Genomic DNA, 84,940 nt, shown 5'->3' on the forward strand with positions numbered 1-84,940 from the left:
CGCTTTGGCAAGCTAATAGCCCACTGGAGAGCTTGCATACCACCAAGGCTGCCACCAATCACGGCTGCCCATTGCTCAATACGTAACTTGTCAGCCAGCACTGCCTGACTTCGAACCCAGTCCGAGACGGTTACAATTGGGAAGTCTGGTCCATATAGTTCGCCTGTTTCGGGATTGATGGTGTTCGGGCCGGAAGAGCCTTTACAGCCACCCAGATTATTGACGGAAACGACAAAGAATTTATTGGTATCAATGGCCTTACCTGGACCTATAGCCGTATCCCACCAGCCGGGTTTGCGCTCGTCCATTGAATGATAGCCCGCTGCATGGTGATCGCCCGATAAAGCATGACAAATCAGTACGGCATTACTCTGATTAGCATTGAGTTCACCATAGGTTTCATAAACCAGATCATAACTGGGCAAAAGTCGCCCACAATCGAGTTTAAGCGGCTCATCAACATGCAGCGTAGATGGGGTTACCAAACCGACCGAGTCAGCAGGTATTGATTCCGGCATAAAAACTTGATTCCCGTGAAAAGCGTTAAGTCTAATCAGAGTGCGGTCTGAGCGCAATCCTGATAATTTAAATTTGGCCTGTAAGCAAAGGCATAACCAGCATTGAAAGTACTTGTAAGCCAAGCAATACGAACAGCGGTGATAAATCCATTCCGCCAAGTGGTGGAATCAGGTTTCTGACCGGACGCAGTAAAGGTGCGTTCATACGGCTGACAAGAGGCGCCACCGGGTTATAGGTGCCAGCGGGTGTGACCCAGCTTAAGATGACTTCAATAATGATGCTGACGGTAAAAATACCGATAAATAAGGAAAACAGCTCAGCAGCAATAAGATTTATCCAGAATAGGCCCGAGGGAAAGGCGCCAGCGATAAGTCCCACCACCAACAGTTTCACTATAGTAACTAAGAGAAGTAACACAATGGTAGCTGTATCCCAGCGACCCATGGCCGGAATAAACTGGCGCAGGAATTTAACCGGGGCCTGTGTCGCTTTGATGATGAATTGCACCATCGGATTGTGATAATCCCAGTTCGCCCATTGCATAATGAGACGAAGGGCGACCACAACCATATAAAGAAAGAATAATGTCTCAACGACAAAAATCAGGGGATTGGCCAGGTAACTATTATTCATGATCTTGTCCTAATTGATCGGCTAACTCACCAGCTCTACTTGCAGCCGCTTTCAGAGCTTTACTGAACAGACCGCGTAAATCGCCCTGTTCAAATTCATCCAGCGCGCGTTCTGTTGTCCCTCCCGGCGATGTAACTCGCTGGCGAAGTACACAGGCGGATTCCTCACTTTCAAGAGCCATCTTAGATGCACCAAATGCAGTTTCCAGTGCAAGTAACCTTGCGGTATCTTCCGGTAAGCCGAGTTCCATTCCTGCGTTTTGCATTGCTTCCATAACCAGGAAAAAATACGCTGGCCCACTGCCTGATAGGGCCGTGACAGCATCCATTTGCTGTTCATGTCTGACCCAGATTGCTAATCCGACTGCTCTTAAAATGGATTCAGCAAGTTCATGCTGTTCAGTCTCAACGAAGTCATTGGAGCAAAGCGCCGTCGCTCCAGCTTGTACCAGGGAGGGGGTATTGGGCATAGCGCGAACAATTGATGCCTCATTATGTCCCAACCAGCGGGCAATATCGTCTAGTCGAATACCTGCAGCAATTGAAATCAGTAGTTTATTTTTAGTCCATTTACTACTGATTTGTCGGGTGACGCCCTGTAATTGCTGCGGTTTGACTGCCAGAATTACTACATCCGCATCCGCGATTGCGGCAGTGTTATCGGTGAACGTACATACGGGATACTGGCTGGAAAGCGCTTGTAAGTTTTCATTGTTGGGATCGGAGACATGAATTTTTTCAGCGTTAAAGCCATCAGTGATAAGTCCGCCTATTAGGCTGCGGGCCATGTTTCCACCACCAATGAAAGCGAGCGTACATTGTTTCATTACCTGACCTTTTAATTACGAAATAAATACCAGTGTAAAGTTTATTGGCTCTGACGTGTATGACGTTGACCAAAAAGTGCAGTTCCGATACGGACCATTGTACTGCCATGTTCAATAGCAAGAGCCATATCCGCCGTCATTCCCATTGATAAAGTATCAATACTTTCAAACTTATTTTGCAGGTTTTGATAGAGCGCATGAGCTCGTTTAAACGAGTCTGCTTGATCGGTCTCGTTATCATGGCGGGCCGGAATTATCATAAGTCCCCGAAGTTTAAGCCGTTCGAATTCTTGAATGGCTTCAGCAAGCGGAATAACATCTTCCGTAATCACCCCTGATTTCGTCTCTTCGTTATCAATATTCACCTGGATGCATACATTCAGAGGGGGCAGATCATCGGGGCGCTGATCATTGAGACGTTTGGCTATTTTGAGGCGGTCAACACTCTGTGCCCAGCTAAAGAAAGCCGCGATATCACGCGTTTTGTTCGACTGGATTGGACCGATGAAGTGCCATTCAAGATTTAATTCCTTTAGCGAATCAATTTTTTCAATCGCTTCTTGTAAATAGTTTTCACCAAAGCGGCGTTGTCCCAAATCAGCCAGATCCCTTAGTTTTTCAGCAGGCCACGTCTTACTGACGGCAAGAAGGTGAACATCTTTTTCAGGGCGGTTTGCGTCTGTTGTTGCTGTGCGTATACCGTCTTGAATTGTCTCAAATCGTTTTTTTATCTCTGTCATGTTGCAAGCCTGCGATGACCGCGCTACCTTTGTATCATTACTTCATTATTAAAGCCGTTTAGCTTACTACAATCGTTCTAGGGAAAGTGGATGGATATTACTGAATTACTCGCCTTTAGTGCAAAGAATAAGGCATCGGATCTACACATCTCTGCTGGAGAGCCTCCCATGATCAGGGTCGACGGTGATGTGAAACGAATCAACTTGCCGCCGATGGATCATAAAGAAGTCCACGCGATGGTTTATGACATCATGAACGATAAGCAGCGTAAAGACTTTGAAGAGTTCCTTGAAGCCGACTTCTCATTTGAGATTCCTAACCTGGCCCGGTTTCGTGTCAATGTCTTCAATCAGAACCGTGGCGCTGCGGCTGTATTCCGTACTATTCCTTCAGAGGTTTTAACCTTAGAAGACCTGGCAGCGCCGGAGATATTTAAAACGATCTCTGATAATTCGCGTGGCATCGTGCTGGTGACCGGCCCGACGGGCTCAGGTAAGTCGACTACGCTGGCGGCAATGGTAGATTACCGTAACGAAAAAGATAACGAACACATTCTGACGATAGAAGATCCAATCGAATTTGTGCATCAAAGTAAGAAGTGTTTGGTTAACCAACGTGAAGTGCATCGCGATACGTTAGGCTTCAGTGAAGCTCTTCGGAGTGCCTTGCGTGAAGATCCCGATATTATCCTTGTCGGTGAATTACGTGACCTTGAAACCATTCGTCTCGCATTAACTGCTGCTGAAACAGGTCACTTGGTGTTTGGTACACTGCATACCTCTTCAGCTGCCAAAACCATCGACCGTATTATCGATGTTTTCCCGGCAGCAGAAAAAGACATGGTTCGTTCGATGCTGTCCGAATCTCTTCGTGCGGTTATTTCCCAGACGTTGATGAAAAAAGTGGGTGGGGGGCGTATCGCCGCGCATGAAATAATGATTGGTACACCGGCAATCCGTAACCTCATCCGTGAAGATAAAGTCCCGCAGATGTATTCGGCTATTCAAACGGGTGGAGCCATCGGTATGCAAACGTTGGATCAATGCCTACAAGATCTGGTCAGACGTCAGCAAGTGACTAAACAGGAAGCATTACCGCGTGCTGTTAATAAAGATATATTCCGTTAAGGAGAAACAACGATGGAAATCGTGACTATTTTAAAAGCTGCCGTGAAACACGATGCCTCGGATATTTTTGTAACAGCGGGTCGGCCGGTAACACTCAAAGTGAATGGGCGTATGGCGACATTGTCTCAGGAATCGCTAGAGGATGACGAGGCACGTGACCTGGTTTTAAGTACCATGTCCGACGAGCAAAAAAGAAACTTTGAGCGGGATAAAGAGTGTAACTACGCGCTTGAAACCAAAGGTGCCGGTCGTTTTAGAATCAGTGCGTTGTATCAGCGCAACAGAATCGCGATGGTTCTGCGTCGTATCAAGGATGAAATTCCTTCGATTGAAGAATTACACGTCCCGGAAATCATTAAAGAACTCTCCATGACCAAGCGTGGATTGGTTATCTTTGTCGGTGCGACGGGTAGTGGTAAATCAACCACTCTAGCTGCAATGATTGGCTACCGGAACCAGAATAGTACCGGACATATTCTGACGATTGAAGATCCTATCGAATTTGATCACAAACATGCGGGTTGTGTGGTAACACAGCGTGAAGTTGGTATTGATACCGATTCATACGATATCGCACTGAAAAACTCATTAAGACAAGCGCCCGATGTCATCATGATTGGTGAGATTCGTGCGCGTGAAACCATGGACTACGGTATCGCATTCGCTGAAACTGGCCATTTATGTTTGTCGACCTTACATGCCAATAATGCCAACCAGGCGATGGACCGTATCATCAACTTTTTCCCAGAGGAAAGGCATAAACAACTGTTTTTGGATATGTCGCTAAACTTGAAAGCCGTTGTGGCGCAACGCTTAATCCCTAAAAAAGATGGCAGTGGGAGAACCGTTGCGGTTGAAGTGTTGTTAAATACCCCTTTGATTGGTGATTTGATCGAAAAGGGCAAAGTGTCTGAGGTCAAAGATGTGATGAAACGGTCACGGGAACTTGGTATGCAAACATTCGACCAAGCGGTGTATGATCTTTACAAAGCTGGTGACATTTCCTACGAGGACGCACTCAAAAATGCTGACTCTGCTAATGAAGTTCGCTTGATGATTAAACTGGGTGCTGAGTCTGGCGAGCTTGAACACGATGAAGATATCCAGGGACTGTCTCTGGAACCTGAAGATCACGATGTGATAGGCAGAATGTAGACCTTGTTGCTTTTGGGATACAAAGTAAACAAAAAAACATAAATATATTAGACGCCACTTGAATTTAGTCTTATGATGTAGTCACACTACAACAGTCTGATGTCTGTATGGTATTGACCATTCGGATATCACATTGAATTTTCACTTACCTAACGTTAAGGAAAGGAAGGCAATATGAAACTAACAGGTAAATTACTTGCTGTAGCTTTTGCAGCCGCATTACTCGCGGGTTGCGCTGGCCCAGCCAAACGTGACGCAGGAACCAACTTTATGTGTGCCGTGGGTGGTGCATTGGTCGGTGGTGCTGCAACAGCTGCCGTAGTTGATGGTAGTGGTACTGCTGCTGGTGGTGCTGCTGTTGGTGCCATGCTTGCGTTACTTCTATGTCCTACTGAAGAAGCAGAAGCCGCACCCATGGTGGAAGAAGAGCCTGTTTGTGCTGTGGAGCCTCCAGCGGGTGCGTTAGTGGACCAAAACGGTTGTGCATATGACACAGATGGTGATGGTGTCTACGATGGTATCGACCTTTGCCGTAACACTCCTGAGGGTGTAACCGTTGATCGTGTTGGCTGTCCTCTGGATTCTGATAACGATGCAGTTGCTGACTATCTTGATCTGTGCCCAGGTACACCAAAAGGCGTTATCGTTGACCAAGATGGTTGCCCAATCGCTGGTGAAAATATCTTGTCACTGACAGGTGTTAACTTCGCGTTTGATAAAGCGGTTCTAACCCCAGAAGCTGAATCTATCTTGGAAGAAGCGGTGACGTTACTGAAAGAGACTGATGGTATCGTTGAAGTACGCGTTGAAGGTCACACTGACAGCATTGGTACTGAAGCATATAACCAAGACCTGTCACAACGTCGTGCTCAATCAGTTGTTGACTATCTGACTTCACGTGGCATTGATGGTAACAATCTGGTTCCTGTTGGCTTGGGTGAAAACTTCCCAGTTGCCAGCAATGATACAGATGCCGGTCGTGCTGCCAACCGTCGCGTTGATTTTGTTATCAATCAATAAAATCTAATTCGCGGTAACATAATTAAGGCCCTGCTAGTCAGGGCCTTTTTTTTGTCTTTTATATTAGTCTAGTACAACCAGTTTTCTAAACTGTTTAGTCTGACCAAGGATTCAGCAGCTTTGATTAGCTCCATGTGTTTTTGAGTTTGAAAGATGTCTAACAGTTCTTTATGAACCTGTATTGCGGTCATACCTGGCTTAAGCGAGTTATGGTAGAGCAGTTTCAGTAAAAGGTAATCCAGGCCCGTTAGAAAATCATTATGAGAATGGTCATTGAAGATAGAAGGATAAACTTCTGTTGAGTCATTATGTAGGCCCATTATCTGCGTGAGTTCCTCCACCACACAGGCCATCAACTTGCCATGCGCCCTTGCTCTGTCGACGGGGATGATAACCACTCCTGAGTTGATATCAGCGTTGATACCATAACGTAGCTGAGCTACGCAGACACTGTTTCTATTCAAAGCGCGGCGAAAGTTTTTACTGGAAATATTTAAATCATTGAGCAGATAAGTCTCTAGCTCGTTCTCAGAACCAAAAATAATCTTTACATTGGCTGTTTCATTATTTTTAGCCAGCATGATCTTATGATTCGTTATGGACATAAGATGGCTAAACTGTTGTTTAACCATTTTGCTGTGCAGAGCCTGATCACCGGTTCGATCCATAATCGTGTAGACAATCGGTTTTTGCCATTTATGAAGCAAACCATCATTTTTACCATGCTCACTTTGTAAGGCTATTTGAGAGAAGCTTTGTTGAATATAGTCCGGCTGTTGCCAATGTGCGCTCTCTTTTCCGATAACAGAATTTGAACTGATTAAAAGGCAAAGCGATGAGATAGTCGTTAGGGATTTAAACATAAACTAAGTTTATGCTGAATCAGTACTCGCCACCAAGGGCTAATGGTAAAAAAGCGGGTAGGAGATTTGAATTGGATGCGGAATCACAACGCATGCGTTTTAGTGAGTCTGTTTTAAGAAATGGCGCGCCTGACAGGAATCGAACCTGTGACCTTCGGCTTCGGAAACCGACACTCTATCCAACTGAGCTACAGGCGCGTGGAAGTAATCTAAAACGAGTGATGAGCGCAGATTATACGGACTTTACAAACTGACTGCCATCCAGAGTGAAATCACAGGGCGTACAATTCACGCCCTGTGATTCTAAAATCAGTAACTCGGGTTGATCTTTTCCAGTTTCCAGATTTCATTGTTGTACTCTTCCATCGTGCGATCGGTAGAGAATTTACCACTGTTCGCGCTGTTAATGATGCTCATTGCGGTCCAGCGTTCTTTGTCCTGGTAGGCTTGTCCAGCCAGTTCCTGAGCATCAACAAAACTACGGAAATCGGCTATCGTCATCCAAGGGTCATTTGGACTCGTAAAGGCAGCGATCACATCATCGAAACAGCCTGGCTCAAACTGGTTGAAATGGCCAGATTCAAGCAGCTCAACGACACGTTTGAGGTCTTCATCGTTGTCAATGATATAGCGAGGATTATAGCCATGACGTGCTTCTACCACCTCATCTTCGGTCAGTCCAAACAGGAAGAAGTTATCTTCACCCGCCTCTTCACGAATTTCGATGTTGGCGCCATCCAGTGTCCCGATGGTAATGGCACCGTTCATCATAAACTTCATGTTTCCGGTACCTGATGCTTCCTTACCGGCTGTTGATATCTGTTCTGATAAATCTGCGGCAGGGCAAATAACCTCCATTGCGGAAACCTGATAATTGGGCAGGAAGACTACCTTGAGCAAATTACCTACTTCCGGGTCGTTGTTAACCAGTTCAGCAACGTTGTTAATTAACTTGACGATTTGTTTTGCCATGACGTAGCCGGGAGCGGCTTTACCACCAAAAAGTACAGCACGGGGTGTCATACCCTCACTAACACCACGTTTAATGCGGTCATAAAGATGGATAACATGCAACACATTTAGAAGCTGACGCTTGTATTCATGGATGCGTTTCACCTGAATATCAAATAAAGCTTCTGGATCGAAAGTAACATTACAGCTTTCTTTAACCAGCTCGGCCAGGCGCTGTTTATTCTCCAGTTTGGCTGCATGCCATTTCTTCTGGAAAGCTTTGTCATGCGCATACGGTTCGAGTTTTTTCAGCTCAGTTAGCTCCGTGATCCATTTATCACCGATAGTATCGGTTACCAGATCACGCAGTGCGGGATTACACCATGCCATCCAACGGCGTTGTGTAACACCATTTGTTTTGTTGTTGAACTTATATGGCCAAAGTTCGTAAAAATCTTTGAAAAGCCCTTTTTTAAGTAATTCTGAGTGCAAGGCTGCTACACCGTTAATTGAATAACTGCCGACAATGGCGAGATGAGCCATACGAACCTGCTGCTGAGGACCTTCTTCAATGATCGACATGCGAGCCAGTTTTTGTTTGTCACCGGGCCATTGGTTTGCCACTTCACGCAGAAAACGGGCATTGATTTCATAAATGATCTCTAATATCCGTGGTAACAGACGACCAAACATATTTACCGGCCAGCGTTCTAAGGCTTCGGGTAAGAGAGTGTGATTGGTGTATGCCATCGTCTGGGTGGTAATATCCCATGCCTGTTCCCAGTTTAGACCGTGTTCATCCATCAATAAGCGCATCAGCTCAGCGACGGCTACGGTGGGATGGGTATCGTTAAGTTGGAAGCAGTTTTTTTCAGCGAAATCATCAAAATCTTCACTGTGAGTGGTGACCCAGTAATCGAGAATATCCTGCAAGCTGGCAGAAGCAAGGAAGTATTGCTGACGCAGACGCAGTTCTTTACCGTTTTCGCTGGTGTCATTGGGGTACAACACCATACTGATATTTTCAGCCTCATTCTTGGCTGCTACCGCCTCGGTATAAGACCCTGAATTAAAATCAGCCAGATTAAACTCGTCTGTGGCGGCAGCTTTCCACAGGCGAAGCTTATTAACCGTGCCGTTTTGGTACCCAGGCACAGGCAGATCATACGGAACAGCAAGCACATCATTGGAATCAACCCAATAAACACGCATTTCGCCATCATGTTCGCGATGAAATTCGGTATGCCCACCAAATTTAACTCTCTGGGTAAATTCGGGACGTTCCAGTTCCCATGGGTTACCATCACGCAACCAATGATCAGGTTTTTCAATCTGATAACCATCTTTGATGCTTTGTTTAAACATGCCGTATTCGTAGCGCAGGCCGTAGCCTGTGACCGGCAGCTGCAACGTGGCACAGCTGTCTATAAAACAGGCCGCCAATCGACCCAGACCACCATTCCCCAGCCCAGCATCCTGTTCCATACTGATAAGCTCTTCGAAGTTCAGTCCTAACTCATGTAAGGCTTTTTTGGTTTCTTCTTCCAATCCGAGATTTAGCGCTGCGTTGCCCATAGCGCGGCCCATCAAAAATTCCATGGATAAGTAATACGTCTGTTTACAACGTGTCTCGGCATAGGTGTGCTTGGTATGTTTCATTCGGTTAAACAGACGATCACGAAGGCTGAATGCGAGTGAAGCGAATAGATAGTGGCCAGATGCACAGCCTTTATCCTGTGCCAGATGTGTTCCATAGTAGCGCTTGAAATCGCGAATCAGATCATCGCTTTCCATTCCGAGTTTGGGTGTTTTGTATAGTTCGGAATTTGGAGATGCGGTACAAGCGTAGCGTGGGCTCATAGAAAGACCTTTAAATTTTAAAAATTATTGTTGATAGATGACAGAAAAGCCATCTCGGTTGGGCATCGTTACCTGAGGCAGTGTGGCTTCGTTGAGCTCTACACCAGATTTGATTATACCATCCTGACTTAGAATATAAGCGCAAAGTGCGTAAATTTCATTACTATTCAGTGAATAAGGTGCAGACGGTGGCATGGAGCGACGTATATAGTCAAATAAGGTTGTGGCATAAGGCCAGAAGCTGTTGACGGTTTTTTCGGGATATTCACTTTTTAGAGAACCCACTTCTCCGACTAAAGGCATGGCGCTGGCGCCAATCGCTTCAAAACCATGACAGGAGGCACATTGCTGATTAAATATTTTTTTGCCTTGTGCCGCGTTTCCGGAGCCTGGTGGAAGATTTTCACCATCTGGAGTAATAGTCAGGTTCCATTCCGGTTTGGATATGACTGATTCGGCATTTTCCCCGTGTTTTTGATATTGAGGCTCAGCAGAGATAACCGTGCTGATTACCAGGAAGGGGAGAATATGAGTTAGTTTAGGAAGGGTAGACATGATTGATATCTCCTTGCTCGGTCACTTCCCAACTCACAATGGCGTTATAGTGGAAAAAGCCATCAGTGCCTCTGTTTTCAACCAATGCCTCACGTGAGGGTTGAACATAGCCTGTCTCGTCAGTGGCACGACTTTGGAGTACCGCATACTGACCTTGCCATCGCCATGGTAGGTTGAAGCGAGTGAAAGCTTTATCCAGAACCGGACCCTGCAATTCAGCTTCTACCCATGTTTTGCCGCCATCTGCAGAAATTTCAACGCGACTAATTTTACCCCTGCCTGACCAGGCAAGTCCGGTGACTTGATAAATACCTGGGTTATCCGTTAACTGCATTCCCAGTGAAGGTGCAGTGATGAGTGATTTTGCATCCATCATAAAACTGAATTGACGTGCCGTTCCGTCTGGCATCAGATCCGTGTACTGTGCAGTTTCGTCGCGTGACATCGCGGGCTTATCGGTAAGACGCAACTGGCGGAGCCATTTCACGTTGACGATACCTTCCCAGCCCGGTAAAACCAGCCGCATCGGGTAACCGTTTTCGGGACGCAGTCTCTCTCCATTCTGATACAACGCCAGAATGGCATCATCCATTAATTTATCAAGGGGGATGCTGACATTGAGTGATGCACCATCGGCTGCTTCTGCAATCACCCATTTAGCATCAGGTTTGATACCTGCTTCTTGAAGTAACAAACTTAAGGGCACTCCCGTCCATTCAGCATTAGATACGAGACCATGCGCGTACCCTGCAGCGGATTGAATCGGTGTGCTACGCCAGCCGCTGTTACTGTTGCCACCGCATTCGATAAAACAGATTCGCGCTTTTTGTGGGTAACGTTTTAAAGCTTCAACACTGAATTTGAGTGGTGTATCAACCAAGCCATCAATTAATAAGATGTGTGTTCTCGGATCGATATCAGGCACACCATTATGATGGCGTTCGTAATGAAGACCGTTCGGCGTAATTGTGCCCTGAAGCTCATGTAATGGCGCCCATGAAACGCCGTTTCCCGGCATATCCTGATTAGCAGATATCCAGCGGATGACCTCTTTTTCGTAAGAGGATGGCTGGCCATAGTTAGTGAATGGCCGGCCGGCCTGGCGCATTGACTCTGGCAGGACGTCAGCAAAATCAACGGCTTTCTGAGCAGCCATTATAGGCAGGCTGAATCCGGCAAATGCACCGCCTAAAGCCGTTGTTTGTAGAAATTGACGACGACTCTCGAGCAGTTTGTTTGCCATACCATGCGCCTTTATTCTGTAGCGTTTACCAATTCGACTTCAAACCATTCATCAAGTTTTTGAATGGCTTCATCTCGGCCACTTTTATTCAATGACGAGAACATCTGAACAGTAGCAGTAAGATCCTGTTTTTTGAGTTCGCTGATCACTTTAAGCATGCTTTGCTTGGCTGCACCATGTTTGAATTTATCCGATTTGGTCAAAAGGATATGTACAGCGAGATCAGCTTGATTCGCCCAGCTAATCATTTGCAGGTCGAAAGCTTTCAGCGGGTGACGAATATCCATCATCAGCATCAATCCTCGTAGAGATTGTCGCGTTTCCAGATATTTGGCTAGCGTTTCTTGCCACTTTAGTTTCATTTTTTCCGGCACTTTTGCGTAGCCATAACCTGGAAGATCGACTAATGCACGCTGCTCATCCAAGCTGAAAAAGTTAATCATCTGAGTACGACCCGGTGTTTTACTGGTCCTTGCCAGAGATCGGATCCCTGTTATCGTGTTGATTGCGCTGGACTTTCCCGCATTAGATCGGCCGGCGAAAGCGACTTCCAAACCTATATCGTCGGGTAACTGAGACAGTTGGGTCGCGCTGCCGGTATAATGGGCGTTTCTATAGAGCTGTGACATGGAACCATTTCGGGTGAAATATTGACCCAATAAGGGTAGCATACCCACAGTTTCAAAATACAAATGCTTAGTTTTCAGGTAGAGAGAAATGAAAAGAACGTTAATATTAGCTGTGCTTGGCATGGCCCTCGGTATGACCTCCTCTGCAATGGCTGCAGGTAATGTAGCCGCCGGGAAGGAAAAATCGGCTGTCTGTGCAGCCTGTCATGGCATTGACGGCAATGGTTTGTCCGATGCTTATCCAAAACTGGCCGGTCAACATGAAGGTTATCTCGTCAAACAGTTAATGGAATTCAAAAGTGGCGCCCGCCAAAATGCCCTGATGGCGCCAATGGTTGCTAATTTATCTGAACAAGATATGGCCGACCTAGCTGCTTATTTCGCCAGCCAGAAAACGACGCCAGGTGCGGTATCCGAAGATTTGGTGGCTGCTGGCGAGCAAATCTACCGTGGTGGTAATAAAGAAACTGGCGTGCCCGCCTGTATGGCCTGTCACGGCCCCAATGGTAATGGCATTCCTGCAGCTAACTGGCCTAAATTATCCGGTCAATACAATAGCTACGTGGAAACGCAATTGCATGCATTCGCTAATGGCGACCGCAATAATTCTCCTAACGGTATGATGGCTGATATCGCTAGTAAGATGAGTGAAGCTGAAATCAAAGCCGTTTCGGCCTACGTTTTTGGTCTGAAATAATTCAGTCTCATGCCTGCACATTGTGAATGTGCAGGCGTTGCTGACACATTCAGGTAAGTTTACCTGGAATAGGGTTCCCCCATGTCGCAAACCAAGGATTCTAAACTTCCACATCGCAGCTTCGCATGGCGCCTGTTTCACTTTCTGGGCACCATGGAGTTGGCGATTACACTGCTGATTACGTTGGCGATCGCGTCAGTGATAGGCACGGTATTACAGCAAAACCAACCTTATCCTGATTATGTGATTAAATTCGGCCCTTACTGGTTTGAAGTGTTTGAATCGCTGGGGCTTTATGATGTATATAGCGCCCTCTGGTTTTTGATCATTCTCACTTTGTTAGTGATTTCCACGTCGGTCTGCGTCATTCGTCATGCCCCATCGATGTTCAAAGATATGTTCAATCTGAGAACCAATGTTCAACTCAAATCTCTTCGCTCAATGCACCATCGTGCGGATTGGGTTGAGAACGCTGACTTAAATACTACCGCCGATAATTTACAGTCTTTTTTTAAGACGAAAGGCTTCAGAACCCGGGTCACTGATAAAGGCGATGATCGTCTTATCTCAGCCATGCGGGGCGGAATGAACCGATTGGGTTATATCCTCACGCATGTGGCGATTATAGTCATCTGTGTGGGTGGGTTGATGGACAGTAACTTGCCATTGAAATTGGCGGAGTGGCAAGGAAAGCTGAAAATTGAGACCCGTAATTTACCTTTGAGTCAGATCCCTCAGGAAAGCCGTCTTCCGGTTGGTGCACAGGCGTTTCGAGGCAGTGTCAGTATTGGTGAGGGTCGCTCTTCAGCAGTGGTTTACTTGCCAATGCGTGACGGGTATCTGGTGCAAAATTTACCTTTCACGATCGCGGTTGATGAGTTCCGGATTGAACACTATCCAACCGGCCAACCCAAATCTTTTGAGTCTGATTTAAAAGTCTATGATCCCGAGTTGGAAGAGCCGATTACAACAACGATTTCTGTGAATCATCCGCTTATCCATAAAGGCTACGCGATATACCAGGCCAGTTTCGGTGATGGCGGTTCAGAGTTAACTATGGATGCATGGCCGTTGTTTGCCGAGCAGGCTGAGGCGGTGACGGTTGATACCAAAGTATTTGAAACGCGTGAGATGCACTGGGGTGAACAGACCATGCAGCTTGAAATGACCGGCTTCAGACCGTTTAATATCAATCCCGATCCGACAGAAGACGATCCCAAAAACGTGCGCAATTATGGACCGAGTATTCAGTTCAAATTACGTCGCGATACTGGTGAAGCGTTGGAATATGAAAACTACATGTATCCGGTCGAACGTGAAGGCCGTGAATTCTTTCTCAGTGGGGTTCGTAGCAGTCCGGCAGAAGAGTTTGGTTATTTACATATTCCGGCGGACGAGAACGGTGAATTGGACGGCTTTATGCAGTTTTTGCAAGATCTGAATGATCAGGAAATGGTAGAAGACGTCGCAATACAAATGAAAGACGAAACCTTGTTGAGTCTGCAAACAGAAGACGATCTTGTGCTGGGAGAAAGTCTGCAAAAAACCTTGGTCACGTTAGTGGATATGTTCATGCGCGGTGGCTTTGGCGATGTTCGTGACTTTGTCGAAGAGACACTGCCAGCAGCGGAACGAGACAATCTGGCGCCAGCGTATCTCGCCATGTTGCGTGAAATGCTAGGCAGAATCTATTTTATCGGTCTGGATCTGTCAGAGAGTGATACTGTCGATGAGTCGCAGCTGTTATTCATGCAGGATGCGATTGATGCAATCGGCAGTCTTCCGCGGTATGGTTCTCCTGTCTATCTGGCACTACAAGATTACACTCATATTGAATCAACCGGTTTGCAGATTGCACGATCACCGGGTAAGTCTGTTGTTTATCTAGGCTGTGCTTTTCTGGTTGCCGGTGTATTTTTGTTGTTCTATCTTCCGCAAAGACGGTTCTGGGTCTGGCTCAAGAATGAGAACCAACAGACGCAAGTGTATCTTGCCGGTATGAGTAACCGTAATCCAAGAGAGTTTGATAGTTTTTTTGAACAAATACGGAAGGAAATACAATCTCAGCAGGGGAACTCTGCTACGGGTTGATGTTCTTAGTCTCTAATTTACGTTAGCGCGTAGTGAGAAAAATATGACAGCAAATCTAACTACTGTAAATCCGAATAAATCGTCGATTCTGACTTGGCTGTGGCGACTATTGATGACACTTTCTGCGATAGGCTTGATTAGCTATTACGCCGAAGTGCTCGATGTCTACGAAGTCAGTATTGTTATCCTGACAGCTATAAGCATGGCTTTTTTAGGCCAGGACTGGCCCGGTTTCCGCTGGCATGTGATTGCCGCCGCGATATTGAGTTTAGTGGCGGTATCCTTATACGGTACTGATCTGGGGCAGGCAGAGAACAGCTTTTGGTTAAATTACATATTGGCTAGCCAATCGGCTTTCATGTGGATGAGTGCGTTATTCGTGATGGCGACAGTAACCTATTTTGCCGGTATGGCACTAGACTCGGCATTTACCCAAAAAGTCGCTACCGCATTGACATGGTCAGCAACAACAATGGGTATGGTCGGTTTGATGGTGCGCTGGCGGGAGTCATACCTTATCGGTGCTGATATAGGGCATATACCTGTTAGTAATCTGTATGAAGTTTTTATCCTGTTTTCGGTGGTCACGGCATTACTTTACTTGTTTTATGAAAGACGTTATGAAACGCGAAGCCTGGGTGGCTTTGTCTTATTGGTCATTAGTGCTGCTGTAGTTTTTCAGCTTTGGTATACCTTTGAGCGGAATGCCCATGAAATTCAACCTCTAGTGCCGGCATTGCAAAGCTACTGGATGAAAATTCACGTTCCCGCCAACTTTGTTGGTTATGGTGCTTTTGCGATGGCGGCAATGATTGGTGTGGCTTATCTGCTGGTATCGTGGCGGCAACAAAAGCAGGGTGATAGTGCATGGCTAAGAACGATGCCTTCATTAACGATGATGGACGATTTAATGTATAAATCCATCGCTTTAGGCTTTGCTTTTTTCACCCTAGCCACTATTTTAGGTGCATTGTGGGCCGCTGAAGCCTGGGGTGGCTACTGGTCCTGGGATCCAAAAGAAACCTGGGCGTTGATCGTCTGGTTAAATTACGCTGCTTGGTTGCATATGCGAATGACCAAGGGGTGGAATGGTGTTCCAATGGCCTGGTGGGCATTAATTGGTCTTTTCGTGACCTTATTTGCCTTTCTTGGTGTCAATATGTTTCTGTCAGGGCTGCATTCCTACGGCACCCTCTAAATCTCAGTAATAAAGGAAAGTTTGATGATGAGAAAATTGATGCATACGCTCGCCGCAGCTGTTCTGATGACGGTGTTTACAACAACAGCTTCTGCTGTGCCGATGAATTATGTAGAAGGCACACATTTTTTTCCTACCGCTGAGAAATTGGCTACTTCCGATGACAATATGATTGAAGTTGTCGAGATGTTTTCCTACACCTGTCCGCATTGTTTCAAACTTGAACCTGCGATTGATGAATGGAAACAAACCCTGCCCGAAAATGTTAAATTTACCAAGGTTCCAGCCATCTTTCGTGATAGTTGGTTAGAACTGGCGAAGGTTTACTATGCCGCCGAAGCAACGGGTGATCTGGAAATGCTACACCCGAAGCTATTTAATGCCATTCATGTTGATAAACGTCGTCTCAACACTGAAGATCAGTTACTTGACTTTGTTGAAGAGCAAGGCATTGATCGTGAAAGCTTTGCCAAAATGATGAACTCATTTTCAGTTCAGGGCAAAGTTAAAAAGGCCTTGGTGATGAGTCAGACTTCTGGTATCACCGGAGTCCCTTCAATCATTGTTGATGGCCGCTATCGAACTGATGCCAGTAGCGCCGGTGGGGCAGAAGATCTCTTCGGTGTTGTTGATCAATTAATACAACAAGCAAACTAATCTCATATAAGAAGCCCGGTTCACCGGGCTTTTTATTATAGGGCTTCAGGAATCGTTTGACCTGCCGGTGACACGGGTGTGATCACCGGGCTGCTGGCATCATCGTGATGAAGCAGTACGTCCAGGTAACGGCGAATATTTTGCACATAGCGCACCGGCTCACTTCCTCGAGCATAACCATATCGTGTTTGCGAGAACCATTTCTTTTTAGATAACAAGGGCAATGTTTCACGTACATCGCTCCATGAATTGGGGTTTTTGCCTAAAGTCTGCGTCAAAACGCGCGCATCTTCCAAATGGCCGAGCCCCACATTATAGGCAGCCAACGCAAACCAGATACGGTCTGGTGGTTTAATACCATCAGGCAGTCTTGAATACATTTCGGCCAGATAAGCTGCGCCGGCAAAGATACTTTGTTCGGGATCCTCTCGGTCTGTCACATCCATTTCCCGGGCTGTTGCTTGGGTAAGCATCATTAAACCCCGGACCCCAGTACTAGATACAGCATCACGATTCCAGTGGGATTCCTGGTAAGACATAGCGGCTAACAAATGCCAATCAAATTGGTGTTGTTCACCGGCTTGCTGAAACATGTCCTTATACAACGGCAGATGTGTCTGAATTCGACGGTGGATGGCTCGGGTGTCGACATAATCAAAACGGCGGATATGGCCGTAGTATTTTTCAATTAATTTGTCGAGTTCTCCTGAAGCTTCCAGATCTTCAAAAAATGCCATTAATTCATGATAAAGACTATCATCTTCTGCAATCGGTAATGCCCAGGCCAGCGCTTGAGGCTCTGAAATATCGAATGCAACCCGTAATTCCGGAAATAGGCTTTGATTAGCCGACATTTCATTGGAATCAATGATGGTGTAGTCAATTAACTCGAGTTGTACCAACTCCAGCAGGCCACTATTATCGAGTTCATCATTTTCCCGCCAATACAGATCAGGGAATTCTTCTTGTAAGGTCTGTAATTGTTCAACATGACTGCTATCGGCAACGACTTCCAATTGTCCGTCAACGACTTCAGTAATATCGCCTGGCTTTGGATTGCCATTTTTGTAGACAAGTTGTTGAGTGACTTCATGGTAGACAGGCCCGAAACGGATATGATTTTTACGTTGCTCAGTTACTGTGAGGCCTGCAGCTGCAATATCAGCCTGACCTTGCTCAATGAGTCTGAGCATATCGCCCAGATTATCGGGCACGATGATTTTTAATGTAACGTCAAGTCTGTCAGCAAACTTCTGAGCCAGTTCATACTCAAAACCGGCTATCGTGTCACCTTTAATGTAATAACTGGTTAAGCCATAACGACTCAGTACGCGGAGTTCACCGCGATCCTGGATTTCATCCAGATGCGGCTGTGCTTCTCCGCAAGCGGTCAACATGCACAGTGTTAGCAAAAAAATCGTGATTGTTTTCAAAGATATTCCTCGGTAAGAAAACGCATGAATTATCTCCTTATATCGACCTCATTGCACCCGTCAGAGTTTTTTATCTGACAAATATATCTGTTTTCATTGGAAAAATTCATAAATGCATTATAATTCACACTTTTTTTATGTGGATATATTGCCGATGAATGCGCCTGAATTATTGCTTCCAGCCGGCAGCCTGGAGCATATGCGTTATGCCTATGCTTTTGGTGCTGATGCCGTCTATGCCGGGCAGCCACGTTACAGTCTGCGAGTCAGAAACAATGACTTTCATAAACTGGCGGTGATGGCACAGGGTATCAATGAAGCACACAAGTTGAATAAGAAATTCTTTGTCGCCAGTAACCTGATGCCACATAACGCCAAGCTCAAGACCTATATTGCAGATATGGAACCGGTGATTGAAATGGGCCCGGATGCATTGATTATGGCTGATCCCGGCCTGATCATGATGGTACGTGAGCGCTGGCCGGAAATGCCGGTGCATTTATCGGTGCAGGCGAATACCGTTAATTACCAGGCAGTGAAGTTCTGGAAGTCGCTGGGGCTGAGCCGGGTGATCCTGTCACGGGAATTGTCACTGGATGAGATTGAAGAAATCCGTCAACAGTGTCCGGAAATGGAACTGGAAGTGTTTGTACACGGAGCACTCTGTATCGCTTATTCAGGCCGCTGCCTTTTGTCCGGTTATTTCAATCACCGGGATCCCAATCAAGGCACCTGTACTAACGCTTGTCGCTGGGAATACAAAACCCACAGCAGTAATGGCAATGATGATGCGCCGCAAAAAATAGACTTTCAGGCTTTTGATGAGATCAATCAGAGTGGTCTGTCTGACTGTGGTGGTCAACAGCGGCATCCTTTGGCTGACCAGGTTTACCTGATAGAAGAAAAAAATCGCCCCGGTGAAATGATGCCAATATTCGAGGATGAACATGGCACCTATATTATGAACTCGAAAGATCTGCGAGCCGTGCAACATATCGAGCGGCTGGTGAAAATTGGCATTGACTCGCTCAAAATCGAGGGCCGGACCAAGTCCCTCTATTATGTTGCCCGAACGGCGCAGATATACCGTCAGGCGATTAATGATGCAATGGCAGGTAAAGCCTTCGACCCTACCCTGATTAGCAAGTTGGATAATCTCGCTAATCGCGGCTATACCGATGGTTTTTACCAGCGGCATCCAACACAGGAACAGCAGAATTACCTGCATGGTTATTCCAGCAGTGAGCGTCAGCAGTATGTGGGTGAGATGACTGCGGTTGATAAAGACAGGCAGCTGCTGAAAGTGAACGTTAAAAATCGCTTTGCTATCGGTGACCGTCTCGAGTTGATTACGCCCTCAGGCAATCGGAAATTTGTACTGGAGCAGCTCTTGGACAAGAAATTAGAGTCTGTTGATATCGCGCCGGGAAGTGGTCATGAGGTCTATATTCCTTTTCAGGGGCAGCCACCCGAGCGGGCGATAGTCTCTAAATATCTCTAGCGGCGAGCACGGAAGAACCGCCGCAGCATGTCGCTGCTTTGCTCAGCTAATAGGCCTGATTCACATTGCACACGGTGATTGAGATTGGGGAGGTTGAACACATCGACACAGCTGCCGGCGGCACCGGTTTTAGGTTCTTTGGATGCGAATATGAGTCGGTTTATACGAGCATGGACCAGCCCGCCAGCGCACATTACGCAAGGTTCCAGAGTAATGTACATGTCAGCACCGGGAATGCGGTAGTTCTGCATACGCTCACAGGCCTGACGTAAGGCGATAATCTCGGCATGTGCCGTTGCATCGCTACTTAAAATCGGCTGGTTCCACCCTTCACCAATAATTTCATTATCAAGCACGATCACAGCGCCTACCGGTACTTCACCCTGTTTTTCTGCAAATGCTGCCAGTTCCAGAGCACGTTGCATCCACTTTGCATCATCCGACATTAATATGCCTCTTAATCAGATTAAGTAGACGGTTACTGGCGCCTTTGCTGTGTTCAATGAGATTTTTACCGGCTTCACCCATTGCAGCTCTTTTTTGTGGATGACTCAGAAGATCAATCACAGCCTCAGCTAATGTTTCACTGCTATCAATTTGAATTGCGGCTTTCGCTTGAATAAATTGCTGACTTATTTCGTTAAAATTAAAATAGTGAGGGCCAATTAAAACGGCTCTGCCTAGTTCTGCAGGTTCCAGCAGGTTATGTCCGCCACTCGGTACTAGGCTTCCACCCACAAATGCAACATCACTGCTACCGTAAAATAAAGGCAGTTCGCCCATGGTATCGACAACCAGAACCTGAATGGCTTTGGTACACATGCCATTTTCACTGCGACGTAAAATTTTGAAGCCCGCACGTTGACTTAGGGCTGCGACGCGATCGAAACGTTCGGGATGTCTTGGCACAATAATTAAGAGCAGATCTGGAAACTCAGCACGAATTCGACGGGACGCATTGAGAATAATTTCATCCTCACCCTCATGCGTACTGGCAGCAATGAAAACAGGCCGGTTGCCCCAAAGCGAACGCATGGCCTCTGCCTGTTCATTAATGCTGGCCGCTAAAGATATTTCAAACTTTAAATTACCTACTGCATGGACTCTGGTCTTATCTGCACCAAGGTTAATCAGTCGTTGGCGGTCATCCTGAGATTGCGCGGCAATCAAGCTGAAGTGCTGTAGCATCTGTTTACACAGCTTTGCGATGCGTTGATAGCCTGCCGCAGACCGGGCTGATAGACGGGCATTTGCCAGTACTAAAGGAATATTCAGTTTAGCGCTGTGGTGGATAAGGTTTGGCCACAACTCGGTTTCCATAATGATGCCCACAGAGGGGTTGGCTGTTTTCAGGAAACGTCTCACGGCAAATGGAAGATCGTACGGCAGGTAGCAATGTAGAACGTCATCACCATACAACTTGCGTACACGCGCACTGCCTGTGGGTGTCATTGTGGTGATCAGGATCTGATGATCGGAATAATTTTCACGAAGGGAGCTGACTAATGGCCGGGCGGCTTCGACTTCACCAACAGACACCGCATGTAACCATATAACGGGTTTATCGGATGAAGGTGCGGGTGTGATACCAAAGCGTTCATCCCAACGTTTGAAATAAGCTGAAGCACGGCTACCCCGCCAGATCAGACGCAGCAAAATTAATGGAATCACCAGAACAAAAACGATGCTGTAAAGAACTCTCAAAGCAGACTCATTTATAAGCGTAAATTGAGCAGGAATGATAGCATAGGCGCATCATTGAATACTGAATCCACCTGAATGAAAATTTTCCAGAAACCGTTTTTACATCCCCGCTATTGGCTAAGTTGGTTTGGCTTACTGCTGATGCGTTTGTCTGTGTATTTACCTGGCAAAGTTCAGTTAGCGATTGGTATGTCATTGGGTGCTTTATTACGTCCTTTTATGAAATCCCGGGCGAAAATTGCACGGCGTAACCTGCAATTATGTTTTCCAGAATTAACCGATGAAGAGCGTGAAAAATTACTGAATGACTCGCTTCGCACCATGGGGATGATGATGATTGAAACCGCGATGAGCTGGTGGGCAAGTGATCGTAACCTGTCAAAGCGGGTACGCTATGAAGGCTTGGAACATCTGGAGCAGGCGAAAGCCGAAGGAAAAGGTGTGATTTTACTCACCGGGCACTTCACCAGTATGGAGTTGGGAGGGCGTCTAATTATGTTAAAAACGCCTGCTTATGTCATGTTCAGGCACCTTAAAAATAAACTTTTCAATGCGGTGATGGTGCGCTCACGCACGTTTCATAGTGAAGGCATCGTTATGCGGGAAGATCCGCGTGCTATGTTACGTGCATTAAAAAAGAATAAAGTGGTTTGGTATGCACCTGATCAGGATTTTGGTAAAAGAACCAGTGTCTTTGCCAGATTTTTTGGTGTGCCGGCAGCCACCATTCCAGCAACAGCGCGGATGGTTAAAATGACCGGGGCAAGGATTGTCCCCTTCGTGCCTAGACGCGAGTCAGATGGAAGTTACACGGTCACTATCGGCAAAGCCTGGGAAGGATACCCAAGCGGAGATGAGTTAGCTGATGCGCAACGCATCAATGACTGGCTGGAACAGGAAATAAGGAAAACCCCGGAACAATATCTATGGGTTCATCGCCGTTTCAAAACGCAACCAAACGGCAAGAAAGGCTCCATGTACAAAAACCTTTAAATCCCGCTATAGGTCGAAACTGTATGTGAGAATGATCGACTCCGAGCCCGGGTTGTCATCTCCTAAATCGGCATTAGACATATGGTATACGCCCAAAGCCAATCGACTAACGTCAGTCAGCCTGTATGCAAGGTCTAGCCCTGTGCGAAACTCAAGTCCGTGTCCCAGATCCAGTCCCGCGCCATCTTCATAACCGACAACAGAAAAATGAGGTGTCAGAACCCATTTTGTGTTTATTGCATAATCGTAACGGACTCCGGCGGTTGCCCAATAACTGCCATCATTATTGATTGCTACGCCTAGGGTAGGTCTCAGGTTAAATAGTGACTCAAGCGGAGCAAAACGGTACTCGATGCCGAGCTCGGCAGCACTCTCATCGCTGTCAAAAGCCTCAAAGGCTCCTGCAGAAAACGCGAAAGAATGGCTGTCATCAGCATAGACCAGTGGAGATAGGGCAAAAGATAAAAAGCCCATTGCGAGTAAATTTCTCATTTGCAATTCCATGCACAAAATGTGAGATAACTTTTTATAGCATGAAAATTAAAAATCAAACAAGTGCAGCGCAAAAAAAAGGCCATCCGTAGATAGCCTTTTTTAATGACTGCAAAGCAGGTGTCGACAATTAACGTTTTGAGAATTGTGGACGTTTGCGCGCTTTGTGAAGACCGATTTTCTTACGTTCAACAGCACGAGCATCACGCGTGATAAAGCCTGCTTTACGTAGTTCTGTTTTCAGTTCGCTATCGTATTCAACCAATGCGCGGCTGATTCCGTGACGAATCGCACCGGCCTGACCATTGTTTCCACCACCGCGAACAGTGATTTTCAGGTCAAATTTTTCAAGCATGTCGACCAGCTCTAAAGGCTGACGAACAACCATGCGTGAGGTTTCACGACCGAAATAGTCTTCCAGTGTACGTGTATTAATTGAGATGTCACCGCTACCCGGTTTAATGAAAACACGAGCGGTAGAGCTTTTGCGACGACCTGTTGCGTAGTATGAATCTGCCATAACAATATCCGATTAGATTTCCAGCGCTTTAGGCTGTTGAGCTGTATGAGGGTGTTGTTCGCCAGCGTAAACTTTCAACTTGCTGAACATAGAACGACCTAATGGGTTCTTAGGAAGCATACCTTTAACAGCAGACTGGATAACACGCTCAGGTGCTTTAGCAAGTTGCTTTTCCAGTGAGATAGATTTAATACCACCGATGTGACCAGTGTGGTGATAATAAGTCTTGTCTCTCATTTTGTTGCCAGATACACGCAGTTTCTCTGCATTAATCACAACGATGTAATCACCGGTGTCAACGTGAGGCGTGTAAATAGCTTTATGTTTACCACGCAGGCGACGCGCGATTTCAGTTGCCATACGGCCCAGAGTTTTGCCGTTAGCATCAATTACGAACCAGTCACGACGAACTTCTGCTGGTTTTGCACTTATGGTTTTCATCCGCGAGTTGCTCCTGATAATTACGCAGGCGGTCCAAATAAAGAGGAAGAATAGTACGCATAGAATGCGCGACTGTCAACAATAACTTAGATAAACAGCCATAGTAAAAGTCCACCTAATATCAGGCGATAAATAACAAATGGCATCATGCCAATTCGATCCAGCATTTTCAAAAACAGAAATATGCACAGATAAGCACTGATACCGGAAAACAGAGCACCAGAAATTAGCGATACCCAGTCAATGTGAGAGGAGGATTGTACGAGTTCAATCGTCTTAAGTCCACCTGCTAATAAAATTACAGGTATTGAAAGTAGAAAAGAGAAGCGTGCAGCGGCCTCGCGAGTCAGGCCCATCATTAAGCCGGCGGTGATCGTGATGCCCGAGCGCGAAGTGCCGGGAATCAGAGCGATGGCCTGTGCAACACCTATAAATAAAACGTCATGCCACTGAAGGCTTTGCTCAGTTCGTGTTCTCTTACCCTGCCAGTCTGCATAACCGAGTAGTAAACCAAACAGGAGGGTGGTTGTGGCAATGACCAGCGGGCTGCGCAAAGCGGTTTCTATCCAGTCACCTAATAGCAAGCCAGCTATACCCACCGGAATGGTGCCGAATAAAACAGCCCAGGCAAGGCGACTCTCGCCGATACTTTGCCTTGTTGCTAAAGATTTAAACCAGTCAGCAGAAATTTTCTTCAAGGTATGACGAAAATAAAATATTACCGCGGTTAGCGTGCCCACATGCACGGCAACATCAAAAGCAAGGCCCTGATCCTGCCAGTTTGCAATAATAGGCAACAGGATCAGGTGGGCAGAGCTTGATATTGGAAGAAACTCAGTAAGTCCCTGAAGCAGGGCTAAAGCAAGAATCTGAATAAAGTCCATAAGTCGCCGCTGTGTTTTTAAGAAAGTTTTCCATAATAGGGTAGATGCCCAATGCCCGCCACTTTATAACCATCGGATGAGCATTTTTGAGTAAACATGATAGCTAAACTCAGAAGGAGGGGAGAATAAAAATAGCAGAATTTAGGTATAATCAGACCACAAGGCGAGAATGCCTCGCTCATCAAAATAATTCACCGAGTAAAGAAAATGTCTGACGCGAACACTGGCGCCATCATCAATCAATTAGAGTCAATAGTTGGTTCAAAATACACTTTAATCGATACGGCCAAGAAACAACCTTATACACAGGGATATCGTTTTGGTTCAGGTGAAGCATTAGCTGTCGTAAAACCGGCTACGTTAATCGAAATATGGCGTGTATTGACTCTCTGTGTAAATCACGACCTGGCTATTATCATGCAAGCGGCTAATACCGGGTTAACGGGTGGTTCAACGCCATACGGTAATGATTATGACCGTGATATGGTCATAATCAACACCATGCGGCTTGATGATATACAGCTTCTTGATAACGCAAAGCAAATCATAGGCTTTCCAGGAAGCACGTTATTTGGCTTAGAAGAGACGCTGGCACCTTATGGTCGTGAACCGCATTCTGTGATCGGTTCTTCTTGTATTGGTGCGTCAATCGTCGGTGGTGTTTGTAATAACTCTGGTGGTGCCCTAGTGCAGCGTGGTCCAGCCTATACAGAGCTAGCTCTGTATGCGGAAGTAAATGCTGATGGAGAGCTGAAGTTAATCAATAACCTGGGAATAGAACTTGGTTCCTCGCCAGAGCAAATCCTGTCCAATCTTGAAAACAAAAACTATAGCCAGGCAGATATTCAACACACGGATAAATTAGCCTCTGATCAGGATTATCATCAGCGAGTGAGGGAGGTTGATGCCGACACACCTGCGAGATTTAATAATGATGGCCGACGACTTCATGAGGCTTCTGGTTGCGCTGGCAAATTAGCTGTCTTTGCGGTTCGACTGGATACTTATCCTATAGAGAACGAGCAAGTGTTTTACATTGGTAGCAACGATGCTTCTGTTTTTGAAAAAATACGCCGAGACATGTTGTCAACATTCACAAATTTACCTGTCTCGGGCGAGTATCTACATCGGGACTGTTACGCAGTCAGCAAAAAATACGGTAAAGATACGTTTTTAGTCATCGAAAAACTGGGATCAAAATACATTCCTATGATGTTTAACATCAAAAGGACTGTAGACAGGTTTGCCGACAAACTGACTTTCTTGCCAAGCAAAATCTCTGATCGCATTATGCAAGGCCTTAGCTACCTATGGCCCAATCATTTGCCGAAACGCATGGAGCAGTATCACAAGCAATATCAGCACCACTGGATTGTAGAGATGAGTGGTGAAGGTATTGAAGAGGCGAGAGCTTATTTAGAGCAATTTTTTGCTTCAAACGAGGGCAGTTATTTCGAATGTACCCAGGATGAGGGAAAAAAAGCGATATTGCATCGGTTCGTCGCCGGGGGCGCTATCGGGCGTTACCATATTATGAAACGCAAAGATGTTGGTCCGATGATGACGGTCGATGTGGCTCTTCGACGCAATGAAGAGACGTGGTTTGAGGAGTTGCCGCCAGAAATCGATAGTTTAATTGATGCTAAATTTTACTATGGCCATTTATTTTGTCATGTCATGCATCAGAATTATGTACTCAAGAAAGGTGTTGATGCTAAGCAGCTAAAACAAAAAATATTGACTTCGTTTGATGCGCGAGGGGCTGAGTATCCTGCAGAACATAATGTGGGTCATGAATATTCTGCTAAACCGGTACTGAAATCATTCTATAGAGCATTGGATCCTACCAACACTTTTAATCCAGGTATTGGTAAAACCAGTAAACTAAGAAATTGGTCTGAAAAATAAAAAAGGCCTGTTTGCTAACACAAACAGGCCTCTCTCTTGTCAATGCCGCAAACGTTAATATAAAACGCGTAAGCGAATGGTTCCTTCAACACTGTGAAGATTCTCGAAGGCGAGTTTAGTGTCCAATTTATTAACGTCCAGCATTAAATAACCAATCTCATCTCGCGTCATCATGCTTTGACCAACAATATTGATATTGTGCTTGGCAAATAACTGATTCACATGCGAGAGAACGCCCGGTTGATTATGATGGATATGCAGGATGCGGTGTGTATCAGGTTGCTGTTGCATAGCAATTTCAGGGAAGTTGACAGCAGATACAGTGCTACCGTAATTCGCATATTGTATAAATTTCTCAGCGACTTCGAGACCGATATTTATTTGAGCTTCAACAGTTGAACCACCGATATGGGGTGTCAATATCACATTTGGATGGCCTCTTAGGGGCGAATCTAAGGGTTCCTCATTGGATTTAGGTTCAGACGGAAATACGTCAATCGCTGCTCCTGCTAACTTCTTCGTCTCAATGGCTTCAGCCAGATCGTCGATATCGACACAAGAACCGCGGGCCGCATTAATGAAAATTGCCCCCTCTTTCATTTGTTCAAACTGTGCTTTTTTCATCATGTTCTTGGTTGAATCAACTTCTGGAACATGAAGCGTTACCACGTCCGATTGTCTTAATAACTCATGCATTGTGCCGACTTGGTTGGCGTTACCCAGAGGCAGTTTAGTAACGACATCATAATAAATAACATTCATACCAAGGCTTTCAGCCAATACCGAAAGTTGTGAGCCAATACTACCGTAACCGACGATTCCCAACGTTTTACCACGCGCTTCATTAGAAGCTTTGGCTGATTTAGGCCAACTGCCGTTGTGAACAGCATGATTTTTTTCGGGAATACCACGTAAAAGTAGAATTAACTGTCCGATGACTAACTCTGCTACAGAGCGTGTATTGGAGTACGGCGCATTGAAAACAGGAATGCCTTTAATTTTTGCCGTGTGCAGGTCAACTTGGTTGGTACCGATACAAAAGCAGCCTATCGCCGCCAATCTATCCGCTGCGTCCAGCACTTTTTTTGTCAGCTGGGTACGCGACCGAACACCAATAAAGCGAACGCCTTTGATTTTTTCGATAAGTGACTCTTCATCAAGGGCATGGGTAATGTATTCGATATTTGTATAGCCTGCATTTTCAAGCGTGGTCACTGCGTTTTGGTGAACACCTTCGAGTAAAAGAAAGCGTGCATCAGACTTTTCGTTTGGTTGTAATTCCATTTGTGTCTATCTGTTTTGGGTAAAAGGGGAGTTTTGCAAAGCGGAGATAATATCATATCTTCTTATTATCAAACGCATTTATAAGTGTTTATTGCTTGAGCGTTAGCGGCTGCCCGGCATAAACAACACCGGACCAACCTGATTTTATAAATTGACGAATATTTTGGTGATCCTGCCCGTTTGGGTTTGCCAGCACATCATCGCGGTAGAATTTTCCGAAGCAGGCTAATGTCTGCTGAGGACTTAAGTCATTCAGTTGGCCAAAGGCCAGAATTTTGCATGAACCGTTGTTCTGGCCCGCCTCATTATCACAATTACCATTGCTAAATGCAGTGGGTGCGAAGTCATAATGGGCATCAATAACCGCCATAGTGTCATCAAATTCGATGGTCTCTGGTGCACTGGATAATTGTGTCAAAAAGTCCTGCAATTGCATGTGTTCTCCGTTTATTTGTAGAAATGTGTAAAGGAATCGACTGCTTCGCGCGCTGTCCGGTAATGGTTCACTGGGGCGGAAGTGTCTTCGTAACCCAGCGCCATACCGCATAACAAAATGGCGTCATCAGAAATGTTCAAAGCAGGTTTGATAATGTTTGGATACTCCGCTAAGGCAGCCTGAGGGCAGGTCGCAAGACCGGCATCAGTTGCAGCGAGCATTAACGATTGCAGAAACATACCGAAGTCCATAAACGAGCCCGTTTGCATCACACCCTCCATCCAGAACAGCATCATCACCGGCGCATCAAAGGCACGATAGTTAGCTGCCCATTGGGCTTTTTGTGCGGGTCTGTCTTTGCGTTCAATGCCCAGACTTTGATAAAGCTGCAAGCCACATGCTCGGCGGCGACTCAGATAGGGCTCCTGCCAGGCAGTCGGATAATACTCGTAGTCCGGTGTGTCCGTTTCACCCTTCTCAAAAGCGGTGACAATTTGCTGTGTCAGATTTGTTTTATGCTCACCTGATAACACGGCCACTTGCCAGGGTTGTGTATTGGCGCCGGATGGTGCATGCCGAGCGATATCCAGTAATTGCACTACCTGGTCGGAAGTCACGTTTTTATCCAGAAACCGCCTAACGGAATGGCGCTGTATAATAGTCTCACTGACATTCATTTAATTATATTCTCTGATTCTTTAATTCGAGAAATAAACCATAACAGGATCAAACAGATCCCGACCAACATCAGCTGTAACCCGATTCGTCCCCATAGAACACTGATGGAAATGCCGAAAGTGATGAGGATCAGCAGATAGACCTTTTTTTTCACACTAGGCCGGATTGAGTGATTTTTTTCCCACTGCTTAAGTGGTGGACCAAACCACTTATGCCGGAGCAGCATAGCGTGAAAACGGGGAGAGTTTTCGGCAAAACAAGCTAATGCCAGTATTAAAAAAGGCGTTGTAGGTAATAACGGTAACACCATGCCGATCGCACCCAATGCAATGAAGACCCAGCCCAGACTGATAAACGCATACTGTTTGATTTTTTTTTGCATCGTTAACGGGGGGTAATCATCCTGAATTCATCTACACGGGAGCTGCATGGCGAATCAATGGTTTTTGAAGCATTAAGCCCGGGACATAAACTTAGCGGTTGCGGTATTAATTTTGATCTTTTCACCATTTTCAATATATTCCGGTACCTGCACTTCGAGACCTGTTGATAATGTAGCAGGTTTAGTTCGGGCTGCGGCAGTTGCGCCTTTAATGGCTGGTGAGGTTTCGATAATCTCTAAGTTAACCGATGCAGGCAGTTCAATAGCAATAAGTTGCTGCTCCAAAAGAACGGCAACAAGATTATCCAGTCCTTCGCTGATGAAGCCTAATTCATCTTTAATATCGCCTCCATCAATGACATACTGTTCGAAAGTTTCATTATCCATGAATACATAAGTCTCACCGTCCTGATAAGAAAATTGAATTAGTTTTCTCTCACAGTCGGCCTCTTTCAGAAAATCTTCGCCTTTGAATGATTCATCGCGTTTTTGTTTGTTCTTGAGATGATTGAAGCGGACCTTATATAACGTCGCTGCACCGCGAGATGATGGGTTGCGAATTTCGATATCTCTGACAATGTAGGGTTCATTGACCATTTCAACGACCATTCCGCGTTTTAGTTCGCTTGCTTTCGGCATTTTATGTGCTCTGCAGATAAAATTGCGCATTATACCCAACCTGAAAGTGGTTTAACTGTGCTTGTGGTGATATAAAGTTCATATAAGTAATAAAGTCAGACGATCTAACCTTATTTCCATCGGCACTATGACCCTTGGATGAGAGGCGGTCGCAGCGAATGAGGAATTCTTTAATGTTGTCATGGTTAGCAGGCAAACGTATCCGTATTTCAATACGTGCCACAGTTATCGGATTTTTCTTGTTTGCGACGCTGGTGACAGCCTCGGTTGCGATTAGTCTTCAATACTTTTTCAGTACCAGTATGGCTACGGACGCTACTTTAGCTGTCTATAAGAGAACAGCTGACAGTACCAGCGATTACTTAACCACAGTAGATAGCCGCTCAGCCTCAGCAACAAAAATCCTCAGTCAGTTCACCCGTTTTGAAAGTGGCAGCAATATCAGCCTGGATTCTAGGCAGCTGTTTGCTGAAGCAATGCAACGCAACCCATCGTTCTATTCGATTTATATTGGCTTTGACAACGGTGATTTATATCAGCTGATCAATCTAGATGCAGCGCCGAACGTACGTGGACAGCTACAAGCTGAAGCTGAAGACCGGTGGGTCATGACCAGAGTGACCGGCAAAGGGACGCAGCGTATGCGGCGATTCGAATTCTTTGATGCAGAATTCAACTCCCGAAAAGTGCGGACCCATAAAACGGACTATGACCCTCGTAAACGGCCCTGGTTTGTTGATGCCACCACCGATTCAGTCAATAAGACGGCACCCTATCTGTTTCAGCACTTGCAAGAGCCGGGAGAAACCTATTCGACCAGAATTAAAGCCAATAATGCTGTCTTAGCCGTTGATATAACGCTGGCATCATTATCGAGTTTCTTGCAGCAACAAGAGTTGAGTGAGGATAGTGAAATCTATCTTTATCAGGAAACCGGCGAAATTATTGCTTCTAATCAAAAATCACGTAAATCGAAACCTTTACCCACAGCGCCGGAAATTTCGCTATCCCCTGAGCAGCAGGAATTGATCGAGAGCATTGAATATCTGACCGTTTCAAACGAAATTGACTGGCCGCCAATAAATTTTGCAGCATCAGGGCAACCCTATGGTTATGCCATTGACGTGCTTAACTATATTTCTGACATGACCGGGCTTTCAATTCGCTATGTGAATGGTCTGTCATGGAATGAACTCGCAGAGATGTTTGTGGCAAACGAGCTGGATGTTTTGCAACCCGTCTTTTTTGATGAAAATAAACAATGGTTGGGAGAGCTGACTGAACCGTTTTTACAGGTTCCTTATGGCGTTATCACCCCTGAAGGTGCTACGTCTATCAGTCATATTGATGAATTGGCCGGAAAAACAGTAGCTATACCTCAGGGGTGGTCAGTCGCGAATAACCTGCAGGACAGCTTTCCTGAGATTAATATTGTCCGTGTAGAGAATGTCCGTGCCATGTTTGATGCGGTCAGAAATGGTGAAGCAGATGCCGCAATTGATACTGCCCCGATTCTGAATTACACAGCGCAACAGTTCTTCATTGATGATGTGGTGTTGAATCAACCACTGGATTTCGGCGATACGGCTATGCCGATGTCGCTGCATTTTATGATTAACAAGTCAACGTCAGGTATGACTCAGCTGTTTAATCTGGCTCTGGCGAATCTCGGCCCCGAGCATAAAAAAGCGCTTTCCCAAAAATGGCTGGAAGGAGGCACTAAAATGATTCGGCAACTGGGGGCCGTGCCTTATGCTGAGCTGATAAAAATAGCTCAACAAGGGGTGCCAGAGGGGCTGGAAACAATCACATTAGATGGCCGTGAACATTTTGTGTATGCAACGCCTTTTGGTGAGTCCGAGGGTAAACAGGATTACTTTGCGATTGTGACGCCGGTTGATACGGTACTGGCGCCGGGACTGTCGAAAGTTAAAACATCCATTGCGCTTACATCCGCCGCTTTGTTTTTACTTTTGCCGATATCATGGTTACTGGCTTCGCCCATCGTTAATCCAATTCGCAAACTAGCGGATGACAGTGAAAAAATCACACAACGTCGTTATAAAGAAGTCACCAATGTCCAGAGCGATATTGTCGAAGTGGGGGATTTAGCTGCGTCGATGAGCAATATGTCTGCTGCCATTCAACGCCATGAAAAACAGCAGGAAGAGTTGCTGGATGCCTTTATTAAAGTGATCGCACAGGCTATCGATGATAAGTCACCGCATACTGCCGGACACTGTGAGCGTGTTCCGCAGTTGGCCTTTATGCTGGCAAGAGAGGCAGAAGAAACCACAGAAGGACCGTTTAAAGACTTTGCCTTCAAATCTAAAGAAGAATGGCGCGAATTTCAGGTAGCGGCATGGCTGCATGATTGCGGCAAAATTACGACGCCAGAGCACATCATTGATAAAGGTACCAAACTGGAAACCATTTATAACCGCATTCATGAAGTCAGAATGCGATTTGAAGTGCTGTGGCGTGATGCTGAAATTGATTATTTAATCGAAAAAGCTGAGCCCGGTGCTGATGCCGCTGAACTTGAGAAAGCCAAACACATAAAACAGCAGAAGTTGCGTGATGAGTTTGCGTTTATTGCTAATGCTAATGTCGGCGGTGAGTTCATTAGTGAAGAAGATGTAGCACGTCTTCAGGAACTGGCAGAGATTACTTGGCAACGTTATTTTGATGATCAAGTGGGTCTATCATCTGGTGAAAAAGCCCGACTCAGCTCTGCACCCAGACCACTTCCCGCCACAGAGAAATTACTGGTCGATAAACCTGAGCAATTAATCGAACGTCATCACAGTACTGATTACGATCCTAAGTTAGGGATCAAGATGGAGGTACCACATTACCTCTATAATCAAGGTGAGTTATATAACTTATCCATATCCAGAGGCACGCTAAGCGCTGAAGATCGCTTCAAAATCAATGAGCATATGATCAGCACAATCAAAATGCTGGAAAGCTTGCCCTTCCCGGAGGAACTGAAACGCGTACCACGATATGCTTCAACCCATCATGAAACCATGAAGGGAACAGGCTACCCACGTAAATTGACCGGTGATCAATTGTCCACGCCAGAACGTATTATGGTGTTGTCAGATATCTATGAAGCCTTAACGGCGGCCGATAGACCCTATAAGAAAGCCAAGCCCGTTAGTGTGGCATTGGATATTTTGTACAGCATGGTGCAAAACAATCATGTCGATGTTGAAGTGTTTGAGTTATTCCTCGAGTCCGGTGTCTACCTTGATTATGCTAAGCGTTTTCTGCCGGCAGCCCAAATAGATGAAATCGATATTAGCAAGTATTTCAGAAAGCCTGATAAGTCGTGATCAGCTAAAATAGTCGTCATGGAACAATACATCAACAGGCAGCTTGCATTGCTGCAAGGTAAGTAATAAATGGCGATTCAGTGGTATCCGGGTCATATGCACAAGGCCAGCAAAGAAATGAAAAAGATTCTGCCACAGGTGGATCTGATCATTGAAGTGCTTGACGCGCGTCTGCCATTCAGCAGCCAAAACCCAATGCTCGCTGAACTCAGAGGCGATAAACCCTGTATTAAGGTATTGAACAAAATCGATCTCGCAGATCCGGAATTGACCACAATCTGGCAGTCTCATCTGGAACAAGACATAAACGTCAAAACCCTGACAATGAATGCGCAACAAAATGATCGCATAGCGGATCTGATTTCTCTCGCGTTGAAAATGGTACCGAATAAAGCGCAAGGCGTTAAGAATGTCCAAACCATGATCATGGGTATTCCCAATGTAGGGAAATCGACGTTGATCAATAGTCTCGCGGGTCGCCATATTGCCAAAACAGGAAATGAACCGGCGATCACAAAAATGCAGCAGCGTATTAAACTGGATAAGGGCATTGTGCTGCATGATACGCCCGGTGTGTTATGGCCCAACCTAGAAAATCCCCACAGTGGTTACCGGCTTGCTATCACGGGTGCAATCAAAGAAACCGCCATCGATAATGATGATATTGCACTCTATGCGGTCGAGTATTTATTGGAGTCCTACCCGGATTTGTTGCAGCGACGCTTTGATCTGCCCGATTTGCCGGATTCAGGTATACAAGCAATGGAGTCCATCGGTAGCAAGCGGGGCTGTCTGCGGTCCGGTGGTAGAGTGGATCTGGAGCGGGTAGCAAAAATAATTCTGACTGAAGTGCGTGCCGGTATGCTGGGTCAAATTACATGGGAAACGCCTGACATCGTCGAACACGAATGGAACGAAGTGCTGGTGGTGCGTGAACAAAAAGCTGCCAAGAAAGCCGCGCGTAAACAAAAGCACCGTCAATCTTCACGCTAAACCTTTACCTCCATACGACTCATCACCTAATCATTCAAAAGCAGGCATTGATGTCTTTCGGTTTTAAATGATAATGATTTGCATTTAGATTAATGGGTGTTTATACTCATTTTCACACTTTGTCATTGCGGGGTGAAAAAATGAAAACAGCACAGATTAATAGCCAAACTAAAGCCAGTATTCTCTTAGCCTTTGAACAGGACAAGCTTGAAATGCTTATCCACGAAGGCAAGCTTCATGCTGCCGACTTTAATTGTTTGGATAAAACCTCCAAACGCAGCGTCTGGAACATGCTGCTATCTGCAGCCGCGAGGACGATGCAATCATGAATGCGCCACTCAAAAAACAACCAGACTGGCGTAAAGAATGTTTGCTGGCAGCCAATCAGCAACTGGAAAATCAATATCTTCATTATCCATCTGCGTGCCTGGCGTTACAGATAAGCCGAAATTATCGTCTTTTGTTAACACAAAATGATCAGCCTACAACCAAACAAAATTGGCAATCACTCTCTAAACAATGGTGGCAGATGTATTGTGATCATCGTTCAGGTGATAAACGACCCATTGTGAATAGCTAACCCCATTTATTAAGGAGCTTTTATGGCATCTACATCCTGTCACCCGACAACCGTTTATGAGTCAGCAACGGTTGATATTCAATATTGCTCTGATTGTCAGATGATTCATTTAACAATGGGCTCGATCACGATTCGAATGACAGAACACCACTTTTCACAATATGCCCAGGATATCAGCAAAGGATTATTTGAATTTAATGCAGGTGCACTCGATCAGGCGGGACTTCGTATGATGATGTGACATAAAAACAACAATTATTCAGTTTTGTTACAAGAGTAACGAAAGTTAATGATAATGATTCGCAATCTATGTATAATTCTATCCAGCTTAAACTTGAGGATAGGAGAGCATAGTGAAATTTAAACCAACAATATTGGCTACATCGTTTGCCATAGCGGTTTCATCAAGTATATACCCATCAGTTGTTCTTGCTGAAGACGTTCCTGCCGAACTGGATACAGTCACGGTCATTGGTGGCAGTGAAGCCGTTCGAAAGTTACCAGGCTCAGCGGCTGTAGTGAGTAATGAGCAACTGAAACTAGAGGCTGCAACTGATATAAATCAAGTTCTAAAAACGGTACCTGGTATCTATATTCAGGAAGAGGATGGTTTCGGCTTGCGTCCAAACATCGGTATCCGTTCAGCGGCACCAGGACGTAGTGAAAAAATTACCCTGATGGAAGATGGCGTGCTGATTGCACCGGCACCTTATTCTAATCCAGCGGCCTATTACTTCCCGACTACCTCACGTATGCACTCTATTGAAGTACTCAAAGGAGCGCCGTTATTACGCTATGGTCCGCAAACAGTAGGTGGTGTTGTTAACTTAGTGTCTACGCCTATTCCTGAAACCAATCAGGGCAGTGCCATGTTTATGATGAATGATCGTGGCGCTGCCGATCTGCATCTCAATTATGGCGGCAAAACCGGTCCCTGGGGTTACTCGCTCGAAACCGCACAGCGTCATTATCAGGGTTACAAGGATATAGATCGTTTTGACGATAATAGTGGCTTCCAGATTGAAGACTATGTAGCCAAATTGTCCTGGGAAGGAGAACGGAACAAATTCCTGTTCAAACTTCAGCGCTCGATGGAAAACTCCGATGAGACTTATGCTGGCCTCACTGATGTCGACTTCCGCCGGGATGAGAATCGTCGATATGGTCTGACTCATATTGATGAGATGGATAATGATCACACGGGTATTAATCTTAGTCATGTCTTTGACTGGAGTGAAAATCTGACCTCAACCGTAACCGTTTATCAGAACAAATTTAATCGTAACTGGTTTAAATATGACGGTGATAACCCTGAAACAGGCGACAATATTCTTGATGATGCCAATGGTGGCAATGCTGATGCACAAGCCATCCTCGATGGTAATCGTGATGTTGCTGGGCTGGGATACAAAAATAATAACCGCTCTTATGAATCGCGCGGGGTTCAAGCCAATTTTAACTGGTTGCTAGGTGAACATGACTTAAACTTTGGTGCCCGTGTGCATCATGATGAAATGGATCGTTATCAGCCAGTTGATGTCTACGATCAGGTAAATGGCAATCTTGTTTATCAAAGCACTACAGCGCCATCTGGAAGCAATAACCGGTATGAAGAGGCTGATGCATTCAGTTTGTGGCTGACTGATGACTACCAGATTACAGAACGACTGTTGCTGAACCTTTCTCTGCGTATGGAAGACGTTGAAACAGAGCGAAATCAATACGCTAATGCTGCTCGTACTCAGCTCGATGATCCCGAAGATCAGAGAGAAAACGATTATCGCGAATATATGGCAGGTATCTCAGCGACCTACGATCTCACGGATAGTTGGCAGGTACTGGCTGGTTTTCATGAGGGCATGACACCATTGGGCGGTGGAGCCCGTGATGGCGATGAGCCTGAAACCAGTGATAACTATGAGCTGGGTGTTCGGTTTAATAAAGGACTGTTCTACTCAGAGGCAATTGCATTTTATAGCGACTTCAATAACTTTGCCGAACAGTGCTCTGTTGGTAATCCTTGTAGCAATGGCCAAACTTCGGGCTCTGAAGTATTGGGTGGTGCTGAAGTCATGGGGCTTGAATTCCAGGTAGGTACTTTGTTTTCTGCTGGTCAGTTCGATATCCCCGTTGATTTGATGTACACCTACACCGATGCTGAAACCACCGATGAAGGCGGTGCTGAGGATGGTCTAACATTACAAAGCATTCCTGAAAATGTCGCTAGTTTACGTGTTGGTTTGGAGCATAGTAGCGGTTGGAACAACTACGCAGTGGTTAAATACATCGACAAAACCTGTGCTGTTGCAGGGTGCAATAAGTCTAACTCATCGTTTGATGAGACGGACTCTTTAACGACTGTTGACCTGATGAGTCGTTACCGTTTAGATATGGGCCCTGTGGTGTTTGTGAAAATAGAAAATTTGTTTGACCGACAGGAGATTATCTCTCGCAGCCCATTTGGTGCCCGTCCAAATATTGAGCGAACCGCCTGGGCTGGTGTTCTGGTTGATTTTTAATTTAACAGATAATACGAATAAAAAAGGCAGCCTAGGCTGCCTTTTTTGTATCACTTAGTTCCTAGGTTACGCATCTTACTTTATCATTGACTGACGGATAACTTATCCTTGTTAAGGAGTGTGAATTAATGCCCAGTAAAAAACGGGGTGCAGAACGGATTCTGATGATAGGCATTGCTTTTTTGATCCTGTGTCAGTTACTGAGCGGCATGATTGTCAATCATGCCGGCATGTTTAAGCTGGATCAACGCTATATCAGCTGGAACTGGCTGATGACCCATTATGGTATCGGTGATGCTGAGCCGGATGCTGTTTTTCTTATCGATAACAAAATTCTTTCCCAGTTTGATACTCAACTATTCGTTGACGACAAACCTGTTACCCATATCCATCGTCCTTTGATCGGCGGTATTGTACTTGAAGCGCTGATGGTGCTTGCCACTGATAATGCATTGATTTTACTGACCCGTGACGGTGAGTTGGTCGAACGAATGGGGGCAGAAGCGGGCGTACCTGCACCAATACAGAATATTGGTACTTATCATGGTGAACCGGTAATTCAGGCACGTAATGGTATGTGGCGAAGTAACTTTATGCTCGATGAATGGGAACCGATTTCTTTAGCCGGCGTCTCATGGAGTAAACCCTATCCATTACCAGATGCTGTAGCCAAGGATCTTAAACAGTTTTTCTATGGACAAGGTGTCTCAGTTGAGCAATTGATGCTCGATATTCACAATGGCCGGATTTTAGGAAGCTTTGGCGTATTCCTTATTGATATATTGGGCCTCTTGCTGGTGGCGTTGTCGTTTACAGGACTGTGGATGTGGGGGAGGCGACGCAATTAATCAGATTGGTATGATTCTGACTAGAAATAAGGAGTGGAACAAACAATGAGACAGGCAGGTTTTCCGTATTTGCCGAAAGATTTTGTCCAAACTGAGGACGGTCTCATCTTCGCTGTAGTCAGTTATCATCCGCATCAGCAAAAAGTAGGTAGTTTTCTGCGCTATGCCAGTCACGGCGAAGCGTGGCAAAAAGTCGATACAGCTCAAGCCCATCGCCTACTTTCTCGTCACTATCCGCAATACCTTTTTAAGTCAAAGCAATTTGACGCAGAATTTCATGCGGTCAAGATCACAGACATTGTTACTCATCATCGCCCGGAACAGCGTTTAAGAACATTACTCGCACGTGAACCTGAGGATGAAATCGAACAAAAACTCCATAAATTAATCACTATATTGGTGCAGCTCGGCGTTAATTGTGACTTATTGGGGCTTACCGGATCGATGTTGATTGGTCAGCAAAAAAAAGGTTCCGATATCGATCTGGTCGTTTACGGCCGGGAAGCATTCCACCAGACACGGGAAGCAGTCAGACAGGCCGTAGCTTCCGGGCTATTCGATGCATTAGATCTATCTCTCATGAAAGACAATTTTCACCGTCGTGGTGGCGAACTTAATTTTGATGATTTTGCCTGGCATGAATCTCGCAAATTCAATAAAGCAGCAATTGATGGCACCAAGTTTGATATCGGTATGGTGTGTTTACCTGAAGAGCTGGAACACGACCATCATCATTATATAAAACAAGGGATTTCTACTGTCAAAGCCGTGGTGCTGGATGACCATCGTGCTTTTGATTTTCCTGCCCGTTATCTGATTGATAATGAAATGACGCCAGAAGTGGTGTCGTTTACGCATACGTATGTGGGTCAGGCGAGAGTGGGAGAAGTAATTGAAGTAACAGGTGCCGTTGAATGTGACTCCGCTTCGGGTCAACGAAGACTGGTAGTCGGGTCAACGCGAGAAGCTATTGGTGAATACATAAAGGTGTGTAGATAATTATGAGTGAAGTGGTAAATCCCGCTAAGGCGGATATTGGTCTGGTTGGTTTGGCTGTAATGGGGCAAAATCTGGTTCTGAATATGAACGACAATGGTTTTACCGTTTCAGTTTATAACCGGACAACCAGTAAAGTAGATGAATTCCTGGAAGGGCCTGCAAAGGGTACCAATATTCTTGGGTTTCATGAATTAAAATCATTTGTCGAAAGCCTGAAAGCACCACGTAGAGTGATGCTGATGGTAAAAGCGGGACCTGTTGTTGATGCCTTCATTGAACAACTGGTGCCTTATCTTGATAAGGGCGACATCATTATCGATGGTGGTAACTCGCTTTATAACGATAGTGACCGCCGCACGCATCAATTACACAAAAAAGGCATTCTGTTTATCGGCAGTGGTGTTTCAGGTGGTGAAGAAGGCGCACGTCATGGACCGTCTTTAATGCCTGGTGGTAATAATGCGGCATGGCCTCATATCAAACCTATTTTTCAATCGATTGCGGCCAAAGTAGATGGTGAAGCATGCTGTGACTGGGTGGGTAATGATGGTGCCGGTCACTATGTGAAAATGGTGCACAATGGTATCGAATACGGCGATATGCAGCTTATCTGTGAGGCATACCAGATGATGCGTGAAGGTCTGGGCATGAGCGGAGATGACATTCAGCAGGTATTTGCTGAATGGAATGACGGGGTGTTGGACTCATATCTGATCGAAATTACCCGCGATATTCTTGCCGTCAAAGATGATAACGGAGCATTGCTGGTTGATAGTATTCTGGATACTGCTGGCCAGAAAGGTACGGGTAAATGGACTGGTATGAATGCACTGGACTTGGGTATCCCGCTTACGCTGATCGGTGAAGCGGTATTTTCCCGTTGTCTGTCAGCGCGAAAAGAGGAGCGTGTTCGCGCCTCGAAAGTATTACCGGCTATTTCAGCTACATTTGATGGCGACAAAAAAGAAATGGTGAATGCCATTCGTGATGCCTTGTACGCCTCAAAAATTATTTCCTATGCGCAGGGTTATATGTTGATGCGGGAAGCGGCAGAAATATATGGTTGGGAACTTAACTATGGCGGTATCGCTTTGATGTGGCGTGGTGGATGTATCATCCGCAGTCAGTTTCTGAGTAAAATCCGTGATGCGTTTGATTTAAATCCAAAGCTTGAAAATCTGTTATTGGATGATTTCTTTATTGATGCGATTACAGAGGCTTTACCTGGCTGGCGTAAAGCTGTGGGTACGGCAGTAGCGCTGGGTGTTCCGGTGCCGACCTTCAGCAGCGCTTTGTCATTCTATGATGGTTATCGCAGTGAACGTTTGCCGGCTAACCTGTTGCAGGCGCAACGTGATTATTTTGGTGCCCATACCTATGAGCGTATTGATAAACCCCGCGGCGAATTTTTCCATACCAACTGGACAGGTCGGGGCGGTAATATCTCAGCCTCAACTTACGATGTCTAACGGTTTAATTTGATGAGAATAAAAAGGCGGTCAGAGACCGCCTTTTTTGTATCAGGAATGCGGCTTTCCCGTGAGCTGAGCTAATCGCGTTTTCCGTTTTAGTGTCAGCATCTGGTTGGGTTCACCGACAATGTAGATATTGCCATCATTATCTACAGCCACACCTTCTGGCTGTTTCATTATTGGCCATAAGTTAAGCAGACCTGCTTTCAGCGATAGCGATGAAACCGCAATCCCCTGTAGATTGAGTGCATGCAGGCTCTGAGATTCTTCACTCAAGACCAACAGATACTCTTCGTCACCATCGTGCAGCATGCTGATTCCGGCATAATCTGAAACATCAAAAGGTAGCTCATTGTTAAGCCTGGATGCATCGAATTGAGGCTCGGCATCATGCATGGTGTGATGCATGACCTTAGGGGGCTGTTCATGGGCAACAAAAAAACCATAACGTGCCGACCAGGTAACACCTTCGAGGCCTTTATTATTATCGTTGGCCCAGTCCAGAGGGACATGTTGCGTCTCAGCATAGTCAATGCTGACCGTGTCAGAATCAATATAGAAAAACACTAAGCGATGGCGACGCTCTTCGGATACCACGAACAAGCCATTACCAAGGTAATCAATACTTTCAGTATCAGAAAAGCCGTCCAGCGTAATACGACGAATTACCTCTCCTTGTTTGCTGAGTTCAATCATTTCTTCAGGGTTATTCAACACCGCATAAAGGTGATCACTCTCCGGGTGATAGGTCAGCCCAGACAGATTATCTTTGATTGTTTTTAGGGTGACCGGTTGACCAATATCATAGTGATAGTTGAGGTCCCATTCGGAAACATGTGCCTGAGCATCTGGGGTGAATGGCTTGTTGATAATAATAAGCCCCAACAGCAGAAAGCCGAGAGCGACTGAAAGGTATTGCAACTGTCCCGATTTTTGTCTCATAGCAAACCTATATGGGCCATTAAAGTAACAGTAATCTAGCGTAGTAAGCTTAATTCAAGATGAATATGCCCTGATTAACGCATAAAAAAATGACGGCATGATGACAATAGATTGAAGGCTAAGGGGGGAGCGCCAATCAGATCAAAAGCGATACAGCTTTGACTTGGGCAAATACAGTTTTACCGGCGACTAATTTAAGGTGATCGGCAGATTTGGCGGTGATGCGGCTAAGGATGATCTGCCCACCCACGTTAAGACGGATCAATTTTAGCGAACTTCCCTCACTGAGCATTGATTCAATGGTGGCAGGAAGAATATTTAAAATGCTTGTTTGTTCGGGGTGTTGAAGGGAAACACTGACATCACGTGCCATAATTCTCAACCGGACTTTATCGCCCTGGTTTAAGTTGTTCCGATTTACCGTGATGTTTCCACCGGCAAAGGCTAGTGAGCTTAGTCCATATAGATCATCATGTGCAGTGACAACAGTATCGAGCACGGCGGCGGCTTCTTCGTAATGGGCAAAAGGCAGGGTAAGCTGGGACAACATTTCCACTGTCCGGCCACTGGCCAATTGCTGCCCTTTTTCTAAAAGAAGCAGGTTATTACTTAAACGAGCGACTTCATCCATTTGATGACTGACATACAGCATCGGTATATCTAACTCACAATGTAACGATTGAATATAGCGCAGGATTTCATGTTTATGTGCGATATCAACCGCAGCGAGCGGTTCATCAAATAACAACACCGCAGGTGAGGTAGCTACTGCACGGGCAATAGCAACACGTTGTTTTTCACCACCTGAAAGATTTTCAACGCTGCGATTCAATAGCGGTGCGAGGGCAAGTAAATCAATCGCTTGCTCCAGAGAGACACGGCGTTTATTTTTTGTCTGACGTTTGAGACCAAACTGCAAATTATCAAATACATTGAGGTGTGGGAAAAGACTGGCATCCTGAAACACAAAACCAATATCACGTTGATGGGCAGGTTTGAAATAATGCTCATCCTGCCAGATTTTATCGGCCATTTTGATAAAACCGGTAGCCGAGCTTTCCAGTCCTGCAATGGCGCGCATCAAACTGGTTTTGCCACAGCCTGATGGACCAAAAACAGCGGTTACCTGACTGGATGACACGCTCAAACTAGCGTTGACATCAAAGTCTTTACGGGGAATCTTGAGTTTAACATCGAGACTACTCATGAGCGTAAAACACTAAAGCGTCGATTGAGCCCATAAACCGCCATCAGCATAAGAAATGATAACAACAATAAAATAGCGGATAGCCAATGGGCCTGCGTGTATTGCAGTGATTCAACATGGTCATAAATGGCAATAGAAATGACTTTGGTTGAACCCGGAATATTGCCACCAATCATCAACACAACACCGAACTCACCAATAGTATGAGCAAATCCCAATACCGCCGCCGTCAGGAAACCCGGCCTCGCCATCGGCACCATAACACTGAAGAATCGATCAACCGGACCGGCGCGTAATGTTGCTGCCTGCTCCATAACGTTATTACCAATAGCGGTAAAGACATTTTGCAACGGCTGAACCACGAAAGGCAGCGAGTAAAATACAGAGCCAATCACCAGGCCGGTAAAGGTAAAAGCCAGAGGTCTGCCACCCAGCGCCTCAGACAAACCACCGATGGGACCATGGGGACCGAGCATTATGAGTAAGTAAAAACCAAGCACGGTAGGCGGTAATACCAACGGTAAAGCAATAACCGTTTCAATTAAGAATTTATAGCGCCATTGACTCCGAGCCAGCCACCAGGCAAGAGGGGTACCAATCAACAATAAGATGACGGTGGTGATAGCTGCCAGTTTGAGTGTGATGGCAAAAGCCATTAAATCAGCATGCATTGTCAGGACACTTCATAGCCATAGTCTCGAATGATTTGTTTGGCCTTTGCACTCTGAATAAAGTCCATAAAAACTTTGATGCCGATCTTATTCGTAAGTCGGACGGCGTCTTGCTCGATCGGCTGGTAAAGTTCAGCAGGAACCATCCAGAAACTGCCTGTTTCCAGTTTCATTCGCTGTTTAATTTGAGCTAAGGCAACAAAGCCCAGCTCGGCATTACCACTTTCAATAAAGTGATATGCCTGTCCAATGTTCTCTCCGCGTACGATTTTCTCCTGCAAAGGTTGCCACAGTCTTTTCGATTGCAAAAATTGTTGCGCTGCCAGGCCATAAGGCGCAAGTTTGGGATTCGCTATGGAAAGGTGCCTGAATGACATTGACGAGAGTATCGCTGCTTCCGAATCGATCAAATCAGGATCGCCACTCCAGAGTACGATCTTGCCAGTAGCATAAGTAAAGCGGGAACCGGACACGATGTAATGGTTTAGCTCCAGTTGCTTTGGACGGAACGTATCCGCAGCGAAAAAGGCATCAAACGGTGCTCCATTGAGTATCTGGGCATAGAGTTTCCCGGTCGAGCCCGATATCAGAATGACTTCATGCGCTGACTGTAATTCAAACTCATGAACCAGTTTTGCCATCACATGACTGAAATTACTGGCAACAGCCACTTTGAGTTGAGCAGCATTAAGCTGAAAAGGCAAAAAAAGCAGAATTAGTAAAAGCAGCTTTTTAAAATGCATTCATTTATCCCAATGAGACAAGCGATATGCATCATCACGCATATCGGATGGCAAAAAATCTAGCCGGGTAGTTTTTCTGCTTGTTGGCTTAGAAACTGTTCAAACTCACGATCAGTCTGACGGTATGTAGCGACAGCTTCTTTGCCAGTTTCGGTGAGTTCAGCATGACCGCCACCACGCCCGCCTGAGCTAAGCTTGGTTAGCGGCCTGTCACTGTGTTCGTTCATTGATTTGACCAGTTTCCAGGCGTAGCGATAGGACATACCCAAGGCCGCCGAGGCAGCGCTCAGCGAGCCTAATTCATCAATTTTCTCTAATAATTCAACCCGTCCATGACCAATTATGGTGCCCGCTGGGCCTTCAATCCATAATCTGCCATGTACGGTAAATTGCGAAGCCATGATATTTTTCCAAACAGACGATAATTTATCGTAATGTATGAACATGCATAACGCAATCTAAAAAAACGGCGATGTCGCCATCGCCGCTTTAAAAGCCTTTCATCGCGTTATGATCAGCTTTTAACCTTTTCCTGCATTGTTTTGCAGTAATGAATGACGATAATCGAACCACCTAATAGCAGTATCGCTGAGGTAATCCCCATAATTCGCCAGGTATCGAGATTTTTCATATCGAGGATCAGATAGCGAGCCAATGCAACAATTGCGATATACAGCGGTATCTTGATCGGTAGTTCACCGGATTCGTAATACACTGCGACCATGGTCAGTACTTCGAGATAGATAAACAGCAACAATAGATCGGTTAACGATACATAGTTGTTATCCACCATAATCTTGATTTCGATGCCAATCGCAACCAAAGTTGCAAGTGCAACAACAACCAAACCAAAGTCCTGTGCCAGAGCGAGTGAACGACTCACCGTTTTTTTAACATGATGTACCATAAGCATTTCTCCTATTGCCTATTAAACACCACACATCAGAATGACTGTTTTTTAAACATGCTCTTGAGAGTTGTTTAAGAAGCAGAGATTTAGCGTGTGGTCGGGGGATACTACCAGAAAAAATTATTAGAAGTTGTCTCGTTTTCCGTAATTTTCGACAAACTGGAACCAGAGTCAAATATGGAAGTACAGAATAGTTAGATAATTTTAAGTGTCAGATAGGGGACGAGATTAAACACAATGATGAGAATTTTATAGAAAGCGAGGTAGTGAAAATAAGCTGGTTTAAGCGATGCTCTTTCCAGCCCGGTCAATTTCTGGTGAACTCTGATAACAAGCGATCGAAAAAGAGTCAGCATCAGGGTGCTGAATATCAGTAAAGCCACATTGATGACTGTCATCCAGCCAAATAAAGCGATCAATGAATCTATTGTCATAAGCATGGGGTCGGCCGAGTTACCGCCGCCGCCCTCCCACAAGTAATAATACAACACCTACACCAATTGCCCCGGCACCGGCCCAGGTTGGTATCGCCACGTTCTCTTTTTCTTGAACTTCGAGTTCAAGTGGCCCCAATTTGGCTTCATGGGTCTCTTTGGTAAAACTGAAACCACCATAGACCAGACCGGCAGTGCCAGCGATAATCAATAAAACGCCGATAATACGCGTAAACGTCATTGTGGATTCCTTTTATTCATGGCCTGGTGCATTTTCACTGTTACCCGGACCATCAGGATCATGACCTGGCGGGACCTTATGATGCAAGTGACCATGACAGGCGGTTAAACTGAATATAACAACTAAAGCTGATGCAAGTAACCACTTTCTAGTCATTCAGGGCTCCCTGATTTTTAAAATAGAAGAAAACCATATCATGCTGGTTTTATAAATTCATGTGGTGGAGGGGAGGTCGTCGACGCTGTGGGGCTTAAACGTTCTTTATTCTGCCATCGTTTCCTTGAACGCAGATTCAACCTGAATCATTTCAGGTTGCCACAATTGCGATAAATCTTCATTGGAACGAAATTGCTGTGTTTCCGGTTCCGGTTTTTCATAGCGATCGGACGACATCAAAGCCCGGGTCGCACAGCCAGACGCCGCCACCATAACAAATAAGAGGCATAAAAAGCGTAACCCTCGACTACCAACATCTCTGACTGACCCTATGAACATATATTGCTCCTGTGATGAACATCCCGATGCTATCGCAAAGTCAGTTTTTATGTTGAGTTTTATTGTTCTACAGCCATCACTTTGCTGGTGTCATGTAAGGCTCGTAGTTTTCAATGTAATCATTGATGTTTTCCTCGAGCATTTTTCGGTATTCTGCCATGAAATAGTCAATGACTTCCTGTTTATGTTCACTCATTTCTTCAGCACTATCAAAACCACATGCACTCAGCCAGGCATTGAATCTCGCTGTGCTATACATCATCGAGGCACTGACTTTTCCTCGACTGATCGAGTCAGATATTTGTTCATTTGATAAATAAATGTGCGCGTCTGCCCGTTCAAAAAATGTTTCATCATCCACTTGTAGGTTGGCTCCTATAATTTCGTTTTATAATAAAAAACCGCAGGAAGCTCATACATCAGCCTTCCTGCGGCATCATTAGTTTTAATAAAGGGATTACTTATTTCGTTTACATTTGCACAGGCAATCGACACTCCAGCTACCACCACCGGCAAATACAAAGTAGAGGAATACAAAGCTAAACAGGGTTGCAAGTTCACCACCATTATTCAATGGCCAGAAATCCTGTGGTGCGTGGGCAATAAAATAGGCAAACGCCATTAAGCCTGATAAAAGGAATGCAACGGGTCGTGTAAACAGACCAATAAGCAGCAAAAATCCACCAAATAATTCTAATGTACCAGCCACGCCTGACATTGAAAATAAATCAAACGGATAGCGCTGTTCAGCCGGAAAGCCAAAAATTTTCTGAGCACCATGCTGCATAAACAGGAATGCTGAAATAATACGAACGACACTTAATACGCGTGGTTGCCATGCGGAAAGAAAGTTTTCCATTTTCTCTTCTCCTCGTTAATTTATAGATTTTTTTAGGGTTCTTCGTCTACGTCATCCATATCGGCCTGGCCCGATAAGCGGCGTCTGACATGTGACCATGACATTCCTACAGCCAACACCGCGGCGATAAGGAATAAGACGATAAAGCTTAATACGGTAACGTTATCAATGCCGAGCAGCCCAAGATCGACTAGCCACCAGATAATGATAGAAAATAAACCTATTGCCAGCAATAAGCCAAAACCACCTAGTGATCGCAGTGTTGCTCTGAGATAAATCGTCCAGCCAATTAGGAGGATAATTGAGACTAAGGCGAAGGGAGGTGATAGCAGAATAGCATCACCAAACAGCACATCTTTCGCCCAATTATAATAACTTAAATCGGTGGGGTTATAAGTAACGTAAACCAACGCAAGAGCAAAGACAAAGCGAAGAAAAAAGCCTTGTGAATTGAATTTCTGAGCCATACAAATCCTTGATGTATTCGTCGAAGGTCAGGCCATCATAGCGTTTAGAATGGGTTTCGGAAACCCGTGTTGAGTTTAAGTATGCGAGGCGTTAGCGAATTTGAAAATCGCTGAATTGGTCAGTGGCGGGTTGTTCGCTGATCGTAACGTTGCTGACTTTCGCAAAGCAGGGACCTTTTTCTGCCCATGCCATCATTTTCTGCAATGCAGCTTCATCTCCTTCAACAAGCATTTCAACGCGGCCATCAGGCAGATTTTTCACCCAGCCCATCAATCCTAACTGTTGCGCTTTTTCCCATGCACTGACACGGTAACTGACACCCTGAACGTGGCCGCTTATCAGTAAATGATGCTGTTTTATTCCCATTCAATCGTAGCGGGTGGTTTGCTCGAAATATCGTAAGTAACGCGTGAAATACCGGTTGTTTCGTTGATAATTCGACGCGAAACCAAGTCCAGAAATTCATAGGGTAAGTGCGCCCAGCGCGCTGTCATAAAATCAATGGTTTCCACAGCACGCAGAGAGACGACATAGTCATAACGACGGCCATCACCCATAACGCCGACGGATTTTACGGGCAGAAAAACAGCAAATGCCTGGCTTGTTTTATCGTAGAGATCGTGGTTTCGCAGTTCTTCGATGAAGATATGATCGGCTTTACGTAACAGATCGGCATATTCTTTTTTGACTTCACCGAGAATACGTACCCCCAGACCCGGTCCTGGGAATGGATGGCGGTAAACCATGTCTGAGGGCAGACCCAGTTCAACACCTAATTTACGCACTTCGTCTTTGAAAAGTTCACGCAGTGGCTCAATCAACTTGAGTTTCATGTGTTCTGGTAAACCACCGACATTGTGATGGGTTTTAATCACCTGCGCTTTACCTGTTTTGGCAGCGGCAGATTCGATTACATCGGGATAGATCGTACCTTGTGCCAGCCAGTTCACATTTTTCAGTTTTGAGGCTTCTTCATCAAAGACTTCAACAAACTCGCGGCCGATGATTTTACGTTTTTCTTCCGGATCATTGACACCGGCAAGTTGACTCAGAAAACGATCTTCAGCATCAACACGAATCACCTTAATACCCATGTGTTTGGCAAACATTGCCATCACTTGTTCACCTTCGTTTTCACGAAGCAAGCCGTTGTCCACGAATACACAGGTAAGCTGATCACCAATCGCCTTGTGTAACAAAGCGGCGACTACGGAAGAATCAACACCACCTGAAAGACCTAGTAATACTTCATCATCGCCTACTTGCTCACGCACGGTGGCGATGTGATCTTCAATGATATTGGCAGAAGTCCATAAGGTTTCACAGCCACAGATGTCAGTCAGGAAGCGTTCAATCATGCGTTGACCCTGAGTGGTATGGGTCACTTCAGGGTGGAATTGAACACCATAGAAATGACGTTCTTCATCAGCCATACCAGCAATCGGTGCACTGTCTGTGCTGGCGATAACTTTAAAACCCTGAGGCATTCCAGAGACACGGTCACCATGGCTCATCCAGACATCAAGCATGCCCCAGCCTTCTTCAGTGGTGTGATCTTCGATATTCTTTAGTAGTTCGGAATGGCCGCGTGCACGAATCTGGGCATAGCCAAATTCACGATGATTGGAGGATTCAACCTGTCCGCCTAATTGCGTGGCCATGGTTTGCATACCGTAGCAAATACCAAATACAGGCAGGCCTAATTCAAACACGACTTTTGGCGCGCTGGGTGCTTCATCGCCAATAGTAGAATCGGGACCACCGGACAAGATAATGCCTTTGGGATTGAATTCACGAATCTCGGCTTCGGTGATTTCCGGGTTACGTAATTCACAATAAACACCGGCTTCACGGATACGACGCGCGATGAGCTGCGTGTATTGCGAACCGAAATCAAGGATAAGAATACGATGATCGTGAATATTGCTGGTCATTGAGGTTTCTTCAACTCTGTTAATGAGAACTGCCCCGAGTGGGGCAGTGTTTTATTAGTTAACGCGGTAGTTTGGCGCTTCTTTAGTGATGGTTACGTCATGGACGTGACTTTCACTCATGCCCGCCGCGGTTACTTTGACGAATTGGGGGATGGTTCGCATCTCTTCAATAGTGGCTGAACCGGTATAGCCCATGCTGGCGCGGATACCACCAATCAACTGGTGAACAACGGCGCCCAGACTACCTTTAAATGGAACACGACCTTCAATGCCTTCCGGTACCAGCTTGTCTGTTGCACTGGATTCCTGGAAGTAACGGTCGCTTGAACCTTGTTTTTGTGACATCGCAGCCAATGAACCCATTCCTCGGTATGACTTATAAGCCCGTCCCTGATAAAGCTCGACTTCTCCAGGCGCTTCTTCAGTACCGGCGAACATGCCACCAATCATTATGCTGTGGGCGCCGGCAACCAGCGCTTTGGCGATGTCGCCCGAGAAACGGATACCACCATCAGCAATCAATGGAACGCCGGTACCTTCAAGGGCCGTGGCGACATTGCTGATAGCGCTGATTTGAGGTACACCCACACCCGCAACAACGCGAGTAGTACAGATAGAGCCAGGACCAATACCGACTTTTACTGCATCTGCACCGGCTTCCACTAATGCCAATGCGGCTTCCCCGGTTGCGATATTACCGCCGATGACCTGAATTTGAGGGAAGTTTTGCTTTGTCCATTTAACTTGATCTAAAACGCCTTGTGAGTGACCGTGAGCAGTATCAACCACAATCACATCAACGCCGGCAGCAGCGAGTGCTTCGATACGCTTATTACTTTCAGCACCGATACCAACGGCAGCGCCTACACGCAAACGCTCCTGAGCGTCTTTGGACGCATGTGGATTATCCGTTTGTTTCTGAATGTCCTTGACTGTAATCATGCCGGTCAGGTGGAAGTTATCATCGACTACCAGTAACTTTTCGATACGGTTGCTATGCAACAGGTTTAAAACTTCTTCTCGTGAAGTATCTTCCTGCACCGTAACCAGATTGGCTTTCTTGGTCATAATTTCAGAAACCGGGTTGCCGTAATGCGTTTCAAAACGCAGGTCACGGCTAGTAACGATACCCACTAATTCTTCACCATCCACCACCGGCACTCCAGAGATGCTGTGTGCACGGGTCAAGTCAACGACTTCACCGATAGTTGTATTGGGGGTGACCGTGATCGGATCGCGAACTACACCACTTTCAAACTTTTTGACCTTGCGAACTTCATCCGCTTGTTGCTCAATGGTCATGTTTTTGTGCAGAATACCCAGGCCGCCTTCCTGAGCCAGCGCGATGGCCAACCGACTCTCGGTGACGGTATCCATTGCAGACGAAATCAATGGTATTGTGATGGTGATGTCACGTGTCAATTTTGTTGCAAGATTGACATCCCTTGGGAGGATATTTGAATAGGCGGGTAGTAGCAATACGTCGTCAAACGTCAGGGCTTCTTGAGCAATTCTCATCGGGCACGTTCCTGAAATTACTGTAAAATGATCGTGCAATTATATCAGGAAGTTCTGGGTTTATGATATCTACAAATACATCTGATTCACGAGGTACGCTGGCAAGCCGTGCTGTGAAAGATGTGTATCCGGTTTCCCGTCTGGTACGTGAAGCCCGTGTGCTGCTGGAAGGCTCTTTTCCTTTGCTTTGGGTTGAAGGCGAAATATCTAATTTGGCCATGCCAGGCTCGGGGCATATTTACTTCACGCTTAAAGACGAAGCCGCGCAAGTTCGCTGTGCCATGTTTCGTAATCGTAATCGGCAATTACGTTTTAAACCAGAAAATGGGATGCAGGTGCTGTTACGAGTCAGAGTTACTCTGTATGAAGGGCGCGGCGAGTTTCAGCTTGTCGTTGAGCACATGGAAGAAGCTGGAAGCGGCGCATTGCAGCGTGCTTATGAGGCGCTCAGACAACGGCTGGGAGAAGAAGGGCTGTTTGACGAGGCGCATAAAAAGCCGATTCCAGCGACCCCCCACACAATCGGGATTGTTTCTTCACCAGATGGTGCAGCTGTTCACGATATTTTAAGCGTGCTTAAACGCCGTTTTCCCTCGGTGGCGGTGATTCTTTACCCGGTGGCGGTACAGGGAGATGATTCAGCCAGACAGTTGGTCGATGCCATTAATCTTGCTGAGTATAGACAAGAATGTGATGTACTCATCATAGGTCGTGGCGGAGGTTCGCTGGAAGATTTATGGAGTTTTAACGATGAGAAACTGGCAAGAACGCTGTTTAGTTGTTCATTGCCGGTTATTTCAGCGGTGGGCCATGAAATAGATTTCACCATTGCTGATTTTGTTGCCGATGTCAGGGCGCCGACCCCTTCCGCGGCGGCTGAGATCGCTGTACCGGATGCCAAGCAATTGCTGGCAAACATTCTGGGATTAAAACAGCGGCTGACAGGGATGATTCGACAGTGGCTTGCCACAGAGCAACGTCATTTGCAGCATCTACAACGTCGTTTGCCACGTCCCGACGTGCAATTAAAACAACAAAAGCAGGTGTTAAGCCAGCAAAGCAGACTACTCGACTCTGCCTGGCAGCGTGCTGTGACGAGCAGACAGCAAAAGCTGGATTTTTTGACTGCAAGGCTTAAACATCCCCGGGCACAAATCGATAAGCAACAGTCCAGATTGTCTGCCTTGACGCATCGACTGACACAGGCGTTCAGAGCTGAATTGAAACAAACAGAAACGGCGCTAAGCAGTTTGCAACATCGTTTGCAGCGTCAATTGCCGGAACAGGCTGTGGCACACCATCGACATGCACTCAATAGCCTCAGTAAACAACTCAACAGACTTATGTTGTTGCGACTGGATAAGGCGAAACACGGTTTATCACAGCAGGTTAGAACGTTAGATGCCGTGAGTCCGCTCAATACCCTTGAACGCGGTTACAGTATTACTACACGGAAATCGAATGCCGAAGTATTGACCCGGGCTGATGATGTTGAGGTCGGTGAAACGATTCAAGTACGCTTATTGAAAGGTCATCTGGCATGTGAGGTGAAAGGTGTGTCTGAAAAATAGAGTATTGCTCGGTCTGTTACTGCTATTTTCATCGCCGGTCTTTGCTTCTGAACTGCCACAACAATCACCGGTTCCCGGTGGTGTCATGATCATTCCTTTATCAGCACAAAATAAAATGAAACCGGAAGTGGTTTTTCAGGGTAAGCCGGTAATGGTGGTAGCGTCTGATGGGCGGTGGAAAGCTGTGCTCGGTGTTCCGCTCGCTCTAAAGCCGGGTACACACAAAGTGGTCGTTACTCGTGGGGATGAAAAAAGCACGGTGTTGTTTGATATTAAAGATAAACAGTATCCGACTCAGCACATTACGATCAAAAACAAGCGCAAGGTGAACCCAAACCAGTACGATATGAAGCGCATTAACAGCGAGACAGCTCGCATTGATGCAGCTTTACAGCAATGGACCGAAAAAGCGTCTATCCCTTTTGATTTTATTTGGCCGCTGAAAGGACGGGTCAGTGGATTATTTGGACGTCGTCGTGTTTTCAACGGTGAACCTCGGAAACCACACAGCGGGATGGACATTGCTGCCGCCACAGGGACTATTATTCAGGCACCGGCTGAGGGCATTGTTCGAGGCACCGGACATTATTTTTTCAATGGCAATACGGTATTCATCGATCACGGACAAGGCCTTGTGACGATGTTTTGCCATCTGGAGCAGATTACAGTCGAGGATGGCCAGGCAATCAGACAGGGTGAGAAGATTGGTACCGTGGGTGCGACTGGACGAGTCACGGGTCCTCATCTGCATTTAGGGGTGAGTCTTAACGATGAAAGGGTAGAACCGACCTTATTTTTCCCGCCACAAAGCGCATTGAAACACTGAGTTACAAGTAAGGCTGTAATGCACGCGTCAGTAAACTGAAGTCGATTGGTTTGGTGATATAGGCTTTGAATAGATCTTCAGCAGCCTCAATATTTTCTTCCATCGCAGCAGCGGTTAATGCGATTATCGGAATATCAGCATATTCAGGCGTTTCACGTAATTTTCGAGTGGCTTCCAGGCCGCTCATGCCTGGTAAATTAATGTCCATCAGAATGACATCGGGTTTTAGCGTTTCGAGTAAATCAAAACCTGCCTCTGCGTCCTCACAGATATGTAATTCAACGTGTTTAAAACGAGAGAAAAAAACCTCTATCAGGCGAATATTGGCAGGATTATCTTCGATATAAATGACTTGTTTTATGGGAGTATAAGATTCGCTGTCGCTCTTACGTTGTAATAAAGACAATTCCTGCTGTTTAAGATTGTCGAGTTCTTTGAGCCTATTTTTCTGTTCGTTGGCCAGTGGCAATTCTATCCAGAAGCTACTACCCTGACCAAGCGTGCTGACAAAATCAATTTTGCCGCCCATCGCTTCCAACAACCGCCTACTGACACTTAAACCAACGCCTGTGCCTGCGATGTTACGTTGCTGTCCAAGTCGCTCAAAGGCAGTGAAGACTTGCTCTTGTTTTTCTTCGGCAATACCGATGCCTGTGTCAGTGACAGTTAGTTTCAAGGTGCTGTTTTGCGTTTGCACAGTGGCACTGATCAAAACTCTGCCATCGGTTTTATTATATTTGATGGCATTACTGACTAAATGAATAAAGACTTGTTTAAGTTTGGTGAAGTCGGTAATGACAACGGCATCAGTCCCATCTTTAAGTTCAATCTGAACTTGGTGCTGTTGAGCTAATGTTGTCAGAAGGGGCATGCAATCCTCGAATACGGACGCAATAGGCACATGATCGTCTGAGGTTTTTATTTGGCCTGATTCAATCTCAGAAAGCTCTAACACGTCATTGATCAAAGCCTGCAGATGTTTGCCACAATGCAGGATCTGATTAATATTGTATTTTTGATCTTGGTCGAGGTTTTTCTCTTTGTCACTTAACAGCAACTGTGAAAAACCGAGAATCCCATTCAGTGGCGTTCGTAACTCATGGCTCATGGCGGACAAAAATTCGGACTTGGCATTATTCGCCCGTTCAGCTTCATGCTTGGCTGCCATTAACGCCCGTTTTTCTGCTTTTTGTTGGCTCATATCTCTAGCAATACCAGTGAAAAGGTATTGTCCTTCCCACTTAAAGTCACTGAGCGTGAGCTCTATCGGAAAAGTACGGCCATTTTTATGTAGCGCTTCAACCTCAACGGGTTTGCCTATAATGCGGGTTTGTTCAGTAGACAGGAAGCGTGCCATACCGAGTTTATGCAGATCTCGGTAACTTGCCGGCATCAGTTTAGTGATGTTCAGTCCAATCACTTCACTGGGTTGATAACCAAACAGCTTGATAGAGGCCTTATTGTAGTTTTCGATAATCCCTGATTGATTTATCGTGATAACACTGTCAATCGTGTTATTAAGCAGGGTCTGTAAGCGAAGACTTTCGTGACGAGCACTGGCTTCTAATGCTTCACGTTTATGCAGTTCATCTTCAAGAGATTGTGTTTGCTGACGAATTTCCGAAGTTAGTTTCTTATTATGATGATGTTTGAGCAGAAAGCCCAATAACGCCAGCAGGGTGATTAAACCCAGACCGAAGTACAACCATGTCGGTTGGCTTATTTCAGTTTGAGGTTGCTGATAAATGAAATCATCCAATTCATCGACTTCGTCATAAAGTCCGAGTTGTTGATATGTCCGGGCAATTTCTAGCCATCGTTCAGTCGTCATATGACCAAAATCAACAGTCGGGTAGAGACTTAGTTTTAATAACTGATCCGCTTCAAATTGTAAGTGTGAGCGACTTTTATTTTGTGGATTGTATTTCTCGATGATTAGATCAATGGTTTCTTCGCGATGTGTCGCTGCATAACGCCAGCCTTTGTATGTTGCTTCCCTGAACGTTTTAACGACTTCTGGATTTTTATTGAGGTAATCTTGTGATGTAAACAGGATATCGCTGTAAAAATTAATATTGTAATCTTTCGGTGCGATGGTGCGGTATGGCACACCCCGTCTTGCCATCAAGAAGGGTTCGTTTGAAATATAGGCTGTGAGACCGTCCACCCGGCCATTAATCAGATGCTCAATATCCGAATCGGAGGGTGAAACGAAGTTAATTTTGCTGGGATCAATATTTTGCTTGAGAAAGATGGCCGCAAGATCATCAGCATAAGATTGTCGGGTCAGGGTTTTATTAATAAAGTCTGATGCAGAATAAATGCCGGAATCAGCAGTGACTAACCAAACATAGGGACTGTCCTGAAATGTCGCACCCAGTGCAACCAAAGGGCGACCTTTGAGATATTCAACAACGATCCCTGTTCCAGACATACCAAAGTCTACATCGCCGCTTTCGACTTCATCGTAAGGATGGGTGAACCCGGTTTGGATGTCTACATCGAGCCCGGCCTGTTCATAAAAGCCATTCTCTTTGGCGGCATAGATGCCGGCGAACTGGAATTGATGTTGCCACTGTAATTTGATAACCACATTATGTTGATGAGATGGCGTGGTCACATCTTCGTGTGCATTCACGTGCCAAGAGGCTAGCAAAATAACGAAGAGTAATAGGTGATTCAGAGTCATGTTTGGCGGTGCATCCAGTGAGTTTGCATAGTACCGTAACCGTTCAGGTTTACGCTACTGAAATACACTTACATTCTGAAATCACGGCCCAAATAAACGCTCAATACCTTTTTATCCTTAAGTATTTCATCAGGTGTGCCGCGAGCGATAACTTCGCCTTCATTGAATATATAAGCGCGCTGGCATACATTAAGTGTTTCCCGCACATTATGGTCTGTAATTAATATACCAATACCACGTTCAGCCAGTTCTTTGATTATTCCCTGAATATCTAATACCGAGATAGGGTCAACCCCTGCGAATGGCTCATCCAGCAAAATAAATTGTGGGTCCATCGCCAAAGCGCGGGCTATCTCAACCCGTCTTCTTTCACCACCTGATAAGGCCATACCCTTGGATTTGCGGATATGGTCAATATGAAAATCTGCCAGTAGACGTTCCAGCAGATCGTGCTTCTGGTCTGTATCAAGTTCATCCCGGGTTTCGATAATGGCATACAGATTATCTTCAACACTCAGTTTGCGAAATACCGAGGCTTCCTGAGGTAAATAACCAATTCCCAGTCTGGCTCTGTCATGAATGGGATATTCCGTCAGTTCCTGTTGATCCAGATAAATGTAGCCATAATCGACCGGAATTAAACCAACAATCATGTAAAAGCTTGTCGTCTTACCGGCACCATTTGGCCCTAGTAGACCAACAATTTCGCCACTTTTTACATCCAGCGAAATGTCCTTGACGACTTGACGGTCACCATAGCGTTTTGCCAGTTGCTGTGCAGATAACATGCTCATTGACTTAAGCGGGGCTATTTAATGTAACGGCTGTTGACCCAGCCAATCACGACTTCACCGTCGATCGTACCTCGTACCTGAGCCCAGGCTTCCTGCCGTGTTAGTACAATCACTTCCAGTGAAGGAGCGAAGGTACCGATTTTGAGATAATGCGTACCTGGACCCGATCGCACATTAAGTGCTGTGGTGGTCATCGCTGTAGGGTAGCCTTTATCTGCTTTGTCAGTATTTGAAACAGAGCTGTTAGTGTCAGCAGCCGGGGCTGCTTGTTTATCCGTTTTGGGGGTGTCAGGCGTCGTTTTCTTTTTGTTGCCTGGAGGCTGAATAATGATGTGTACACGCCCTTTTTCCTTCTTTTCACCGCCGACAGAAACCGGGGCAGAGTTGGCTGTGACCACATTTCTTTCAATATCGTATTCGATTCGGTTGCCGGTGAATTCATCACCAGATTGCCAGACATGCCCTTCGCCAATTAGGTAAATTTTCTGACGACCGGCAAAATATTCCATTTGTAATGCTTTGGCACGGACAGGTGCTTCACCGGGTTTATGCACTTGTTTATAAGTAGCCCGTTTACCCTGAGCCACCATTTTTTCAATTTGTTTATTTTCGTCGTAGTAAAAGGTGATGATGTCACCTTCAATACGCAATGTGCCCTGAGTCAGAATGGCATCACCTTTATATTGAGTGACGCCTTCACGATCATCGAGTTGAGCGTGATCGGCTTCTATATTAATCGGTTGTTCGCGATCACTGGGTAGTGCCCAACTTAATGTGGGTAAAACCAGCAATAGAATCGTGACTAATTTATTTTGCAGGGGCATCATATTGTCCTTTCACTCTTGAGTGCAGGTTGATTGTTTCATCGTTTAAAGCGGCATGTAAGCCCACAGATTCTGTGTCACCCTGGGGTGAGTGAATAGTGACAGGTTGATCCGTGTAGGCCGTATTTAACTTGGTATCTAAGGTCAATTTTTCTGTCAGCATTTGAAACGAGGGATTATCTTTATTGGTGATAATAACATTTCCTGTCAGCAGGATAGTGTCAGCATCACCTTGGGTCTGTCCCAGCTCTGACTCAATGATCCAGGCATCCTGACCCGGCTCTAGGAACTCGGTAATGGGATCAATCATTTCTGTGGAATCATCTTTCGGATAATGAGCCATTTCCTTGCCTTTGATAACCCGATCTGGCGTGCCATCAATATCCATAATGGTCATCGTAAAATCTGTCATAGCGTAATCACTGGTGCGTGTTGTCTGATTTTGCATATCAGGTTGCGTAACCTCATTATCAAGCAAAAGCCAGACACCAATCATAAATACCGCAACGATAGCCAATTTGACGGGTAAAGAAAGTTTAGAAATGGCGTTCAATTTGATCTTGCAGGTTGCCCTGTCCTTCCATAATTAATTCACAGACTTCACGAGCAGCACCATGACCACCGTTTGAAGGTGTGATCCAATGCGCATGTTTTTTGACCACAGCATCAGCGTCTTGAACAGCCACGGCCAGACCGACACGACTCATAATCGATAAATCAACCCAGTCATCACCCACATAGGCGCACTCATCCGCTGACAGACCCAATTCCCTTACTAAGGCTTCAAACACAGGCAGTTTGATTCGTTTGCCTTGATAAACATGTTTTATACCCAAGCTGGTCATGCGGTGCTCGACCGTTTTAGATGTACGTCCGGTGATAATCGCAATTTCGACACCGGTATACTGCAGCAGTTTCATGCCATGACCGTCACGTGAATGAAACGCTTTATACTCCTCACCATCGTCGCCAATAATGATTCGGCCGTCGGTTAAGACGCCGTCGACATCAAACACAACTAGTTTAATTTTTTTTGCCTTTTCCAGAATATCCTGCATGTTTGTTTCCTGTTAAACCACACCTGCGCGAAGCAAATCGTGCATATTGATAGCGCCCTGTAATTGTTGCTTTTCATCAAGGATGAGTAAGGCATTAATTTTGAAGCGTTGCATCAACTCAAGAGCCTCTGCAGCCAGCATATCCGGGCGTCCGGTTTTACATTCATGAGTGACATAATCTGATAATGGCTGGGTATGAATATTAATTTCCTGTGCCAAAACGCGACGTAAGTCACCATCGGTAAAAATGCCGACGATTTCATTATTGGCATTTGATACTGCAGTCATTCCCAGACCTTTAGCAGACATTTCGATTAATGCTTCGCTAATCAACACGGACTCATCGACTCGAGGCACGGCGATACCGGTATGCATAATATCGCTGACATGCAACAACAAACGACGACCTAATAAACCACCGGGATGTGACATGGCAAAATCTTCGGCAGTAAACCCCCTGGCCTCAAGCAGCGCGACGGCCAGCGCATCACCCATTACTAAGGCGGCTGTGGTGCTTGAAGTAGGGGCAAGGCCAAGCGGACATGCTTCACGTTCAACGCTGACATCAATGTGGGCATCAGCGCATTTTCCCAGCGTGGAATCCGGTTTGCCTGTCATTGCAACGAAGGGTACGCCCAAACGTTTTATCAGCGGCAAAATAGTCAGGATTTCGGTTGTTTCACCGGAGTTGGATAAAGCCAAAACCACATCTTTGTCGGTGATCATACCCATATCACCATGGCTTGCTTCACCAGGATGAACGAAAAAAGCCGGTGTGCCAGTACTGGCTAATGTGGCAGCAATCTTACCGCCGATGTGGCCGGATTTACCCATGCCTATTACGACAATGCGACCGTCACAGGCAAGCATATAATCACAGGCTTTCAAAAACGCTTCATTGATGCGCTCACGTAACGCTGTAATGGCAGATAGTTCAGTATCAAGTACTGCTAAAGCCAATTTTTTCAACTTGTCGTGTTCGATTGTCATCAGCTGAGTCCGGGCGTGTTTTGATACGCTAATAGTCCGTTATAGCCGATATAGACAACTAACATCAATACACCAGCGAATCGACCAATACGACCCTGCTTACAAAAACGGGCTAGTAGATATAAGCCAAGCGCCAGTCCGATCATGAAAGGAAAGTCACGATAGAGCAATAACGGGTCGGTATCGGATGGTGCAATAAGGCCGGGCATGGCGAGAACAGCCAGCAAGTTAAAAATATTTGAACCGAGTATGTTACCGACAGCAATATCATGCTCATTTTTCAATGCAGATATAACCGATGCCGCTAATTCCGGCAGGCTGGTTCCAATTGCTACTATAGTCAGACCGATGATGAGATCGCTGACGCCCAGTAACTGGGCCACACCGGTTGCCCCCCAAACCAAGGCTTTTGATCCAACGAGTAAAGCAATCAGACCAATTACAAAATAGATTGCCGACTGTTTGGTTGTCATTGAGGGGGTGGCATATTCTTTTTCGAATTCTTTTTCTATGGGATCTTGTTTAGTGCTGTGAATTGCGAGCCATGCCATTCCACAGAGGGTCAGAATAAAACCGACGAGTAAGATGCCGCCATCTGTTCTATCCATATCACCGTCGAGTATCAGGACGAGTGATGCAAGCATGACAAAAGCCAGCACAGGGAATTCACGACGTAAGGTATCGGAGTGAACGACAAGCGGGGTGATCAATAGCGTTATACCCAATACCAGACCCACGTTGGTAATGTTGGAGCCGATAGCATTACCAATCCCCAGTGCCGGTGAGCCCTCGAAGGCGGCTAACGCTGACACCAGCATTTCAGGGGCTGATGTACCAAATCCGACAATAGTCAGACCCACTATTAATGGCGATACGCCGAGATTTGATGCAAGATTCGCCGCGCCATCGATAAAGCGGTCTGCACCCCAAATCAATACTGCAAAACCGGCAACGATAGAGAGAATAAAGAATAATGTAGTCATAACGTCCGTTATTGTGGCATCTAAGCCGTTATATGAAACATAAAAAAGCCGGGCTGAACCCGGCTCTTAATTATAAAGGCTTGAACGCCTGTTGTGTTATTACTCGGCGAAAACGTCGAAATCGTCTTCCGGTGGAAGGCCATCATAGACCAGATGTTGGCGCCGTTGCATGTAGGCATCACGAACATAGCTGTATTCGTCAGTAGCCGCTTCATCCAACACTTTTTCAGCACTGAGTAAGCTGGCACGTGAATCAATGACACGTGTACCAACGATAGCTAAACGCGCATCGTCGCCTTCAACATACATGACAGGATCAGTAAACATGTCACCAACCAGGCCAAAAGAGTCACGCACATTGCGTGGGCCAAACAATGGTAAAACAATGTAGGCGCCGGGTTTTGCACCCCACACACCTAATGTCTGACCAAAGTCTTCGTTGTTTTTGGTGAAGCCGTTCAAGCTTGCCACGTCAAAGATACCGGCAACGCCTACGGTGGTATTCACAACAAAACGATAGGTGTCGCGGTAAGCCTGATTGAATTTACCTTGTAACAAATCGTTGATGATGACTGTGATGTCATTCAGGTTACTGAAAAAGTTGCTGACACCATGACTGATTGGAGCGGGTACGACCGTATCGTAACCCTTAGCAACGGGCTTGATGACGGCGGTATCTAGCGCATCATTAAATTGGTACATCGCCCGGTTATATCCTTCCAATGGATCATTCACACCCGCTGACTGGTTGGTCGTTGCACACCCAGTCATCAGCAAAAATGTAGTAATCAGACTGAGCCTGACAAATGCGCTGAAGTTCGACATCGAATTAAGTTCCCTGTTTTCTTCTTTAATTTGGTCGGAAGAATAATCTCACGGGGACCTGTGCCGATCAAGCTATTCTGTTGTTATATTGGCAAAGAAGGGATGCCTCCGTTGTAAAAATGCAACAAATTTTCAAAGACACCAGAATGCCTGGTTTGTAATAGCGTCGTTTCGTTTATTGGTTGGCTCTTTATTGTCATGCATGAAGTCAGCAAACACTTCCGTACACGCCAGCCAACTATTTTTCTGAGCAAACTCGATGCAACGTTTGGGGTTTATGGTGGAGCAATCCTTTACAGCCTGACTTAGGTCATTATTTAAATGACCGGTTACCCCGTTTTCAATCACATCAGCAGGACCCGTAACGGGGTAGGCGGCTACAGGTACACCACAGGCCATTGCTTCTAAAATGACCAGACCGAATGTGTCTGTTTTACTTGGAAATACAAACACATCTGCTGCAGCGACATAAGAGGCGAGTTCTTTGCCGAATTTGGCACCTGTAAACAATACATCCGGATAGCGTTCTTGCAGTTGTTTCAAATCCGGGCCGTCTCCCACCACGACTTTACTGCCTGATAAGTTTAAATTCAGGAAGGCTTCAATATTCTTTTCAATAGCAACACGCCCCATATTGAGCATGATAGGAGGAGTCAGATTCAGCTTTTGAGGGTTATCCGGTGTGAAAATCTCGGTATCAACCCCGCGACCCCATACCTCAATATGCTCGAAACCATTATCTAACAACCGTTGTTTTTGCGATTGTGTCGGGACTAATGTGCGAACGGCCTTGCCATGGAATCGACGAAACCAGGCGTAACTCCAGCTGAGTGGGATAGGTAAACGCAGTTGAAGGTACTCAGGGAATTGCGTGTGATAAGACGTTGTGAAATTAACCCGATGTTTAATACACCAGCGTCTTGCAGCCATACCGAGCGGCCCTTCAGTTGCGATATGAACTGCATCAGCGTTGAGCTTATTTAATATTTCTCGCACTTTCCGGCCCGGAAATACGGCAAGGCGAATACTGGGATAGCTTGGACAGGGCACCGTTTTAAAACTTTCAGGTGTCACAAGGTGAACATCATGTCCCAGTAGCATCAGGTTTTTGCGGGTTTGTTTCAGAGTCCGCACAACGCCATTGACCTGAGGACTCCAGGCATCAGTGATGATGACGATTTTCATCAGGCTGCCTGCACAACGGAGTGGGTCTCATCAACAATTTCAGTCCAGTTAAGTATTTCCATCCGGCCATCAGGGTGTTCGACCAAGGCAGTGCAACTCTCTACCCAATCGCCGCAGTTGAAATAATCAATCTCGAAATGACGAGTAATTTCTGCACGGTGAATGTGGCCGCAGACCACACCATCTACTCCTTGACGAGCCGCTTCATGCGCAACAGCTTCTTCAAAGTTGCTGATGTACTGCACTGCATTTTTGACGCGATGTTTCAAAAACGCCGCTAAAGACCAGTAGGAAAATCCAAGCTTGCGCCGGACGTAATTCACCCAGCGGTTGGCTCTCAACAGGTATTCGTAAAGACGACTGCCAACTTTTGCCAGAAGCGGGGATATTTTCACCACGCTATCAAATTGATCGCCATGCAAGATCAATAGTTTTCTATTGTCGGCGGTGGTGTGAATGACTTCGTTTTGAATTTCAACGTTACCAAACACGGCGCCATCAAAATCACGTAATACTTCATCGTGATTACCAGGGACATACACCACCTTGGTATTGTGCTTTGCTTTACCGAGTAAGGTACGGATGACATTATTGTGCGCCTGAGGCCAGAACATCTTTTTCTTCATTTCCCAGACATCAATGATATCCCCGACCAGATACAAGTAATCACATTCGACTTTGTGTAAAAAATCAAGCAGAAAATCAGCACTGCAACCGCGAAAACCGAGATGAATATCTGAAATCCAGACGCTTCGAACTTTTATTTTCTCGTGGTGACTGACTTGTTTTTGCATAATGTGCCCTTATCTATATGATTGAGCGCACAGTAACCAATTGATGTTGCAACAAGATGAATTTTTTGTTGCAGAACGATGACGACAAGTAATGAAATCAGTTGTCCTACTTCCAAGTCAGCAAAACAATAGAGAGTGATATGAGCAATCCATTATTAGAAACATTCACCTTGCCACCGTTTTCCCGGATACAGCCCGAGCATGTTGAGCCAGCTGTGACACAAGCGATACAAGAAGCAAAACAATCGGTTGAGAACCTTTTGAAAGGGCTCGACAACCCAACCTGGGAAACTCTGGTGGAACCGATGGAAGAAATGGAATGCTATATCGACCAGATCTGGTCACCGGTGAGTCATATGAATTCTGTAGTGAATTCGGAAGAGCTGCGTCAAGCCTATAACGCTTGCCTGACCATGCTGAGCGAGTTTGGTACCGAGCTGGGTCAAAATGAAGATCTCTATAAAGCCTATAAAAAAATAGCTGAAAGTGATGAATACAATCAGCTGGATACAGCACAGAAGAAAGTCATTGATAATGCAGTGCGTGATTTTCGTTTGTCAGGTGTGGAATTGCCTCAGGATAAGCGAAACCAATACAAACAAATCTCTCAAAAGCTGACTGAGTTGAGTGCCAAGTTTGAAGAAAATCTGCTTGATGCCACCCATGCGTGGAAAAAACATATTACCGATAAGGACATGTTGTCCGGTTTGCCTGAATCCACCATTGCCATGGCGGAGCAATTTGCTAAACGCGATGATCTGGAAGGCTGGGTGTTTACCCTGGATTTTCCCTCTTATATGCCAGTGATGTCCTATGCCGATAACCGTGATTTACGTGAAGAAATGTACACCGCATTTGCGACAAAAGCCTCGGATCAAGGTCCGGATGCCGGTAAATGGGATAATACGGAAGTCATGGCAGACATATTAAAACTGCGTCATGAACTGGCCCAATTATTAGGCTTTGATAGCCATGCCGAACGATCGTTAGCGACTAAAATGGCGCAAAGCCCACAGCAGGTAATGGACTTTCTTAATGATCTGGCTTCACGCAGCAAACCGATCGCTGAAAAAGAGTTTGAAGAACTCAAAGCGTATGCCAAAGAAACGGCAGGCATGGATGATCTGCAAGCCTGGGATGTGACCTATTTTGCTGAGAAGTTACGTCAGCAACGTTATGCCATCTCACAAGAAGAAGTGAAGCCGTATTTTCCTGAAAAGAAAGTGGTTAACGGTTTGTTTGCCGTGGTTAATAAACTTTACGGTTTAGATATTACTGAACGGAAGGATGTGGATACCTGGCATAAAGATGTGCGTTTCTTTGAAATTCACGATGCTAAAGGCGAATTACGTGGTCAGTTTTATCTGGATCTCTATGCTCGCCAACATAAACGAGGTGGCGCGTGGATGGATGAATGCCTGGTTCGTCGTAAAACCGAAAGCGGTATTCAGACACCGGTTGCTTTCCTGACCTGTAACTTTTCAGAACCCGTAGGTGATAAACCGGCTTTGTTCACGCATGATGAAGTCACCACGTTATTTCACGAGTTTGGTCATGGTTTGCATCATATGCTGACTAAGATTGATTATTCAGGTGTGTCCGGTATTAACGGTGTTGCGTGGGATGCCGTTGAACTGCCAAGTCAGTTTATGGAAAACTGGTGCTGGGAACGGGAAGCATTGGATTTGATTTCCGGTCATTACGAAACCGGGGAAAAGCTGCCTGATGAGCTCTACAATAAAATGATCGCAGCCCGTAACTTCCAGTCAGCGATGATGATGCTTCGTCAGCTGGAGTTTTCCATCTTTGATTTTCGTCTACACCTGGAATTTGATCCCAATGGCGATAATCAGGTTGAAAAAATTCTCAGCCAGGTTCGTGAACAAGTGACTGTGGTTAAGCCACCTAAATTCAACCGCTTTGCTCACAGCTTCGCTCATATCTTTGCTGGTGGCTATGCTGCTGGCTACTATAGCTACAAGTGGGCAGAAGTATTGTCAGCTGACGCTTTCTCAAAGTTTGAGGAAAACGGTATTTTTGATCGGGAGACAGGGCTGGAATTCCTGAATAACATTCTGGAGCAGGGTGGCTCCAAAGAACCGATGGAATTATTCATCGCCTTCCGGGGCCGTGAGCCAGAAATTGATGCGTTGTTGCGACACTCCGGTATCGCTGCATAATAAAAAGGGCCGAAAGGCCCTTTTTTAATTCGATTGATAAAACAGCGAGTAACTTACGAGTTCAAGCAGATTTGAACAGCTTGCTGTGCATTCTGAAGCATACTCATCGCTTTATCTTTGTTGAGTTTACCGTCTTCCACGTCCTGTTTGATTTGCATGTTCAATGCTCGGGTTGTGGTTTCGATGTCTTCGCCAGCGGCGACAGGAAGAATAGCTTTTTCACGATAAGCTTCAGGTAGATTACCTAAGCCTTCAAGCTGGCAACTCGCCATTTTTGTGACGTAAAAGTTCGCTTCTGTTTTGATGGCTCTCGCAGTCATTTCAGGCCGATCAACGCTGAGTTTTTTCATAACCAGTGGTTTAACTTGTTCACTGTAGTGTTGCTTGTAGTTTTCTTCATCCTGAGCGTCAATTGCAATAGCTTGCTGCGTTACGAAGACAAAAGGCAAAAGTAGTAATAATTTTTTCATGGCATGTCCTTCTTGATAAACGTTCGGTTACAAGCACCGAACTTCGCCTTTGCACCATAAGGCACAAATAATAAAATTCCTGTGAACTGTATCTGTTTAAGCCTGATGAATCCAGTTTGGAGTTTAAACGTATGAGATGTTTGTTATTGAATGTTGAAAATAAAAAGGGCACCGAAGTGCCCTGAATGCGTTTGGATTATCTCTGGTATCGCGTTATTTTTTCTTCGCTTTCTTTTTATCTTTTTTATTCTGTTTCTTGTCTTTCTTGTCTTTCTTGTCTTTCTTGTCTTTCTTGTCTTTCTTGTCTTTCTTGTCTTTCTTGTCTTTCTTAGTCTTCTTGTTCGACTTTTCTTTGTTAGGTTTCTTCGTTGGCTGTTTATTCACTACTGTTTCAGCTTCAGGCTTGGGAAAGGCCGCCATTCCAAGCTTACGAAATTTCGTAACCCAATAACGCACTTGTCCAAGCGTTAAACCTGTTTGCGTCGCAGCCTCAGCGTGACTGGCACCGTCATGAACAGCGATAAGAACGCCAGCCCGACTGCTGAACGCTGTCTGAGAACCGACAATTTTCTTGCATTGGGTTACTTGTGCTGGGCTGAGAAGCTTTTTAGTGCTAGCCATACTGAAACTCCATATCGTGAGCGTTAAGATGCAAATTATTGCTGCAACGTACTTAAATAAAAGCTGATCATTTAGCTTAATGGTGCCATATGACAATTTGATGACAACAGAAAAAAGGGGGGAAGACCCTTTCTAGTTGCGTGCTAAAGCTATGCTCAGCGTAGTTGACTGTCTTTACTGCCACGGCGATTAAACAAGCCAGCCGCTTTATTTTCTTCGTCAATAATTTCCTGACAGTTCACGCACAAACGCACGCCTGGAATAACCTCACGGCGACGTTCTGGAATTTCTGCGTCGCATTCCTCGCAATGCGTCAGGCTCTCACCCTTCGGTAAGCTGTCACGCGCGTGCTGAATGGCATCATCCACACTGGCATCAATTTGATCTTGTACTGCCCCATCTCGGGACCATCCTCCAGCCATAACAACCTCCAACCGACTGTTTTATAATTCAAGTATAGTCCTTTGATTGAGTAAACCCAATGATTTCAATGCAATTGGCAGGTCTGCATTTATTTTTCTCAGCCTGACCCTGGGAACAGATCAAAAGATAGTGTTGAGGAGTTGAAATATTTTTGGAGAAAAAGCCCGGTAAGAGGACGAGCAGAGGAAAGTGTTCGCAATAAACACAAATAGGCTCCCATATAGGACTTGATTCTACAGCTAGATTCACATCAATAAAGATCAACTATAAACTGCTAAGCTACCCGAATCCGAAAATAAGAATAATCCAGCAATGAAATACACCGATTTACGTGACTTTATCAACGGTCTTGAAAAACAGGGCGAGTTAAAACGTATTACCACCGAAGTGGACCCCGCTTTGGAAATGACAGAAATTGCTGACCGAGTTTTGCGGTCTGGCGGTCCGGCTCTGTTATTTGAAAATCCAAAAGGCTCAAATGTACCTGCCCTGCTTAACTTGTTTGGCACGCCTAAGCGGGTGGCGATGGGTATGGGGGAAGACTCCGTGGAAGCCTTGCGTGAAGTCGGTAAATTACTGGCCTTTTTGAAAGAGCCGGATCCGCCCAAGGGTATGAAAGATGCCTGGAGTAAATTGCCGATTTTCAGGCAGGTTATGAATATGGGGCCGAAACTTGTTAAAAAAGCCGCGTGCCAGCAAGAGGTCATTGAGGGAGACGACATTGATCTCGCTAACTATCCGATTCAACTCTGTTGGCCGGAAGATGCGGCACCGTTAATAACGTGGGGGCTGGTAGTCACCAGAGGACCACACAAAGAACGTCAGAACCTCGGCATATATCGCCAACAGGTGATTGCTAAAAACCGTGTGATTATGCGTTGGTTATCACACCGTGGCGGCGCTCTGGACTTCAAAGAATGGCAGCAGAAAAATCCGGGCGAGCCGTTTCCTATCAGTGTTGTTCTGGGCTGCGACCCGGCGACAATTCTCGGTGCTGTCACTCCAGTGCCTGACACCTTATCGGAATATGCGTTTGCCGGGTTACTGCGAGGCAGTAAAACTGAGTTGGTGAAATGCATCGGTAATGATTTGCAGGTGCCGGCTAATGCTGAAATTGTCTTGGAAGGACATATTTACCCGGATGATATGGCTCCGGAAGGGCCGTACGGCGATCACACGGGGTATTACAACGAAGTCGATAGCTTTCCTGTGTTTACCATTGAGCGCATCACCCAACGCAAAGATCCGATTTATCACAGCACTTACACCGGACGCCCACCGGATGAGCCAGCCATTCTAGGAGTAGCTCTCAACGAAGTGTTTGTGCCTATTCTGCAAAAGCAGTTTCCAGAAATTGTGGATTTCTATTTGCCACCAGAAGGTTGTTCCTATCGTATGGCGGTGGTGAGCATGAAGAAACAATATCCGGGACATGCCAAGCGGGTAATGATGGGGGTCTGGTCATTTTTAAGACAATTTATGTATACAAAATTTGTGATCATCGTTGATGATGATGTAAATGTGCGAGATTGGCAGGATGTGATCTGGGCGATTACGACCCGAATGGATCCCGCTCGGGACACAACCTTGGTTGAAAATACACCGATTGACTATCTGGATTTTGCTTCGCCGGTATCAGGCCTTGGCTCGAAAATGGGAATGGATGCAACCAATAAATTACCTGGTGAAACGGATCGTGAATGGGGCAGACCGATTGAAAAAGATCCGACAGTCACCGCTCGGATTGATGCGATTTGGAGTGACTTAGGACTTGATTAAGTGCTTGTGAAAAAATAGCCGGCAATCAGATAGAAGATGTTCAAAGCCGCTAAGGTGAAGATCAAAAAGAAGGTGATTTTCATACCCAAAGCACGGTGTTTGAAGTTATTTGTTCTAATTGCCGATGCATGGAAGAGACGCCCTACAAGCATTGCAATGCCTGCCAAATGAATAATCCACCATGCGGCGGTGGCCCATTCCAACAGCATCATCAAAATCAGAATAATAGGAATGTATTCAGTTGCATTGCCCTGCGTTCGAATCGCAGCCTGTAAATCGGCATTACCACCATCACCCAATGAAATCCGGTGTTTGCGCCGAAGGCTGATAACACGTAAAGACAGCTTGACCAGTAATAAAGCACTAAGGCTGGCGTATAACGCTGTAATCATTTTATTTCCCGGGACTATGTCCATCAGTGTTTTCTTCTACCCAATGGGAGCCATCGGGTCCGAATTCTTTTTTCCAGAAGGGGGCGTTGTGTTTGAGCTCTTCGATGAGCCAATCGCAGGCATCTATGGCTGCCCGACGATGAGCTGACCAGCAGGCAATCACGACAATCGCATCGCCCGGATAAATATCGCCGACGCGATGTACGATCAGACAATCCTGCAACGGCCAGCGCTCACGTGCGAGTTTTTCCAGCTTGACGATATAGCGTTCAGTCATCTGTGGATAGTGCTCCAGCACCATTTTTTCAAGGTTTTCGCGATCACTGAAATCACGCATGGTACCGATAAAGCTTGATGTCGCTCCATGCTGACCCGTGGGCTGCTGCATTTCACAATCAGCTAAAATCTGCCATGGTTCGATAGTCTGTTCGCTGATCCAGTTGCTCACTTTAGCCTCCGGTTACCGGCGGAAAAAAGGCTACTTCATCACCCTCTTTGATAGGGGTGTCAAAGCGGGCATAGTCGAGATTGATTGCCACTAATATATTGTCCGGGCGGGGTGCATTATTTGTTGCCAAAGCCCAGGCCTCAGCAGCATCTTTAGCAGCGTCGAGTTCAACTTCGGCTTGACTTACCTTATCTCGCAGGCTGGCAAAAAATTTGACTTGAATACTCATCTGGTTGATCGTTCTAAGCAATTAAAGTCTAAGGATAACATTTGCGATGTCTGAATTGACCCATTTTAATCAGGCCGGTGAAGCTCATATGGTCGATGTCGGTGCTAAATCTGTGACCGACAGGGTTGCGGTGGCTGCAGGTACCATCTCAATGTTGCCTGAAACCTTCGGTTTAGTTGAACAGGGTGGTCATAAAAAAGGGGATGTACTTGGGATCGCGCGCATTGCCGGGATTATGGCGGCTAAAAAGACGTCTGATCTGATTCCGCTCTGTCATCCTTTGGCGTTAAGCAAAGTCAGCGTTGAGTTTGAACTTGATAAAGCCAATGCAGCTATTCATTGTCAGGTGCAAGTCGGTACCAGTGGTCAGACCGGCGTTGAGATGGAGGCGCTGACGGCCGTTCAGGTTACTCTGCTCACCATCTACGATATGTGTAAAGCTGTCGACCGTGGCATGACAATGAACAACATCCGGTTACTTGAAAAGCAGGGGGGGAAAAGCGGTCACTGGAAAGCGGAGTGAGCGCATCTTAGCTGAATATAGCCTTGAAACTGACATGTTCGCCCGAGCGACGAGTGTCATAGCCTGAGAATCCTTCCAGCGCGTTATGAAAGTCCTTACTTTTTAACAAAGACACAATCTCTTTAACACGCTCATCATCAATGAGTTGATTTGGCACGGCTAAACAGTAGTGCTCCCAAGCGATTGGCAGAAACTCAAGGTTGAATTTGTCGGCCACAGGCGCGATTCCAAAACCGACGTCGACCGCACCGCTGGCGACCATTGCGGCAACCGCCATATGGGTAAACTCTTCCTGTTCGTAACCCTGAACTTGTCTGGTGGCGATCTGTGCCTCTTCAAGTAACTGGTCAAATAATAAGCGGGTACCGGAATCGGCCTGACGATTGATAAATGTCACATCAGGCTGAGTCAGTGAGTTTATACTTTCAATATGTTTGGGATTGCCTTTAGCTACCATCAGACCTTGATTGCGTTTGACCACATAGATCAACTGATGTGTGCCTTCACTGATTAATTCAAGGTAATCCGAGATAATTTGTTGACCCAGTTTGCCCTCCGGAATGTGAAAGCCGGCAATATGACAATCACGATTGCGAAGCGCACGCAGACTGTCCAGACTGCCGTGAAAGTGCAAGTCCAGTTGGAAGTCTGATTGTTGATTGATGAGATCACGCAAAGTGCCAATTGCTAGGCCATGGCTGGCAAAAATGTTGAAGCCGTCACCGCGGCTATGATCCAGTAATGACTCAAATTCACGTTTGAATTGTGTCGAAAAATTATCCAATTCCGGTGCAAAAGATGCCGACAATTGACGGTTTGAGTGCATTAGCTTTTCGCCAATAGATGACAGTTTGGCTCCTCGGCCGCGCTCTAAAATGACCAGCGGCTGACCTAATAAACTTTCCCACTTATTCAAAAGACCCCAGGCAAAACGATAGGAAACCAGGGTTTTGTCGGTGGCCTTTTTCAGCGAACCTTCCCGCTGAACCGCTTCCAGCAATTGAAACAGTACTGCATCAATGTTGTGTGTATCGCCCTGTTGACTAAGCTGCCAGTGAAAGTTGATTTTGATATCCATAATTATGCACAAGTTCTCATATTTTATATTCATTAAGTGAGATATAGAATACATCACATTGCACAATATATGACATTGTAAACATATATATGTCGAATTTACTTATCGTTACTGGGAAAAATAAAATGAGATTGAAAACGACATTTGTTGCAGCGAGTGTGGCGCTGACGATGACAAATGCAGCTTACGCAGGTTCAGAAATTGAAACGTTGATTAATATGCTGCATGAAAACGGGATGGTTTCTGAAGCACAGTATGGCCGTTTGATGGCAGAGCTAGAGCAGAATAAGACGCAGTCAGCTGAAGAAAAAGCAGCAGTGGACAAAAAACTGGCAGAAGCGACAAAACCGTCTGATGTCGAGGTCACCATAGACAAAGGTATTAACATCAAAACCCGTGATGAAAAATTCACCACAAAAATAGGGGGTCGGGTGCAGGCCGATGCTGCTGCGTACGGTGGTGAACCGGATATGGGGGATGGCACTGAAATTCGTCGCGCCAGACTTTATCTTCAGGGCACTATGTATAACGACTGGGGCTACAAGCTGCAGTATGACTTCGTTAATTCAGGGAATACGGGTATCAAAGACGCTTACTTATCCTATAAAGGCTTTGATAATTTAGAGCTCAAAGCCGGTAATTTCAAAGACCCATTCAGCTTGCAGGAACAAACCAGTTCGAAATTTATTTCCTTTATGGAGCGCGGTCTGCCCTCAACCTTTGCTGCCGGACGTCATATCGGCGTGATGGCAAGTAAAGCAAACAAACATTGGACGCTGGCGGGTGGTTTATTCGGTGACACGGTGAGTAAAAAAGGTGGAGCAGAGGATGAAGGATGGGGCTTAGGCACACGTGCCACATGGGCGCCTGTTAATGACAAAACAAAAGTTATTCACCTTGGTTTAGGTTTGAACTACCGTGAAACCGGTGGAGCAAACGAGGCGCAATTTAAACAGCAAGCCGAATCGCATCTTTCAGGTATCAGTATTGTTGATACAAACGTCATTGCAGCGGTGAATGATTTTTATAAAGTCGGCGCCGAAATCGCTACCGTACAAGGACCCTTCTCCGCGCAGGCGGAATACATTACCACTTCAGTCAATCGTGATGCAGGCAAAGATCTGGACTTTAATGGCTGGTATGCACAGGCCGGGTATTTCCTGACAGGCGAGTCACGTAACTACAAAAACGGCAAGTTTGGCGGTATTTCACCAAAAGCCAATGTGGGGGAAGGCGGTATCGGTGCCTGGGAGATGGCATTACGTTACAGCACGGTTGATTTGAGCGATGCTGAGATTGATGGTGGTGAAGCGGATTCAGTCACCTTGGGTTTGAACTGGTATCCATCGCCGACCTTGCGCTTCTCAGCAAACTATGTGGACGTGCTCGATGTGGATGGCGGTGCGAATGATGGAGACGAACCAAGTGTGCTCCAGGTCCGGAGTCAGTGGGCGTTCTAGTCATTTTTATGTCAACAAATTGTTCTACTCTAAGTATGAATATCAATTAAGGAGAAAGCCTATGAAACTGCAAAAAGGATTAAGTCTGATTCTGTTGTTAGTGATGAGCTCTATGGCGATGGCCGTCGAGCATCTCAAGCTATCGACAACGACCAGCACTGATAACTCTGGATTATTGGCGGTATTAAACCCGGTTTTCGAAAAAAAGTTTGATGCCAAAGTCGATGTTATTGCTGTTGGCACGGGTAAAGCGCTTAAAATTGGCAGCAATGGTGATGTGGATGTGGTGTTTGTGCATGCGCCAGCTGCAGAACTAAAGTATGTTCAATCCGGTGATTTTAGTGATCGTAGTGCTGTTATGCACAATGATTTTGTTGTGGTTGGTCCGGCATCCGATCCAGCCAATATTGCGACCGCAAAAAATGCAGCTGAGGCGTTCATCCGTATTGCCAATTCAAAAACAGATTTTGTCTCGCGAGGTGATGATTCTGGAACACATAAGAAAGAAAAAACTTTATGGGAGAATGCCGGCCTAACACCTGAAGGTAAGTGGTATGTTGCTGCAGGTCAGGGAATGGGCGCGGTACTTAAGATTGCCGATGAAAAACAGGCCTATGCGTTGACCGATCGCGGTACTCAAATCGCCTATGCCGAAAAAATGAGTTTGAAAGTGCTGTTTGAAGGTGATGAGGTGTTATTTAACCCTTATCATGTAATGGCAGTGAACCCTGCGAAGCATGATCATGTTAAATACGATTTGGCCCGAAAATATATTGATTTTGTCACTGGCGAAGAAGGTCAATCTATTATTAACGACTTTCGCATGAATGGACAGCAACTGTTTCATCCCGATGCGATACATTAGGTTTTAACACGAATGCGGGTTACCAATAAGGCAACCCGCTTTTTTATTACTTGGCTTTCTTGGGTTTTATTACACCAATAGCACCATCACTGCGTGCTTTTAAGTAGCGGTAAAGCTTTTCACGGCCTTCCATAACTTTTGGGTTGGCAGACCAGGCGGGCATGCTCCCAATGGTGCCAGATTTACCATTTTCAACCGTGTTGAAAAATTCTTCTTTAGTGATTATTCCCAAGCTATCAGCCAGATTGGGACCAACCATACCTTGCCCATAGGTACCATGACAGCGTGCACACCAGTTTCGGTATAGCTTGAAGCCTTGGTAGGTCTCAGCATCCAAATGGGTGCCATCAGTCACGGTGTAAGGTGTTTCTTCCGCATTAGCCAAACTGAGGGGCAGTATTGTGGTGAGAGACAACAGCAGAGCAAATCCTGTTTTGGGTGAAAGCATAAATAATCTCCATCTTTATATGTAGTTACTTCTGGTCAGTCATAACCAGTGCCGATAAGGCTTAATAAAGAGTTTATACAATCAAACAAAGTAAAAAATGGGTGATTTGCCAGTCCTGTGTGTTATATCCCCTATATAATGTAAGGTTTATCCTCGATTCAGAAGATCCCTTAAATCAATAATGGCGGCATTTGCACGTGAAATATACGATGCCATCACCAGTGAGTGGTTGGCAAAAAGACCAAACCCACCGCCATTGAGAATAATCGGGCTCATAACCGTTTCCTGCGTCGCTTCCAACTCACGAATAATTTGACGCAGACTGACCAATGCATTTTTCTTTCTCAAAATATCGTTAAAGTCGTATTCAATCGCTTTAAGAAGATGAATCAAAGCCCAGGTAGTACCGCGTGCTTCGAAAAAGACATCATCAATTTCATTCCACGGTGTTTTGCTGACAACTTCTGCGGCCGTTGGTGTTGATTGAAGTGCTTCAGGATCACCACTTAAATCAGTGTTGACACGTACTTGTCCCACACTTGCCGTGAGACGCTGTGACAGGCTGCCAAGTCGTTTTCCGGCAATTGACAGCCAGCCGGATAAATTATCCGCACGAGCGTAAAACTGGGCATCATTATCGCTGTCATTGCTGAGCCGCTGACGATAAGATTGCAGCGCTTTGATGCCTTTTCGGTATTCACGTTCTGTAGGCGGAAACAGCCATGAGTCGGAATTAAAGTTAAACTGGGGCTCGGCAATGGCGAGGTCATTATCCTCAAGAGATTGTGATTGGCTACGGCTGATATCGTTTCTCAGTGCACGTGAAAAGTCACGAACCTGAACTAAAACGCCGAACTCCCAATTGGGCATGTTGTCCATCCATACAGATGGCGGCATGACATCGTTGGTGATGTAACCGCCGGGTTTATCAAGTAGGGTCTGTACCAATGTGATTAAGGTTGTGGTGGATGTATATCCGGTCACAAATTGTTGATGTTGTTCACTGGCCGTTACTTGCGCATTGTTTAACGGATCGAAACGGTCGGGTGTCATGCTCCACCAGATCATGATCAGGATCATTATGGCAATCACTGCACCGACAGCGATACCGGATATTTTGATGATGCGTTTGCGGGTAGTGTTATCGGCGAAACTGTCGCGGACAGTCCAGCCGATGTCACGAAATTTTTGTGTTAACTGATTCAGGGCCATAGCAAACTCGTTTTTGTAGGTGGTCAGGGACAGCTTATGCGCTAACTCTAGCTAAAACAATGGGGATGCTCTGAGGAAATTCAAACTTGACTTACAAGGACTGACCTCAGAATAATGACGGGTTTGCAAAAAATATTAAGGAAGCGGGGGACGCTTTAGGTATGACATTGAGAATCGAGATCGATGATCTGGCCAAACATTTTGGCGCGATTAAAGCTGTGGATGGCGTGTCATTTTCTGTCAGTAAAGGCGAGGTGCTGGGGTTTTTGGGGCCAAATGGCGCCGGTAAGTCCACCACGATGAAAATGATTACAGGATTCCTGACACCTACATATGGCACAGTCAGAGTGTGTGGCTACGATGTGTTACAGGATCCGATATCGGTAAAAGCACATTTGGGGTATTTGCCTGAAGGCGCTCCAGCGTATGCAGATATGACGCCGGACGGCTTTCTTAAATTTATTGCTGAAATTCGTGGCCTGAGCGGTGCTGACAGAAAACGTGCTGTCGATTCTGCGGCAGACAGAGCACGTATCACCACTGTGATGCATCAACCTATCGAAACTCTGTCCAAAGGCTACAAGCGTCGGGTTGGTCTGGCACAGGCGATATTGCATAATCCGCCAGTGTTAATTCTTGATGAGCCGACTGATGGTTTGGATCCGAACCAGAAACATGAAGTTCGTACGCTCATCAACGAAATGGCCGAAGACAAAGCCATTATTATCTCAACCCACATTTTAGAAGAGGTACATGCCTTGTGTACCCGCAACGTAGTGATAGCCAACGGCAAAGTTAAATTTGATGGTACGCCACAAGAATTAGAGTCGAAGTCACGTTATTACAACGCGGTATGCGTCAATGTGGCCAATGTTGAACAGCAAGCGTTTGAGTCATTCCTGTCATCACTGGCGTTTGTCTCGTCCGTAGAAGCGCTGACCGGACAAGCTGGTTTCCGAGTCTACCCGAAACAGGGCGATCAGATTACAGCCGAATTATCTGAAAAAATCCGTGCTAATGGTTGGGAGATTGATGCACTGCATGCTGAGCATGGTCGTCTGGATGAGGTCTTCCGCAGCATTACCATGCCTAATACGGGGGCTAGCAACTGATGAAATTGCAAAATATCTGGTTCATCATGAAGCGTGAGTTTAATGGCTATTTTGCAACGCCAGTGGCATACGTCTTCATTATCATTTTTCTTTTACTGACCGGCTTCTCAACCTTCTATGTCGGTAATTTCTTCGAACGCGGCGAGGCGGATCTGTATCCATTTTTCTCGCTGCATCCATGGCTCTATATCTTGCTGATACCAGCCATATCCATGCGCCTGTGGGCCGAAGAACGTAAAAGCGGATCGGTTGAGTTATTGATGACCTTACCTGTATCAGTCTTTGAAGCAGTGCTAGGTAAGTTCCTGGCTGCGTGGGCTTTTACCGGTTTGGCATTATTCCTTAACTTTCCATTGTGGATTACGGTGAATTATCTTGGCAATCCGGATAACGGTGTCATTATCGCCAGCTTTTTGGGTAGTTTATTGATGGCCGGTGGTTTTCTATCAATTGGCTCGTGTATTTCAGCGATAACCAAAAATCAGGTAATTGCCTTTGTGTTGAGTCTGATTATTAGTCTTGTGTTTGTCTTGTGCGGCTACGGAATTGTTATTGATTTCTTTGCTGGCTGGGCGCCACAAACGCTGGTTGAAGCTATCAGTTCATTCAGCTTCCTGACGCATTTTGATGCGATCAGCAAAGGGGTTATTGATATGCGTGACATGATGTATTTCATCTCACTGATCGCCATCTGGTTATTTGCCAATGCGTTGATAATCAATGCTCGTAAGGCCGATTAGGAGAAATTTGCGACAATGAATAAACAACTTCTATCAACAGCCGGCCTGATACTGGCCATTATCCTGTTTGTCTCTTTTAATATTGTGGTGAACGGTAACTTCAAATCTGCACGGATAGATTTGACGGAAGACAATCTCTACACGCTATCCGAAGGCTCATTGAATATTCTGGAGTCGATTGAAGAGCCCATTACCCTGCGGTTTTATTATTCAGAGCAGGTCGCGCAGGCGCTTCCCAGTCTGAAATCCTACGCGCAGCGGGTTCAGGAGTTATTGCAGGAGTATCAGCGCGCTTCGAATGGCAATATTCGCTTGTTTGTAATGAACCCTGAGCCGTTTTCGGATAACGAGCAGCGTGCCCAGCAGTATGGCTTGCAGTCAGTGCCGATTGAAGGTGAACCGGATCCTATGTACTTCGGCCTGGTAGGTACCAACCTATTGGATGGTGTCGAAACCATACCTTTCTTCCAGCCGGAGAAAGAAGACACGCTGGAATACGACCTGACTAAATTGATCTACAAGCTATCCAATACCGATCGTAAATCTGTTGCGATGTTGAGTGCCTTGGCACTGGATGGTGAACAATATGATCCGCTAAAAGGTGAAGTCGATACATCTGATGGTGCCAAGCCTTGGGCCATGATGTCGGAACTGCGTCAAATGTTTGATTTATCGATGTTGCCTTCCGATATCCGTCGCATCCCATCAAGTATTGATGTGCTGGTAGTTGTGCATCCAAAGGAATTTACTGACAGTACCCTTTATGCCATTGATCAGTTTGTTCTGAATGGCGGCAAATTGGTGACCTTTGTGGATCCGTATGCCGAGGTCGATGTGCCGGAAAAAGATCCGGATAATCCGATGTCAGCGATGATGGCACCACGAAGCTCAAATATGGATCGGTTGTTTGAAGCATGGGGTATCAAACGTGGCAGTGCCGATGTGGTAGCCGATCGCAAAACAGCGACCAAAGTTGATTTTGGCGCGAAGACCGATTATGAACCAATTGATTATGTGCTGTGGCAGGGGCTGGATGAATCTAACTTCAATAAAGACCAGCGCATTACATCTGCTTTACGTAAAATTAATCTGGCAACGCCAGGACGTTTTGAAATGCTGGATCAACGTTCCACCAAAGTCACAACGCTATTGTCTTCAAGTAATGAAGCCATGTTGGTAGACAAGCGTGTGGTTCAGTTCCGGAACGATCCGGTGGCTTTACTAACGAAATATGAGGCTGGCACTCTGAGCTACCCGATGGCTGTACGGGTTGAAGGTGATGTTAAATCAGCCTTTCCTGACGGTGCTAAAACTACCAGTGGTGAAGTCAAAAAAATGCCGGGCCATCTGAACGAAGCGAAACAGGCAATCGATGTGATTGCAGTTGCTGACGTCGATATGCTTGATGACCGTTTCTGGGTACAAACTCAGGACTTTTATGGTCAGCAGCTCGCTTTCAGCACCTCGAACAATATCGACTTCTTGATCAATGCCGTCGAGGACATGACTGGCAGCGAAGGACTCATCAGTGTGCGTTCGAGAGCTGGTTTCTCCAAACCATTCCATCGTGTGATTGCCCTGCAGCGTGATGCTGAGAAACGTTTCAGAACCAAAGAACGTGAACTACAGAAGAAGCTGAAAGAAACACAGCAACGTATTGCCCGTATGCAGGTGCAACGTAGTGGTAGTGGCGAGCAGATTATGACGCCTGAGCAGCAAAAAGAAATTGCTCAATTCCGTCTGACAGCCAACAAAACAGAACAGCAGCTGCGTAAGGTGCAGGCTAATCTTCGTAAAGATATTGATACGCTCGATACCCAGCTAAAATTCTTCAACATCGGTCTGGTGCCGATTCTTGTTGGTTTGCTGGCGATCTTTACCGGTTGGATGCGAATCCGTAAACGTAATAAAGGTCGAAGCCAGCAGTAATCACTGGAACCCATAGTGAGTTGTCCCGACAAATTAGGTTGTAAAAAATGACAAAAAAACTCAACAGTCTGTCTATCTTATTGATTGTCACCGTCGTGATGGTGTTACTGATGCTGGTCACCATTTACCGGGCTGAAGACAATAATGATGATTTTGGTTTACTCTTCCCTGACTTGTATGAACAGTTGAGCCAAGTTAACCAGATTCAATTCAGTAGTAGTGAAGATCAGTTTTCGCTGCAACGTGAAGGTGAAGACTGGTATATCAAAGAGCACTTTAATTACCCAGCCAACTTCGATGAAGTGAAACGCATGCTCATCGATATGTCTGAGGCTAAAATTGTAGAGCGAAAAACAGACAACCCTGAGCAATATCAGGTCTTGGGTGTGGAAGGCGCTGAGCCTGAAACCCCCGGTGGTGAATCGCTCAAAATCACCTTGTCGGATGGTGATGAGGATATTGCTGGACTGGTGTTGGGTGATATCCGTGATGTGACGCAGCAGGCAGGCCCTAAACAATTTTACGTTCGTCGGGCAGGCGAAGAGCAGAGTTGGTTAGCTCAAGGCTATTTGCAAATCAGCCCCGTTATGCTGAACTGGATTCAGGGCGAGATCATTAATCTGGCGCGTGAGCGCATCGCTAAGGTTGAAATAATTCAGCCAAACGGTAACAAAGCAGTGCTGGTCAATCTGGGCGAAAAAGACAAATTTGGTACGCCCGAGCAAGGCAAAAAAACGACTTTTAAGTATGAGCAACTTGGTTACGATATAGCCGGTTCTCTGCATCAAATGCGAATGGAAGACGTCAAACCCGTCAAACAATTTTCACGTGGTGAGTCTGAAGTGGTTACGGCTAAGTTCACTACCTTTGATGGTTTGGTTGTGACCTCGGAAACATCATTCATTGATGGTTTTTATTATGCGACTTTCGATGCCGAATTTGATGCAAATGCGGTTCAAGCTGCACCAGAGGATATCCAGAAATTGGATGTCTTGAAGCCTGCAGAAGCGGTTCGTAAAGAAGCAAAACAACTTGATAAACGTATGGCGTCATGGGTCTATCGCGTGAGTGGCTTTGTGGGCACGAACCTGATGCGTGCCAAATCAGACATCGTCAGTGAGAGATCGAATGTGATACCAATGCCACCTGATATGACAGGCTTTGGTCCACGCTAGTAAAAAGGCTCCTTCAGGAGCCTTTTTTTTATTCTAAGTTAGGCAATCAGTGCCTGCACTTCGGCAGCGAGCTCATCTGCCGAAAACTTAGGTAGAAATTTATCGGCACCGACTTTCCGCACCAGGCTTTCATTAAAGCTGCCACTCATTGAGGTATGCAGTAACACACGCAGATCTTTAAGTGCCGGATCTTTTCGAATCTCAGCAGTTAAGGTGTAGCCGTCCATCTCTGGCATTTCAATATCAGAAATAAGTAATGACACATGCTCACTGACATTCAGGCCTTCCGCCGCCCAATTTTTGAGAATATCCAAAGCCTCTTTGCCATTTTTTGCAATCGTAGTGTCGATTCCAATTTGATCGAGTGTTCGTTTGATTTGATTACGGGCAACACTGGAGTCATCCGCAACCAGAATATGTTTACGATCTTCTGCATTTTGTTCGCTTAAACCTTCAGCCAGATCAGAAGAGACTGCGACATCAATATTCATGACTTCAGAGAGAACCTGTTCAACGTCAATAATCTGTACGATCTTGTCGTCGACTTTGGTAATGGCAGTCATGTAATTACCTGCGCCTGAGGCAGAGGGTGGTGGTAATACTTCAGACCAGCTTATATTAATGATGCGATCAACCTGACTCACCAGAAACCCTTGTAATGAACGATTGTATTCAGTCAATATGACAAAGCTCTGTTCCGGGTTTTCTATGGCTCGACGACCAATGCTCTGAGACAGGTCTAAAATACTGACAGTGTTTCCCCTGAAAGAAGCAATTCCTCGAATGACAGGATGGCTATTTGGCATTGTTGTCAGAGCAGGGCAGGGGATCGCTTCACGTACCTTAAATACATTGATGCCATACAGTTGGGACCCACCCAGGCGAAACAATAATAATTCCAAGCGGTTAGTACCAGCCAGATTGGTACGTTGGTCAACGTCATTAATACTGCTCATGAATACTCCATTTCAGCTTAAAAAGGCTATCGACTAAGTCTGAGAAGACTTAACCATTTTTTGTTATTTAATAGAGGCATGTTCTTTGCAATGGTTTACGTATCTTGATTAAAAATAGCCAGCGAGGCTAGTTCTAATGACAAAAAATATTTTTTTCATTGCACTGAATGTCATATTTTTGACACAGCCACTAAATGCCGAATCGTTACATGCACTATCGGATATCGAGCAAACTGCCTATATGTTTGCTGTTAGTGATGCTCAGGCAAGTTATGACAATCCACAAGTTATAGTGGATGCACTGGATGACCGATTACGTCTTCAAGAATGTGACAAGTCGCTACAGGCTTTTTCTAATACTGTATCGAATACAATAGGTAATCGTACAGTTGGCGTGAAGTGTACTTCGCCCACAGAGTGGACTGTTTACGTCCCGGTTAAAGTGAAAGTAATGCAGCCAGTGGTAGTGGCTTCACGCCCTCTCGCTAGAAATCAGAATTTAACTAACGCAGATATCAAACTGGAACTAATGGATATCGGTGAGCTGCGACAAGGTTTTATACAATCGACCGAAAAAGTGTTGGGACAACAACTTAAATATCCTCTTTCAATGGGGATGGTATTGCCGCCGCGCGGTCTTAAACTTGAGAAAGTGGTGCGTCGTGGTGAACAGATAATTCTTGTTGCCAGTGCAGGCAGTATGGAAGTCAGGATGAACGGCACGGCGATGGAAGATGCCAGTGTTGGTGAAAAGGTGAAGGTCAAAAATAGTTCATCAAAACGCGTTGTTGAGGGTGTTGTGCACGCTCCCGGTGTTGTGAAAGTAACCATGTAATAGAAATCAATAAAAAAATTGATAAAATAACTCAACTTTTCAATTATCTGGCCGATATCCAGTACATATTCTTAAGGGAGACATTCATATGTCTAACATTAATAGCATCAAACCAACGCTGCAGCCCGATGTTAATTCATCCCGCAACGTTGCTGATGGTAACAGATCCACACCTGCATCAAGTCCCAATGTGTCGGCGCCTAACACTGAAACGGATAAAGTGAGCTTGAGTGAAACATTGGCGTCACTGGAAGCAAAACTGGCCAACGTACCAGAAGTCGATTCTGCTCGTGTTGACGCCATCAAACAAGCGATTGATGACGGATCTTATACCATTGATAGTCAAGAGTTGGCACGAAAAATGATTGATTTTGAGGGAGACTTTTAAGCAAGGACATTCCTCATGGCGATGAACGCAATGCAGCAACTGAGTTCTATTTTACAATCAGAACTCAACCTTTCCTCACAATTATCACAACTGCTGCAACAAGAGCGTGAGGCGTTGAAAAACGCGGAGCTCAGCCAGATTACCCTATTGAATCAACAAAAACAGCCACATGTTGTTCAGCTTGAACAACTCGGACGTCAGCGAGAGCAATTGCTTAAAGCGGCAGGATTCCCCGCCGGCAAAGCAGGGTTAGAGGCATTTATTGCCAATCACCCTGAATCTGAAGCCCATCATTTGAGTAGTTTGCTATCAAAGTTGCGGGTGGTGGCAAAGTCCTGTCGTGACAATAATCAGGTCAATGGCGGTATCGTTAATGTAAACCGTCAATATCTAGTCAAAGCCATCAGCATTCTTCGTGGCCGCGATCCTGAGACTAGTTCCTATGGACCAGGTGGTGAATACACCAACCAAGTTGTCAGACAACCTTTAATAGGTCGTGTTTGATTCGTGTCGACACCATTTAGCTAATACTTCAACCCAGGCATCGTGGTCATTCATGCACGGCACTAACGTTAATGTCTGACCTCCTGCCTCCTTGAACACTTCTTCACCCCGTATTGCAATTTCTTCTAATGTTTCCAAACAGTCGGTGACAAAGGCGGGGCAAATGACTAATACGTTTTTTGCTCCGTCTTTGGCTAACTCTTGAAGGCGATCTTCTGTATTCGGGCCCAACCATTTAGCACGTCCAAGACGTGATTGGAATGCAACCGAATAGCGTTCTTTTGCTAATCCAACCTGCTTAGTAAAACACTCCGTTGTTCGCATCACCTGGTGGCGATAACAGGTTTTATGAACAACGGGATTATCGACTTGACAGCAGTTTTCCTGTTTAAGGCAGTGCGAACCGGTTGAATCAAGTTCGGTGATGTGTGATTCAGGTAAGCCGTGGTAGCTGAACACGATATGATCGTAATCCCGGGCAAGGTAAGGTTCGGCACTTTTGACTAAGGCGTCGATATAGTCAGGCTTGTCGTAAAAAGGCTCGAGTACCTGTAGCTTTATATCGAGTTGGTGTTTTTTAATTACCCGCCGCGCTTCCTCTATTGAGGTCGTGACCGTACTATCAGCAAAATGAGGGTAAAGCGGAATGTATAAAAGTTCAGACACCGTTTTATCCGCAGTCAGCGTTAGAATTTTTTCTTCTATACTGGGCTTGCCGTAACGCATTGCCATGTCCAGTGGTATATCCACTTTTTCAGATACAGCCTTTCTGAGCCGTTCAGACAAGACGATTAAAGGCGATCCCTGCTTCATCCAGACACTTTGATATGCTTCAGCTGATGCCTTGGGTCTGGTCGGTAATACGAACAGACTGACAATAAGCTTTCTAAGCGGCCAGGGTAATTGAATTACATAAGGGTCCATCAGAAACTGATGAAGATATCGTCGGACTGAGGAGGTGTCAGGGGCATCAGGTGAACCCAGATTAGCTAAAAGAACGGCACGTTTAGTCATATTTCACATTTTATTTAGAGAGTGTTTTTAAGGGCTGATTTAAGTTCAGTATAGTGAAACTCAAACCCGATTTCCTGCACTTTTACAGGCAAAGCACGTTGACCACCAAGTAGTAATGCTGACATTTCACCCAGAGCAAGTTTGAGTACGCAGGCAGGCACGGGCAACACAGCCGGACGATGGAGTTGTTTTGCTAATGACTGGGTAAACTCGGCATTGGTCACAGGCTCAGGAGCGGTGCCGTTAAAAATACCTTCTGCTTCTGACTTTTTACTCAAAAATATAAACAGATTGGCAATGTCTGTCAGGTGAATCCAGGGCATGTACTGTTGACCATCTGCAATCCGACCACCCAGTCCTAGCTTGAATGGCAGTAACATACGCTT

General features: G+C 45.7%; 92 protein-coding genes and 1 tRNA gene. 33 read left to right on the forward strand and 60 right to left on the reverse strand.

Features of this window, described 5'->3' with window-relative positions; all coding sequences use genetic code 11:
- The 4 genes from ACTF5U_RS03415 to ACTF5U_RS03430 all read right to left on the reverse strand — a co-directional run.
- Positions 1-518, reverse strand: a 518-nt coding sequence (locus tag ACTF5U_RS03415) for an alpha/beta fold hydrolase (protein WP_438970238.1), incomplete at its 3' end; no start/stop codon positions are given.
- 67 nt (positions 519-585) lie between these two features.
- Entirely contained in the window at positions 586-1,152 is a 567-nt protein-coding gene (locus ACTF5U_RS03420) for a YggT family protein (RefSeq protein ID WP_438970239.1), read from the reverse strand.
- Complete coding sequence (gene proC, locus ACTF5U_RS03425; protein ID WP_438970240.1) at positions 1,145-1,978, reverse strand: pyrroline-5-carboxylate reductase; 834 nt, start codon at positions 1,976-1,978, stop codon at positions 1,145-1,147. Before proC ends, ACTF5U_RS03420 begins: the two co-directional genes overlap by 8 nt.
- A gap of 41 nt (positions 1,979-2,019) precedes the next feature.
- Positions 2,020-2,718, reverse strand: coding sequence for a YggS family pyridoxal phosphate-dependent enzyme (locus tag ACTF5U_RS03430; protein ID WP_438970241.1), 699 nt, complete (start codon positions 2,716-2,718; stop codon positions 2,020-2,022).
- A 90-nt stretch (positions 2,719-2,808) separates the two neighbouring features.
- On the opposite strand from ACTF5U_RS03430, the gene ACTF5U_RS03435 reads away from it, so the two are divergent.
- The 3 genes from ACTF5U_RS03435 to ACTF5U_RS03445 all read left to right on the forward strand — a co-directional run bounded on the left by ACTF5U_RS03435 (position 2,809) and on the right by ACTF5U_RS03445 (position 6,021).
- Positions 2,809-3,846, forward strand: coding sequence for a type IV pilus twitching motility protein PilT (locus tag ACTF5U_RS03435; protein ID WP_438970242.1), 1,038 nt, complete (start codon positions 2,809-2,811; stop codon positions 3,844-3,846).
- A 12-nt stretch (positions 3,847-3,858) separates the two neighbouring features.
- Complete coding sequence (locus ACTF5U_RS03440; protein ID WP_438970243.1) at positions 3,859-5,001, forward strand: PilT/PilU family type 4a pilus ATPase; 1,143 nt, start codon at positions 3,859-3,861, stop codon at positions 4,999-5,001.
- 174 nt (positions 5,002-5,175) lie between these two features.
- Entirely contained in the window at positions 5,176-6,021 is an 846-nt protein-coding gene (locus ACTF5U_RS03445) for an OmpA family protein (RefSeq protein ID WP_438970244.1), read from the forward strand.
- 68 nt (positions 6,022-6,089) lie between these two features.
- On the opposite strand, the gene ACTF5U_RS03450 is transcribed toward ACTF5U_RS03445, so the two are convergent.
- The 6 genes from ACTF5U_RS03450 to yihA all read right to left on the reverse strand — a co-directional run bounded on the left by ACTF5U_RS03450 (position 6,090) and on the right by yihA (position 12,122).
- Entirely contained in the window at positions 6,090-6,884 is a 795-nt protein-coding gene (locus ACTF5U_RS03450) for a DUF2927 domain-containing protein (RefSeq protein ID WP_438970245.1), read from the reverse strand.
- Positions 6,885-7,005: 121 nt separating this feature from the next.
- Positions 7,006-7,082 (reverse strand) — tRNA-Arg (locus ACTF5U_RS03455).
- Between the two features lie 111 nt (positions 7,083-7,193).
- Positions 7,194-9,695 (reverse strand): glycogen/starch/alpha-glucan phosphorylase, encoded by a 2,502-nt coding sequence (locus ACTF5U_RS03460; protein ID WP_438970246.1) that lies wholly within the window; start codon positions 9,693-9,695, stop codon positions 7,194-7,196.
- A 24-nt stretch (positions 9,696-9,719) separates the two neighbouring features.
- Positions 9,720-10,250: a c-type cytochrome gene (locus tag ACTF5U_RS03465; protein WP_438970247.1), complete on the reverse strand. Its 531-nt coding sequence runs from the start codon at positions 10,248-10,250 to the stop codon at positions 9,720-9,722.
- Entirely contained in the window at positions 10,234-11,493 is a 1,260-nt protein-coding gene (soxC, locus tag ACTF5U_RS03470; RefSeq protein ID WP_438970248.1) for a sulfite dehydrogenase, read from the reverse strand. The genes ACTF5U_RS03465 and soxC overlap by 17 nt, the downstream gene beginning before the upstream one ends.
- Before the next feature lie 11 nt (positions 11,494-11,504).
- Positions 11,505-12,122 carry a ribosome biogenesis GTP-binding protein YihA/YsxC gene (gene yihA / locus ACTF5U_RS03475; RefSeq protein ID WP_438970332.1) on the reverse strand — a complete coding sequence of 206 codons (618 nt, stop codon included), beginning with the start codon at positions 12,120-12,122 and terminating at the stop codon, positions 11,505-11,507.
- 88 nt (positions 12,123-12,210) lie between these two features.
- Here yihA and ACTF5U_RS03480 point away from each other — a divergent pair, with 88 nt between their 5' ends.
- The 4 genes from ACTF5U_RS03480 (at position 12,211) to ACTF5U_RS03495 (ending at position 16,765) form a co-directional block, all read left to right on the forward strand.
- Entirely contained in the window at positions 12,211-12,819 is a 609-nt protein-coding gene (locus ACTF5U_RS03480; RefSeq protein WP_438970249.1) for a c-type cytochrome, read from the forward strand.
- An 81-nt stretch (positions 12,820-12,900) separates the two neighbouring features.
- Entirely contained in the window at positions 12,901-14,910 is a 2,010-nt protein-coding gene (locus tag ACTF5U_RS03485; protein ID WP_438970250.1) for a cytochrome c biogenesis protein ResB, read from the forward strand.
- 43 nt (positions 14,911-14,953) lie between these two features.
- On the forward strand, positions 14,954-16,108 hold the full coding sequence (ccsB, locus tag ACTF5U_RS03490; protein ID WP_438970251.1) for a c-type cytochrome biogenesis protein CcsB: 1,155 nt from the start codon (positions 14,954-14,956) through the stop codon (positions 16,106-16,108).
- 24 nt (positions 16,109-16,132) lie between these two features.
- Positions 16,133-16,765, forward strand: a complete 633-nt coding sequence (locus ACTF5U_RS03495) for a thiol:disulfide interchange protein DsbA/DsbL (protein WP_438970252.1) — start codon at positions 16,133-16,135, stop codon at positions 16,763-16,765.
- A gap of 35 nt (positions 16,766-16,800) precedes the next feature.
- On the opposite strand, the gene mltF is transcribed toward ACTF5U_RS03495, so the two are convergent.
- Entirely contained in the window at positions 16,801-18,198 is a 1,398-nt protein-coding gene (gene mltF / locus ACTF5U_RS03500; RefSeq protein WP_438970253.1) for a membrane-bound lytic murein transglycosylase MltF, read from the reverse strand.
- A gap of 154 nt (positions 18,199-18,352) precedes the next feature.
- Between mltF and trhP the strand changes: the two genes are divergently transcribed.
- Entirely contained in the window at positions 18,353-19,699 is a 1,347-nt protein-coding gene (gene trhP, locus ACTF5U_RS03505) for a prephenate-dependent tRNA uridine(34) hydroxylase TrhP (protein ID WP_438970333.1), read from the forward strand.
- Here the strand turns inward: trhP and tadA are convergent.
- Positions 19,696-20,145: a tRNA adenosine(34) deaminase TadA gene (gene tadA, locus ACTF5U_RS03510; protein ID WP_438970254.1), complete on the reverse strand. Its 450-nt coding sequence runs from the start codon at positions 20,143-20,145 to the stop codon at positions 19,696-19,698. The two genes, trhP and tadA, sit on opposite strands and share 4 nt — an antisense overlap.
- The gene (waaA, locus tag ACTF5U_RS03515) at positions 20,135-21,403 is read right to left on the reverse strand and encodes a lipid IV(A) 3-deoxy-D-manno-octulosonic acid transferase (protein WP_438970255.1); all 1,269 of its coding nucleotides are present in this window, start codon (positions 21,401-21,403) and stop codon (positions 20,135-20,137) included. The genes tadA and waaA overlap by 11 nt, the downstream gene beginning before the upstream one ends.
- Before the next feature lie 75 nt (positions 21,404-21,478).
- On the opposite strand from waaA, the gene lpxL reads away from it, so the two are divergent.
- Positions 21,479-22,396: an LpxL/LpxP family Kdo(2)-lipid IV(A) lauroyl/palmitoleoyl acyltransferase gene (gene lpxL, locus ACTF5U_RS03520; protein ID WP_438970256.1), complete on the forward strand. Its 918-nt coding sequence runs from the start codon at positions 21,479-21,481 to the stop codon at positions 22,394-22,396.
- Between the two features lie 6 nt (positions 22,397-22,402).
- On the opposite strand, the gene ACTF5U_RS03525 is transcribed toward lpxL, so the two are convergent.
- The 4 genes from ACTF5U_RS03525 to ACTF5U_RS03540 all read right to left on the reverse strand — a co-directional run bounded on the left by ACTF5U_RS03525 (position 22,403) and on the right by ACTF5U_RS03540 (position 24,733).
- Entirely contained in the window at positions 22,403-22,888 is a 486-nt protein-coding gene (locus ACTF5U_RS03525) for an acyloxyacyl hydrolase (RefSeq protein WP_438970257.1), read from the reverse strand.
- A gap of 130 nt (positions 22,889-23,018) precedes the next feature.
- Positions 23,019-23,408 (reverse strand): 30S ribosomal protein S9, encoded by a 390-nt coding sequence (gene rpsI, locus ACTF5U_RS03530; RefSeq protein WP_438970258.1) that lies wholly within the window; start codon positions 23,406-23,408, stop codon positions 23,019-23,021.
- A gap of 12 nt (positions 23,409-23,420) precedes the next feature.
- Positions 23,421-23,849 (reverse strand): 50S ribosomal protein L13, encoded by a 429-nt coding sequence (gene rplM / locus ACTF5U_RS03535; protein ID WP_438970259.1) that lies wholly within the window; start codon positions 23,847-23,849, stop codon positions 23,421-23,423.
- 86 nt (positions 23,850-23,935) lie between these two features.
- The gene (locus ACTF5U_RS03540) at positions 23,936-24,733 is read right to left on the reverse strand and encodes an undecaprenyl-diphosphate phosphatase (protein WP_438970260.1); all 798 of its coding nucleotides are present in this window, start codon (positions 24,731-24,733) and stop codon (positions 23,936-23,938) included.
- Positions 24,734-24,940: 207 nt separating this feature from the next.
- On the opposite strand from ACTF5U_RS03540, the gene dld reads away from it, so the two are divergent.
- Entirely contained in the window at positions 24,941-26,641 is a 1,701-nt protein-coding gene (dld, locus tag ACTF5U_RS03545; protein ID WP_438970261.1) for a D-lactate dehydrogenase, read from the forward strand.
- 54 nt (positions 26,642-26,695) lie between these two features.
- On the opposite strand, the gene serA is transcribed toward dld, so the two are convergent.
- The 5 genes from serA to efpL all read right to left on the reverse strand — a co-directional run bounded on the left by serA (position 26,696) and on the right by efpL (position 30,060).
- A complete protein-coding gene (serA, locus tag ACTF5U_RS03550) occupies positions 26,696-27,925 on the reverse strand; it encodes a phosphoglycerate dehydrogenase (protein ID WP_438970262.1) in 1,230 nt (409 codons plus the stop codon).
- Between the two features lie 88 nt (positions 27,926-28,013).
- Positions 28,014-28,361: a HopJ type III effector protein gene (locus ACTF5U_RS03555; protein ID WP_438970263.1), complete on the reverse strand. Its 348-nt coding sequence runs from the start codon at positions 28,359-28,361 to the stop codon at positions 28,014-28,016.
- An 11-nt stretch (positions 28,362-28,372) separates the two neighbouring features.
- Positions 28,373-29,038, reverse strand: coding sequence for a nitroreductase (locus ACTF5U_RS03560; protein WP_438970264.1), 666 nt, complete (start codon positions 29,036-29,038; stop codon positions 28,373-28,375).
- A complete protein-coding gene (locus ACTF5U_RS03565; protein WP_438970265.1) occupies positions 29,035-29,421 on the reverse strand; it encodes a YbaN family protein in 387 nt (128 codons plus the stop codon). The genes ACTF5U_RS03560 and ACTF5U_RS03565 overlap by 4 nt, the downstream gene beginning before the upstream one ends.
- A gap of 72 nt (positions 29,422-29,493) precedes the next feature.
- Positions 29,494-30,060, reverse strand: coding sequence for an elongation factor P-like protein EfpL (gene efpL / locus ACTF5U_RS03570; RefSeq protein WP_438970266.1), 567 nt, complete (start codon positions 30,058-30,060; stop codon positions 29,494-29,496).
- Positions 30,061-30,233: 173 nt separating this feature from the next.
- Here efpL and ACTF5U_RS03575 point away from each other — a divergent pair, with 173 nt between their 5' ends.
- From ACTF5U_RS03575 to gnd, 9 genes are all read left to right on the forward strand, one after another.
- Positions 30,234-33,401 carry an HD domain-containing phosphohydrolase gene (locus ACTF5U_RS03575; protein WP_438970267.1) on the forward strand — a complete coding sequence of 1,056 codons (3,168 nt, stop codon included), beginning with the start codon at positions 30,234-30,236 and terminating at the stop codon, positions 33,399-33,401.
- Between the two features lie 69 nt (positions 33,402-33,470).
- On the forward strand, positions 33,471-34,394 hold the full coding sequence (gene ylqF / locus ACTF5U_RS03580; RefSeq protein WP_438970268.1) for a ribosome biogenesis GTPase YlqF: 924 nt from the start codon (positions 33,471-33,473) through the stop codon (positions 34,392-34,394).
- A 140-nt stretch (positions 34,395-34,534) separates the two neighbouring features.
- Entirely contained in the window at positions 34,535-34,723 is a 189-nt protein-coding gene (locus ACTF5U_RS03585; RefSeq protein ID WP_438970269.1) for a hypothetical protein, read from the forward strand.
- Positions 34,720-34,974, forward strand: coding sequence for a hypothetical protein (locus ACTF5U_RS03590; protein ID WP_438970270.1), 255 nt, complete (start codon positions 34,720-34,722; stop codon positions 34,972-34,974). The genes ACTF5U_RS03585 and ACTF5U_RS03590 overlap by 4 nt, the downstream gene beginning before the upstream one ends.
- A gap of 22 nt (positions 34,975-34,996) precedes the next feature.
- Complete coding sequence (locus tag ACTF5U_RS03595; protein WP_438970271.1) at positions 34,997-35,215, forward strand: hypothetical protein; 219 nt, start codon at positions 34,997-34,999, stop codon at positions 35,213-35,215.
- A gap of 112 nt (positions 35,216-35,327) precedes the next feature.
- On the forward strand, positions 35,328-37,493 hold the full coding sequence (locus ACTF5U_RS03600; RefSeq protein ID WP_438970272.1) for a TonB-dependent receptor family protein: 2,166 nt from the start codon (positions 35,328-35,330) through the stop codon (positions 37,491-37,493).
- Positions 37,494-37,621: 128 nt separating this feature from the next.
- Complete coding sequence (locus ACTF5U_RS03605; protein WP_438970273.1) at positions 37,622-38,341, forward strand: PepSY domain-containing protein; 720 nt, start codon at positions 37,622-37,624, stop codon at positions 38,339-38,341.
- Between the two features lie 45 nt (positions 38,342-38,386).
- Positions 38,387-39,340, forward strand: a complete 954-nt coding sequence (locus ACTF5U_RS03610) for a nucleotidyltransferase domain-containing protein (protein ID WP_438970274.1) — start codon at positions 38,387-38,389, stop codon at positions 39,338-39,340.
- A 2-nt stretch (positions 39,341-39,342) separates the two neighbouring features.
- A complete protein-coding gene (gene gnd, locus ACTF5U_RS03615; RefSeq protein WP_438970275.1) occupies positions 39,343-40,809 on the forward strand; it encodes a decarboxylating NADP(+)-dependent phosphogluconate dehydrogenase in 1,467 nt (488 codons plus the stop codon).
- A gap of 51 nt (positions 40,810-40,860) precedes the next feature.
- Here gnd and ACTF5U_RS03620 read toward each other — a convergent pair whose 3' ends face one another.
- From ACTF5U_RS03620 to guaB, 16 genes are all read right to left on the reverse strand, one after another.
- Positions 40,861-41,754: an SdiA-regulated domain-containing protein gene (locus ACTF5U_RS03620; protein WP_438970276.1), complete on the reverse strand. Its 894-nt coding sequence runs from the start codon at positions 41,752-41,754 to the stop codon at positions 40,861-40,863.
- 136 nt (positions 41,755-41,890) lie between these two features.
- On the reverse strand, positions 41,891-42,961 hold the full coding sequence (modC, locus tag ACTF5U_RS03625; protein WP_438970277.1) for a molybdenum ABC transporter ATP-binding protein: 1,071 nt from the start codon (positions 42,959-42,961) through the stop codon (positions 41,891-41,893).
- Complete coding sequence (gene modB, locus ACTF5U_RS03630; protein ID WP_438970278.1) at positions 42,958-43,632, reverse strand: molybdate ABC transporter permease subunit; 675 nt, start codon at positions 43,630-43,632, stop codon at positions 42,958-42,960. The genes modC and modB overlap by 4 nt, the downstream gene beginning before the upstream one ends.
- A gap of 2 nt (positions 43,633-43,634) precedes the next feature.
- Positions 43,635-44,375, reverse strand: coding sequence for a molybdate ABC transporter substrate-binding protein (gene modA / locus ACTF5U_RS03635; RefSeq protein ID WP_438970279.1), 741 nt, complete (start codon positions 44,373-44,375; stop codon positions 43,635-43,637).
- 59 nt (positions 44,376-44,434) lie between these two features.
- Complete coding sequence (locus tag ACTF5U_RS03640; RefSeq protein WP_438970280.1) at positions 44,435-44,776, reverse strand: winged helix-turn-helix domain-containing protein; 342 nt, start codon at positions 44,774-44,776, stop codon at positions 44,435-44,437.
- 113 nt (positions 44,777-44,889) lie between these two features.
- Entirely contained in the window at positions 44,890-45,282 is a 393-nt protein-coding gene (locus ACTF5U_RS03645) for a phosphate-starvation-inducible PsiE family protein (RefSeq protein WP_438970281.1), read from the reverse strand.
- Between the two features lie 197 nt (positions 45,283-45,479).
- The gene (locus ACTF5U_RS03650) at positions 45,480-45,725 is read right to left on the reverse strand and encodes a DUF6868 family protein (RefSeq protein ID WP_438970282.1); all 246 of its coding nucleotides are present in this window, start codon (positions 45,723-45,725) and stop codon (positions 45,480-45,482) included.
- Between the two features lie 13 nt (positions 45,726-45,738).
- Entirely contained in the window at positions 45,739-45,960 is a 222-nt protein-coding gene (locus ACTF5U_RS03655; RefSeq protein WP_438970283.1) for a hypothetical protein, read from the reverse strand.
- A 12-nt stretch (positions 45,961-45,972) separates the two neighbouring features.
- Positions 45,973-46,116: a hypothetical protein gene (locus tag ACTF5U_RS03660; protein WP_438970284.1), complete on the reverse strand. Its 144-nt coding sequence runs from the start codon at positions 46,114-46,116 to the stop codon at positions 45,973-45,975.
- Between the two features lie 105 nt (positions 46,117-46,221).
- On the reverse strand, positions 46,222-46,455 hold the full coding sequence (locus ACTF5U_RS03665; protein WP_438970285.1) for a hypothetical protein: 234 nt from the start codon (positions 46,453-46,455) through the stop codon (positions 46,222-46,224).
- Between the two features lie 76 nt (positions 46,456-46,531).
- Positions 46,532-46,816 (reverse strand): DUF3144 domain-containing protein, encoded by a 285-nt coding sequence (locus ACTF5U_RS03670; RefSeq protein WP_438970286.1) that lies wholly within the window; start codon positions 46,814-46,816, stop codon positions 46,532-46,534.
- A 96-nt stretch (positions 46,817-46,912) separates the two neighbouring features.
- Positions 46,913-47,314 (reverse strand): DoxX family protein, encoded by a 402-nt coding sequence (locus tag ACTF5U_RS03675; RefSeq protein WP_438970287.1) that lies wholly within the window; start codon positions 47,312-47,314, stop codon positions 46,913-46,915.
- A gap of 32 nt (positions 47,315-47,346) precedes the next feature.
- The gene (locus ACTF5U_RS03680) at positions 47,347-47,781 is read right to left on the reverse strand and encodes a DUF6524 family protein (RefSeq protein ID WP_438970288.1); all 435 of its coding nucleotides are present in this window, start codon (positions 47,779-47,781) and stop codon (positions 47,347-47,349) included.
- 91 nt (positions 47,782-47,872) lie between these two features.
- The gene (locus ACTF5U_RS03685) at positions 47,873-48,148 is read right to left on the reverse strand and encodes an acylphosphatase (RefSeq protein WP_438970289.1); all 276 of its coding nucleotides are present in this window, start codon (positions 48,146-48,148) and stop codon (positions 47,873-47,875) included.
- The gene (gene guaA / locus ACTF5U_RS03690) at positions 48,139-49,716 is read right to left on the reverse strand and encodes a glutamine-hydrolyzing GMP synthase (protein WP_438970290.1); all 1,578 of its coding nucleotides are present in this window, start codon (positions 49,714-49,716) and stop codon (positions 48,139-48,141) included. Before guaA ends, ACTF5U_RS03685 begins: the two co-directional genes overlap by 10 nt.
- Before the next feature lie 54 nt (positions 49,717-49,770).
- Positions 49,771-51,234, reverse strand: coding sequence for an IMP dehydrogenase (gene guaB, locus ACTF5U_RS03695; protein WP_438970291.1), 1,464 nt, complete (start codon positions 51,232-51,234; stop codon positions 49,771-49,773).
- A gap of 62 nt (positions 51,235-51,296) precedes the next feature.
- On the opposite strand from guaB, the gene xseA reads away from it, so the two are divergent.
- Entirely contained in the window at positions 51,297-52,805 is a 1,509-nt protein-coding gene (gene xseA, locus ACTF5U_RS03700; RefSeq protein WP_438970292.1) for an exodeoxyribonuclease VII large subunit, read from the forward strand.
- A complete protein-coding gene (locus ACTF5U_RS03705) occupies positions 52,789-53,631 on the forward strand; it encodes a peptidoglycan DD-metalloendopeptidase family protein (RefSeq protein ID WP_438970293.1) in 843 nt (280 codons plus the stop codon). Before xseA ends, ACTF5U_RS03705 begins: the two co-directional genes overlap by 17 nt.
- A 1-nt stretch (position 53,632) precedes the next feature.
- Here ACTF5U_RS03705 and ACTF5U_RS03710 read toward each other — a convergent pair whose 3' ends face one another.
- The 10 genes from ACTF5U_RS03710 to ACTF5U_RS03755 form a co-directional block, all read right to left on the reverse strand.
- Positions 53,633-56,320: an ABC transporter substrate-binding protein gene (locus tag ACTF5U_RS03710; RefSeq protein ID WP_438970294.1), complete on the reverse strand. Its 2,688-nt coding sequence runs from the start codon at positions 56,318-56,320 to the stop codon at positions 53,633-53,635.
- Between the two features lie 68 nt (positions 56,321-56,388).
- Positions 56,389-57,114 carry an LPS export ABC transporter ATP-binding protein gene (gene lptB, locus ACTF5U_RS03715; protein ID WP_438970295.1) on the reverse strand — a complete coding sequence of 242 codons (726 nt, stop codon included), beginning with the start codon at positions 57,112-57,114 and terminating at the stop codon, positions 56,389-56,391.
- A gap of 14 nt (positions 57,115-57,128) precedes the next feature.
- Positions 57,129-57,941 carry a lipopolysaccharide transport periplasmic protein LptA gene (gene lptA, locus ACTF5U_RS03720; protein ID WP_438970296.1) on the reverse strand — a complete coding sequence of 271 codons (813 nt, stop codon included), beginning with the start codon at positions 57,939-57,941 and terminating at the stop codon, positions 57,129-57,131.
- The gene (gene lptC / locus ACTF5U_RS03725) at positions 57,922-58,491 is read right to left on the reverse strand and encodes an LPS export ABC transporter periplasmic protein LptC (protein ID WP_438970297.1); all 570 of its coding nucleotides are present in this window, start codon (positions 58,489-58,491) and stop codon (positions 57,922-57,924) included. Before lptC ends, lptA begins: the two co-directional genes overlap by 20 nt.
- Positions 58,475-58,996, reverse strand: coding sequence for a 3-deoxy-manno-octulosonate-8-phosphatase KdsC (gene kdsC / locus ACTF5U_RS03730; protein ID WP_438970298.1), 522 nt, complete (start codon positions 58,994-58,996; stop codon positions 58,475-58,477). Before kdsC ends, lptC begins: the two co-directional genes overlap by 17 nt.
- Positions 58,997-59,008: 12 nt before the next feature.
- The gene (locus tag ACTF5U_RS03735) at positions 59,009-59,986 is read right to left on the reverse strand and encodes a KpsF/GutQ family sugar-phosphate isomerase (RefSeq protein WP_438970299.1); all 978 of its coding nucleotides are present in this window, start codon (positions 59,984-59,986) and stop codon (positions 59,009-59,011) included.
- Positions 59,986-60,969 carry a calcium/sodium antiporter gene (locus tag ACTF5U_RS03740; RefSeq protein ID WP_438970300.1) on the reverse strand — a complete coding sequence of 328 codons (984 nt, stop codon included), beginning with the start codon at positions 60,967-60,969 and terminating at the stop codon, positions 59,986-59,988. The genes ACTF5U_RS03735 and ACTF5U_RS03740 overlap by 1 nt, the downstream gene beginning before the upstream one ends.
- 99 nt (positions 60,970-61,068) lie before the next feature.
- Positions 61,069-61,794, reverse strand: coding sequence for an MlaA family lipoprotein (locus ACTF5U_RS03745; RefSeq protein WP_438970301.1), 726 nt, complete (start codon positions 61,792-61,794; stop codon positions 61,069-61,071).
- Between the two features lie 132 nt (positions 61,795-61,926).
- Positions 61,927-62,979: a glycosyltransferase family 4 protein gene (locus tag ACTF5U_RS03750; RefSeq protein WP_438970302.1), complete on the reverse strand. Its 1,053-nt coding sequence runs from the start codon at positions 62,977-62,979 to the stop codon at positions 61,927-61,929.
- Positions 62,979-63,773, reverse strand: coding sequence for a UDP-2,3-diacylglucosamine diphosphatase (locus ACTF5U_RS03755; RefSeq protein ID WP_438970303.1), 795 nt, complete (start codon positions 63,771-63,773; stop codon positions 62,979-62,981). Before ACTF5U_RS03755 ends, ACTF5U_RS03750 begins: the two co-directional genes overlap by 1 nt.
- Before the next feature lie 140 nt (positions 63,774-63,913).
- On the opposite strand from ACTF5U_RS03755, the gene prlC reads away from it, so the two are divergent.
- Positions 63,914-65,953 carry an oligopeptidase A gene (gene prlC / locus ACTF5U_RS03760; RefSeq protein WP_438970304.1) on the forward strand — a complete coding sequence of 680 codons (2,040 nt, stop codon included), beginning with the start codon at positions 63,914-63,916 and terminating at the stop codon, positions 65,951-65,953.
- Between the two features lie 53 nt (positions 65,954-66,006).
- On the opposite strand, the gene ACTF5U_RS03765 is transcribed toward prlC, so the two are convergent.
- The 3 genes from ACTF5U_RS03765 to ACTF5U_RS03775 all read right to left on the reverse strand — a co-directional run bounded on the left by ACTF5U_RS03765 (position 66,007) and on the right by ACTF5U_RS03775 (position 67,466).
- Complete coding sequence (locus ACTF5U_RS03765) at positions 66,007-66,423, reverse strand: hypothetical protein (RefSeq protein ID WP_438970305.1); 417 nt, start codon at positions 66,421-66,423, stop codon at positions 66,007-66,009.
- A 213-nt stretch (positions 66,424-66,636) separates the two neighbouring features.
- Positions 66,637-67,044 carry a helix-turn-helix domain-containing protein gene (locus tag ACTF5U_RS03770; RefSeq protein ID WP_438970306.1) on the reverse strand — a complete coding sequence of 136 codons (408 nt, stop codon included), beginning with the start codon at positions 67,042-67,044 and terminating at the stop codon, positions 66,637-66,639.
- A gap of 155 nt (positions 67,045-67,199) precedes the next feature.
- Complete coding sequence (locus ACTF5U_RS03775; RefSeq protein WP_438970307.1) at positions 67,200-67,466, reverse strand: DksA/TraR family C4-type zinc finger protein; 267 nt, start codon at positions 67,464-67,466, stop codon at positions 67,200-67,202.
- A gap of 313 nt (positions 67,467-67,779) precedes the next feature.
- Between ACTF5U_RS03775 and ubiD the strand changes: the two genes are divergently transcribed.
- Positions 67,780-69,246: a 4-hydroxy-3-polyprenylbenzoate decarboxylase gene (ubiD, locus tag ACTF5U_RS03780; protein ID WP_438970308.1), complete on the forward strand. Its 1,467-nt coding sequence runs from the start codon at positions 67,780-67,782 to the stop codon at positions 69,244-69,246.
- Here ubiD and ACTF5U_RS03785 read toward each other — a convergent pair.
- The 3 genes from ACTF5U_RS03785 to ACTF5U_RS03795 are packed head-to-tail and all read right to left on the reverse strand — an operon-like array spanning position 69,243 to position 70,315.
- Entirely contained in the window at positions 69,243-69,638 is a 396-nt protein-coding gene (locus tag ACTF5U_RS03785; RefSeq protein ID WP_438970309.1) for an MAPEG family protein, read from the reverse strand. The two genes, ubiD and ACTF5U_RS03785, sit on opposite strands and share 4 nt — an antisense overlap.
- Before the next feature lies 1 nt (position 69,639).
- On the reverse strand, positions 69,640-70,086 hold the full coding sequence (locus ACTF5U_RS03790; RefSeq protein WP_438970310.1) for a molybdenum cofactor biosynthesis protein MoaE: 447 nt from the start codon (positions 70,084-70,086) through the stop codon (positions 69,640-69,642).
- A 1-nt stretch (position 70,087) separates the two neighbouring features.
- Complete coding sequence (locus ACTF5U_RS03795) at positions 70,088-70,315, reverse strand: MoaD/ThiS family protein (protein WP_438970311.1); 228 nt, start codon at positions 70,313-70,315, stop codon at positions 70,088-70,090.
- Positions 70,316-70,361: 46 nt separating this feature from the next.
- Here ACTF5U_RS03795 and moaC point away from each other — a divergent pair, with 46 nt between their 5' ends.
- Positions 70,362-70,838, forward strand: a complete 477-nt coding sequence (moaC, locus tag ACTF5U_RS03800; protein ID WP_438970312.1) for a cyclic pyranopterin monophosphate synthase MoaC — start codon at positions 70,362-70,364, stop codon at positions 70,836-70,838.
- Positions 70,839-70,845: 7 nt separating this feature from the next.
- Here the strand turns inward: moaC and ACTF5U_RS03805 are convergent, their stop codons facing one another.
- Complete coding sequence (locus tag ACTF5U_RS03805) at positions 70,846-71,916, reverse strand: substrate-binding domain-containing protein (RefSeq protein WP_438970313.1); 1,071 nt, start codon at positions 71,914-71,916, stop codon at positions 70,846-70,848.
- A gap of 125 nt (positions 71,917-72,041) precedes the next feature.
- On the opposite strand from ACTF5U_RS03805, the gene ACTF5U_RS03810 reads away from it, so the two are divergent.
- Together ACTF5U_RS03810 and ACTF5U_RS03815 are read left to right on the forward strand one after the other, a co-directional pair.
- On the forward strand, positions 72,042-73,376 hold the full coding sequence (locus ACTF5U_RS03810; RefSeq protein ID WP_438970314.1) for an OprO/OprP family phosphate-selective porin: 1,335 nt from the start codon (positions 72,042-72,044) through the stop codon (positions 73,374-73,376).
- Between the two features lie 61 nt (positions 73,377-73,437).
- Positions 73,438-74,241 (forward strand): substrate-binding domain-containing protein, encoded by an 804-nt coding sequence (locus ACTF5U_RS03815; RefSeq protein WP_438970315.1) that lies wholly within the window; start codon positions 73,438-73,440, stop codon positions 74,239-74,241.
- A 46-nt stretch (positions 74,242-74,287) separates the two neighbouring features.
- On the opposite strand, the gene ACTF5U_RS03820 is transcribed toward ACTF5U_RS03815, so the two are convergent.
- Together ACTF5U_RS03820 and ACTF5U_RS03825 are read right to left on the reverse strand one after the other, a co-directional pair.
- Positions 74,288-74,689: a c-type cytochrome gene (locus ACTF5U_RS03820; RefSeq protein WP_438970316.1), complete on the reverse strand. Its 402-nt coding sequence runs from the start codon at positions 74,687-74,689 to the stop codon at positions 74,288-74,290.
- Positions 74,690-74,836: 147 nt separating this feature from the next.
- Positions 74,837-75,901, reverse strand: a complete 1,065-nt coding sequence (locus ACTF5U_RS03825) for a DUF2333 family protein (RefSeq protein WP_438970317.1) — start codon at positions 75,899-75,901, stop codon at positions 74,837-74,839.
- A gap of 161 nt (positions 75,902-76,062) precedes the next feature.
- Here ACTF5U_RS03825 and ACTF5U_RS03830 point away from each other — a divergent pair, with 161 nt between their 5' ends.
- Genes ACTF5U_RS03830 through ACTF5U_RS03845 form a run of 4 tightly spaced genes read left to right on the forward strand, consistent with a single transcriptional unit; the run spans position 76,063 to position 80,857 of the window.
- Positions 76,063-77,013, forward strand: a complete 951-nt coding sequence (locus tag ACTF5U_RS03830) for an ABC transporter ATP-binding protein (protein ID WP_438970318.1) — start codon at positions 76,063-76,065, stop codon at positions 77,011-77,013.
- Positions 77,013-77,753 carry an ABC transporter permease subunit gene (locus ACTF5U_RS03835; protein ID WP_438970319.1) on the forward strand — a complete coding sequence of 247 codons (741 nt, stop codon included), beginning with the start codon at positions 77,013-77,015 and terminating at the stop codon, positions 77,751-77,753. Before ACTF5U_RS03830 ends, ACTF5U_RS03835 begins: the two co-directional genes overlap by 1 nt.
- Before the next feature lie 15 nt (positions 77,754-77,768).
- Positions 77,769-79,682: a Gldg family protein gene (locus ACTF5U_RS03840; RefSeq protein WP_438970320.1), complete on the forward strand. Its 1,914-nt coding sequence runs from the start codon at positions 77,769-77,771 to the stop codon at positions 79,680-79,682.
- Between the two features lie 47 nt (positions 79,683-79,729).
- Positions 79,730-80,857 (forward strand): DUF4340 domain-containing protein, encoded by a 1,128-nt coding sequence (locus tag ACTF5U_RS03845; RefSeq protein ID WP_438970321.1) that lies wholly within the window; start codon positions 79,730-79,732, stop codon positions 80,855-80,857.
- Between the two features lie 38 nt (positions 80,858-80,895).
- On the opposite strand, the gene ACTF5U_RS03850 is transcribed toward ACTF5U_RS03845, so the two are convergent.
- Positions 80,896-81,813, reverse strand: coding sequence for a chemotaxis protein CheV (locus ACTF5U_RS03850; RefSeq protein ID WP_438970322.1), 918 nt, complete (start codon positions 81,811-81,813; stop codon positions 80,896-80,898).
- Positions 81,814-81,949: 136 nt separating this feature from the next.
- Between ACTF5U_RS03850 and flgA the strand changes: the two genes are divergently transcribed.
- The 3 genes from flgA (at position 81,950) to ACTF5U_RS03865 (ending at position 83,540) form a co-directional block, all read left to right on the forward strand.
- A complete protein-coding gene (flgA, locus tag ACTF5U_RS03855; protein ID WP_438970323.1) occupies positions 81,950-82,648 on the forward strand; it encodes a flagellar basal body P-ring formation chaperone FlgA in 699 nt (232 codons plus the stop codon).
- Between the two features lie 88 nt (positions 82,649-82,736).
- Positions 82,737-83,036 (forward strand): flagellar biosynthesis anti-sigma factor FlgM, encoded by a 300-nt coding sequence (flgM, locus tag ACTF5U_RS03860; RefSeq protein WP_438970324.1) that lies wholly within the window; start codon positions 82,737-82,739, stop codon positions 83,034-83,036.
- A 15-nt stretch (positions 83,037-83,051) separates the two neighbouring features.
- A complete protein-coding gene (locus tag ACTF5U_RS03865) occupies positions 83,052-83,540 on the forward strand; it encodes a flagella synthesis protein FlgN (protein ID WP_438970325.1) in 489 nt (162 codons plus the stop codon).
- On the opposite strand, the gene hemH is transcribed toward ACTF5U_RS03865, so the two are convergent.
- Positions 83,523-84,554, reverse strand: coding sequence for a ferrochelatase (gene hemH / locus ACTF5U_RS03870; RefSeq protein ID WP_438970326.1), 1,032 nt, complete (start codon positions 84,552-84,554; stop codon positions 83,523-83,525). The two genes, ACTF5U_RS03865 and hemH, sit on opposite strands and share 18 nt — an antisense overlap.
- A 14-nt stretch (positions 84,555-84,568) precedes the next feature.
- Positions 84,569-84,940 (reverse strand): DUF1731 domain-containing protein (locus ACTF5U_RS03875; RefSeq protein WP_438970327.1); only part of this gene is annotated, 372 nt, incomplete at its 5' end.

The sequence above is a fragment of the Methylophaga sp. genome, from assembly GCF_965655755.1.
In the GTDB taxonomy this organism is placed as follows: Bacteria; Pseudomonadota; Gammaproteobacteria; order Nitrosococcales; family Methylophagaceae; genus Methylophaga.

What these genes read in the sequence shown, in the direction of transcription:
- ACTF5U_RS03420 (WP_438970239.1), bottom strand. Translation starts at nt 1,152, where the DNA reads ATGAATAATAGTTACCTGGCCAATCCCCTGATTTTTGTCGTTGAGACA.
- proC (WP_438970240.1), bottom strand. Translation starts at nt 1,978, where the DNA reads ATGAAACAATGTACGCTCGCTTTCATTGGTGGTGGAAACATGGCCCGC.
- ACTF5U_RS03430 (WP_438970241.1), bottom strand. Translation starts at nt 2,718, where the DNA reads ATGACAGAGATAAAAAAACGATTTGAGACAATTCAAGACGGTATACGC.
- ACTF5U_RS03435 (WP_438970242.1), top strand. Translation starts at nt 2,809, where the DNA reads ATGGATATTACTGAATTACTCGCCTTTAGTGCAAAGAATAAGGCATCG.
- ACTF5U_RS03440 (WP_438970243.1), top strand. Translation starts at nt 3,859, where the DNA reads ATGGAAATCGTGACTATTTTAAAAGCTGCCGTGAAACACGATGCCTCG.
- ACTF5U_RS03445 (WP_438970244.1), top strand. Translation starts at nt 5,176, where the DNA reads ATGAAACTAACAGGTAAATTACTTGCTGTAGCTTTTGCAGCCGCATTA.
- ACTF5U_RS03450 (WP_438970245.1), bottom strand. Translation starts at nt 6,884, where the DNA reads ATGTTTAAATCCCTAACGACTATCTCATCGCTTTGCCTTTTAATCAGT.
- ACTF5U_RS03460 (WP_438970246.1), bottom strand. Translation starts at nt 9,695, where the DNA reads ATGAGCCCACGCTACGCTTGTACCGCATCTCCAAATTCCGAACTATAC.
- ACTF5U_RS03465 (WP_438970247.1), bottom strand. Translation starts at nt 10,250, where the DNA reads ATGTCTACCCTTCCTAAACTAACTCATATTCTCCCCTTCCTGGTAATC.
- soxC (WP_438970248.1), bottom strand. Translation starts at nt 11,493, where the DNA reads ATGGCAAACAAACTGCTCGAGAGTCGTCGTCAATTTCTACAAACAACG.
- yihA (WP_438970332.1), bottom strand. Translation starts at nt 12,122, where the DNA reads ATGTCACAGCTCTATAGAAACGCCCATTATACCGGCAGCGCGACCCAA.
- ACTF5U_RS03480 (WP_438970249.1), top strand. Translation starts at nt 12,211, where the DNA reads ATGAAAAGAACGTTAATATTAGCTGTGCTTGGCATGGCCCTCGGTATG.
- ACTF5U_RS03485 (WP_438970250.1), top strand. Translation starts at nt 12,901, where the DNA reads ATGTCGCAAACCAAGGATTCTAAACTTCCACATCGCAGCTTCGCATGG.
- ccsB (WP_438970251.1), top strand. Translation starts at nt 14,954, where the DNA reads ATGACAGCAAATCTAACTACTGTAAATCCGAATAAATCGTCGATTCTG.
- ACTF5U_RS03495 (WP_438970252.1), top strand. Translation starts at nt 16,133, where the DNA reads ATGATGAGAAAATTGATGCATACGCTCGCCGCAGCTGTTCTGATGACG.
- trhP (WP_438970333.1), top strand. Translation starts at nt 18,353, where the DNA reads ATGAATGCGCCTGAATTATTGCTTCCAGCCGGCAGCCTGGAGCATATG.
- tadA (WP_438970254.1), bottom strand. Translation starts at nt 20,145, where the DNA reads ATGTCGGATGATGCAAAGTGGATGCAACGTGCTCTGGAACTGGCAGCA.
- lpxL (WP_438970256.1), top strand. Translation starts at nt 21,479, where the DNA reads ATGAAAATTTTCCAGAAACCGTTTTTACATCCCCGCTATTGGCTAAGT.
- ACTF5U_RS03525 (WP_438970257.1), bottom strand. Translation starts at nt 22,888, where the DNA reads ATGAGAAATTTACTCGCAATGGGCTTTTTATCTTTTGCCCTATCTCCA.
- rpsI (WP_438970258.1), bottom strand. Translation starts at nt 23,408, where the DNA reads ATGGCAGATTCATACTACGCAACAGGTCGTCGCAAAAGCTCTACCGCT.
- rplM (WP_438970259.1), bottom strand. Translation starts at nt 23,849, where the DNA reads ATGAAAACCATAAGTGCAAAACCAGCAGAAGTTCGTCGTGACTGGTTC.
- ACTF5U_RS03540 (WP_438970260.1), bottom strand. Translation starts at nt 24,733, where the DNA reads ATGGACTTTATTCAGATTCTTGCTTTAGCCCTGCTTCAGGGACTTACT.
- dld (WP_438970261.1), top strand. Translation starts at nt 24,941, where the DNA reads ATGTCTGACGCGAACACTGGCGCCATCATCAATCAATTAGAGTCAATA.
- serA (WP_438970262.1), bottom strand. Translation starts at nt 27,925, where the DNA reads ATGGAATTACAACCAAACGAAAAGTCTGATGCACGCTTTCTTTTACTC.
- ACTF5U_RS03555 (WP_438970263.1), bottom strand. Translation starts at nt 28,361, where the DNA reads ATGCAATTGCAGGACTTTTTGACACAATTATCCAGTGCACCAGAGACC.
- ACTF5U_RS03560 (WP_438970264.1), bottom strand. Translation starts at nt 29,038, where the DNA reads ATGAATGTCAGTGAGACTATTATACAGCGCCATTCCGTTAGGCGGTTT.
- ACTF5U_RS03565 (WP_438970265.1), bottom strand. Translation starts at nt 29,421, where the DNA reads ATGCAAAAAAAAATCAAACAGTATGCGTTTATCAGTCTGGGCTGGGTC.
- efpL (WP_438970266.1), bottom strand. Translation starts at nt 30,060, where the DNA reads ATGCCGAAAGCAAGCGAACTAAAACGCGGAATGGTCGTTGAAATGGTC.
- ACTF5U_RS03575 (WP_438970267.1), top strand. Translation starts at nt 30,234, where the DNA reads ATGTTGTCATGGTTAGCAGGCAAACGTATCCGTATTTCAATACGTGCC.
- ylqF (WP_438970268.1), top strand. Translation starts at nt 33,471, where the DNA reads ATGGCGATTCAGTGGTATCCGGGTCATATGCACAAGGCCAGCAAAGAA.
- ACTF5U_RS03585 (WP_438970269.1), top strand. Translation starts at nt 34,535, where the DNA reads ATGAAAACAGCACAGATTAATAGCCAAACTAAAGCCAGTATTCTCTTA.
- ACTF5U_RS03590 (WP_438970270.1), top strand. Translation starts at nt 34,720, where the DNA reads ATGAATGCGCCACTCAAAAAACAACCAGACTGGCGTAAAGAATGTTTG.
- ACTF5U_RS03595 (WP_438970271.1), top strand. Translation starts at nt 34,997, where the DNA reads ATGGCATCTACATCCTGTCACCCGACAACCGTTTATGAGTCAGCAACG.
- ACTF5U_RS03605 (WP_438970273.1), top strand. Translation starts at nt 37,622, where the DNA reads ATGCCCAGTAAAAAACGGGGTGCAGAACGGATTCTGATGATAGGCATT.
- ACTF5U_RS03610 (WP_438970274.1), top strand. Translation starts at nt 38,387, where the DNA reads ATGAGACAGGCAGGTTTTCCGTATTTGCCGAAAGATTTTGTCCAAACT.
- gnd (WP_438970275.1), top strand. Translation starts at nt 39,343, where the DNA reads ATGAGTGAAGTGGTAAATCCCGCTAAGGCGGATATTGGTCTGGTTGGT.
- ACTF5U_RS03620 (WP_438970276.1), bottom strand. Translation starts at nt 41,754, where the DNA reads ATGAGACAAAAATCGGGACAGTTGCAATACCTTTCAGTCGCTCTCGGC.
- modC (WP_438970277.1), bottom strand. Translation starts at nt 42,961, where the DNA reads ATGAGTAGTCTCGATGTTAAACTCAAGATTCCCCGTAAAGACTTTGAT.
- modB (WP_438970278.1), bottom strand. Translation starts at nt 43,632, where the DNA reads ATGCATGCTGATTTAATGGCTTTTGCCATCACACTCAAACTGGCAGCT.
- modA (WP_438970279.1), bottom strand. Translation starts at nt 44,375, where the DNA reads ATGCATTTTAAAAAGCTGCTTTTACTAATTCTGCTTTTTTTGCCTTTT.
- ACTF5U_RS03640 (WP_438970280.1), bottom strand. Translation starts at nt 44,776, where the DNA reads ATGGCTTCGCAATTTACCGTACATGGCAGATTATGGATTGAAGGCCCA.
- ACTF5U_RS03645 (WP_438970281.1), bottom strand. Translation starts at nt 45,282, where the DNA reads ATGGTACATCATGTTAAAAAAACGGTGAGTCGTTCACTCGCTCTGGCA.
- ACTF5U_RS03650 (WP_438970282.1), bottom strand. Translation starts at nt 45,725, where the DNA reads ATGCTTATGACAATAGATTCATTGATCGCTTTATTTGGCTGGATGACA.
- ACTF5U_RS03655 (WP_438970283.1), bottom strand. Translation starts at nt 45,960, where the DNA reads ATGACGTTTACGCGTATTATCGGCGTTTTATTGATTATCGCTGGCACT.
- ACTF5U_RS03660 (WP_438970284.1), bottom strand. Translation starts at nt 46,116, where the DNA reads ATGACTAGAAAGTGGTTACTTGCATCAGCTTTAGTTGTTATATTCAGT.
- ACTF5U_RS03665 (WP_438970285.1), bottom strand. Translation starts at nt 46,455, where the DNA reads ATGTTCATAGGGTCAGTCAGAGATGTTGGTAGTCGAGGGTTACGCTTT.
- ACTF5U_RS03675 (WP_438970287.1), bottom strand. Translation starts at nt 47,314, where the DNA reads ATGGAAAACTTTCTTTCCGCATGGCAACCACGCGTATTAAGTGTCGTT.
- ACTF5U_RS03680 (WP_438970288.1), bottom strand. Translation starts at nt 47,781, where the DNA reads ATGGCTCAGAAATTCAATTCACAAGGCTTTTTTCTTCGCTTTGTCTTT.
- ACTF5U_RS03685 (WP_438970289.1), bottom strand. Translation starts at nt 48,148, where the DNA reads ATGGGAATAAAACAGCATCATTTACTGATAAGCGGCCACGTTCAGGGT.
- guaA (WP_438970290.1), bottom strand. Translation starts at nt 49,716, where the DNA reads ATGACCAGCAATATTCACGATCATCGTATTCTTATCCTTGATTTCGGT.
- guaB (WP_438970291.1), bottom strand. Translation starts at nt 51,234, where the DNA reads ATGAGAATTGCTCAAGAAGCCCTGACGTTTGACGACGTATTGCTACTA.
- xseA (WP_438970292.1), top strand. Translation starts at nt 51,297, where the DNA reads ATGATATCTACAAATACATCTGATTCACGAGGTACGCTGGCAAGCCGT.
- ACTF5U_RS03710 (WP_438970294.1), bottom strand. Translation starts at nt 56,320, where the DNA reads ATGACTCTGAATCACCTATTACTCTTCGTTATTTTGCTAGCCTCTTGG.
- lptB (WP_438970295.1), bottom strand. Translation starts at nt 57,114, where the DNA reads ATGAGCATGTTATCTGCACAGCAACTGGCAAAACGCTATGGTGACCGT.
- lptA (WP_438970296.1), bottom strand. Translation starts at nt 57,941, where the DNA reads ATGATGCCCCTGCAAAATAAATTAGTCACGATTCTATTGCTGGTTTTA.
- kdsC (WP_438970298.1), bottom strand. Translation starts at nt 58,996, where the DNA reads ATGCAGGATATTCTGGAAAAGGCAAAAAAAATTAAACTAGTTGTGTTT.
- ACTF5U_RS03735 (WP_438970299.1), bottom strand. Translation starts at nt 59,986, where the DNA reads ATGACAATCGAACACGACAAGTTGAAAAAATTGGCTTTAGCAGTACTT.
- ACTF5U_RS03740 (WP_438970300.1), bottom strand. Translation starts at nt 60,969, where the DNA reads ATGACTACATTATTCTTTATTCTCTCTATCGTTGCCGGTTTTGCAGTA.
- ACTF5U_RS03745 (WP_438970301.1), bottom strand. Translation starts at nt 61,794, where the DNA reads ATGTCGAACTTCAGCGCATTTGTCAGGCTCAGTCTGATTACTACATTT.
- ACTF5U_RS03750 (WP_438970302.1), bottom strand. Translation starts at nt 62,979, where the DNA reads ATGAAAATCGTCATCATCACTGATGCCTGGAGTCCTCAGGTCAATGGC.
- ACTF5U_RS03755 (WP_438970303.1), bottom strand. Translation starts at nt 63,773, where the DNA reads ATGCAAAAACAAGTCAGTCACCACGAGAAAATAAAAGTTCGAAGCGTC.
- prlC (WP_438970304.1), top strand. Translation starts at nt 63,914, where the DNA reads ATGAGCAATCCATTATTAGAAACATTCACCTTGCCACCGTTTTCCCGG.
- ACTF5U_RS03765 (WP_438970305.1), bottom strand. Translation starts at nt 66,423, where the DNA reads ATGAAAAAATTATTACTACTTTTGCCTTTTGTCTTCGTAACGCAGCAA.
- ACTF5U_RS03770 (WP_438970306.1), bottom strand. Translation starts at nt 67,044, where the DNA reads ATGGCTAGCACTAAAAAGCTTCTCAGCCCAGCACAAGTAACCCAATGC.
- ACTF5U_RS03775 (WP_438970307.1), bottom strand. Translation starts at nt 67,466, where the DNA reads ATGGCTGGAGGATGGTCCCGAGATGGGGCAGTACAAGATCAAATTGAT.
- ubiD (WP_438970308.1), top strand. Translation starts at nt 67,780, where the DNA reads ATGAAATACACCGATTTACGTGACTTTATCAACGGTCTTGAAAAACAG.
- ACTF5U_RS03785 (WP_438970309.1), bottom strand. Translation starts at nt 69,638, where the DNA reads ATGATTACAGCGTTATACGCCAGCCTTAGTGCTTTATTACTGGTCAAG.
- ACTF5U_RS03795 (WP_438970311.1), bottom strand. Translation starts at nt 70,315, where the DNA reads ATGAGTATTCAAGTCAAATTTTTTGCCAGCCTGCGAGATAAGGTAAGT.
- moaC (WP_438970312.1), top strand. Translation starts at nt 70,362, where the DNA reads ATGTCTGAATTGACCCATTTTAATCAGGCCGGTGAAGCTCATATGGTC.
- ACTF5U_RS03805 (WP_438970313.1), bottom strand. Translation starts at nt 71,916, where the DNA reads ATGGATATCAAAATCAACTTTCACTGGCAGCTTAGTCAACAGGGCGAT.
- ACTF5U_RS03810 (WP_438970314.1), top strand. Translation starts at nt 72,042, where the DNA reads ATGAGATTGAAAACGACATTTGTTGCAGCGAGTGTGGCGCTGACGATG.
- ACTF5U_RS03815 (WP_438970315.1), top strand. Translation starts at nt 73,438, where the DNA reads ATGAAACTGCAAAAAGGATTAAGTCTGATTCTGTTGTTAGTGATGAGC.
- ACTF5U_RS03820 (WP_438970316.1), bottom strand. Translation starts at nt 74,689, where the DNA reads ATGCTTTCACCCAAAACAGGATTTGCTCTGCTGTTGTCTCTCACCACA.
- ACTF5U_RS03825 (WP_438970317.1), bottom strand. Translation starts at nt 75,901, where the DNA reads ATGGCCCTGAATCAGTTAACACAAAAATTTCGTGACATCGGCTGGACT.
- ACTF5U_RS03830 (WP_438970318.1), top strand. Translation starts at nt 76,063, where the DNA reads ATGACATTGAGAATCGAGATCGATGATCTGGCCAAACATTTTGGCGCG.
- ACTF5U_RS03835 (WP_438970319.1), top strand. Translation starts at nt 77,013, where the DNA reads ATGAAATTGCAAAATATCTGGTTCATCATGAAGCGTGAGTTTAATGGC.
- ACTF5U_RS03840 (WP_438970320.1), top strand. Translation starts at nt 77,769, where the DNA reads ATGAATAAACAACTTCTATCAACAGCCGGCCTGATACTGGCCATTATC.
- ACTF5U_RS03845 (WP_438970321.1), top strand. Translation starts at nt 79,730, where the DNA reads ATGACAAAAAAACTCAACAGTCTGTCTATCTTATTGATTGTCACCGTC.
- ACTF5U_RS03850 (WP_438970322.1), bottom strand. Translation starts at nt 81,813, where the DNA reads ATGAGCAGTATTAATGACGTTGACCAACGTACCAATCTGGCTGGTACT.
- flgA (WP_438970323.1), top strand. Translation starts at nt 81,950, where the DNA reads ATGACAAAAAATATTTTTTTCATTGCACTGAATGTCATATTTTTGACA.
- flgM (WP_438970324.1), top strand. Translation starts at nt 82,737, where the DNA reads ATGTCTAACATTAATAGCATCAAACCAACGCTGCAGCCCGATGTTAAT.
- ACTF5U_RS03865 (WP_438970325.1), top strand. Translation starts at nt 83,052, where the DNA reads ATGGCGATGAACGCAATGCAGCAACTGAGTTCTATTTTACAATCAGAA.
- hemH (WP_438970326.1), bottom strand. Translation starts at nt 84,554, where the DNA reads ATGACTAAACGTGCCGTTCTTTTAGCTAATCTGGGTTCACCTGATGCC.